This window comes from Paenibacillus barcinonensis (genome assembly GCF_003217495.1).
GTDB lineage: Bacteria > Bacillota > Bacilli > Paenibacillales > Paenibacillaceae > Paenibacillus > Paenibacillus barcinonensis.
In genome coordinates, this window is the sequence record NZ_QJSW01000017.1 from 1 (window position 1) to 111,891 (window position 111,891).

Sequence of the window (111,891 nt, forward strand, 5' to 3'; positions counted from 1 at the left end):
TTGCCGGTTTCCGGGTCGTATTTGGAGAAGATGTCCGCTGTGATCTCGATCAGATAGCTGTCAAGCTCACCTTTGTTCCAGTCCGTGAAGATTTCGTGCAGTTCCTCTACAGAAACGTTCAATACGGATTTGAGCAAGTGGTACGCCTCACCAATCAATTGCATGTCACCATACTCAATGCCGTTATGTACCATTTTCACGTAATGTCCGGCACCGTCTGGTCCAATATATGTACAACATGGGTCGTCACCGACTTTGGCTGAGATCGCAGTCAGGATCGGTTCCACCAATTTATAAGCACTTTCCTGTCCGCCTGGCATAATGGAAGGGCCTTTCAGTGCGCCCTCTTCACCGCCGGATACACCTGTACCGATGAAGCGAATGCCTTTGTCCTCCAGCTCTTTGCTGCGACGAACCGTGTCAGGGAAATATGCGTTTCCTCCATCAATGATGATGTCGCCCTCATCCAGATGTGGAAGCAACTGCTCAATCGTTGCGTCTGTTGCTTTACCCGCTTGTACCATGATCAGAATTTTGCGCGGGGACTCCAGGGAGGCTACGAACTCTTCAATGGAGAATGTGCCTGTCAGGTTTTTGCCTTCAGCTTCCTTCAACAGGTCATGTGTTTTCTCTGGCGAACGGTTAAATACCGATACCGAGAATCCTCTGCTTTCAATATTAAAGGCCAAATTTTTACCCATGACTGCCAGGCCGATTACGCCGATTTGTTGTTTTGTCATCTGGTCCTCCATCCTTTACTCCAATTAATTTTATTGAAAAAAAATCTCAACAATACACCCATTTTAACGGTTTTATGTATGAAAGTGAACCCCGCGCCCTCGCCGGGCAGTGAGAAAACGTCTTAATCTGCAAAGCTGTTCATCGTATTTTCATAAAATACGTTATTATAGTAAGAGCATCGAATCTTTAGCATAAATGGAGGAGGTTGCAAATGGCCTTTGAGCAGCTTGCAAATGAAGAGCAATTTACACTCGACATCCGAAGAACCTATCTTTTGGGAGCCTACATGAATGAATGGGGCATGCCCGAGAGCAGAATAGTCCTTTCCCAAGCCACTCGAAACATTCATGTGGAAATTTATTATTTCCCTGCAACGATGCAGTCCGGCATTTCCCGATTTGTCACTGTGAACTTATCTCAAGCCACGCGGCCTTCTGGGGAACAGGTCTCCGCAGAGCTCATGCTTGCACTGCCATCGGATTTAGGTGGTGTAACCGTAGAGGTTGTCAACACTTATGTAGCAGACTTGATCACTCATCATATTGAAAATGCTCCGAACTCCAACACTCCGCGTGTGATGAAGCCAAGTGCACTTGCACCAGCAGCATGGAATGCAACCGCCCTGTTAATCGACGAGCTGCGGGGAGAAAATGAATCTCTTGAACATATTCACACCGGTCAGGAGACGGTGTCTCTGTTGTGGATGATTCCGATCACTGCACATGAAGCCGACCTGATTCTAGGTCAAGGGATTGATGAGTTCGATGTCCATATAGAGAATAGTGACTACTCTATTATTGATCCCCTCCGTCCGTAGAAAGATACGAAGCTGACAGTGCTCCCCAAACACAAGATGCAGTTTTCATTAAAACATTCATTGAATCATTAAAGGGCTGCCCTTAGCCATGTGTATGACCTTTGGGAACAGCCCCTTATAACGTAAAGCGATACTCCCGCACCTTCTGTCTCATCCTTCCAGCATTAGCAGATGCCCGGACAAACGCCGCAGCGTTTCACGGCAGGCGTCAGCCTTCTCTGTATTATGGCTCTGTATGGCATCATGCAGACGCTCCAGCTCATCATCTATTTCCATGCGCAGCAGCATAAGCCGCTCTTCGCCTTCGTGCGAGAGGAACATCTCTTCCATCTCTTCCGCCGTCGGCGCAGGTTCCTTTTGAAAAATAACCCGTTGCTTGAAGCCTGACACTTCCACCAGACGAATCACTTCTCCAAATAAAATATTCTCCACCGTCATCTGTTGATCCTTGAACCGCTTCACCACCGCATGTCCGCGTGTATCGCCAATCAGCTTCTCCAGCCATTCGGCAAGCCTCGCATCCTTGATCACATAGTCCCCTGTCATTTTGTAATTCCCGCTGCGCGTTTGTTGAAAACGGAGCTTTACCAGCTTGCGTCCGGTGCGGACTGACAAAATAAAGAAGGATTCGTCCTCGCTCCAATATAGTGAATACCCCTCACGAATGAGGTCTTTGATTAGATTTTGGATATGCCGACGGTTGAACCGCAGCTCCAGATTGCAATATTCAACTTCATAACTCTTGTTCACGGCACTCCCTCCATCTGTACCGGACTTGCTCCGGCCCTCATGTTCAAGCGCTTTTGTTACATCGGCTTACCCTATTTTATACTTCATTTTATGTAAGGGTACTTGGTTATTTGACTATTTTTCACCGAATACGAATGCGGATTGCAGCTTTCCGCAGATGCACAGGGGCAAGCCTCCCGATCTCAAAGGAGTTCAAACAGATGAAACAGGTGCTACTTTCGTGCAAACTCTTTTTTGACGCCTTATCATATGACTTGACCTGACATCATCAGATGTTGTAATTTATGCTCCGCCCTGCAAGACAAGACCCGTTTGCACTAAATAACATTTTCCTGACTATAAAATCAAACCAAAAGAGCCCCACAACCTGCTGGCTGATGGAGCTCCCTGATGATAATATACCTGTCCGCCGGATAAACGATAAGATCAAACTATCCTGTCGGTGCTGTTCGAAACGGCTTGCGTGCTAATACAAAATGAACCACCGCCAGCCCAGCCATTACAAAAGCACTGGCAATAAACGGAGCCGGATGACTGATATGATCCCACAGCAGCCCGGATACAATTGGACCCACGACCATACCCGACCCCTGTAGTGTTAGAAAAAAGCCCCAGATCGCACCGCGCTCACCTTCAGGAATCAATGTGGCAACAAACGCATTCCACGCGGGCAGAATCATGGCATAACTCACCCCAACCAGCATAACGATACCAAAAACAACAGGAATAGACGTTATCGCCGAGAAAGCAAACAAGCTGGCCGCCGCCATCAAAAATCCGATATTCAGAAACGGTTTTGTACCGAACCTGTCCACCATTTTCCCTACAGGCAACAGGGCAATCACTGTAATGCCCCCTCCTGCAATAAGCAGCAGGCTGTACAGGTTTGGTGAGATGTCCAGATCCGTGCGTGTGTACAGTGTAATAACTGGACTCAACAAGCCAATCACGAACGACTGCATGAACAAAGCCGGATATACGAGTGGGTTTACATTCAGCGTGCTCCGCACCCGATGCAAGGTCCGTCTTACGCTCTGCTGTAGCCGAATAAACGGAGTGAGCAGGTTAGGCTTGGCAGGATACTTTGCTCTGACTCCCTTTGCTGCCTCTCCTCCACCTCCATGCTCTTCACTGCCTCCAGCGACTCCTCTTTCTCCATTAGGCCCTCCCTCAAGCACCACTCTGCCGGGGAGAACCATCGCTACCAGAATGACCAGAATAGCACAGCCCATCAGAACCAGAAAAATCGTACGATAATCATGATTGGTGCGTTCCAGCAACCAGTTCATGCCAATCGGGCCGAGTCCTGTTCCTCCCAGGGCCGCCATCTCCAATGCCCCCATCGCGGTGCCATTTTTGTTCTGCGGGCCTGACATCGCGGTTACTCCCGTCATTGCACAAGGCCACAAGGGTGATGTACCGATCCCCAGAATCAGGCAAGCCATAGACAGGCCGAAGGCACTTTTGAAAAAAAGAATCATAATAACCGCAATTAATGTACAGATCAGAGCCGTAACCATGGTCGCCCGAAAGCCAATTCGCTCTGCTGCCCAGCCTGAAGGTGCTCTGAACAGATTATCTCCGAGATATTGCAGGGCAAAAGCCACACCAATGACACCAGCGGACAAGCCCAGAATGTTATCCATATATACGGGCAGAACTGCTACAAGCAGTGCCCCCTTGATGATCTCTACCAGGAAAAGCGTCAGCCACATCGCAATAAAAAAAGGCGATCTTAGTATTTTGGCCGGTTTGATGTCGGTTTGCATTCTTTTTCCCCTTTCACGGTTCATTTGCCCGTCCTCTACCCTTAGTGTAACCGAAGGTATGATGACCAAATCTCACCAGTTCAAAAATTTGTCGTTCATACCGCTTGCATTCGGTTCTTAATTTGCTATACTCATCTTTGTTTACCATTTTACTTAGGAAGGGTTGTGACAGCACTGATGAATCACCACCGTACGCCGCTGTTTACCGCTTTGAAAAATCACGCGGCACTCAATCCCGTACAGTTTCACATTCCGGGACATAAAAAAGGATTGGGAGCGGACTCAGAATTCCGTGAATTTATTGGCGATAACGCCTTCTCCATAGATTTGATCAACATCGCACCACTCGATGACCTGCATCAGCCTACAGCGGTTATTCAGGAAGCACAGATACTTGCCGCAGATGCCTTTGGAGCCGATTATACCTACTTTAGTGTACAGGGTACAAGCAGTGCAATCATGACGATGATTCTGTCGGTCTGCAGTCCGGGAGACAAAATTATTGTGCCGCGCAATGTGCATAAATCGGTTTTGTCTGCCATCATTTTCTCAGGAGCGAAGCCGGTATTCGTCTCTCCTGCACAGGATGTCAATCTTGGAATTGATCACGGTGTAACGATTCAGTCGATCCGTCGTGCTCTTGAACGCCACCCGGATGCCAAGGCCCTACTGGTCATCAATCCAACCTATTATGGAGTCTGTACAGACCTCAAGGCCATCGTAGAGCTGGCTCACAGCTACCAGGTGCCTGTTCTGGTGGATGAGGCACACGGTGTGCTTATCCACTTCCATGAGGACCTGCCGCTGTCAGCTATGGCTGCCGGGGCGGATATGGCTGCCACAAGTGTGCATAAACTTGGTGGTTCCATGACCCAGAGCTCTGTACTGAATCTGAACACCAAGAACGGCTTTGTCAATCCACAGCGTGTACAGACCATCCTGAGCCTGCTTACATCGACATCCACCTCATATGTATTGCTTGCATCACTGGATACCTCCAGAAGGAATCTGGCCCTTCATGGACACGAGATTGCCCAGAAGGCTATTGACCTTGCCGAGTTTGCACGTCGTACGATTAATGATATTGATGGATTATATTGCTTCGGCAAAGAACTGTTAGGCACGGAAGCAACCTTCAATTATGATCCAACCAAAGTAACGATCCATGTGCGCCACCTTGGAATTACCGGTTACGAAACTGAGAACTGGCTACGTGAGCACTACAACATTGAGGTTGAACTTAGTGACATGTACAATATTCTGTGCCTCATTACACCAGGTGATACAGATGAAAGTGTAAATATCTTGCTGAATGCACTGCAAGATCTCTCTCGCACGTATTACCAGGTCAATCCGGCGCATGAGCTTGTCGTTAAAGTGCCAGACATTCCTCAACTGATGCTGACACCGCGTGATGCCTTCTACGGGGATACCGAGGTTATTCCCTTCAAGGAATCCGCTGGACGTATTATTTCGGAATTCATCTATGTGTACCCGCCAGGTATTCCGATTCTGCTGCCCGGTGAGGTTATTACACAAGAGAACATCGACTACATCATTGATCACGTTGAGGTTGGACTACCGGTCAAAGGACCGGAGGACCGCAGCGTAACCAATGTCAAGGTCATCGTTGAAGCTGACGCTATTTTCTAGATAGAAATGTTGGACCGGGTTTATGCCCCGGTCCTTTTCTATTTTTCAGACTGCTGATGCAGCGACAACAAAAGGCCCCTTGAAATTCAAGGAGCCTTTCGTGTTTATTCCAAAAGATCAATTATTCTTGGGAAGAAGCCACAAGCTCGTTGTAAGCCGCTTCTACACGGTTCCACTCTGCTTCATCTTCGATATTGTAGAGCACCATTTCCTCGTCTTCTTCTTCCATACGCAGGATGATGCCATCAGCTTCAGGATTGTTACGTTCCAGCAAAAGAGCATAAACGTTATCTTGTACGTCAAATGTCTCTACCAAAACCATTTCCACGTCTTGACCATTCTCGTCAGTCAGCGTGAGAAGGATCTCTTCATGTTCATGATCGTGATCATGGTCGTGACCGCAGTTATCTCCATGCTCGTGTTTGTGATCGCTCATTGTAATACCTCGCTTCATCAATAGAAAATGTGTAACCCTGCATATCGTAACATGTTCACAGAGCCAGGTCAATTTTAAGGATCACGTTTATCAAGCGTTTGTTTAACCTTTATTCATTAAGGGCTGTAATGACTTTTTCAGCTACCTGAACGTAGCTGCTATTTGCATTTTCTTTAATGTGGAAGCCGATCAGGTACTTGCCAGCACGACTAAAATCATACGTAAAATCATACGTGCGGAACCAGAAGTTATCCTTCTGTGTCGACAGCTCCTGCGCTTGAATATCCTTCACCTGGCCACTCGGGTCCGTTATGGTCACTTTCACAGCAGCGACATCTGTGGACAGACTGTCTACTTGTGAGAACACATTAAACTTCAATTTGCCCACGTTAACATTGCCAAACACAGTGTCTCCCTTAAAAAGAAAAATATGTACATTCGGCTTGATCACCATGACCCGCTTGCTGCTGTTATCCCACCGAGCCAGACCTCCTGCCTCCCGAACAGGTACATATGTCGTTCCATTAATCAGATAGCCTCCGTCAGACGCTTCCTTGCCGTTAATGAGCACACGAATCTTCTCGTTCACAGAATCAGCAAACAATAAAGACCCGCCCAGCAAGGAGAATACCATGACACATAGCAGTACTCTCTTCCATTTCATCCCGTCAATATTCCCTCCCCTGCTGCTAGCTATTTGTACATTTATACTGCGAACTCAACCACAAAGTTGCGCTGTTTTTCATCATTTTTCATTTTTTATCCAAAATATTTACCACCCATTGGGAAACGCAAAAAAAGGCTACCCTGTTGTCAGGATACCCCAGTACACGAATTATTATATATTCGCTATTAGATGAAGTGTCATGATGATACGTGACGGGTGAGAATACAGGGAACCCCTTTACCGACCGCTCCGCCCTCTCTCATGCGTGCAGCATATTCCGTTCCCCTTGAACAAGGCGTCTTGCAGTGTTCACATACATCGGATGTGACCAGCTTCATGGATACACGCATCTTGTCACTTTTTAAGGCGGCAGCCTTCTTCCCCTTTGCCTTTGCCATCCCGGATTCCCCATTTCCCATAATGCTAACTGAATAATGCATCTTATGGGGAAACGCCTAAATGTGTGCCTTCAATTCATATCATTAGAAAACATATTTGAATATCAGAAAAATCACCAGGAAAATACCTGCAATAATCAACCAGTTGCTGATCTCCCACCAAATTCCTTTTCCTCCACCCGATATTAACTGCTGAGATTTCTCTTCATGACGCTGCTGGTGAGTATACACTTCCGATGAATCCGGCGGCTTGTTCCAGTCTCTGAAATCCATATAACGGCCCCCTTTTTGATATGGCAGGTTCAATGGCTAGCTCAAACGAGTCTACACATTCTAGATTCCTTTACGTTTTATCGAATGTAAAAGTTTCAACATTTTAACATTTTAATTTTGTTATTTTACAGTTCAGGCTGTTTTGGCTTCCAAATGATAATTCACTTTGTATACAACACTAACAAAAAACCTCCGATTGCCCGGAGGTTTGGTTAAATTCATATTTAGTTTTATCTCAAAGGGGTAACCTTTAGTCGGAAGAATTAAGCACGCTCCACTGTAACGTTGACGTTGCCTTTGATGGCTTTGGAGTATGGGCAATAGTCATGAGCAAGCTTCACGAATTTCTCTGCTGTCTCTTCGTCCAGACCGAGAATTTTCACTTCAAGCTCAACATTCAGCTTCACACCACCGTCTGCCGGGTCTGCCACCAGTGCTACCGTTGCAGATACTGTACTGCGTTCAATGGTTACGTTATGTTTCTTCAATTGAAATTCCAATGCAGAGTTAAAACATGCACTGTAACCTGCTGCAAACAGCTGCTCCGGATTTGTAGCCGTAGTTACTTGTCCACCAAGCTCAGGAGGTGTAGCAACATCCATCATAAAAACGTTATCCGGGGATTGCACGATTCCTTGACGTCCACCTGTGTTAATAACTGTTGTTTCATATAGAGTTTTCATATTCAATCTCTCCTCTTTCGATTCCATATTTGTTATATTGGCTAAACATCATTTCATTTAACTTGTTTACAAATTGATTGTACACAATTTAATTTGGTTTGTAAACATTTTTTTTCAAAAAAAGAGACGCCTTTTGAAAGGCGACTCCATGTATCATTCCATGAACACGCTGACGTTATTTCATCGCTACAACAGAACCTACTTTGCTGTATCCGTTTGCTCCGTCTCTTTAGTATCCACGTTGCCCGAATTGCGTTTGAAGCCTTGCGGCCGGCCTCCAAAGTTCATCCCCTTTCCCTTGAGATCATCTCCCAGCTTCGTTAGATCTAGAGCAGTTGCATCGATAAGGGTATTCGGGCTCGCTTTTTGTTCCTCCGTTGTAGCAGGAATCGTTCCGTTGAGTTGTCCCTGAATACTCTCCGCACGCAGCGTGCCCAATTTGGTCAATTCCACAATAGCTGCTTTATGCTTATCGTATGTGACAAAAGACGTAGGATCATTTTTAACATAATCCGTAATCAGCTTGTCTAACGTCTGCACCGTTTGCTCAAATTTACCGTCTGCGAAATAACCATCTACAATTTCCTGCAAGTATTGATGGTACTTCGCTTTGTATTCAGGTACCTCCAGCAACTTGCTTAACATGGGACGCTCTTCCATCGTCACACCGGATAGTGGTGTATCTATAGCAAGATTGACCACATCCGAGGCGGAGCCTGCCTGAAATCCACCAAAAGCCATATTATAGTCCCATGGCAGCATACTGAGCTGTCCATTGTTCTCATACAAATAATAGTTATGCCCCATATTCGAAGTATAGCTATCCATATTCACAACCACGTTATGCGCTGCAAAATATTTCAGAACAGCATCGACATCCACAACTTTTTCAAGATCAGTGCCTGCATTCAAGTTTTTAAGCGCCTCAATGACACGTTGTTCATCTTCTTCCGTTGTTTTGGTCTTTGCATGATCAAAAATGCCTGAATAACTGGAGACTTTATCATCCGTATAAACTAAGGATACGCCTTTCGTGCCGCCATTCATGCCACCGCCTCTACCGAATCCGCGTCCCCCCGCTCCACGAGTGTTGGCATTCTGCGAGTTGGCATTGCCTGTTCCAGCACCTGTATCACTTGGCGGCTCCATGCCCTCAGGTAGCTGACGGTCTCCCATCCCTGCAAAATCCCCTGCTGCTGACGGGTTACCCATTGGAATGCCCATTCCACCCGCCCCCATATTATCGTCGTTATTGGGTTTATAGATTTCACCTTCGCCATTCTTCGCCCGAGCCAGATAGCCGCTGTCTATATCCTCAACAGCCAGATACAAGCCCCATGTCTTTCCGTTTACGCTCATATTGGCAAAAGCAAATAGCGGTGCATCAACGCCAATATAGCTCATAATGTCGTAGCTTATATATTCTTTCATATAACTGGCATCGGATATCATATTATTTACGACCATTTTGTCGAGTCCATTCCACGTCTGACCTTTGACGTATTCATCAAACTTGATTTTAAAGCTATACCGGTCGGTCGTATCATCCTGTGAGACTTGTCTTAAACTCGAATTGCCCTTCGCACGAATACCTACATTTTGAATCGTTGTTCCGTTAATGGTTACATTTGCCTTAATATAGTTCTCCTCTGTCGCTGTATCCAGCATTTCTTGCCAGGCAGCCTCATCCACATCAATGGAGAAGGACATCACCTCCGTTTTATTGAAGCTTTGCGCATAAGACGTCGTTTGGGCATTACTTGTGCTCGTTTGTTTTTCTGTATTCACAGCTGTTTGTGTTGTCGTCGTTGTTGTCTCCGCTTCGTTGCTGCAAGCTGATAATAGCATCGAGGCAATCACCGTTCCTGTCATGACGTTTCTCCATTTGTTGTTCATCATTCCTTTTCCCACCTTTTCTTTCTTTTAAGATTTCTGCTACAAAGAAGTTTAAAAGAGAAACCTTAAATGGAACTGAACAGACAAAAAGAGCCGCCTCTTAGAGCGACTCTTCATAAACATTTTTTTGTGCTTCTGCTTTTTAATAAAATGCACTATTCGACTTTTTTGCTAGTTTTCAGTTTACCGTTGCCATCCAGCTCATAGAATTTTAATAATGGAATTATAAGTGAAACTCACTCAAAGCTAAAACATTCACGAAGGAGGACACTAACCTTAGGCTTGAAGATATTATTAAGATACATAAAACACAATTCCAAAACGTAGATGATGAAGCTCTTAACCTTAAATATTACTTAAATCGGCCAAAGCAAAAACAGCCGTGTGAGGGCTGTCTAAGCTGTGTCATATTGTTTTTTTAAGTATAGGACGAGTGGGGATCGAACCCACGACCCTTACCCTGTCAAGATAATGCTCTCCCGCTGAGCTATCGCCCTTCATTAGATCCACTATGATATCGAATTAAGCAACAATATCATACCAAGTAAACGCGTTCATTGTCAATCATTAATTTGGTTTTAAATCATCCATATTGGAGAACAATAATGGAAAGATTACGATATTCCGCATGAGGAGAATGTATAATGATGATCAAACAAAGTGCTAACAAATCGCTTGATAAACGTCATAACAATAGACACCATAATAAATGCTGGAAGCTCACTGCTGCTAATATAGCTGTTGTGATCGTTCTCTCCTTTGCCTTGACTGGTTGCGGGCTGGAACGGGACGAGCATACGGTACAATTTCAGCAATTGCAACAACCGAACCAACAAAATGAATCGTTGCCCGTCTGGATGGACGTTTACTCCAAATCTGTGAATCAAGAGGTCTATTCACCTCAGGGTAAAAGTGAATTTTTGCCTTGAATAACAGAATAAATTCGATATGAGCCCTATACCAGAGCGCCGTTTTTTTGGTATCTTACGGGTCAAAAATAAATTCTCACTCTTCTTCGTCCCATTTGCGTGAGTATGCCTTCTTTGTCACATAGTATAACAAAGCGATCATTCCCGCTGACATCAGCAATGTAATGGTCATAATAGCCGCCATTCCCATGATTCATCCTCCCCCAAAGTCCCAATATGTACCAGACTTAACTATACAGGAAAAGCATTTTTTTGTATAATGCAGTCTGAACTTGTGCGCATGGAGCAGAAAGAAGGAATTGAATTTGGCAGCGGAGATTAGTTATGTAACGACAGAAGAAGAACTGAAGCAGGCACTTGGAATTCGCCGTCAGGTTTTTGTCATGGAGCAGCAAGTGCCCGAAGAACTTGAAATCGATCAATACGATGTGATCAGTCCTGATGTTCATCATGTATTGCTTCATACCGATGGTCAGGCTGTTGCCACAGGTCGTCTAATCTATTACAGCAAGGATACCGCCAAAATGCAGCGCATTGCTGTACTGAAATCTTACCGTTCATTCGGGTACGGGCGTGTGCTTCTGTTAGCGATGGAGGAGCTTGCCCGTGAGCTTGGATTAACCTATTCGCTGCTGGATGCCCAGTGTCAGGCACAAAAATTTTACGACAAACTCGGGTATGAAGTGATCTCGGAGGAGCCTTTTTATGATGCCGATATTCTGCACGTTCGTATGAGAAAAAGTCTGTAGTCTCGCAGCAAAACTCAACATCACGGCACTACATAGAGGTAGCACAGCTATTCTCGAAATGTTGCAAAACATGCATATTTCTCACCAGTTCGGACAGGATAACAGTGTAACCTATTCCCATTTGGTCATAGAAGGAGAGTGTGACATGATGGATCAGACAACACGCGAGACGTTCACAGCAGTGCAGAAAAACGGTGACGGTGACTTAACCGCCTTCCAAACCTCAACAGGACGTGTGCTGGACTATCAGCAGGCGCTGAACGAGGTGAAGGCCGGAGCTATTGCTGGTGTCAATGTGTTCAAAGGCAAGGATGGAGAGATGTACATTCGCGGCGATGCCGACGGTGATCCAACGAACAACCTGGACCAGCTTCCGGCTTTCTAACGAAACGATGTATTCCACATACAGCGCCAATCCTTACGGATTGGCGTTTTTGCTGTGTTATAGATGTCCGTTGTGTCTTTACAGCATCTTACGTCACCTATCTCTTCGCCTCAATCACTAATTAATATTCGGTAAAATATTTCACCGCACTGCCAGCTGGCTGGGCTTTACGCACAGGCCCTGGCTCCTGCTCCCATGCCTGCAAAATCTGGATGTTATCCAATGAAGACGTGTCTCCCCATGCGATATGACCTTTACGTTCAAGCTCCAGCAGTGACTCTCGAATCCGGGCGCGGCTACGCCCAGTCTTGTTCTCCAATTCATCCATTCGTGGAATTCGCCGCTGCTGTCCTGCATAGTTAACGATGATTCGTAAAATTTTCCGCTCAAAGTCGTTCAGCATACTTCAACTCTCCCTTCCGATTCTGTTCGGTTAGAGGACGCCATGCCAGAATATTTTGCTCCAAAAATGTCCGGGGTACACCCTCTCTGCCATCCGCTGCCCGAATTCTACCGCCACGCATACTGTTAATTCGAATCTGCCGCTGTGTAATCTGTCCCGCACGATCCATATACACAAGCTCTACCATCTGGCCAACATATTTTCCTAGCATGATCATCCCTCCAACAAGAACATTTGTTTGTATTCATTATTATATGCGAACATAAGTTCTTTATTCAATAACAAAAAAAGGAATTTAACAAAATAAAAAACCAGACTCGTACCGTTAGAAACGGGAGACTGGCTCTTCCTGCTGAAGCAGGTTTGAAAATAAGCTCACAATGGAGTCGAGACGCTGGACATTCATGTCTTCAAGAATTAGCGGCGATCTGATTCGGAAAATTGTACTCTTTTTAACTGCTGCGTATTCGGATTAAAATCCACAAGCACATATACGGCAAATTGCTTGCCGTCCTTCGCACGCACCCACAGCTTGAACTGCTCTCTGGACTCACTGGCACTAAGCGATGAACGACCGATATGTTTGTAATCCAGAATGTCTACATTGTACTTGGTTTGAGCTTCCTTCACCGCGATGATTCCCCACTTCGCATAATCGGGGATACTGTCCCCCGTTGCCGAAACGGTCGTTGTAATGCCTGCCAAGCCAAGCATAAGCGTTAATATCGTTATTACAAGCACTCTCATGCATTTCACTCCTTGGGGCCAGTCTGTTGGTGATATCGTGCCCCACAGCCTTGCATTTTACACCCCTATTCGTAAAATCCAGACAGCTGGCCAGAGCCAAAACGGAATGATCTGCAGCAGTTTATCCAGCGGCTCCATCTCTAAACCATAATGAAAGCTTATCCCCCAATCCCCGGAGAAAAAATCATGCTGTGCTGAGGATTCTTCAGCGGGCTCCAGTCCATACTTCTGCATAAGTATTTGCCTGGTCTGTTCATCCACTTGAACCTCATTCGTCACCTCACTTGCAGTCACTTGCAAACTGCTTATGTAAGATAAAATCACCATTAGACCTACGATACGTAGCCATTTGAATTTCATATGTACTTCTTCCTTTCTGCGCGAATCCGGTTGCCAAACAATCAGCTTCAGGTTTCTGAATAACTTGTACGATTGTACATAAAAATTGCGAATATGGAAATACCAAACGGTGAACCATTCAACACGTTCTTCAAGCAGGCGTAGCAAATAGTACATGCCCCTTTAGACCCATTTCATAGTTTATCTGTTTAAAAAATCCATATACCGCATAATGGACCTTGACTGATCAAGCTAAATCCAACGTCCGTCCGAGTCTATTTTCACCCCATATTTGAGGAGGTTAACCTGCATGTTCAAACGTCTGGATGAAATTCTGATTGAGATTCCCAACATCGAGAAGCCCGATCCCAATGCAGCTGCAGCTGTACAGGAATTGCTTGGTGGCAAATTCGGAGAGATGTCCACCCTGAACAACTACCTCTATCAGTCCTTTAATTTTCGCTCCAAGGAAAAAATGAAGCCCTTCTACGACCTCGTGATGAGCATCACAGCCGAAGAGTTAGGACATGTTGAACTCGTGTCACACGGCATTAACCATTGTCTCCGAGGATCAACCGAGTATAAAGAACCCGATCAGACGCCGCTCGGTTCCGTGAAGGATGCTCGGCTGTCGTATCATTTCCTGGCAGGAGCACAAGGTGCGATGCCTTATGATTCCATGGGCAATCCATGGACAGGTGCCAATGTCTTCAACAGTGGCAATCTGGTGGAGGATCTGCTGCATAATTTCTTCCTCGAATGTGGGGCCCGCACGCACAAGATGAAAGTTTACGAAATGACCGATCATCCCGCCGCTCGCGAAGTTGTCGGTTTCTTGCTCGTACGGGGCGGTGTGCACGTTGTCGCTTATGCCAAAGCGATTGAGATCGCCACTGGTGTCAATGTGACCAAGCTGATCCCGATCCCTTCACTGAATAACAAAGCCTTCAACGAGGCGCGTAAGTACGAAGAAAAAGGCGTCCACACCAAGCTGTATACCTACAGCGACAAAGACTTCAATGCCATCGGCCAGATCTGGAAAGGCACACACCCCGAAGACGGACAACCTCTGGAAGTTATTCAGGGCATTCCTCAAGGCTTTCCGATTCCCGAAGCTCCAGCGGTGGAGGAGGAATTCGCACCAGGCATCTCAAATGAGGATTTCAAAGAGATTGCACGTCGTCTGAAAATGGCGGGAAATATTGCGGATTAAAGAGCAGGTTAAAGCCCTCGAACCCAACTGCTTCAATGCAGAGAAGGTCTGAGGGCTTTGTTATAAACAATTTTATGATGCAAAATGAGTATGTTGTAATTCTAGTTAAACTCCAACACCGATTCTTCACGCTGAGTCATGACTTCAATCAGCACCGGCCATGGGCCATTCTTTATTTATTTCCAGTAGGTGTCGCACTTCATATTACAATCCGTCCTCGCTTAATTTTAGAACTACATCTCCATCCTGACTGCTTGCCGTCACCGTTTTACTGGAGTTGTCCCAGATCACCTTCATATCATATTTCTCAAATATTTCACGAAAAGGGACCATGGATACTCCTGAATACGCAATAATCGCATCAAAATCCAGTTCCTCGTCATTCACGGAGATACTCGCCCGCGGTGTCTCACCTGCAGCATAAATACTCGTTGAGCATATAGACATGATCAACAAAGTAAGCCCGAACATTAATACATTCTTTTTCATATTTAACTGTAAGCTATTCTTATGTACCAAGTGATATTACCACTTTCTCCCTTTATGTCAATGTGCATATATACATAAATGACTCGAAACCCAAGTACTTACTTGCAGTTTCGAGTCATTTATTAAGAATAAGTCATCCTATATTTACTTATCTCTCACGAAAACATTCTCAAGAGTTACGCACCAAATTGCGCATAGTGCAAACGGCTGTAAATGCCGCCAGAAGCGAGCAGTTCCTCGTGACGTCCCTGCTCCGTGATGCCTTGCTCGGCCACGACCACAATGCGGTCTGCGTTTTTGATCGTCGCCAGCCTATGGGCAATGACAAGTGTGGTACGGCCCTCGGACAGCTCTGCAAGCGATTGCTGAATCGCTGCTTCCGTCTCGGTATCGAGTGCAGAAGTGGCTTCATCCAGAATGAGAATTGGCGGATTTTTCAGGAACATGCGTGCAATCGACAAACGCTGCTTCTGTCCGCCCGACAGCTTCACGCCGCGCTCCCCAATGAGCGTATCCAGCCCATCCGGCATCGACAGAATCAAAGATTCCATCTGAGCCCGACGAGCGGCCATCCAAATTTCTTCCTCCGAAGCATCCAGCTTCCCGTAGGCAATATTCTCTCGAATCGTACCATCGAACAGGAACACGTCCTGCTGCACGATCCCGATCTGGCTACGCAAGGAGTCCAGCGTCATATTCTGAATCTCCTGACCATCAATCGTGATGCGCCCTTCCAGCACATCATAGAATCGCGGCAGCAGACTACATAACGTTGTTTTCCCCGCACCGGACGGACCAACGAGAGCCACCGTTTCCCCAGCACGGATACTCAGATCAATCCCTTGAAGCACAGGCTCCTGATCCGAATAACCGAAAGTCACCTGCTCATATTGAATATCTCCACGTAGATGGGATACCGCAACGGCGTTAGGACGGTCTTTGACGTCTGGCTCCATATCGAGCAGGTCCGTATAGCGTTTGAACCCTGCAATGCCTTTAGGATATGTCTCAATGACCGAATTGATCTTCTGAATTGGTGTCAGGAAAACGTTCGATAACATAATAAAGGCGATGAATTCACCATAGGTCATACTGCCGTTAATGACAAACCATGTGCCACACACAAGCACAAACAACGATACCAGCTTCATCAGCACGTAACTGATCGAAGAGTTCCATGCCATAATCTTGTAAGCAATCAGCTTGGTTTGGCGGAAACGACCATTGTTTACAGCAAATTGTGCTTTTTCATGCTCTTCATTTGCGAAAGCCTGAACGACACGAATACCTGTAATATTGTTCTCAACACGAGCGTTGAAATCCGCAATATCCCCGAACATTCGACTGAAGGCCTTGGACATCTTATTACCGAAATACAAGGATAGATAGATGATGAGTGGCACAATGACAAACGTCAGAATCGCCAGATTCCCGTTAATGCTCATCATAATGCTGAATGCACCCACGAGTGTCATGATCGCAATAAATACATCCTCTGGACCATGATGGGCAATCTCTCCGATATCCATCAGATCATTGGTCATTCGAGATACGAGGTGCCCCGTCTTTGTATTGTCAAAATAACGGAAGGATAGCTTCTGCACATGGTTAAACAGATTTTTACGCATATCCGTCTCAATATTGATTCCAAGCTTGTGTCCCCAATAAGTAACAATATAGTTCAGAAACGCATTGAGCAGGTAAATGCCGAGCAGCACTACACACGCCCATAGAATCCAATCCCAGCGACCAGCAGGCAGCAGATCATCCACAACCCGGTTCACCGCCAGTGGAAAAGCCAGCTCCAGCACAGCGACGAGAATCGCACAGGTGAAGTCCAGAATAAACAGTTTTTTATATGGCCTGTAATAGGCAAAGAAACGACGAAGCATGAACCAAGTTCCCCCTTAAGGTAATCCTCCATCAGGATTGATGATTACCCTTTTATTTCGTCCTGCTTAAGAGATACAGGAAGTATGGAGCTCCCAGAATAGCTACTAGAATTCCGGCCGGAATTTCCGAAGGCTGCAGAATGACACGTCCAAGCGTATCCGCAACGAGAACAAGCAAAGATCCGACAAGAGCGGAGGCAGGCAGCAAAAACTGATGTTTCGGCCCTACAAGCCGGCGTGCCAGGTGAGGCCCAATCAGACCAACAAAGCCGATTCCGCCGCTGACCGATACAGATGATGCCGCAAGACCAACCGCAATAGCAAGCAGGATCAGTCGTTCACGCTCTACGGAAGCACCGAGACCGCTTGCTGTCTGATCTCCAAGATTTAATACATTAAGCACACGCGCTTTGGTGAACACAAGCGGAACAAGCACAACAATAAAGGGCAGCAGGGCCATAACGAATTTCCAGTTGGAACCCCAGATGCTGCCCGCCAGCCAGGTGGCTACGAACTGATATTTCTCCGGGCTAAGTCGCAGTGTCAGTACAATCATGGCCGAGCTGATCCCTGCCGCAATACCGATCCCCGTCAGCAGCATACGTGTAGGCATAATGCCCTCCCCTTTTTTGTAGGAAAGCACGTAGATCAAAAATGCCGCAAAGCCCGAACCAATCAGAGCAAGAATAGGAAGCAGAAAGACCGGAGCAGCTGTTGTTGTCGGGAAAAAGGAAACAAACAGCATAACGGCCAGTCCCGCACCTGCGTTGATACCAAGAATCCCCGGATCAGCAAGCGCGTTGCGCGATACTCCTTGCAAAATACAACCGGACAAAGCCAGCCCTGCACCAATCAGCACCGAAATCACGATACGCGGCAAACGAAATTCGAACAGAATCAGCTCCTGCTTCGCTGTACCACTCCCAAACAGCGTTCGCAGCACCTCAAGTGGCGAAAGCTTGGTAAAACCGGTATTCATGCTGATAATAAAAGCCGTAATAATCAACAGGCCAAGCACAATAAGAACAATCATGCTTTTGGTTCTCTTTTTGCGTTCTGCACCAACTATCGTTGAGGAACCCATTACAGCGTCCTCCTTTCTTTCCGCGCCAGATACAGGAAGAAGGGTACCCCGATCAGGGCAACCAGTGCGCCAATCGGCGTCTCGTAAGGCGGGTTAATCATACGTGCTGCCAGATCCGAGAATACGAGCAACAGACTGCCCATGACGGCAGAACAAGGAATAATCCAGCGATAATCTACCCCGACGAGCTTACGCGTGAGGTGGGGAATGATCAGACCCACAAAACCAACCGCACCCACTACCGATACAGCGGTGCCGGCCAGAATAAGCACAACGATCAGACCCAGCAGCTTGATCAGGCCCGTGCGTTGTCCCAATCCAACAGCGATGTCTTCACCCAGACTAAGCAATGTGATCGAACGTGAGATGATCAAAGCAACGATCAGTGCTCCAAGCACCCATGGGAACATCACTTCAAGATGTGACCATTTGGTTCCCGCTACACCTCCGGCAGTCCAGAAGGCCAGATCTTGTCCAATGCGGAAGTAAAGTGCAATGCCTTCACTTAGCGCAGATAGCATGGCCGATACCGCTGCACCAGCCAGCACCAGACGAAGCGGCGTCAAGCCTGAGCGAGAGGCTGCACCGAAGCCATATACAAGCAGCACGCCAAGCCCTGCGCCGAGGAATGAATACATAATGATGTACATATATGGCATGCCAGGGAAAAAGGCAAAACAAATCGCCAGTGCAAATCCAGCGCCAGCGTTCAGCCCGAGCAATCCCGAATCTGCGAGTGGATTACGAGTCATGCCCTGCATAATGGCCCCTGCAACAGCAAAGCAAGCCCCCACCATTGCTCCACCAAGCACACGCGGTAGCCGAATTTCCCATATGATCTGATGAGGAGTCAGGTCTGGATTAAAATTAAACACGGCCTTCCACACCACACCAAGCTGTATGTCTGCAGCTCCGAATGAAATGGACAGGGCCATTCCCAGAGCAAGCAGCAAAATACCACCGGTGAGAATGAGCGTAGCTGCCCATGGGCGTGTGTGAATTTTGGCTGTCGTTGACTCCGTATTCGAATCGGAATGCACAGATGAATAGTTGGAACTCATGCCTGCCCACCTGTGTTATGAATGAAGCCTGTGAACGATATGTACATAACAATCACCTCTCTAATAATGCTACTTCTTATTGATATTGATTCTCATTCCCATATAACATTGTAAGTCAAACGTTCCACTCTGACAATGGACAAAACGGACAATTTTCTTGCAGATATGAATATTTCCACATTTTTATGCACACAAAAAGGCCATACCGAGCTTTCATGCTCTGTGCGGCCTTCCTCTTTATACGCTTTTCAAATCTGCTTCTGTCCTCCGTTAGCGAGTCTTCGCAGCCATCTGTGATACGAGTACATCTGGCAAATCCGTGATGATCCCCTGTACTCCCATGTCCATCATTCTTTGCATCTCGGCAGGATCATTGACGGTGAACGGGTAGGTGACGATCCCCTTCGCAAGCGCAGCCGATACATCCTCTTTCTCCGCAGCCAGCTTGTAGGGATGGAGGCCCGTCGCTTCCAGCTTGGCGGCATAATCATAAGGACGATACAGCTTTTCCATGTACAAAAGAGCTGTACGAATTTCCGGCGCAAGGCGCTTGCATTTCACAAGCGAGGCATGATTGAAGCTGGACAGCACAACCTGTTGCTCCAGCTTCCACTCCCGAGTGGCCTGAATGACCCTTTCCTCCATCCCCTTGTATGGCACGACGCCGTTTTTCAATTCCAGATTAAGCAGGATTCTCTTGCCCTGCACCAGATTAAACAGCATGTCCAGCGAAGGTATGGATTCACCTGCAAAATCGGAGTGAAACCATGATCCCGCATCGAGTGTTCGCAATGCATCATATGTGTAATCCTTAACCCAGCCTGAAGCCCCTGCTGTTCGCTGTAAAGTCTCATCATGGATCAGCATCAATCGACCATCTGCTGACAACTGTACATCTGTCTCAATGCCCGTTGCACCAAGTTCCAATGCACGCTCAAAAGCCTTCATCGTGTTCTCCGGGCACACAGCAGATGCACCTCGGTGGGCAATGATCTCGATTTTAGTCATACAATCCCTCCCTGCATTCAAAGTGAATTCTATGAATCCCACTATATCTTTAGTTTGTTATACCCGTATTAAGAGAACATTTAATTGTGTACTGTCTGATGTTCAAGCGTATGTTACAGCAGGATTTAACGGGCTGGGGATTCACTCATTTTTGCGAACTCAATCTGAAAACCAACATAATATAATATCAGTCGTAGACAACTGCACTCCGCTGTAAGGAGGTTGCCCTTTGAAACCACTAACCAGGAAGCATTCGGGATCTGCCAGAACTCTCTCCCCTCCGAAGCCTTCATCGCGCCATTCAGTAAAAAACAGATCGGGACCAAGGCCCAAACATAACCCGCTCGGGCACTCAGGATCACGACAAGTCAGTCCGCAAGCTTCCGTTCGAGGACTCGCTATACCTGACAGAACAAGTAATCAGTCCTCTGTCGTCGGTCCTAAACAAAATACGCTTGATCAGTTGGCCCTTGTTGCAGCCATTCTTGCACTGATTGCTTCAGCTATTGGACTATACATTGCCTGGAAAACACTGATTTTGCCTAGCAGTGGTACTACCGAAATTACGGTATAACCCGATTCTGTCTCGTCAAGGGCAGCCGGGTTTTTTTTCTAAAAAGCAAAAAAACCGTTCCCCGGAAACGCCGGCAGCCACCGGCGTCTCTTTGGAAAGGCCATATTCTCGGGCGCTGCTCCCAGGCAGCCCTCATCCGTCAAGGAATGGTCTGTATTACAGTACGAACGTGCGGGAGATAATGACCAGCAGGATAAACAATACCAGAATAGCGCCTGTAGATGTCCATGCTCCACCGCCGAAGCCTCCGCAGTACCCGTAACCTACACCTTTGAGTTCGCTCATGAGTGACACTCCCCTCTTCATCAAAGTACACTATAGACTATGTCCGCAAGCGCTTTTTGATTGGGCAGATGGAGAAGTTTTTATCTGGGAGCAGCGGATTAAACATTTATGTCTTGTGTAATTTATTTTTCGCTCAACTGAGACCATTTCTGAGTTAACTCTTTGGGAGTGTAGCCGGCCATCTGCACAAGCAGTTCAGCCGGATCGGACTCCAGACTCCACAGACTGAGATGCGAAGTGTTGGAGAAACCTTCATGCACGCTGTGCTCGACCATTTTCATCAGTGGTCCATAATATCCGTTAACGTTCAGAAGACCAACCGGCTTGCGATGGATTCCGATTTGTGCCCAGCAAAGCACCTCGAACAATTCTTCAAACGTGCCCATACCTCCCGGCAGGGCGATAAAACCGTCGGACAGCTGTGCCATCGTCGCTTTTCGTTCATGCATCGTTCCTACCTCAATCAGTTGAGTAAGCCCGCTATGGACGACCTCGCCTCTGAACAAACCTGTAGGCATAACACCAATCACTTCTCCACCTGCCGCAAGAGCAGCATCCGCCACGGCACCCATCAGTCCCATGCAAGAGCCGCCATAGACGAGTTCGTATCCGCTGTCAGCAATCTGTTTCCCCAGCCTTGCAGCCTGCTCGATATAATCAGGGTCATTTCCCGGGTTAGAACCTGCAAAAACACATATCCGTTTCACTCGGTTTCACTCCTTTTTATGATCAATCCAAGTTGAACCCAAGAGATGGTGCGATTGATACGTTCAACTTTTATATCTCCTTAGTATATATCACAAATGTCATTGCTATGTTACAAGACATTAACCGAACATTGATGTGAGGCAGCGGCATACAATCCATAACACTCCAACGACTGCACACGTCCAAGCCTGCTTTTCCTGTAAAAAAACAAAAAAATACCCGACCGTTTGCAGCCGGCCGGGTTCAAAACCATACACATTAATTTTAGAAGGGGTTGTTATTACCTACTATAAGCTTCAAACGTTAATGCCATATGATCGCAGTATGAAATAAATATTAAATTTCAATCCGAACTATCGTATGCCACGGCGTGAACGCACCACAAACATATGCTTGTCCTTGCGAAGCAAGCGTCCATCCTCCAGTTCAACCTGATCCTCATCATGCCTTACAATCGTTGTGCATAACGCTACAATTTTGGCACGCCGCCAGATCATGATCTGTGACTTGAAATAAATTGCATTCTCAAACTGGATTGCCTTTTTCATGACATACCCGATCTTATGCACTTCAGAGCGTGCCTTCTTCAGAGGCAAACTTTCTTCAGGAAGAGGTCTGATCATTGCAATATTGTCGAACGATACCTTGATCCGTTTCGGTCCGATTCGAACACATTCCGCTTCTTCATCCCACTCCATCAGCGTTCCCTTCAGAGGCTCGCGAATTCCTGTTGCCCGATATACTGCTACTTTTCGTCCAATCCAATGTCGCAATGTGCTCGCCTCCACTCTATCTAGTTTTCAGGTATTGTCCAATCGATCGGTTTAATACCTTGGGAGACGAGAAATTCATTGGCTTTGGAAAAAGGCCTGCTGCCCAGAAAACCGCGATGTGCCGCCAGCGGACTCGGATGTGTCGATTCCAGAACCAGATGCTTGTCTCTATTAATAAAAGCACCCTTCTTCTGCGCATGACTTCCCCAGAGCATGTACACCATAGGCTCCGTACGTTCATTCAGCTCCCGAATGACCGCATCCGTGAACGTCTGCCAACCGAGCGCCTGGTGTGAGTTAGGCTGTCCTTCCCGAACCGTCAGCACCGCATTGAGCAGCAGCACACCTTGCTCTGCCCAATGAATAAGTGAACCATGCCGAGGAACAGGCACCCCTAGATCATTCTGAAGTTCCTTGTATATATTTTTTAATGAAGGCGGAACGCGCACCCCCGGTCTGACCGAAAAGCTTAGTCCGTGCGCCTGACCCGCACCATGATAAGGATCCTGACCAATGATTACAGCTTTGACCTTGTGATACGGAGTCAGCTTCAAAGCCGAGAACAAATCCTCCTTAGGTGGATAAACGGTCTGTGTTTTATACTCGGCAGCAAGTGCATAACGGATGTTGTTAAAGTAGTCAGCCTGCGTCTCCTGCTGCAGCACCTCATCCCAATCATTCCCAAACATATTGTATAGACTCCCTTCCCCTGATGAATGTATACCCGTACAGCCCGTCTGAATGGGCTCTTCACTGCAAGAACCGACTGTTCTGCGGCTCGTAGACTATCCATCATTTTAACATAACCGCGGACGTCAGACCAATAGTGGGGCTTGAGGAATGTGAACACCCAAAAGGGCGAAACAGTCATGTAGACTGCCCCGCCCTTGATGCTTATTCGTTATACTTTTTCAAAAAATCTATATGGTAAGGGATACGTTCTGCTTTACTACACGGTCACAGACAACATATCCTCCTGCTGCTTCACCAATACACGACTGATTCGGCTCAAGCCCTCTTTCAGAATCGAACGGGGACAAGCCAGATTCAATCGGATACACCCTTCCCCATTCGCCACAAACATCCCGCCATCCTCCAGCAGCACACCTGCCTGCTCCGCAAAAAACAGGGGCAGACTGACATCCTTCGGCGCATAAGGCGTAATATCAATCCAGGCCAGATACGTAGCATCGGGAATGTGAAACACCGCAAGTGGCAAATGCTGCTTCACATATTCGTCAACATACGCAAAATTGTCGTCCAGATAGAGCTTCAGCTGACGCAGCCATGCATCACCATGCTCATACGCTGCCTGAGTAGCCGCAATGCTAAGCGGGTTTTTGAAACCGTAATGACGTGCTTGCCAAATATCCCTTAGACCCTTGTTTGCAATGATGACATTTGAGAACATCAGCCCGGCCATGTTGAACGTTTTGCTTGGAGACATGCAAGTCACAATACGATCGGTATCCGGGAACAGCTTCGCAAGCGGAGTATGTGTCTTGCCCGTACGCAGCAGATCACAATGAATCTCGTCCGAAATAATCCACACATCGTTGCTCAGACAGATCTCACCCACCCGCTTCAGCTCTTCCGTGCTCCAGATGCGTCCAGATGGATTATGCGGATTACAGAAAATACATACACGAACCTTCTCGTCCCTCGCCTTTGCTTCAAAATCCTCAAAATCAATCGTATAATGCCCTTGCTCATTAATCATGTCCGAGCACACCAGTTCGAGCTGATTATGATCCGCTGCCGACTTGAAGAATCCATAGGAAGGCGTCAAGATCAGCACCTTCTCGTCCGGCTGGCAGATATATTCCACCAGTTCATAGAGTGCAGGAATAATGCCATTCGACGTCTCCAGATGCTCCTTCGGGAAGGACCAATCGTAATAACGCCCCATCCAGCTCGCAACCGCTTCGTAATATGCCGGATCAAAAATCTGTGAATATCCCATAATACGGCGATCCAGCCGCTGCTTCACTGCATCCAGAATCTCGGGCGGGGTCGCAAAGTCCATATCGGCAATCCACATGCGGATCATCTCTTCGTCTTTGAACGGAAAGGTCATTTCACTTGTTGCGTTGAAAATGTATTGGCGGAAACCGTCCGTATTCATGGCATTGGTTCCCGTGCGGTCAATAATCTCGTCAAAATTATAGGACTTGGCTTTCTCCGTAATATTGTTGGTCTCGCTCATCTGGCTCATCTTCGTCATGGTGATTAGCTCCTCTGATTTTCTTTTTGGACTCTCGGTTCACTGCTTCTGCCCCTATTGTTCCATGCCGCCGAAATTGCATCAAATGCAAGAGAATCTACTCTAAAGAAACATATTACATTCAATGTTTCCTCAGAATAGTCTTTTCACTGTAAAAGTGATATATTTCTTATAGGTGTTTGCTTTTACGAAAGCTTTTCATCTTTTTCATCTATTCTCAGGAAACATCACCTATGAAGGAGCTGCCCTATGAACAACATCAATCAGGAGGTTGGCAAAAAAATAAAGAATTTCCGCAAATGGCGCGGACTCACTGTGCAGCAGTTGGCAGACCAGATTTTCAAGAGCAAAGGTACGCTTTCCAAATATGAGAGCGGAGATATTACGCTGGACCTTGTGACACTGCATCAGATTGCTGACGCGCTGAACATCCAGGTTGAGCAGCTGCTGTACAAGGAACCCAGGCATGCTTCACCACTGATGAATACGGTCCAGTCCAGCTTTTTCAAAAACTCTACGCGCTTCTATTCGTACTTCTACGACGGTCGGAATAACAGCCTCATTCGCTGCGTCATTGATATGATGGCTCAATCGGATGCCAATCGCTATCGCACGGTAATGTATATGAATGTGAAGGATTTCGAGAATTATCAGGAATGTGAAAATATGTACTGGGGTCATACGGAGCATTATGATACGCTGACCACACTAATTCTGAAAAATCAGGCTACGCCGCTGGAAAATCTGTATATTAATATTTTGGCATCGTTTCAGGAGTCAGAGAAAAAATGGGGCTTGATGGCTGGTGTCTCGTTCAGACCCTTCATGCCCATTGCGCTGAAAATGCTCTTCTCCCGCACCCCGATGCCAGAAACGCCGGAGCTCTACAATGAGCTGAAAATTTCCAAAGAGGATCTGCGGACACTCAAAATTTATAATATGCTTGCCGTAACCTGAGTCATTATCAAGCCAGCAACAAACGTTCTGTATTTCTTCATATGCTGTACGCGCAAATGTAATAACGTTGATATGCAAAAGACACTTGCTCAAGCTGTTCATGCCAGCTCCTGCAAGTGTCTTTTCGTTAAATTTGATCAGCTTCATTTAGCTTGGTTTATCAAGTTTGTTGTTATATCCATGAAGCTTCAACCATCCACAGCAGCATCGTTGCTTAATGCTTAATCAGATCAAGCGTTTCGTCAAACTGTTGCTTCTGCTCCTCAATCTTATGCTCGTTGCCAATGACACAGCGCTGCTGCTGTTCCAGAATCGCAGAGACAAGTCCGGCAAAGCCGTTAATGTCGCTCTCCTTCGTACGCAGCACCTCATCCCGCTCCCGCTGCAGATCAGCCTCCGTCACCTCGGACAGATAACATTCCAGCGAGAAGGCCCCTTCACTGTACGGCGTTCTTGGCGTATCCAGATCCTGAATCGCACCAATGATATAACGTGTCATCTCCCGTTCATCTGCACGGAAATCGTTCAGATATTGCGGGATGCCCTCGTATACCTGATACGTTTTATCCAGATTCGGATCACGGTAGGAGGCCAGGTAGCTGTCGCCATTCCGTCTGAACCCGGACATGCAGCCGTAAGCGCCGCCTTTGGCGCGGATATTGTTCCACAGATAATCCAGTGACAGGATACCCTGCAATACCCGTAATGAGCCAGTATAATCATAACCCTTGTTGATATAGTTCCCGGTCTGCACTACATACTGAACCTCTGACGGAGAACGGAATCCTTCGTTATGTGAGGCAGGTGTGAACGTAAAGGCTTCCCTCGCTACCTCTTGTGTGAACAGCATGGATTTCAGGCCGGAGACTTGCTGCTCCAAGCCTTCGTATCCCTGATCATCCGCAGTGTAACTAACCAGCAGGTTCTCTGGTCTGAAAATGTAACCCATCAGCTCTTGCAGGCTGGCGGACAGCTGTTCTTTTTTCGCATCGAAATTCGCCTGCAGATCCTCAAGCCATTGATAGTAGGCAATTCCGCTAACCGCTTCTCTGAAATCAGCAACGGCCGAATGCTTTGAGGACGATCTTGCAATACCCGCAGAGTGTCCACTGTTGATCAGACTGCGCTGCAAGTTGCCTTTGACCTGAGAGATGATCTCGAAAAGTCGCTTCGTATTGTCAAAACGGGACGTAAACACAATCTCCTTGATCATATCAAAAGCAAATCCAAGTTTGTCATACAGCACTTTGGCGTTAAATTCATACGTTGCCTTGAAGTTTTCATGCTGATGTGCATTTGCATACGTGCCGAGCCCGCTGTGGATGCCGCCGGAATGGATGTGAATTTCATTCGACAACTCATTAAAGGAGTAGTTCTGTGTATCCACGTATCCCAGTACATTTTTCAACAAACCTGCATAAGGCAACAGGCGACGCGGCACCTCCTTGATATCAAACAGCAACCGCAAATAACCGATCCCGTTCGTATACAGGTTATGATGCAAAATCGTTGTACCATCCACATTGTTCACGGTTTGATAGAGCCTGGATGCCTTCGTGTCAATATCCTCAATCGACAACGTTGGAATCACCTGCTGCTGTTCCTTGGTCGAAGGGGTATTCTGGTACTCCGCGAGTGCCTCGGTGCGTTGAATCATCTCATGCACCTCTTCCGTGCTAAGTCCGGCCTGAACCGACTTCAGACGTGCCTTCAGCGCCTCTTCCTTGCGTGCATTCAAGCCTTTGTCCGGCGTCAGCGCCACAAACGAGGTATGTGTGTTCTGCAACAGATATTTCTCGATCAGCTGTTCAAAATAACCTTGCTTCATTTTCGTGCGAAGCTCTGCAAACACATCATTCGCTTCCAGGTGTGTAAAAGGTGCCTCCTCATCATACAGCCAGCTTTGCATGGAGGAGAATCCGTAGATCAGCCCTTTCGGCATACGGCCGAAGTCCGCTTCCCGGTGATTGAACTCGTACGAATTAATACCGGCAAGCAGAGCTTTCGGATCAAAGCCTTCCTTGACCACACGCTCCAGCACTTCCTTGATCGTTCCGAGGAATTCGTCCTTGCTGGACAGATTGCTTTTCTTGAGTCCGACCGTAAACACAGGCTGATATAGACTGTCATCATAGGAGCCGTAGACATCTTTTGCAATGCCTTTATCCAGCAATGCCTGCTTCAGCACAGCTCCAGGTGCATTAAGCAGCGCGTATAACAAAATTTGAAACGAAATGTTCAGTTCTTTGTCCAATGTAGTACCGATCACCGCATTATAGGTCAAAAAGCTGTTGTCCACTTCGGACTCCGTGCTTCCCGCAGAGTATGACTTCACCGCATCCACCCGTGCCGGGAAGGCTGGTTGCAGCTTGATCTCCGAGTCAATCTCGATCCGATTGTAGTTGTTCAAGTAATTTTCATCCAGCCATTGCAGCTTCTCTTCCATATCCATATCACCGTACAGGTAGATATAGCTGTTGGACGGATGATAATATCGTTTGTGGAAATCGAGCAGTCCTTCATACGTCAGGTCCAGAATGGCCTCCGGGAACCCTCCAGACTCACAGGAGTACGTTGTATCCGGGAAAAGAGAGTTCAGCACTTCACGTCTCACCAACCGTTCTGGCGAAGAAAAGGCACCCTTCATTTCGTTATATACCACGCCGTTGTAGGTCAGTTCATCATCCGCAGAAGTCAGATTGTAATTCCAGCCCTCCTGCAGAAATATTTTTTCATTCTCATAAATGTTCGTATTTAACACCGCATCCAGGTACACATCCATTAAATTATGAAAGTCATGGTCATTCCGGCTGGCCACGGGATAGATCGTTTTGTCAGGATACGTCATCGCATTCAAAAAGGTATTCAGGGACCCCTTCAGCAGCTCCACAAAGGAATCCTTGGCCGGGAACTTCTTGGACCCGCAGAGCACGGAGTGCTCCAGAATATGGGCTACCCCCGTATCATCCTCGGGAGGTGTGCGAAAGCCAATGCTGAACACCTTGTTATCGTCGCTGTTGGATAGCAGCACAACGCGAGCACCGGATTTCTCATGTTCCAGCAGGTACGCATCCGATTGCAGTTCTTCGATTCTGCGCTCCTGTAGCACCTTGTAGGGTTTAAGCTGTTTCAACATAAATAGAGTCCTCCGTCCATTTGATTGTTATATTGGTTTGTGACTGGATGCTCGTTCACATGTGAAAATTACACAGACATTCCGATGATGTGTAATAGGGAATTGGAACTTCATCCGCAGCCAAGGTGAGAGGGAATATCTACCTACGGATAGTATACACCATTGTGATCTTACTTCATAAAAAGACAGCCGAATTCACTTTCTGATATGTATTATGCAAGGGTTGTGTTTATGAGCTATGCGAGTAAGATGGGATAGTTTAGAGTGGAAAGGGTCTGTCCATGTGAGATTGTTTTCACCAAGATTTAAGTCAAAAAAATCACCTTCAAGTGGGTGCGGAGCGCTCACGCCATTTTGAGTGATTTTGAATGTGTCGGCATCTATAATAATTTGATCTCCTGGTTTAAATGGGCCAGCGAATTCTATAAACTCCAAATGGTATCGGCTGTCTTTAGCAACTGCACCGAAACCAACATCCATAACCTCCGAACCCGTCAGTTCCATCGTTGCGGCAGCTACAGCCGAAACTGATATGACTGCAACGGCCCACCTATGGATATTGGGCGGTTAAAAACCCCTCTGCCAAACATGAACTAAACCCATTAAATGTATAAAAACCTAAATTTATAACTTAAATAATGACGGTAGTCGTAACCGCCCTCGAAAAACAATAACTGTCGAAGACAAAGCATTACTGAAAACAACAAAGAAGCTCAAATATTATTTAGATGATGAGTTAGCCAAGTTTAAACAAGAAGTTCTTAGCGGCAGTTACATCGCACCTTCCAAACTCACATTCAAAGAGTTTTACGAAAATGAATGGAAACCTAAAGACGCTGAACCGCGTTTGAAGCGGACGACTTTCCTATCACACTGTTCTAAAATTGAGAATCACATCCTGCCGATTATCGGACATTTGAAACTTGATGACATCTCCACTCCTGTGAATCCATTCTTTCATTTGAAGATATAAAAAAAAGAAAACCCCTTATATATCAAGGAGTTTCCTTCTCTTTTAAGATGCCGAGGACCGGGATCGAACCGGTACGGTAGTCACCTACCGCAGGATTTTAAGTCCTGTGCGTCTGCCAATTCCGCCACCCCGGCGTATGTATTATTTTCTTGGCGACAAGAAATATCTTACCATGAATTTATTAATAATGCAACCCTTTTTCCTAAAAAAATGAAACAGGCACTGCAAGCGTCAGCTCACAGTGCCTAGAAAGTCCGAGTTGCGGTCCCGGACTTCCGGTAAACCATCTATATTAAGGGAGGTGTGAGATAAGAATACCTCCTCAACATTAAAAAAACCTAAAATCAGCCTTAAATTAAACTAAAAAAGCAAAATTCTCTTTACACGCTCTGCCTGCTCCTCGCTACACTCTACAAAGATCAGAATATGACCTTGCAGCAGCCAATCCTCATAATAACATGCATCCTCTTCCGTGATGCCTGCTTCAGTGAGCGTTAAGATCAGGTCATCCGTCTCCGTGCCAATCTCATTGCCCGCCAATCGTCGGACCACTGTTCCGATGGCTGCCGTCTGATGCATACGTTTTCCCAATCCAGCCAATATACCCTTGAGCGCTCCTAGTGCGCCATCCGTTCCAGAACCCTTCAGTGGTTTCGGCAGCCCCGTTTGCTCACTGATCATCTCCAGATCCAGATGCTCCTTCGCTACAGCACCCATATGCTTCTCCTCAATGCCTTCTCTTCCAAGATTATTTAATAAAATTATAGCCTCCTGCTCTGTGTGAGCAAGCCCTACCAGCAATTTCGTCATCCCGTTCCCCTCCTCTTTCTTATCTACATATAACCCCGAAGACGATGTTCAGTAACGCTAAGCTTCTTTGCTAAGTCAATTCACCTAGAACGACTGAATGATATCTCCACTGGAAATCTATACCTAGTTCTGATAGACTAGATAAAGAAGACAAATTAACCATTGAAAACTTAACCTTGCAATAAATATCTTATTAATCAGGAGTAATGACATATGAAAAAAGAGGTAGAAATTGCCATTCGACGCAATCAACAGGTTATGGTTCGCAATACAAGCGGGCAGACGGTAACCGGCTTCCCGGAACGCACAGCGGACAGCTCCATTCTATCCTTACGCACTGTACAGGGCAATGTGTGGATTCCATTGGATGAAGTCGAACAGGTGACTCGCTTGTTGACCCTTCGCTCTCACCATTTGGGTACTATGCAGCTTGTATAACTATCGGATCGCACAGATATTGAATCACGCGTATAGAGAGCCTCAGCCCAATTCGGCAGATAGAGATAAGCTGTATGTGATAGCTCTCATGTTGTATCTGGCAGTAGGCCTATATTCAAAAAAACCAGACGATACACGTCTGGTTTTTCTTATGATGTTTAATATTGAATTTCGGCTATTGCTGATAACTACTCGCTTTTGGTGCTCGATTCTTCTTCTACAAGCTTGCCATGCTCCGAAAACACTTCAAATCGTGTATCATCCCGTTTCTTGATTCATGCTATTTCACAACAAATCTGACACGCGTACCGTCCGGATATGTACTTAACTGATTGCCTACCCAGGAGCCTGCACCGCGATTATCTTTGGGTGTAATATACTGGATATCTGCTCCCGTTCCCCCTTCGGCACACATCGCCATAGGCCACTCATCCCGATCCTTGCCCTTTTTCACCGGTACACCTCGGAGTGAGAGCTCTCTGTTCCCTTCCGCACCCTTCCGATCAATCGTGCAGACATCCGAATGCCCCGCCTCGATCGACTTTCGAATATGATTTGCCGTTTCAGGATAGCGATCCGCAGGAAAGGTAATCGTATGATCGACACCTTTGTCGGTAGCTTTGAACGGAGACGGGAATTGCTGCGGCCATTCTCCCCCTGCCCAGGCATATAATGCAATCAATACCATACCTGCTAACGTCACAATTTGCTTGATGTATCGACGGTTTCCCCTACTGCTTTTTCTGCTGCGTCTTTTACTCATGATGCCCCTCCCCCATATAACACACTAGCATTATAACAGAACGCCAGTTCGCAGGACAATAACATTCATATACAAAAAAACAGCCGGATTGCTCCGACTGCCTAATTGTCATGCACTTTTCCTATCCTGCATTAGTCATGCTCCGTCTGCTTAGGAAAGGAACCGTGACATGGAACTCCGTTCCCTTCCCTTCCACACTCTCTACTCTAATGTTGCCATTCATTAGCTCCAATAGCTCCTTGCAAATGGTCAACCCCAGACCACTTCCACCGAATCTTCTCGCATGGGATATATCGGATTGAGTAAAGGCATCAAACAGTTGATCCATCTGATTGGAGGGTATTCCGATGCCTGTGTCTCGAACCGAGAATGTGAGCATCGTTTCCTCCTGTGAATGCTGCTTGACATCCACCTGCAACTGCACTTCACCTTGTTCAGTGAATTTGACGGCATTACTCAGCAGATTATCCAGCACCTGCCGAAGTCTCAGTGGATCACCCCAAAGCACATCAGGGATACTCAGATCGGCATGACAAAATAAACGTATACGTTTATTCATCGCCGCAGGCTCATGGGTCTTCACAATCTGCTGAATTAGCTTGAGAGGCTGAAATTCAATATGCTCCATCCCCATTTTGCCTCTCCCCAGCTTTGCCATATCCAGACTGTTATTGACGATATTCAGAAGCGCCTCCCCGGATTGACGAGCCAGCTCCAGATATTCGTGCTGCTCCTCAGTAATGTCGCCCATTCTGGCAAGCTCGATCATGCCCATAATGCCATTCAGTGGCGTACGAAGCTCGTGGTTCAGCTTGCCGATGAATTCGAGCTGTCCTCTGCTCGTTTTCTCAGCCGTAGACGCAGCAAGCTTCAACTGCTGCTCGGCAAACTTACGTTCCGTAATATCATATTGAATACCAACAAAGTACAAACAGTCGCCGGCTTCATTAAAAATAGGATCAATATTCAGTTCATTCCAAAACTTTTGACCACTTTTGGTATGGTTTAATATCTCTACCTTAATGGATTGTTTTTGGACTAATGCTTCCCGAATGCGTTCAACCGTCTCAGGGTCTGTATCAGCTCCTTGTAAAAAACGGCAATTTCGTCCAATCGACTCTTCATACGTGTATCCGGTTAGCCAAGTAAAGTGCTCGTTGACATACATGAGCGGAAGCTCAGGTGAGGTAGCATCAACTACCGTAACGGAGGATTTTAATTTTGAGATAATAAATTCCCATTGCATGGGGTCTTGATTATATAGACTCATGTCTGCTCCTCCATCTCACATCCTTTAGATGGTATGTGTTGATATAATACAATCTATATTATTGTACCACAGTTATTCATTCATTGTAGTTCTTGGGTAATAGTTCTTAATGATATCCAATACAACTGTTGACAATCTCCTGCCTCTTATCAGATTATACAGTTATCCAATTATGTTGTGCCATCATCGCCCATATACTGTTATCTGCATTTCCTAACGCCAGACCTCAAGGCGGGACCGTTAATGGTTAACGAGGAAGGAAGATCGGTGATGAAAATTCTCTTTTTTATCTTTATGGTGTTATGTATGATCAATCTGTGCTTCCCCAAGTTTGCCTGGTACCTGCGATATGGCTGGCTCGTTCAAGGTGAGAGTGAACCCAGCAAATCTTATATGGTTATGGTCCGAATGTCCAGTCTGTTTATGTTGCTGATCGCATTTACACTTGCAATGGCATGAACCGATAATATAGCTGCAAGAAGAAGACCAGCTGTCTGTCGATAGCTGGTCTTTGCCCTGCACTGACGGGAAAATGATAACTTTATTTGTGGTGAGATTTCGATAAGCACCGTAATATAGAATTATCGTTTCAGAAAGGACATTACTTTATGAATATTGCATTTTATCCATTCTGGGCTGCGAGGACACTGTTCTCACTCATCCAGGTTATATCCATTACTACATTGACCTGCCTGGCCTATGAACAAACAGGATCAGTGATATATGCTGTACTTCTTCTATGTATTTATGCGGCTGGTCATACGGTTGCCAAGCTACTATTTCCATGGCTAACCAAACATTTTGCATCATCAGGACTCGTGCTTGGAATGCCAATCATCAAAGCAGTGCTTCTCATGGGTATAGCCTTGGCATCGTCTCATCTGACAGAGTATGCTGCTTTAATATATATATCCTTTATTTCTCTTTCATTTGTGATTCGCTGGGAAAGCTTGCTTCTGGAGGCTCTTCAGCCACAACTCATTGAAGAAAACGACCTGGACAAAGCAAACAATCTGGTCTCATTTGCAAATTATACTGTAACAGGAATCGGTCTGATCATGACGGCGATTACCCTCCTGTATGCTGGCATACCACTGGCACTTTGGACAGCAGCAATTCTGTCCTTCGCTGCACTGGCACTAATCAGCACTGTTCAGCACCTGCTTCGCAACCTCTCCCATTCTTCACTAAAACTCAGTCCCAGGCACGCACATTACAAATAAAAAAGACGAGCTCGGTTAAACGAGCTCGACTAAGACTGTCTCCACGATCTAATCCAAGCGATAATCCGTCAACGGCTTGCCCTGCTTATAGTACAAATTCGGCGATAATATATTGAAAAAAATGTGCACATCCGGCATGTCCGCCTTCTCAAGGATAGCCTGCATGCATGATGCGATCCGATCATGTATCTCCTGGTCACGCTGAAACATCAAAATCTCGATGGATGCCGGGGAAGGTGTCAGGGCTTGTACATCATGACGCTCTGCTTTCATTCTTTCCTGCGGAAGTTGAGTAATGAGAGCCATCTGCTCGGTAATCTGAGGTACAACCTCCTCCAGCTCATGACCTGTAAATCCTTTAAAACGAATAAACGGCATTGCAATCCCTTCAATCTCTATAGTAGTCTCTTATGTGATTTTAAGTACATTGTTTTCACTTGTCAAATGTCACTCATGTCATAAGTACTCTACGAACTGGAGCAAAGCCCCACCAAAGTATTGGTGGAGCTGATCGCCTGCATGCCTAACCGCCAGATTACAGCCAGAACGATTTAGTGATGATTACGAGCAAAATAAAGAGAACGAGAATAGCGCTAGTTGAAGTCCACGCTCCGTATCCACAAACATTGCCGCAACCGTATCCAACATGACTCATTTGATTGGCCTCCTTTGAATTTCAAGGTATGCCATAACATATGCGTATTTCCCAGCAGTGACCGGGCGAATGTCCAAGTCTAATCGCCCAATAATAGGATCAAACTTCATGAATTCAGAGATGACCCGACCTATTCTCATCATGAAGCTATGTAACTAACCATTTCTACGTTCAATCTGATCATAGATTGCTTGCCCATCATTACCAGATTCCCGCGCAATATCTTTTCCAAATAATACGAGCTCAGTCATGCTGGCGCCATTCCCCCCGATAATACTAAAAGCCCCCAAAAGCCACAACAACGGATAAAATACAATAGATAGCCCTTTTTTCATCCCATGCCCTCCTTCCTCTAAAAGTTACTTTCTGCTAGTTATACGCTCACGCGCAAATACCCGTTTCATTTTTATGGAATATATTGAACAATCTGGTTATAGAGTTCACTCTACTCCAGACTATGCAAAAGAGCTATAGCATCCTGATGGTTCGGGTCCAGCTCAACTGCACGACGGGCATAACTGAGTGCTTCCTGCTCCAGTTCCAGTTCATAACAGCACACCGCCAGTTCATATAAATGTGTTGTCTGATCTTCATCAGAAGTAACAGTGAGTGCCTCCTCAAGAAATGGTTTAGCGTCTTCATACATAAACATCTCCATAAATAGCTGGCCCGAAATCAAGGCAAGCTGCGCCCGATGCTCCATAATATAATATGAGGACCACATCTGTCGGATACCTGATTGAAGATCCAACATCTCCTCATCGCTCGCATCTCGCAACAGATATTTAAAACGAGGGAAAGCATGCATTAGAAATTCGGCATCATACCTGCCTAAACGCCAGAAGGGCAGCAACTGCTTCAGCTCCATCTGATGCACCTTGGGGTCAATCCACTCTTTGAGACTAAAAAAATCATCGGGACCGAATCGCTCAACAAAGCGATGATAGGCCATTCTTGTGTTCACATAACTTACGGTTTCCTCCAGCATCATAATCATACCTACATTCAGATCCTTATAATGATGGGTTGTAAAATAAGCCTTAGCCCCCTGCTGTTCGAGCACATATTGTATTGCATGATAATTAGCTGATAGCGAGAAGCTACCATGTAACGCAAATTCGGGTGGCTCCGCATATTTCCAGTACTCCAGCCGATGATCCCCCTTATCTGCCGTAATCAGCATGTAGCCTGACCGGGACAGCTTGCCCAAACGTTCAAGACAACCAAGACCTGCAGACGGAAGCAGGATATGCGAGTCCTCCAGTTCAGCCTGGTACAGGGCGATCAGTTCAGAGTAAGGATAGCTCTGCGTACTATATTCCGGCGCAGTACGATAGGTATATTCTAATGACATTTGTTCCAGCATCTGAACAGGCTCACGTGTATTGGCATCTTGGGGTAGCTCAACATGCAGATCACACTCAAGCACCTGCCCCTCACTAATGTAGATCAACTCCTGTGGAATACTATCAAAAAAATAATTGGCAATGAGCACTAACGGTTGCTGCAAATCCCCCTGCTTAACTGTCAGCCCCGACACAACCAGATTCAATTCCGTATCCTGCATCGCATCAAAACGCGCAAAATCCAGCATCCCCTGATCAATGTAAGTCTGCATGGAGGGATGCTCTCTCCATCCCATTACATTTCCCATTGCCAGGTCTGTCATGACATAACGAAAGGCCGGCAGCTCAATACCCGCAAGTCCCTTTAGTTCACACAGCTTGCTCAGTACCTGATGAGCTAGTCGGCCGGCACCGGCACCAAGCTCAACAATCGTGACGATCTCCTGCCGTACACCTCCCGTAGCCAAATCCTGCAAAAATGCAAAAATCATCTCTGCATACGCTGTAGCAATCAACGGATTACTCGTAATATATTGCGGAACCTGGCGACCCTCCCAGGCTTGCAAACCCACTTGTTCGTAATACGCTCTCTGCCACTCCCAGATGGGTGCTTCACTGAATCGGAAATGCTGACTTTGTCTTTCTATCTTCACTTGTATTAAACCTGCTTTCTATTCATCTATTGAAAATATGACCTATGTTATTCAATGCAAAAATATAATTATATCATACCACTTATAATCTATTCCCCTTTAATCTATCCTTCATTCTTCCCATGTAGCCAAATTACACGTATCTCATGTAGTAACTGCACATAAAAAAGCCTGCTCCCTAAGGAAGCAGGCGCCTATCCTACCAGACTCTCTATCTCTATTCATGACTAATTAGATTAGTCAGAATACAAAGCCCCATCAAAGTTCTCAGGGCCGACACGAATGGTACCCAGCAAGTTAGAGCTGATGAACGCCGTATACGTCAGTTGAGGTGTGATTGGCGGGTTAAAGTCACTAGCTGAGAACGTAATTACTTGAGGCGCCAGTACACTTAAACTGAATGTGGACGTAGCCGAATAGATGATCGGATCAGTTGACAGCGTTCCTCTCACAACGGTAATCGTAACACCTACAAGAGCTAAGGGCAGCTGCAGTGTCACGGTTCCCGTGAACTGAACACGCGGATTGGCTCCGATAGTACCAGTAGTAACCAGGCCAATCTGGCCAAACAATTGCGGGGTATCCACCACAAGAATCGGGATCGCAATGGAGTTTGCCAAGCTCGCATTCTGCGAGGTTCTTGCATCAATAAATTGACTCATGAAATCTACCTCCTATGTGTTGGGATAGGATAGTATATGCGAGAATCACAGTCTGGCATGGACATACATACCCTTAAAGAAAAAAAGTTAAATAACTATATGAGCCGACTAAAGATTTACATAGACTTCACTTATCGCATTTACCTGTAACTATGAAATCTTCACTATGAAAACAGAAAAAAACCCTTGCATCGCAAGGGTTTTGAAATATGGGCCCTACAGGACTCGAACCTGTGACCAATCGGTTATGAGCCGACCGCTCTAACCAACTGAGCTAAGGGCCCTAGACAAATAATATATAACAGTGCAGATGATGGCTGTAAATCATCCAGTAAAGCTATATTGCGGGGGCAGGATTTGAACCTGCGGCCTTCGGGTTATGAGCCCGACGAGCTACCGGGCTGCTCCACCCCGCGTCGTTAGAAATAATAAACAGCGACTTAATTAATATACACCATTGATACATTATAAGTCAAGGGGGAATCTCAGGGAATAAATCGTACACCATAACGACCTTTGCGTGAACGGTATACTTCGACTTCTTCAGGCTCGTTATGACCATATATCCAGCCATCCTGCTCCAGTCTTTTTGCCAGGCAGCCCGCCTGAAATTTAGTTGTATACAGCTTGCTGAAATAAACCCATCTCATGCTACTCGTCCTTTCCAAGGGCATCATATAATGCTGTTAATTGTAGAATGCCCCTTTTCTGTAAAAATAGCCACCAGAGAAGGATAAATCTCCGGCGGCCATTTCAAGGTCAAGAAGTCATGCTGCACTTTATGTTTTCCCAAATACCAAGAAGAGAAACACCTGACTTATTCGAATGTCGCTTTAGGGTCCTTCTTCAACTTTTCAAGCATCTCGTTTCCTTTAGCTGCCCATTCTGCAAGAGCTTCTTTTGGTGTTTTTTTGTTTTCCAGCACCTGGTTAAAGTATTCCATCCCTTTATCGCCTACCTGCCATAAATTAGGCATCTTTTGATACAGCTTGTCGAGGTTTGTATTCGTTGGCGGGATCGGCTTCAAGGTGTAGAATGCCTGAATATTGTAGTCCAGACCATCTTTTGGCTTGATAAAGCTTTTCCGGGACACCATCTCATAGCTGCTGCGCGCCTTGATCTTCGCCCAGTCCTCACTGTTCATATACTTGATCAATTCCCATGCATCATCCGGATTCTGAGCCGAGCTGTTAATTGCCATCAAATTACTCAAGTAGATGTTGCCGCCAATTTCAGGCGCCTCGGGATGAACTGGTGGTGTAACGATATCCCAATCTATCTTGGTGAAATCCTTCATTTTGTCTGCATTTTTGTTCGCATCCACCAACTGATTAATGTAACTGTAATCTCCGATCGCCATCGCCGTCTTGCCACTCATGAACAAATCGCCCTGAAACGGATTGTAGCGTCCTTCTGTCGGCTGATCCTGCGGCTCGTCACCTTTCGGGATGATTTTATCAATCGCCAGCTTGCTAACAGTGCTCCATACCTTCTCCCACTGCGGAGAATCGACCGTCATCTTTTCTGCCTTATCGTCAAACACCTTCAACTGCAACGAGTTGTAATACTGCTGCATGGAGTAATATGGAGAACCGCCTTGATAAGTGGAAAATGCCAAGCCGAAGACATGGTCTTTTCCTTCCCCTTTCGTAAGACGTTTGGCCAGATTAAAGATATCATCCCACGTCATATTGTCCGTTGGCGGTTCAACGCCTGCTTTTTCAAATAACCCTTTGTTGTAAAACAACGCCGAGGAAGAGAACGTAGGTGTCAATGCATAGATGTTTTGATCTCCCAGATCCTTGATCCCCTCAAGAACACTTGGCACGATATCGCTGGTGTCAAATTTATCTTCCTGCATCAATGGATCAAGCTGTTTAACCATATTTTCCTGAATCAAGGCCTTCACCGTAGAGGTGTCAGCAATGACAACATCTACCGGATTATCTCCAGTCATTATCTTTTTCAAGCTTTCCAGCGTATCTGGAGCTTCTGGACGCTCCTCCGAATTCCCATATCCGTACATGCTGCCCTGGTCGACAGCCGGTACGATCTCGACAGTGACATTGTTATGAGTAAGCTCAAAAGCATCCGTGAATTGCTGACGGAAATAGCTGTCATCCTGTCCTCCCCACAGTGTAGCCACACGCAACACGCGCTGCTCATTATTCTTACTCTCACTGGCTGTACATCCCGCAATCAAAGGTAAAGCCAATGTTGCTGTCGCCATGATGGCCAACACACGTTTCCCCCATAACCTGTTCTTCATCTCCCATGTCCCCCTCATTAATTTATCTTGGCGGTGTAATGACAATCCGTTCACCATCAAACTCCAATGTCGCCCGGCTATCAATCGATAAGGCTTCCAGATACTCTTTAGGGACCTGAAGCCGCCCTGCGCGATCAATAATAACAAAGGCTTCATGAACGTCAGGTGCACCTGCTTCAGACAAGCCCTGTTCATCATCAAGATTCGGATTCCTCTTCACAAATTCGGTACTTGTCAGACCATCCCGAATAGCAACAATGCGGTCCACTTTGCCCGCAAGTGTCAAATCATGGGTAACGATAACAATCGTTACCCCGAGTTCCTTGTTCATTTTGCGAAAAATATTCATGATCGTATCACATGTCTCGGAGTCTACCGAGCCTGTCGGTTCATCTGCCAGCAGAATTTTAGGCCGATTGGACAAGGATATTGCAATAGCCACACGCTGCTGCTCCCCTCCGGACAACTGATGCAGCTTGTTATGCATCCGATCCTTGAGACCGACCCATTCCAGCAGCTGCATCGCATACGCACGATCACGTTTACCGCCCAGAATCATCGGGGTTTCTACATTTTCGAGTGCTGTAAGATACGGTAGCAGATTTCGACCATTGTTCTGCCAGATGAATCCGACGGTGTGACGTTTATACTCGACTAATTGAGCATCCGTCATTTTGAGCAAATCCCAGTCACCCACAACTGCTGTGCCGGCGGTAGGACGATCTAATCCGCCCAAAATGTTAAGCAGTGTTGATTTTCCGCTGCCGCTGTTACCGATAATCGCCATCATTTCGCCTTGATTGACAGTCAAGTTAAGGCCTTGAAGGGCAACGACTTCCACATCGCTGGATTTAAAAATTTTGACAAGTCCTTCGCATTGGATCACGTTTACCTCTCCTCTCCCATTTTGACCGCCTGATGGACTCTCAGCCTGCGAATCTGCCAGAGCAGCATAGACGCTCCAATAATCAGCATGACTACCGTTACGCCGTAGAGCTGCAGCATATCTTGCTGTTCAAAGACGATACGGAATGGTGGAACCTGTGCAGACACGTTATCTGTCGTTTGCAGGAATGGCAGGAATAGCCTGCTTGAAACCTGACCAATGCCAATCCCCAGCAGGATCGAAAGCCCTGCCGTGAACACCTGCTCCAGCAGCAGCATGCCGCTAAGCTGTGCCCTCGACAGCCCCATGGCCCGTAACACACCGAACTGTACCACACGTCCCGAAAGGTTAAAGAACCAATAGAGCACATAACCGATTAACGAGATAATTACGGATACCAGGAAGCCCAGACTCAAGATACCGAACACTCCACCCCTTGAAGGATGTTTTCCCTGAGTGACCAGTTCTGTTCGTACATCACGGACAGATGATAATTCAATCCCCTCTGCCGCAAGTTTCTCCATTAATGGAGCCACCTTGGCGTCCGGTTTCATTTTCAACCATACCTCATAAGGGATTAAAGGCACCTGATCATATATATAATCCAGATTGGCCACGAAGAACGGCATCTGATCCGGGTATTGTGAAGGCCAGTATGGAATGATGCCAAAGACAACAAATTCAATCGCTTGACCTTGAATACCCATGGACACCATATCTCCGGTTTTAAGTTTGAATTTGTCTGCAAATTTCGAAGAGATGAGCACAGCCCCTTCATACTTTCCAAGTAAATCCAGATACTTGTACGGATGGGCAGGGAACAGATCGTTACGGAACCAGGCTACCTTGGCAAAATCAACATTATCAATACCAACTAACATACCCTGACCGCCAGATTTACCCGAAACAATGATGTTGCCCTTCGTTTGCAACACACGTGCAGCATGCTCTACACCGTCCAATTTGCGAAACACTTCAAACGGAGGCTCGGAGTAAATGATTTTGGTTGGCTGTGATGAACCCCCACCAGCACCACCACCCGGCGCTCCGCCACCACCGCTGCCTCCTCCTGTACCACCATTTGCTCCACCACCACCGGCGCCTCCTCCTTGCTGACCGCCACCTGATCCTCCGCCCTGACCGGAACGTCCAGGCTTGATCTCCGGCGTTCCTTCCCATACCGTTTGCATAATAACATCCGAGCCATAACGGTATAACGTACGCTCCGTCGAATTCAAGTCAATGGTGCGGGCTGCAGCCGAGTTATAGACCCCGAGCCCAAGTGTCAGCACCAGGAGAATCATCAACGGGTAGTACGATGACGAAGAACGGGACAACTGTGTCAACGTGAGATACAGAGGTACTGGCAGTAGCTTACGTCCGATTAATTGAATCAGCTTCAATATCCACGGAAACAACCGTAGGAAAAACAGCCCCAGCGCAAAGATGGCAAGTGCAGGTACGAAAAACAGAAACGGCTGTACCTGTAATTGATCTGTTGTCATTCCTGTCTGGAACGTCAGCATTTGACGTTCATAGAACATGTAATAGCCGTATCCCGCCAAACCCAGCAGTCCGACATCGAGGAACCAGCGTTGCCACAATGGAGCGCGGTCCGTACGGGCCTGACGCCGTTTTGCCGATACAATGGTCGCCCGCGCATACGTGATTGCTGGAATCAGGGATGCAATGATGGCAACAAGTACAGCTGCTACCCCGAGCAACACTGCCTCCTTGGATACACCGATCGGAATGGATTTCCGATCAACAAAAGACAAGAAGCCGCTTGCCGAGCCAATACTTTTTGCCATGAACCACCCAATAAACGGTCCAATCACCAGTGCAATAGCACCCAGGAAAATTCCTTCCAGCAGATAAAGCGAGAAGATTTGACGAGCCGAGGCTCCGCGACTACGCAGCACCGCAATGTCACTTTCCTGCTTTTGCAGCGACTGTCTTGCATTCATCGCGATAAAATAAAAGACCATCGCAATCATCGGCGCAGCCAAGGTGAACAGCATCGTCTGCAGTTGCAGACTCTGACTACGGAACTGCTTGAGCAGATCCCCAAACGTGATATCCACTTTGGTATCCTTCAAACGCTGATACAGATCAATATCCAGCCTTTCCAGCATAGAGCTGAGACCAGACAACTGACTGGTTTGAATTTCTTTCAGATCAAAGGCATAATACCAACGTGAGTTCTGAAGCGGGATACCCTTTTCCTTGAGTAACACCTCATTGAAAACCGTATCATTCACATACAGCCCGTTCATCATGCCGTCGAACCCTTGCACCCAGTAAGGACTGTTCACATCATCCGGTTTGAATGAGCCTGTAATCTTGATGCGGAGTGTAATATCGAGACCACTGTATATCGGATATTCCAGAATATCACCCACATGCAGATCATTCCGGTACATGCCTTCCTCCAGCATCACGGCTTCAATGATGTCGTCTTTAACCTGATTTCCGGCCTTTACACCGGCAGAGTAATTCACCTGCGCATCCAGCCCGCTCATCGTAGCCAGTGTCATGCTTCGCACCCGGCTTGCATCCACTTTGGTCGGATCCTCAGGACTGACTTCTGTGCTGCGAATAGATTTGGTATTCACATATGTGCGAAACGGGAAGCCGATGTCGCGTGGAACATCCTCTCGAATGTAACGATCAACTTCATCAAGGCCTCTTAAATCGGTCTTTGCACCCCCAGGTGCCTGGTAACTCATCAGTAGTGATCCTGCTGGCAAGCCCTCACTGTTATCCTGCAATGTCTGTGCGACAACCCGTTTCAGTGCACCATCGGCATACATTGGAATGCTGACGGTGAACGCTACCGCCACAATCAAGCCGATTAGTGTACTGAAGGTCATCCAGCGTGTGTTCCACATTTTGCGGAACAGCAACCGAAGCAATGGCAGCCCCATTAGCGTCCCACAACCTTCTGACCTACTGTCAGACCTTTCAGAATCTCGACATCGGTCGATGTCTGCTGCCCAACCTCAACGTCCACCTCGCGCTTGCTGCCGTCACTCTCACTGACCTGTACATAGGTTCTGGAGCCGATGGAGCGCAGAGCAGATACAGGGATGACAATTGCGTTCTCGGTACGCTGTGTTACGATGGAAACCGTTAAAGGCGTGCCGCGTTCCACACCTTTCGGCATTTTTGCCAAAGTAACGATGACATACTGATCGAGTGAATCCTTCGGTGGAGGTGACCCTCCCTGGCCTGATCCGTTGCCATTATTATTGTTGTTTGAAGCATCAGCTGTAGGCATCACTTTGATTTTGCCAGCTACCTTGCCAGCACCATTAATATCAACCTCTGCCTTCATGCCTGCCGTGAATTTCTCCAGATCCTCCTTCGCAAACGTTGCTGCTACAAGCAGATTGGACGTATCCGCAATAGTTGCGATAGGATCATAAGCTTTGACCGCCGCCCCCTTCTCCACCTGAACCGCAATAATCGTGCCGCCAAACGGAGCAGTTAACGTGGATTGACCAAGCTTATCCTCCAGATCGACAAGCTCCTGACGAAGCTCTTCAAAAGCAATAGTTGCTTCCTCAAACTCCACCGGGTCCATCTCATCTTTTTTGCGCAACGTTTCCTTCATCTGTACTTCGGATTTGCGAATTTGAAGCCGCTTACCGCGAATCTCCTTCTCCACACTAGAGACGTCAAGTACAGCGAGCACCTGCCCTTTCTTCACCTTGTCCCCCGGTTTGACATTCAGCTCTTTGACATGCATGCCATCCAGTGTAAAATATACCTTTTCTTCGCGCTGACTCATCATCTTGCCGCTGCCGCTGACCTTTTTCTCCAGCGTCTCCGTTCGAACCTCATATTCCGGTTTCTTGGAGATGGTTGGCGCTGTGATTGGTGGAAGCACCTCTTCCTCCGATTCTGACGGCAGTAATGAACAGCCTGACATCGTTGCAACCAATACTGCACCAAGTACAATAAGAGCTGCGCGTTTCCCCCTCTTCGGAGCGGCGCCTTTACTTGAGAAATCTGCCGTCCGCCATTTCATAAACATGGTCCGCAACCTCCAAAATTGTAGGATCGTGTGTAGTCATACATATTGTTACTTGCTCTACTTCAATGATATTGCGGAACACCGTCATGACCTGAGCTCCCATCTTGGAATCCAGCTCAGCCGTTGGTTCATCTGCCAGCAGCAACCTTGGCCGGTGTGCAATCGCTTTCGCAATAGCAACGCGCTGCTGTTCTCCCCCGGACATTTCAAAAGGACGGTGCTTCACCCGTTTGGTCAAGCCGACCAAATCGAGGCAGTGACCTACTCTTTCCTTCCATTCCGAGCGAGGCACATCCGCCATGCGAAGCGACAGTTCTACATTTTCCCAGGCAGATAACAAGGGCATAAGAGCATATGCCTGAAAAATAAAACCGATTTCCTTGCGCCGCAAAGCCGTTCGCCGCTGGTCTCCCCAATCCTGTAAAGGCTGTCCGGCAAATAAAATCTCACCGCTGGAAGGCTGGTCAAGCCCGCCAAGCATATTAAGCAGCGTTGTTTTACCAGAACCTGATCGTCCTTTGAGCATGACAAGCTGCTGCGGCTTCACTTCCATATCAATGCCTTTGAGCACATGAATGATACGACTGCCTGTCTGGAAGCTGCGATGAACGTTGCGAACCTCCAGCACAGGACCATCATACGGAGGAAGCAGATCCTTCTTCGGTCTTTTTGTCGCCTTTTGAGGGGATGCCTCGACAGCCACCGCCGTCTCTTCCAGCGCAACTTGATCATCCGATGAGGTCGTTGCGACATCAGAAGGCGTGTGCTGAATTATGTATGAAGATTCTTCCGCTGCTGCTCCCTCCTCCGGCTTAGGCTGCTCCAAATGATGTTCATCACCCGATTGGCTCTTGGCAGGTCTTTTTCTTGAGAATAACTTTTTCATGCCAGCAATCACGCTCATCCTCTCTTGTCATCCCGCGCATTTCCTTCATGCGACCTAAAACTAGAAATCTGTTCCATACTACACTGAATTATAAACGACTGCTCTCAGCTAAAAGTTACAAGCTTTTTACAACGTCAGCGTGAAAAAGTTAATATTTTGATGAACATAACAAAAAAGCATCCCAACATGCGGGATGCCACTTGAATATTCGATCGTTTTGCCATTGTTACGGCAATCATTACAATTTTGATACCGATTGCCTGTACACCACAAATCAATTTTTAAGTGATATTATTTTCCAAATGAAGAAGGATCTTCACGCCATGATTGCAGCAAGGCAAAATCACTTTCCTGAATGGTTCCTTCTGCCAGAGCAACGTCCATCAGCGCTGTATAATTAGACAGGGTTTGCAGGGGAATACCCGCTTCCTCGAACGCTTTTACCCCTTTATCCAGCTGATAACTGAAAATAGCAAGCACAGCAAGCGGTGTAGCCCCTGCTGCACGAACAGCTTCTGCCGCTTTAATCGAGCTGCCTCCTGTAGAGATCAGGTCCTCGATCACAACGACTTTCTGTCCTTCAGTAATTAAGCCCTCAATCAGGTTCTCCTTGCCATGACCTTTTGCTTTATCGCGAATATAGGCCATAGGCAGATTCAGCTTCTGAGCTACCCATGCCGCGTGCGGAATACCTGCCGTTGCTGTCCCTGCGATCACTTCTGCATCCGGGTATTGGTCGCGAATGATGGCCGCAAATGCTTCGGCAATATCGTTCCGAATCTCCGGGTAAGACATCGTCAAGCGATTATCACAATAGATCGGTGATTTGATGCCGGACGTCCAAGTAAAAGGCTGCTGCGGACGCAGTGCCACTGCTTTAATTTTTAATAGCTGGGAAGCGATATGGTTTGGAATTTGACTAAGTTCAATCATACGTTCAACATCTCCTTCAAAATAGTTTCAGCCGCTTCACGCGGGTTCGGTGCACCAGTAATGGGTCTGCCAACCACAATATAATGACTGCCTCTGCTGATGGCTTCACCTGGTGTCAGGACACGTGTCTGGTCGCCAAGACCACTGCCTGCCGGACGAATGCCTGGAGTAACTGTATGAAAATCACTGCCGTACGCTGCACGAATCGCTGGAACCTCCAGCGGTGAGGCTACTACACCGTCCAGCCCTGCTGCCTTAGCAAGCCCTGCATAACGAACCACGGCTTCCTCCACACTTCCGGGAATGCCGATCTCGTTATTCATGGTCTCTACACTTGTGCTGGTCAGCTGTGTTACCGCGATAATCTCGGGCTTCTTCAGGGAAGGATCAGCGGCAAGCGCCGCTTCAGCTCCTTCACGTGCCGCACGCATCATGCTGACTCCGCCGGCTGCGTGCACATTAAACATGTCCACCCCAAGACGGGTGATACTCTCGGCTCCGCCGCGCACCGTGTTGGGAATATCATGCATTTTCACATCGAGAAACACGGAGTATCCTTTACTTTTCAGCTGCCGAATGAAGTCTGGACCCGCTGCATAGAACAGCTGCATACCAACCTTGAGATAACAAGGTATGCCCTCAAGAGCCTGTACCAGCCTCTGTGCTTCCTCCGCTCCCGGATAATCCAGTGCAACCATCAGACGTGCAGCCATCTCATTGAAATTCGGGTGTTTCATAACCCAGCGCCCCTTCCGCGTGCTCAATTTTTCCGTTTTTGCCCGATATAAAGGACATCCCGCCAACCCTAGAGCTGACTGATGTCCTTCATCAAGTGACTATTGGTTATACAAAGGCTGGCATAGCCTCCGAGGAGAAGTTGATCGTTTGCAGCATGATCAGCAGCGCACGAATCGTATCCAGGGAAGTCATACATACCACACCATTCTCTACAGCTTCACGACGAATACGGAATCCGTCACGCTGCGGTGTTTTACCCTTGGTCAGCGTGTTGAACACAAAGTTCGCTTCGCCGCTGCGGATCATATCGAGAATGTTAGGTGAGCCCTCGCTCAATTTGTTCACAACCGTTACTGGAATGTTGGCTGCTTGAAGCGCCGCTGCCGTTCCGCCAGTTGCCATGATTTTGTAGCCGAGTCTGTAGAAACCTTCCAGCAAAGGTACAGCTTCGTCCTTGTCTTTGTCTGCTACAGTCACAACGATGGCACCCGTAGCCGGAATTTTCATTCCCGCCCCGATCAGACCTTTGAATAACGCCTTGGCGTAGTTCGGGTCACGTCCCATAACCTCACCAGTCGATTTCATCTCAGGTCCGAGGGTTGGCTCAACACGGCGCAGCTTCGCGAAGGAGAACACAGGAACTTTGACCGATACATGATCTGTTTCAGGCCACAGTCCATCGACATAACCAAGTTCCTTCAGTTTTACACCGAGGATCGCTTGTGTTGCCAGGTTCGCCATCGGAATATTGGTTACTTTGCTCAGGAAAGGCACAGTCCGGGAAGAACGCGGGTTCACCTCGATCACGTACACCTGACCCTCATGGATAACAAACTGGATGTTCACCAGTCCGACCGTTTTGAGTTCCTTCGCAATTTTGATGGTGATCTCTACAATTTTCTCTTTCAGATCAGCCGACAAATGCTGCGGCGGATATACTGCGATGGAGTCGCCTGAGTGTACACCTGCGCGTTCGATATGCTCCATAATGCCTGGCACCAGTACAGTCTCACCGTCACAAATTGCGTCTACCTCAACCTCTTTACCCAGCATGTAACGGTCGATCAGAACCGGATGCTCCGGATTGATTTTTACCGCCTGCTCCATGTAGGTCAAGAGCTCTGCATCGGAGTATACAATCTCCATTGCACGGCCGCCCAAGACGTACGAAGGACGAACAAGCACAGGGTATCCGAGTGATTGAGCTGTTTCCACCGCATCGTCTACGGAAATTACCGTTTTGCCTTTTGGCTGTGCAATCTCCAGACGGGAGAGCAGACGCTCAAACTTTTTGCGGTCTTCTGCTTCATCAATGCTTTCCAGGTCTGTTCCGAGAATCGTCACGCCTGCGTTGCGCAGTGGTGCCGCCAGGTTGATCGCCGTTTGACCACCAAACTGCACGATAACCCCTACCGGCTGCTCTTGCTCGATAACGTTCATGACATCCTCGAAGAACAGTGGTTCGAAGTACAGACGGTCAGAAGTGTTAAAGTCTGTCGATACCGTCTCCGGGTTGTTGTTGATAATAACTGCCTCATATCCGGCTTTCTGCAAAGCCCATACCGCATGTACTGTGGAGTAGTCAAACTCGATCCCTTGACCGATGCGGATTGGACCCGAGCCAAGCACAACAACCTTTTTCTTGTCGGAAGGCAGAACTTCGTTTTCTGTCTCATATGTCGAGTAGTAATAAGGCGTTGTTGCTTCGAACTCGGCCGCACATGTATCTACCATTTTGTATACTGGACGAAGATTCTCCTCTTCGCGGCGTGCTCTGACTTCTGCCTCTGTTGTCAGCGTACCACCAGGCTGCCCTTCGGCGCGCAATTCTGCGATGGCACGATCTGTGAAGCCAAGGCGTTTTGCCTGATACAATGTTTCGGAAGTCAGCTCCGATTCTGCGCGAACGCGATCCTCGAATTGAATCAAACCTTCGATTTTGTCCAGGAACCACCAGTCAATCTTCGTCAGATCCTGTAGCTGCTGCAATGTATAACCTCTGCGGAAGGCCTCTGCAATCAGGAACATGCGCTCATCGTCTGCTTTCACAAGTCTTTCATTTAACGTTTCTTCATCCAGCATTTCTGCACCTTTGAGGTAGAGACGGTGTACACCGATCTCCAGGGAGCGAACCGCTTTGTGAATGGACTCTTCAAACGTACGTCCGATCGCCATAACTTCGCCTGTCGCTTTCATCTGAGTACCCAGCTTGCGGTTCGCCGATGTAAACTTGTCGAACGGCCAGCGCGGAATTTTACTTACGATGTAATCCAGCGTTGGCTCAAAGCAAGCATACGTTTGACCTGTGACCGGGTTAACGATCTCATCCAGGGTGTATCCCATCGCAATTTTGGCAGCCATCTTGGCAATCGGATATCCTGTTGCTTTGGAAGCCAAAGCGGAGGAACGGCTTACCCGCGGATTAACCTCGATTACATAATACTGGAAGCTGTGCGGATCAAGTGCAAACTGCACGTTACATCCACCCTCGATGTTCAGGGCACGAATGATTTTCAGGGATGCAGAGCGCAGCATTTGATATTCACGGTCCGATAATGTTTGGCTTGGTGCCACCACGATGCTGTCCCCTGTATGAACGCCTACCGGGTCAAAGTTCTCCATGTTGCAGACCACGATACAGTTGTCGTTTTTGTCCCGCATAACCTCATACTCGACTTCTTTCATACCCGCGATGCTCTTCTCGACGAGACATTGACCGATTGGACTGTAACGAATTCCGGCTGCTACGGTTTCACGAAGCTCTTCTTCGTTCGCACAAATACCGCCGCCTGTTCCTCCAAGGGTGTAGGCTGGACGAACGATGATTGGATAACCGATCTCGCCTGCAAACTGCAGGGACTCCTCCAGAGTTGTTACGATAACACTTTCGGGTACCGGCTGTTCCAGTTCACGCATCAGATCACGGAACAAATCACGGTCTTCCGCTTTTTCGATGGAAGTGAGCTGGGTTCCGAGCAATTTCACATTTTCACGTTCAAGTACGCCTGCACGCGCGAGCTCTACCGCCATGTTCAGACCCGTTTGACCACCTAGTGTTGGCAGCAAGCCGTCTGGACGCTCCTGACGAATAATCTGAGTTACAAAATCAAGTGTAATCGGCTCGATGTAAACTTTATCTGCCATATTTGTATCTGTCATGATTGTCGCAGGGTTGCTGTTGATGAGTACAACTTCCACGCCTTCTTCTTTCAGTGCCTGACAAGCTTGTGTACCAGCATAATCGAACTCGGCCGCTTGACCGATGACGATTGGACCGGAACCAATCACCAGGATTTTTTTGAGATCTTTGTTAATCGGCATGTTATTGCGCTCCTTTCACTGCGGCTGCCAATACGGCTTGACGCGGCTTTTGCGGGTTAGTGATCTTGTGCTGACGAATCATCTCGATGAAACGGTCAAACAGGTAGCTGTTATCATACGGCCCTGGTGCTGCTTCCGGGTGATACTGTACGGAGAAGGCAGGGTAGGTTTTATGTTTCAGACCTTCAATGGTCTTGTCATTATTGTTGATGTGTGTCACTTCAAGATCTGTGCTCTTCACAGACTCTTCGTTTACAGTGTAGCCGTGATTCTGGGATGTGATGAAGCAGCGTCCACTCTCCAGCTCTTTAACCGGGTGGTTACCACCGCGATGTCCGAACTTGAGTTTCTCTGTGTCCGCACCTGCTGCCAAAGCGAACAACTGGTGACCAAGGCAGATGCCGAAGATCGGGTATTCGCCCAGCAATTCACTGATCATGTTCACGGCATGTGGTACATCTTTCGGGTCTCCAGGACCATTGGAGAGCTGGATGCCATCCGGGTTCAGACGGCGGATCTCGTCAGCCGTTACGTTATGCGGTACAACAACGACGTCGCAGTTCCGTTTGCTAAGTTCACGCAGGATGCCTGTTTTAGCGCCGTAGTCCACCAGAACAATACGCTCTGCTGTACCTGGGCTGTTGTACACATGCTCCGTGGAAGTCATCGGGACCTGGTTGCGCAGCTCGGCAATCGTGGTGTCGCCCATCATCTCCAGCAGTTCTTCGACAGGTTTTGATCCTGTTGTGAGAATTCCCTTCATTGTACCGTGATGACGAATCCGGCGAGTCAACATGCGTGTATCAATCTCGCTGATGCCTACGATCCCGTATTCTTTCAGCAGATTATCCACACTGTATTCTGCACGCCAGTTGCTTGGTGTTGGCTCATGTCGTCTTACGACAAAGCCGTGCACATATGGACGAATAGACTCAAAGTCATCCCGGGTAATACCGTAGTTACCAATCAGCGGATACGTCATTGTCACGATCTGTCCGCAATATGAAGGGTCTGAAAGCACCTCTTGATAGCCTGTAATTCCCGTATTAAAAACGACCTCACCTGTCGTTTCACCTTCCGCACCAAATGCTTTACCGGTGAACAGTGTGCCGTCTTCCAACAATAATCTTGCCTGTCCCTGCATCCCATCTCACTCCTCTGTGTTTATCAAAGTTGAATACTTGGAGTTGAACATAAGCGATGTTACGTAGGTTGAAGCTTCGTGGTCAGAAAACCCTGCGATCGCTGTTATCCCCGGATTACTTGATTCCATTTTTCAAATGGGGTAATCCGGTGATAAAGGCGAACGCTTCGCTTCTTCGGGTTCTTTCTGCCCACTCCGCAGTTACGTTCGAGTCTATGTTCAAAAACAGGATTCAACTTTTCCTTTGTTGCGTATATTATGACTCAAGGCTTGACTTGCCTTGAGTTTGTTCATAAAAGTTATTACCGGTCAAGCATTAATTCGTTAAAAAATATATGTTATAAGTGCCATTGTATCCTTTTAACGATGTATTACATCAGCATAGTGCTGTTTTATTGCTGTAACGTGTTATTCCATACACTTTTGCCATTCACCCATGTTTGTACCGGCCAGCCTTTCAGCTTCCAGCCTGTGAATGGTGTGTTTCTGCCCTTGGTTGCAAAGGTTGCCGGGTCAACTGCCTTCTCTTCACCAAGATCAATCATGGTCAGATCGGCAGGTGCTCCTGCTTCCAGCTTGCCTGTATCCAGTCTGAATACACGAGCAGGATCAGCCGTCATGCGTTTCACCAGGAAATCCAGTGTCCACAATCCCGTTTCAACAAATTTGGTGTAGAGGAGCGGAAAGGCCGTTTCGAATCCGACGATTCCGAATGGAGCCAGCTCCATTCCTTTTGCCTTCTCTTCTTCACTGTGCGGTGCATGGTCGGTCACAATCATATCAAGCGTTCCGTCCAGCAAACCTTCGATACAAGCCTGCACATCACGTGGCGAGCGCAGTGGCGGGTTCATTTTCCAATTCGCATCCATACCAGGGATATCTTCATCCGACAGCACCAGATGATGCGGGCAAACCTCAGCGGTCACTTTAATGCCGATGGATTTTGCCAGACGGATCAGACGAACCGATTGTTCTGTGCTTACATGGCATACATGATAGTGTACGCCGGTTGCTTCAGCCAGCAAAATGTCGCGGCCTACGTGAATGGCCTCGGATTCATTAGGGATCCCCTTGATACCGTGACGCTTGGAGAATTCACCTTCAGTCACATACCCACCAACAACCAGTGAATCATCCTCACAGTGTGCGATTACAGGCATATCCATGCTGGCTGCAAGACTCATTGCGTCCTTCATCATTTGTGCATTCTGTACGCCTACACCGTCATCCGTAAAGCCGATTGCTCCTGCTGCCTTCAAAGCTGCAAAGTCGGTCAGTTCGCGGCCAAGTTCGTTCTTAGTTATTGCCGCATAAGGCAACACTTTAACCAGATCCGCTTCCTTCGCTTTGTTCAGCACCAGTTCTACAACCTCCGGTGTATCCGTTACAGGTCTTGTGTTTGGCATGCAGGCAATGGTTGTAAAACCGCCCTGTGCTGCGGAGCGCGCACCCGTTTCAATCGTTTCTTTATGTTCGAATCCAGGTTCCCGCAGATGCACATGCATATCAATCAATCCAGGAATGACCAGTTTCCCTGATGCATCTGTCACATTTTGCGCTGACTTCTCGGCATTCCGCACGATTTCATCTTCCGGGTCAGCGATCGTTTTAATTTTACCTTCTTCTATAAGAATGGTTTTCCGTTCAAGTTCCCCTTCTTGATTCAAGACATTTGCGTTCTTAATCACCTGTACCATAATTGACCTCCGCTTCGGTTCTGTCCCGCAGATTGCAGTCTGCGGGATGAATGGTTTATCGTCTACTCTGTTTATTGTTCTGCAAGAACATTGTCTCGCCAGCCTATGATTTTATCTCAAACCCTGTTACAGCTTCATCGCACGTTCCATAACCGCCATGCGAATCGGAACTCCGTTAGCCATCTGCGGGAAGATTCGTGAAGCTTCACTCTCCACAACCGCATCATCTACCTCGACGTTACGGTTTACAGGAGCAGGGTGCATAATAATCGTGCTTGGCTTCAGGCGTGATGCCCGTTCTTCCGTCAATCCGTAGTGTTCACGATAATCCTCGGCTGAAGTGATCAGTCCATGTTGATGACGTTCAAGTTGAACCCGGAGCATCATGACTACATCAGCGTCCAGTGCTTCCTCAAGACCTACATAAGGTGCGTGTTGCGCCAGTTCAGGAGCTTGCATCGTTGGTGGCGCACAGAAGCGCACATCTGCCCCGAATTTTTGCAATGCCCACAGATTGGAGCGCGCGACCCGGCTGTGCAAAATATCTCCGATGATCGAGACTCGCAAGCCCTTCAGTTCACCGAAGGTCTTCCGCATCGTATAGAGATCAAGCAATGCCTGCGTAGGATGCTCATTGTTGCCATCCCCGGCATTGACTAACGGCACACTCACCTTCTGTGCCAGCTGCTGCAGGACACCAGCCGGTTTCAAGCGAATGACTCCTGCATCAATCCCCATAGATTCCAGTGTGCGAACGGTATCGTAGATCGACTCTCCCTTTTCTACACTGGATGCAGCTGCCGTGAAGTTCAGCACTTGAGCTCCCAAACGTTTCTCTGCCATTTCGAAGGAGAAACGGGTGCGGGTGCTGTTCTCGAAAAACATGTTGGCTACGAAGCGGGATTCCAGAATCGGAACCAGTTTCTCCTTTTGCGCTTCCCAGTGGGCTGCACGGTTCAGAATGGATTCGATCTCGTCGCGGCTAATGTCCTTCAATCCAAGCAAGCTTCGGTCCTTCAACGCTGTCTGTGTAATCATCATGCCTGCTCCCCCCGGTTCTGTATGATTTTGACTTCGTCCTGCCCATCCGTTTCCATAAGTGCAACCTCGATCTCTTCTGATTTGGACGTCGGCACATTTTTGCCGATAAAATCAGGCCGAATCGGAAGCTCCCGGTGTCCGCGGTCTGCGAGTACAGCCAGCTGTATGTTCTGGGGTCTACCGCAGTCCATCAGCGCATCCATCGCAGCCCGAATCGTACGTCCGGTGTACAGTACGTCATCGAACAAGATCACTTTTTTGTTGTGAATGGAAAGGGAATCAGGTGTCATAATCAACAGTTCCTTGCGATTCGCCTGATTGTTATCCAGACGATCATCGCGATAAGGGGTTACATCCAATTCGCCCCATGGAACTTTGGCGCCTTCAATCTCTTCAATTTTGGCGGCGATTCGTTCAGCCAGATACACTCCGCGTGTGCGGATGCCAACCAGCACGCAATCGTCGATACCTTTGTTCTTCTCCAGTATTTCGTGGGCGATCCTTGTCAGTGCTCGGCGGATCGCCGTTTCATCCATAATGACATGTGTTTCTGTGCTCATGCGTTCAGCCTCCTCAGGATGTTCCTTCGAAACCATGGCCCCGTGACGAGGAGAACAAAAAAGACTCCTTGCCGTGTTTATTGGCAAGGAGTCTCCAAACTTCAGACGTCGCTGAAGAACGTTTACTCTCGGGATGCATCTCTTATCTGCCGCAGCAAATAAAACGATGTATCATTCACGTTACCTTGCCAGTCTCACGGGACTGATTTAAAGGTGCTATTCATGTCGTGCATATGAGGAACCTCACAGAGTTCTATCTCAATATGCCCGTTTGTCTTCATGAATTATGACAGAAAGACAACTCTCTGTCAACACCTCACCATCTCAGGTGCATATCCTCTACTGTATCCTTGTTAGGATCAGCATTGGGGCCGAAAAACATCCATGTCACATCACATGTCATTCGTCATTTATAATTATACAACATAACTGCATATTTATCCATAGACAATTACAGCAGAACGGTTATCCAATTTCCCCCTTAGAATACCTGTACTAATTTAGGGGGGGCTTGAAATCTACACGCTCTAGATGAAATATTATGAATCAGCCCATTGTTAATTGGGGAAAGTTTATTACAACACCATTTAACAAATGCTCACTTTTTCCGATATACATATAGCTTGGGAGCAGACAAAGGTAACACATACCAGCCTCCAATGTTTAACTCCCGCACGGTTATAAGAAGGAGGACTTCCATGCGTCACATATGGCAAATATACAAAACAGACTGGGTGCACATTTTAAAAGTCCCTACGGGTATATTTCTGATTGCTGCAATTATTCTTCTCCCCGGTGTATATGATTGGGTGAATGTGAAATCCGTCTGGGACCCGTACAGCAATACACAAGGTATCAAAATAGCCGTCACCAGTGAAGATCAAGGATCATCTGTCACAGGAACTTCGGTCAATATAGGTGAAGCGTTAATTCGAAGCTTAAAACAGAACAAAAAGCTGGGATGGACTTTCGTTGATAAGGAGCAGGCAAGCCGTGGAGTCCAAACAGGAGAATATTACGCTAGCTTGCTTATTCCCGCTGATTTTTCGTCCAAAATAACAGGCATTGTGGAGGGAAAGCTGGACCGGCCAGAAGTAATCTACACCGTTAATGAAAAGGTAAATGCCATCGCTCCCAAAATAACCGGTTCTGGTGTGTCCGCAATTACCAAACAAATTAACGAGAATTTCACCGAAGCTGTCAGTGAAGCAGTGCTCACCAAGCTGAGGGAAGCCGGGATCGAGATTAATGCACAGCTGCCGACGCTACGCAAAATGGAACACGGCATCTTTATGCTGGAGAAAAATCTGCCTGCCATTCGGGCGGCTGGTCAAAAGGTACTTGAAGTGGATCAGGCCATGCCCGAGATTGTGACCAAAGCACAAAAAATTGTAGAGCTGGAGAAGCGATTGCCGGAAATTAATGAAGCTGCCGGATATGTGCTGAAAATTCAGCAGTACTGGCCGCAGATTAAAGCAGCCGCTGGCGAAGTTGTCGCTCTGGAGACCCGCATTCCTGAAATCCAACAGGCCGTTGCCCGAATTCAGGAGGTCGATGCCAACTTTGGACAAGTGGCTGGCGTAATAGTTACTGCTTTGGATAAAACCGACAAAGCGATGGCTATTGTATCTGCTGCCGAGCAGGATCTCGATAAGATATCCGGTATTGCCGCTAATGGAGCGCAACTGGCGGAGGAACTCAATCGCTTTGTCAGTGCCACTCAGGAGGCATTTCAGACAATCACACCCACAATCCGGCAAAACCTGCTGCTGATCCAACAAATTACAAATGCGGCTGGAGATGTATTTGCACAATTAAATGAAACTGATCTAAGCAAGCTTCCAAACGCCGATGAAATAGACCGTATTACAGTCCGCTTAGGCAATGCAGTGAAAATTGCCGACAGCATGGCTGCCCTACTCGGGAAAATAGATGGCTTATTGCCGTCTCATCCACTATCTGCGAAGGTGCAACAATTGCAAACGATATCCGATCAGCTTCAGCAGCAGATACGTCTAGCCGGGATCATCAGTAATGCACTGCAAAACAACACTACGCCTCCGGCAGACATCGTTGCCAGATTAAACGAGATGACAAGGAATGCAAGCAGCGGCATAGATCGGTTCATCAGCACCTATGACAGCCAAATCTCCCCTGCGCTCTCAGCAGGTACAGATCAATTACAATCCATCCTCTCGACTTCGGCAGATACACTAGAGGGAGCACAGGAACGACTTCCCGACATAGCCGACATTCTTGCAGCGGCGAAGCAAGGCATTACGTTTGGACAATCAGAGCTTGAGAAAATCCAGAGTGATCTGCCCCAGATTCAGGCCAAAATACATGAAATCTCGCAAACTCTGGATGCGAAAAGCAAAGCCTTTATTCAGGCGCTCCACACCGTCTCCTCTCTTGTTCAGCGGGACCTGCCAAAGCTTGAGGACAAGCTGAATGCAGCGGCCAGCTTTGTTCGCAATGATTTGCCGCAGGCAGAGAAGCAGATTCACAAGGCGTCCAGCTTTGTACAGCATCAGCTGCCTGAGGTGCAGAAGGGTGTTCATCGTTTAGCAGGCCTTGTACGTGATGACTTGCCCGCACTGGAAAATGCCATTCGCAAGGCGGCAGTCAAGCTGAGAGAAGTCGAAGGCAACAATCAGTTTGCCGAGCTTGCCAAGCTGCTGCGGGGGGATATCGAAAAGGAAAGCGCATTTCTCGCGAGTCCTGTACAGATTAAAGAACAGCAGCTCTATCCAATCCCGAATTACGGCTCAGCCATGTCACCCTTCTATGCTGTATTGTCTTTGTGGGTAGGCTCGACTCTCCTCATATCGTTGCTGCGTGCGGAAGCGGAGAATCCAGAGGGGCGATATCGCGGATATGAGCTGTACCTCGGGCGTCTTGCCACGTTTCTAACGATTGGACTATTACAGGCGATCTGTGTCACGGCAGGAGATATTCTGATTCTCGGAACCTACGTTGCAGATCAATGGTGGTTCATTGTGTTCGCAATGCTGGTGAGTACCGTGTTTGTAACCATCACATACACACTGTTGTCCGTATTCGGAAATATCGGCAAAGGCATTGCCATTATCTTTATGGTATTTCAATTCTCCAGTTCGGGCGGGACCTTTCCGATCAGCATGACATCACCCTTTTTCCAGGCGCTGAATCCGTTCATGCCGTTCACCTATGCGATCAGCCTGCTGCGAGAAGCGGTTGGCGGCATTTTATGGTCTACTGCGATTAAGGACATCCTGTGGTTATGCCTGTTCATTGCATTAAGTCTGATTCTGGCTCTACTGTTAAAACGTCCGTTAAGCAGTCTGACCAAGCGTTCTGCCGAAAATGCGAAAAAAACGAAAATTATTGCTTGATCAAAAAAAGAGGGCATCTTGAACATCATGTTCAGAGGCCCTCCTTGAATTCGCATTGACGTTTACATTTACTTTGTTTTACTTCTGCTTGATCGAACGCTGCTCTTCCAGCTGCGTATAGGCTTGCTTGATCGTTGACAACGTTTCTACATGACGGTAGATGTTGTTGCCCACCGTTACGAGCAGGGCTGCAATGAGCAGACCTGTCAGCACTTTTTTGCCGAGACCGGAACGCAGATCGCTGATGAACATCCCCCCTAGCAGATAAAAAGCAAATAAATAATGTCCTGCATACAGATACATATCATATTGATACACAGCCAGCCCGAAGCCTACAACAAGATGAAGCAGGAAAGCGAATATAATGTACGGCATCAAGGTCCATACACTGCTCTCCCGTATACGTCGGATAAAACCAGCAAATGCAAGCAGCAACAGGAACCCCCCCGTCATCTGAACGTACAGCGGATTAGCTCTGGAGAGGTCCGTCACAAATGCAACCATACCCGGATCAAGCAAATGTACTTTGGGGGACAGCATCGGATTGATCGTTAACAGAGTTAATGCTTTAACATGTACAGCCCACTGAAACGGTGTGGCATAGCTGGTGCCTCCATTTTGAATTCCGAGCAGCCAGTTGCTCACCCAGCTTCGTCCACCAAATGCCACATACTGAATAGCTGTTAACACCACAATCATCAGCACAGCCAGTGCCATGATACCAACGTATTTTTTCCAGCCGGCCTTGGTTCGCCATGCCTTCATATTAAAAAATACAGCTCCAGCAAACGGCACAATATTGGTGGAGGTTAATCCGAAATTAATCGTTGCCAGCAGTGCATTCGGAACATAATGTACCTCTTGCTGAACACGTGTATATTGCAAATAAACAACAGACAACAAAATAACAAACTGCACATAAGGATATGAGTCGGGTATAAGTGCCGTATACATCAGATATGAGCTGAATCCGAATAAGAGCGCAAACAGCAGCGGAGTGTAGGAAGCTCTCTCTTCATTACGACTGAGAAAAATATAGACCAGAATAACCGATCCTGCATTCACAAGAGACTGGAGGATCAGAAAAAACCAGTTGCCACCCAGCAGCTTGGATACAGCAGCCAGCGTAACAGCCAAATAAGAAATTAAAGGATGAATCACAGAGGAACTGTTGTCCCCATAATACATTGAAGGATCGAAATTAAACAAATTAAGAGGAAACAAGGTGGTATTAAACGGCGTATATTTAGCTAGCATGTCTGCATGCTCACTCATATATATAACATATGAACCATTCATCACACCGTAAAAGAGGGCAAAACCCGCAAACAGATAAAAAGCGGTCAACGTCACCCTGCGGTCATACCATATGTAATCTAAAAATTTCATAAAGTCACATCCAATATTTGATATAAAATCTATGTCCTAGAGTACGAGCAGACATAATCCGCCCAAAATACAGGCTACTCCCATCCAGCGCATCGGCCCGACCTCTTCTTTGAAAGCCCATTTGGCAATAATGAGCGTCCATATGTAGGTTAACGCATTGGCAGGCAGTACCACAGTTAAAGGAAGGAATTGCAGCAATACAATATTGAGCAAAGCACCTGTGCCATAAAATCCAAGACCCATCAACACATGCAGCCGTTTGCGGCTTGTCGCGTAAACTTTCAATCCAGCTCCACCCATCGCCCCGCATAACGTCATCACAACCAAAACAGCAACCATCCAGCTATCGGTCCACACTGGTTAACGTCACCCCGATTCCCAGGAGCACAACTGCCGCAAGCTTCTGTACTGTAATCTCTTCCCCAAGCAGGAAATGCCCATAGACCAAGGCAAATACATAACTGGCACACATGATCGGATAAGCCACCGACAGCTTTTCCCGCGCAAACGCCTTGATCATGAGTATGGCACCTAATCCATAACACAGGAATCCGATGCCCATGTATATCCATTCCGTTAATCCCCACTTCCAGAACAGCTGCCCGGTTGCAGTCAGGAACGCAGAAGCCAGCATCAACAGCTTGCCGGTATGGCGTGAACTCATTTCCCCCACGTTAATGCCTCCATCTCCGGAACACGTTTGTTAATAAAATAACGCTGACTCACCAGCTGCATGACAGGAAGGTCGGATAATGAATCGGAGTAAGAGCAGGATTGCTCATAATCAATTTCCAGGTTTTTCTTTGCCAGATAAGACTGAATCCGCCGCACCTTCTCTTCACCTTTACAATTTTCCCCGTCAATGACGCAAGTATATCCATTCTCATGTCGTACAAGCTCTGTGCCGATCACATGATCAACCCACGGGAATTGCTGAAAAAATTTCATGTATGCATGCGGAGAAGCCGTCACTAACAACACATGATATCCAGCCTCCTTCCGATGCTGCATCTCTACGCTAGCCTCGGTGAATATGGATGTACGCAGATGAGTATCAAAGAAGTGCTGTAAATCCTGTTCTGACATGCGCTTTATTTCTTGAAAATAAGAGCGTTTAACTCGTTCAACCGTCATAAAACCTGCCTTGAATAACAGTGTATGGAACGCAATGACAGGCAGCCGCCATGCCTGCCACGGATAACGGCGCACTCCATAGTATACAAACTGGAACATGGAATCGCTGCGTATAATCGTCTTATCAATATCAAAAATCGCAATCTTCGTACGTTTCACCCTGATCCCCCTCTATATTGTCTCTTGCTGTCTATTCGAAGATGGCAAAGATCGTAATTACACTGACGACATATAAAATAACGGTAATCAAAATAGGCTTGTCCTCAAACAAAACACGGTCCGGGGAGCCTCCTTGATTTTTCATATGGATCAGATACAAATACCGAAACATGCCATAAATGACCAGAGGAATGGTCCACATCAGATGAATGGTGCGATCTGACGTAAAGGTAAATAAGGAGTAGCTGATAATGGTTGCCGTCGTTACGATGGTATTAAACTGATCTAACAGCGTAATCGAGTAGTTATCCAGCACCTTGCGATGTGATCCTGTGTTGCCTTCCAGCAAAGTAAGTTCATTTCTCCGTTTACCAATCGCCAGAAACAAAGATAACAACATCGTGCAGATCAGGAACCATGGCGTGAAGGGCACATGAATCAACACACCGCCAGCAATCGCACGCAGCACGAATCCGGCCGCAATTGTCATCATATCCAGTATGACCAAATGTTTAAGTACAAAAGAATATGAGACGTTCAGCAGGAAGTATACGATGCATAGCACACCGAAAAGTGGATTCATCACAAAAGCTGCTATCAGAGAAAGCACCAGCAGTACAATACCGAAAATAATCGCATGGACAGGGTGCACCTGGCCTGACGCGATCGGTCGAAACTGCTTGGTCGGGTGTTGCTTGTCCCGCTCCCGGTCCACAACATCATTTAAAATATACACACAGCCCGCTACCAGGCTAAACAGCAGAAAGCCAGCGATCGTGGCAGCAATAGTCTCCGTTCGAATCTCTTCAAACGAAAATAATAATGCCGCAAATAATAGCAAATTTTTGGTCCACTGCTTGGGTCTTAACAGCTTGAACAAGCCGGATATCGTACCCGCACCGCTCCCCGATGATAAAGTATTTGTCCGTGATGAAAACAATTGCAGTAACTCCCTTCAGAAACAATTCTAACTTTCCAGTATATACAATTAACGTAAAGACTTAATCATAAGTTGCTTGGTTATTTTTGTAAAGAGCACAAATGATATATTTTCACAGAAAAAAGAGACCGTTTCCGGTCTCTTCACACTGAGCTTCTTCGATTTTAACGTATGCTTCAATTAAAATTCAAACTCAACATCACTCAGACGACGTTTAATTTCGGCAATAACCCGTTTCTCTTCCTCTTCACCGTTTGCGATAAACGTTACGGAGAAACGAACAAAGTTACCTGCATCATCCCAAGGTACGGAGGAGATCAGCTTCTCACGGATCAGGAATTGAGAGAAATCCTCACCGGATTCGAAGCGGCGTCCACCAACAACACCTTTTGGTGCTTCTACGTAAAGGAAGAAGGAACCTTTCGGTTTCTCAGCCTGGAAGCCAAGTTCATTTAATGCTGCTACCAGCATGTCATGACGACGGGAATATTTCTCAGCAATTTTCTCTGTAATTTCCGGATGACTCAAGCCATACGCTGCCGCTTTCTGGATCGCGATGAATTGACCGGAATCATTGTTGTCCTTCACATCACTGAATGCTTTGACAACGAGCGGATTACCAGCAACAAAGCCAATTCTCCAACCCGTCATGTTGTAGGATTTGGACAAGGAGTGAAGCTCCACACCAACATCCTTCGCGCCAGGCACGGACAGGAAGCTGAACGGTTTTTTGCCATCATACGTCAACGCTGCATATGGTGCATCATGTACAACAACGACATTGTATTTTTTCGCCCATGCAACAACCTCAGTGAAAAACTCCACCGTTGCACTTGCACCAGTCGGGTTGTTCGGGTAGTTCAGATAGAGCAATTTTGCACGTTTTGCAATATCCTCGGGGATCGCCTGCAAATCAGGCAGGAAGTTGTTCTCTTTGGTCAATTGAACGTTAAATACTTCTCCGCCCAGATATTTGGTATGTGTACCCATGACCGGATAACCAGGAACAGTCATAATCGTTACGTCTCCCGGGTTAATGAAGCACGAAGGCATCATTGCCAAAGCCGGCTTGGAGCCGATGGAGTGGACGATTTCAGTGTCCGCATCAATCCCGTCAACGTTAAATACGTTTTTCAGGTATGCTGCTGCCGCTGCCTTGAACTCAGGAATACCGTTATCGGCATATCCGCGGTTCTCCGGCTTGGCCGCTTCTGCAGCAAGTGCAGCAACAATGCCTGCATCTGCCATTTCATCCGGTTCACCCACCCCAAGGTCGATCAACTCGACATCAGGAAAGTCTTTTTTTGCAGAAGCCTTAGCACGTTTGATTTTCTCGAATTTATAGATGTTGGTGTCTTTACCATAGTTGGAGCCGCCGATACGGTCAGCAAAATTAGTTTGGATGTACGTTTCTTGATATTGTTCAATACTCATAATGCGATTCATCTCCTCATTGTGACACAAATTTCTCATGTTTTAATATGAAGCATTTGAGCATACAACACCATGGACAAAATATCCGAACATTTGTACTTTCTACAAAGGTCAGCGGCTTCTCAGCGAAGCCAGTACATCCTCCATATCCTGCGGGATCGGTGCAGTGAATTCCATATACTCTCCTGTAGAAGGATGTACAAAACCAAGCGTTGCAGCATGCAAAGCCTGTCCACTCATTTTGATCCCCTTATTGCGTCCGTATGTCGGATCACCCACCAGCGGATGACCGATAAATTTCATGTGCACCCGAATCTGATGGGTACGCCCTGTTTCAAGCTTTAACTCGAGCACAGTGTAATCGTTAATGCGCTCGGTCACGGTAAAATGAGTCACCGCATGTTTGCTGTTGCGCTCTGTGACGGTGTACATTTTACGATCATTCGTATCACGGCCTATCGGTGCATCGATCGTACCTTGATCATGACTCAGATGACCGTGCACCAGCGCAATATAACGCCGGTTTACGCTATGCTCCTTCAACTGGGCAGCCAGTGATGCGTGAGCACGATCATTTTTGGCCGCCATAATTAAACCGGATGTGTCCTTGTCAATCCGATGTACAATTCCCGGACGCAACTCCCCATTAATCCCGGACAGATCCTTGCAGTGATACATCAACGCGTTCACAAGTGTGCCTGACGTATGACCTGGTGCCGGATGTACCACAAGTCCGCGCTGTTTGTTAATCACAATCAGATCACTGTCTTCATAAACCACTTCCAGCGGGATATCCTCTGCGATAATTTCCACCGCCGCCGGCTCAGGAATCTGCAGAACGATCTGATCCCCTTCGGAGAGCTTGGCGTTGGACTTCACTGAAGCCCCGTTTACAGTGACTGCCCCATCTCCGATCCATAGCTGGACCTGTGAACGGGATACGTTTTCTAGAGCATCGGTAATGTATTTGTCCACGCGTTCTTTCTTATGTTCAGCGGCAACGGTCCATTCCATACGTTCCTCACCGTTAAATTCTTCTTCGATATGAAGCTGTTCCTCATTCACTTTACTCATGCTGCTCATTCCCTTCAATCTTTGCAGCCGCTTTCTCACGGCGTCCTTCCAATAAAGTCTCCACAATAATCAATCCTACCCCGATGCAGATCGCGGAGTCAGCAATGTTGAAGATGGGAAACGTGTAACTTCCGAAATTAAGCTGTACAAAATCCACAACTTCCCCTGTCAAAGCACGGTCAAGGAAGTTGCCGATCGCTCCACCAAGCACCAGGCTTAGAGCTATTGGCAGCAATTTGTGCGGCGTATCTTTTACTTTTTGCAAATACCAGATCAAAGCGACCACCACAATGATTGTAACCACAATAAAGAACCAGCGCTGGTCCTGCAAAATGCCAAACGCCGCACCTGAATTACGATGGGAAGTGATGACAAAAAAATTGCCAATGACCGGAATTTCTTCTCTGAGCTCCATCCGGGTAGCAATCAGGTACTTTGTTCCCTGATCAACTAAAAATACGATAAAAGCAAGGATATAATACACCACGTTTGTTGTCACTCCGTTCTTGTCTTTTCCAGCGATACCAAGCTTTCGCCAGACTTATTTATTGTAGCACAGCTATTTAGAGATCGTCCATGACGGGGCCAACGTTGGCATCCTCGGCTACCTTGGTAAAAGCGATAACATTTGCCTTCTGTAATCCCGCCTGAAAAGGCACATCCTAGAATGGAGACATCAACCGGATTCCGGATGAACCAGAAAGGGGAAAGCCATGTCACATTTCACAGCCAAGCAACTGCAATCACTGCGTTCCGAGCTTATGAGCAACAAACGTGAAATCGAGCACAGACTGTCCGAGAATGAACACTATGGCCTCGGGGACTCTCTCAAGCTGCAGACCGGAGAATTGTCACCTATTGATAATCATCCTGGCGATTTAGCCACAGAGGTATATGAACGGGAGAAGGATATTTCCCTGCTTGAGCATGATGAGTTTCAACTTGAGCGCATTGATTCTGCTCTGCATGCGATTGAAGAAGGCCACTACGGAACCTGTGCAGTCTGCCAGCAGCCGATTCCTTATGAGCGTATGGAAGCTGTTCCGTACACCAAATACTGCAAAAAGCATCAACCCGAAACCGTCGTTTCCGAGAACCGCCCTGTGGAAGAACAATTTCTTGCTCCGGCGTTTGGACGTACCAGTCTGGACGAAAGAGAGGACCAGAACGGCTTCGACGGTGAAGATGCCTGGCAGATTGTAGAGAGCTGGGGAACCTCCAATACTCCTGCAATGGCCGAAAGTGGTGATATCGACAGTTATGATGTAATGGCTATTGAAGCTACCGAGGAGCTGGACGGTTTTGTGGAAGCATACGAAAGCTTTGTTGCAACAGATATTTATGGTCATGATGTGTCCATTGTTCGTAATCGGCAGTATCGGAAGTACCTTGAGAATGGTGAAGGGTCAGGCTTGCTCGAACCGGGCTCCGAGGAGGATTAATACGTATTCATATCCAGCTGACGCTGCACGATTCGCACAATATCAGCGATGTAATCTCCAACAATCGGCAGATTTAGTGCACCCAGAACCTGTAACACATAGATAATCGTTGCTGCAAAAAAAGTAAATCCAATCGCGATGCCTACACCTCTCGCTGTGCCAGACAACAGATTTAACCCGATGAGCTTCCATGGTCTGTTCAGCAGCTCGGTATATTGTGCAATGCGTGAACGCTCCAGTTCATTCGCGAGCCGGCTCGTCAAGGTATGTAGTTCTGCAATTTTATCGTGAGATGTATCCTCAGAATCCGTATTAGAGACGGCTTGTGTGGATTCGGCTGGCTGGTCCTGTTTGCTCATATTTCGCTCCAATCGTTCTATAATGTTGATGTTGATGTAAGCTTACGAAAAATCAGCTGATGAAAGTGCCATTTAAATCATTTGATACAAGTGCACAATTTAGTCATTTCCTTTTCATGCAAAAAACAAACGAGCCCAGCTTCAGGAATTGCTTCCCTGGCTGTGGCTCATTTATATCGTTCCACTATTTATTTAGGTTATCCTATATTATAGACAACTACTCTACAGGCTACGCCTCAATGTAGATTCCGATCGCTTTGCCCCCGGCATCCACGCGTTCCATCTGATCAGTAGTACCAAAAGTTACCTCTGTTACAAGCACGTTCTCGCGCAGAACTTCGTCAAATGCCTGAATTGCTGCTTGAAGATCGGCATCTACATCCAGCGTCAGACGCACTCTTTTCTCAATCGGCAGATCCAGTCGTTTCCGAGTATCCTGTACCGCCCGAACAACTTCACGCACCCAGCCTTCCTGCTCCAGTGCTGGAGTGATCTCCGTGTTCAGCGCTACAGTCAGACCATAACCTGATGCTGATGCAAACCCGGACTTCGCCTGCTTCTCAACCAGCAATTCCTCGTCCGTCACCTGAAGCTCCTCTCCTTCTGGAGAAACCACTTTGAATACGCCCTCCGCTACGATTTTACGTGTCTCATCCGCTGTCATGCCTTTAAACAGGTTCTGCAGGAAACCTACGTTTTTGCCGTATTTTTTACCTGCTACCTTGAGGTTCAGCTTGAGTGTAAAATCTACGAATTCCGCATCATTATGCTCGGTACGGATTGCTTTGACATTGATCTCTTCCTTGATGATCTCTTCATAACTTGCCAGATCAAAGCCTTTATCTAGAGAAACGATCAACTCGGACAGCGGCTGACGTGTTTTGATGCCCGTTTCGTTACGAACGTTACGAGCAAGTTCTACCACGCGACGAGCTGTTTCCATATCCTGCTCCAGCGCCGCATCAATCAACGCTTCGTTAGCTGTCGGGTAATCGTCCATATGCACACTCTCACCCGTCGTCAGGTTCAAATAGATATCTTCAGCCAGCATAGGTGTAAATGGCGCTACCAGCTTCGATGTAGTCACCAGCACTTCAGTCAGGGTGCGATATGCATCCAGCTTATCCTCTGTCAGACCACTTCCCCAGAAACGGTCACGGGAACGGCGGATATACCAGTTGCTCAGTTCATCTACAAAAGCTTCGATAGCCTTGGACGAATTCAGGTAGTCATTCACGGACAGTGCTTTTTCCACAACAAGGATCAGACTGTTAAGTCTCGACAGAATCCAGCGGTCCAGCTTGTGAGCTGACAATTGGAACGGATGCTCCTGCGGATCGAATCCATCAATCGTTGCATACAACGTCAGGAATGCATGTGTGTTCACCAATGTATCGACCATTTTGGATTTGGCTTCCCCTACGATACCTTTAGAGAAACGTTTGCTGTTCCATGGTGCACTATCAGACAGCAATGCCCAGCGGAATGCATCCGTACCGTATTCCTCGATAACCTCCCAAGGATCAATGACGTTGCCTTTGGATTTGGACATCTTCTGGCCGTTCTCATCCAGTACGTGTCCTGTTGCCATAACGGCTTTGTAAGGCGCTTTGCCTGTCAAAAGTGTGGATACAGCGAGAAGGCTGTAGAACCAGCCGCGCGTCTGGTCGATTCCTTCACAGATCATATCCGCCGGATATTGCTGCTCAAAGATTTCTTTATTTTCAAAAGGATAATGCTGCTGTGCAAACGGCATCGAGCCGCTGTCAAACCAGACATCAATCACTTCCGGCGTACGCTTCATTTCATATTTACCACAAGAGCTGAGCACCTTCACTTCATCCACATACGGTTTGTGCAGCTCCAGGTTTTCAGGCACATCGCCTACGGCACGTGCACGAAGCTCGGCGATGCTGTGCGGTGCAAACTGTTCCCCCGTCTCTTCACATACCCAGATGTTGAGCGGCGTACCCCAGTAACGGTCACGGCTGATGTTCCAGTCCACGAGGTCTTCCAGAAACTTGCCGAAGCGTCCTTCACGAACATGTCCTGGGTACCATTCCACTTCGCTGTTGTTGGCAATAAGCTGATCCCTAATAGCGGTAGTCTGGATAAACCAGCTATCCATAGCGTAGTACAGCAGCGGTGTATCACAACGCCAGCAGAATGGGTAGCTGTGCTCGTATTTCTCTTTACTGAACAGGCGACCATTTTCGGACAAATATCTGACGATGTCGATGTCGCAATCCTTCACAAACCGGCCTGCAAAATCCGTGACTTGTGCTACAAATTTGCCTTCCAGATCAACCATGTTGACAAAGCTGATGCCATTCTCGCGGCATACACGATAGTCATCTTCACCGTGTGCAGGAGCCATGTGAACGATACCCGTACCGCTTGCATCCGTTACAAATGATGCACCAAGTACGATATTTGTTTTCTCTGCCTGAATATAATTAAATGGCGGGCTATAGGTTTTACCGACCAGTTCAGCACCTTTCAGCGTACCGATGATCTCATATTCACCTTTGCTATCCTTCATAACCTTCTCTACAAGATTGGTTGCCATGATGTATACTTCATCGTTTTGACGTACACGGGAATAATCCATGTCCGGGTTGACCGCAAGTGCAACGTGAGAAGGCAGTGTCCAAGGTGTTGTCGTCCAGGCCAGTACGAACTCACCACTATCATGCAGCTTGAATTTCGCTGTAGCACTCAGGTCTTTGACATCCTTATAACCTTGTGCAACTTCATGTGAGCTGAGTGTTGTCTGACAGGAAGGACAGTATGGGCTAACCCGATGACCGCGGTACAGCAATCCTTTTTCGTGAATTGTGGCAAGGATGTTCCATACACTTTCGATGTAGTTGTTATCAAGTGTGATGTACGGGTTATCCATGTCCGTCCAGTAACCAATGCCTTCGGTCAAGTCACGCCATTGCTGCTCGTATTCAAATACGCTCGCTTTACATTCGTTGATGAACTTCTCCACACCATAATCTTCGATCTCCCATTTGTGAGAGATACCCAGTTTTTTCTGTACTCCAAGCTCTACCGGCAAACCATGGGTGTCCCATCCGGCTTTGCGGACTACACGATAACCCTTCATCGTATTATAACGACCAACAAAGTCTTTGATTACACGGCCAAGCACGTGACCGATATGAGGTTTTCCGTTTGCTGTTGGCGGGCCTTCATAAAAAACAAAGTTTGGCTTGCCCTCCCGATTTTCAATGGAACGCTTAAAGGTGTTCTCCGTCTTCCATTTATTTAACATGCGTAATTCTCTTGCACGTGCTTTCTCTTTGACGTCAACTCGCTGCATGCTGCTCAACTTCCTTTCTCTTATTGAATCAATATTGGATTGCTCGCGATGAGCACTTCAACCTCACCAGGTATTCCTTGTTCCTAGTGCTACCCGTCGTTTTGGAACACAAAAAAACCTCATCCCTGGAAAGGGACGAGGTTATGCTCGCGTTACCACCCTAATTCTGTTCATCACAAACCACATTCAGATTACTCTGAGTATGCTCTGTCATCAACAGCGCTTAAGCCCTGCTAAATTGCTACAGGGTACCGTTATAACGTACGGCTTACGGTTCAGCTTACACACGGTCAGGCTTACACCGCTTCAGCGTCACTTCTCCGGGAAGATATTCGGCTATAACTCATCCGTTGGTTTGCACCAGACACCAACTCTCTGAGGGATGAGATCATAACGTACTGAGCCCGTCATGGAATCACTATTCAATATGAATATAGTTATAGCTTCTTTGCCCGCAAAAGTCAACCGGGCGGCAGACTAATAAATTTCTTTCATCTCCCGCTCACGATCCTGTACTTCCTGCTCCCGGCTCTCCAGCACTTCCCAGCCATCCTGTGTCAACAGTTCAAGCTGAGCTTCTACAAGCGTGCGGAAACGTGCGCGATAGATCGAAGCCTGCTTCTTCAGTTCCTCCACTTCCAAAGCAATCTTGCGAGACTTTCCAAGCGCTTCGTTCACGATTCGGTCAGCATTTTTCTCTGCTTCCTTCACGATGAGCTGCGCTTCTTTCTTTGCATTGTTTTTCACATCATCGGCAGCTTCCTGTGCAATGATGATCGTTTTGCTGAGCGTTTCCTCAATGGTAGCAAAATGATCCAGCTTCTCCTGAACGGACAGCAACTGATTGCTCAGCTCCTTGTTCTCCCGAATGACGCCCTCATAGTCTTTGATGACTTGATCCAGAAATTCATTGACCTCATCCTCGTCATACCCGCGCAAGCGTCGGGAGAATTCCTTGTTATGTATGTCCAGCGGCGTTAATGGCATGCTGTCCACCTCCTGTAAAAATTCCTTCCCGATCGAGAGAAGGTTTGCAGCACATGGGTTCCACCCAAGGGGCCGTAACAAGACGCCTGTATCTGGCATCCAGTACGGAATGAAGGACCTGCATCGTTTTATGAGAGGTCCATTGACAACATGTACTTTAATGTATATCGGAAACACCAAATATTTTTTTACCCTTTACGTTTAACATTTCGACAAGAATTTAGATTATCCTGCAACATCTTCAAGCAAATTTCCCGATTTTCACCCTGCAACGTCCCTTTTTGGTCATTCCATCCTGCTCCAGCACCTTAAAACGACCAAAGCCCTGAATGGATACCACATCTCCAGCCTTGAGCGTCTTCGAGGGATCTTCCACCACTTTCCAGTTTACCTTGCAGCGACCTGCCTTGATGGGAACCATCACCTTGCTGCGACTTAAACGATACACATCTGCACAGATGCCATCAAGCCTCAAGGAAGCAACGGTAATATCTATGGTGTCCAATTTTGTCTCAGACCATTTCATCTGATTCAGCGGCAATAACTCAGTGAACACATGTAACCGATGGACCTGATTCAATTGAAGCGATAAAAAAGCGCCGGTTTCCGCTGCCACAACTGTGTGACAGCCTTCCTCCAGCACTTGAATGTCTCCAATCTTGCCACGTTTCATCCCGAGCCCGAGCAAAGAACCCATGTAGTCCCCATGCTCAAGCTCCGAAATTTTTGCATCATCTGATGTAATGCTGAGCACCTGCATCCCCATATCTTCCTCATCGAGATAACGATAGTCGGGTGCAATCAATGCTCTTTTGCGTTCAGCAGCCTCATATCCGCCATCCAGGCGAACCTGAACGTCCTGACTGCGATTAACCAGGGATTGCAAAATAAATACCTGTCTAGGATCAAGGAAATCGGTGAGCTTCATATCATGATACTTGCTCGCACGCTCAATCCAATCAGAGGCTTTATCTACAAAGTCCCGTTCATCATGGCTAAAATGTTCGTAAATATCACTGCTCATCTATGTCACCCTTAGCCTAATATGCAAAATATTGAAGTATTGAAAGTAACCCAACGAGCGCAAGTCGAAGAACAAGCAGCGCCACAATCGGGGAAATATCCAGCACGCCGAACAAAGGCGGAATAAACCGGCGGAAAGGACTTAAATAAGGCTCCACGAATTTGCCTAACAATTCACCGATGAAGCTTTCCCGTGCGTTAGGAAGCCATGACATCAATATGTAGACGATGACCATGTAAAAATAAATCTGATATACCGTGGACAATATAACTTCAAGTTGATACAAAAGCGGCTCACCTCATTCTGTTATAATCTTGCTCGCTGTCAGCCAGTATTTCCGTAATGGTTCCCTGAATTTCAACCGTATCTGGCGTACAGAGAAAAATGTTGCCGCCAATTTTAGATATACCGCCACCCAATGCGTATACCGTACCGCTCAGAAAATCAATGACACGCAGAGCCTGATCCTGACGGATTCGCTGCAAATTGACCACAACGGTACGATGCGAGCGAAGATGGTCGGCGATCTCCTGTGCTTCGTCATATGAACGAGGTTCATACAGGACAACTTTAACATTTTTCTGGGAATGAATGCTAACCACATTATTCCCCCTTTGGTTTCTACGTTTATCCAGTGCAGAGGTTTCATTTTCATGCTGTTCTTGCTCTTGTTCATCCTGTGCAGCAAGCCGCTCACGCTCCACAATCTCTTCCTCGTCCTGAAGTCCAAGGAAATTCATAAATTTATTCATTACGCCCATCGTGTTCCCTCCTCTTTTCCTACGAGTATTGATCCAAGCCGCACCCACGTTGCCCCTTCTTCAATGGCTACTTCGAAATCGTTTGACATGCCCATCGACAGCTCCGTCAGCGGCTGCGCAGTCAATGCTTGTCCATTCAAATCGTCTCTCAGCTCACGCAACCCTCGAAATACAGGGCGTGTCATCTCCGGATCTTCCTCATGAGGTGCCATCGTCATCAGACCGATGACATTGAGGTTGTTGAACGATTGGATGTCCTTCAAGAATGAACTTGCCTGTTCAGGCTGCAAGCCATACTTGCTCTCTTCACCCGAAATATTCACCTGCATAAACGTGTTTACCTTCATGCCTAGCGCGCCGGCTTTTTTGTCCAGTTCCTTGGCCAGTGACAAACGATCCAGTGAATGTATGTATGCAAATTTGCCAATGACGTCCTTCACCTTATTTGTCTGCAAATGACCGATAAAATGCCAGGTGCCCTTCTGCCCCAAAGCTTCCCACTTCGCCTGTGCATCCTGCCAGCGATTCTCTCCAATATGCTCAAGACCTTGTTCAAGCACAGCCCCTGTCGTTTGCAATGAGACATATTTCGTGACCGCAATCACATTCACATGTTCGGACTGACGGTTGCTACGCTTGCACGCATCTTCAATCTTCTGATTAACTTGTTGTATACGCTCCTCCAATGACACAGAGGGTCACCTCTCTTCCAGCCCAATCCAGCTTGCCATTCTCCCTGTCGTTCCGTTCTCCTTACGATAAGAGAAAAAAAGCTCAGGATGGCAACTTGTACACCATGTTGTACATTCGATATGATCCGGCAATATTCCTGCTTTCATCATAATGTGTCGATTACATTCTTTCAAGTTTAACATCGTTTTACCGTCTGCGGCAGGGGTATATATGCTTTCGGCCACAGAACGCTCGTATTCATCATTACCCAGAGGCTCATCGAGCCAAACCCGAACATGCTGCATCACAGCCTCATCTACCTCATAACAACATTTCCCGATAGATGGGCCAATAGCCGCCCGGATGTCGTCTCTCCGGCTTCCATACTCGCGTTCCATCGTTTCCACCATAGAGACAGCGATACCCGCTACCGTGCCTTTCCATCCGGCATGTGCAAGGCCTACAGCCTGTTTCACAGGGTCATAGAAATATAGAGGCACACAGTCAGCGTAAAAGGAAGTCAGCAGTACACCAGGCACGTTGGTTACCAGTCCATCTGTATCCTGCAAGGACGATTGACGATCCATCAGCCCTCTGCCCCGGTCTGCATCTGTAATGACAGCCACATGCTTCCCATGCACCTGTTCACCGCAGGTCCAGGCTTCCAAAGGAAAAGCAAGTTTATTCGTAACAAGGCGGCGATTGCTTAGTACCGCTTCAGCATCATCCCCGACATGATACGCACAATTGAGCGAAGCGTAAGGCTTCTGACCAACGCCTCCATGTCTGGTTGTAAAGCCGGCCGTCAACCGTTTAAACGATTGCTGCCAAGGTTTAATGTATAACAGCAGCGGATCTTGATCATCACGATACGTTTGCTCAGCGGTTTCCTTCATTACATCTTTGTCCAATACAAATGGTTCCATTCTCTCACCTCACAACTTCCAGTGTACCAAATAAAGCAGAGTTCTGTCTCTCTTATCGTTTATATCGTTCTACGCTGACTGCGATTCAAGCGTTCCAGCCGATCTGCTCGGTCGGTGCGGCTCTGCTGCTGCTCATCGTAAAGCCGAGCTTCCCGCTCACGCTCGTCATAGGTCTGTTCTTTGACCTCATCCATTTTCACAAGAATGACGTCCGAACCAATTTTCACAATGTTTCTCCAAGGAATGATGAGATCCGTTCCCCCGCCAAACAGCCCCATAAAACGACTGTAACCCGGTACTACAATGGCCTCAATTCTGCCCTGCTGCAGGTCGAGCTCCAGATCGCTAATCTGTCCAAGTCGTTTGCCATCCGTGATATTAATAACATCCTTCGTTTGAAAATCGGAGATTTTCATACCTCGCGAAGCCGGTTCATTTGTATTCACTCTCATTCCTTCCGCCCCCTGTTAAGACTCGTCTCCCGCTCTGCATCCTTCTGTATTAAATATATGTCCTTTAGGCGAAAAATGTCCCTTTTTTTGCTTGCATGCTCCAAAAGCATGAACGAGAGAGCAGCTTTAACTGAAGATAGTATTCTTCCTATGCACAAAAAAAGAGCGATCAATGGAGTTGTGATCCGATCAATCGCCCTTTTACATTTTTTTCACATGATTAGACTACGACTTCACATGTTTCTGCATCTGTTGTATCGCTGATTTTTCAAGACGTGAAACCTGCGCCTGCGATATTCCGATTTCATCTGCCACTTCCATTTGGGTTTTCCCTTCAAAAAAGCGCATCGACAAAATCATCTTTTCCCGCTGGCCAAGTCGGTGCATCGCTTCGCGTAAAGCAATTTCTTCGATCCAGGACACATCTTTGTTCTTGTCATCACTGATCTGATCCATGACATAGATCGGGTCCCCACCGTCGTGGTAGATCGGTTCAAACAGGGATACCGGGTCCTGAATCGCATCGAGTGCAAAAACAACATCTTCCTTCGGCACATTGAGCGCCTCGGAAATTTCAAATATCGTCGGTTCGCGTGAATTTTTATTGGTCAGGCTGTCTCGAACCTGAAGTGCCTTATAGGCAATGTCCCGTAAAGACCGGGATACTCGAATCGGGTTATTGTCACGCAGATATCTGCGAATTTCACCGATAATCATCGGTACCGCATAGGTTGAAAATTTGACATTCTGGGATAAATCAAAATTATCAATGGCTTTCATCAGGCCGATGCAGCCGACCTGGAACAGATCATCGACAAACTCCCCCCGATTGTTAAAACGCTGAATGACACTGAGTACCAGACGCAGGTTACCATTCACCAATTTCTCTCTCGCTGAGCGATCATGGTGCTGTTGAAGGGAATGAAACAATTCCCTCATTTCAATATTGGTGAGAACAGGCAATTTTGCGGTGTCCACCCCACAAATCTCGACTTTGTTTCGGGTCATCGTGATTTACCTCCCAAGGAGAAACATTAATGTACATTATCTCCGAGGCAGGCTTTTTTATTCGTAGTTGGCACCCTTGCCAGTAATACCCATTCTTCTTTTTTAACCGGATTAGACCATTTTGTTAAACTCTTTGCGAAGCCTTTTTATGATTCTTTTTTCCAAACGAGAGATATAGGATTGGGAGATTCCCAGCAGATCAGCTACATCCTTTTGTGTCTTTTCTTCCCCATCCGTCAGGCCAAAACGAAGCTCCATAATCATTCGCTCGCGATCCGTAAGCTTCTCCAGTGCCTTGTGCAGCAGCTTGCGATCTACCTGCTCTTCGATATTTCGATAGATTGTATCGTTCTCGGTACCGAGCACATCGGATAATAAAAGTTCATTTCCATCCCAATCAATATTCAGTGGTTCGTCAAAAGAAACCTCGGTACGAATTTTGCTGTTACGCCGCAAGTACATCAATATTTCATTTTCGATACAACGCGAAGCATAAGTAGCGAGCTTGATTTTCTTTTCCGGATCAAATGTATTTACGGCTTTGATTAAGCCAATCGCACCGATAGACACCAGGTCCTCGATGTTGATGCCTGTATTTTCGAACTTGCGTGCGATGTACACCACCAGACGCAGATTACGCTCAATCAGCATGGCACGAATAGCCGCATCTCCAGACGATAGCTTCTGTAGCAGATACTCCTCTTCTTCCCTTGTCAGTGGAGGCGGGAGTGCTTCACTCCCCCCGATGTAATAAATCTCCTCACTCTTCAGCCCAAACAGGAATAACAAGCGGTAATAATTCAGTTGAGCAGCCAGTTTCCATTTCACAAGCATGTCGGTTCCTCCTATACCACATTCAGCGGCTTTTCTGTAGCTTCCGCGGATTGAGCCGTAGACTGCGCAGAAGCAGCTTCTTGCACAAGTTCAGGATGAATCACGGCCTGATATTTTCCATCGGACGACAAAACGCCTCCATCCAGTCCAATCAACACCTTGGTTGTCTCATAAGGCGTTTCCTCCATCGTCACTCTTACCCGGTCCGGCTTGATGGCCAACATAAAGGCTGTGCCTTTGTTAATCCCACGATAGGGAACCAGCCGCAGTCGGTCCTGCCACTTAAAATGCTCCTGCTCCTGATCCAGCTCCATAATGAGCTGATCCGGAGAATCCTGCTTCAGTCTGTGCTTCCAGGACTCAGGCAGCCACTCCTGCCACAACGAAGCCTCCATGACCATCACCGGCATCCGTGATAAAGGGTCCGTAAGCTGATTGCCCGTATCCAGAAGGCCTGTACAAGACACAACCATCTCATCAATGCAGACCTCCACCTTACCCAAATATGTGGACAACCGATCTGTTTTTCGTTTGGCACTCTGCACAATTTTGAATAATAAAAGGACCACGAAGAATACAATGAATGTGAACCAGAACGCAATCTTCAGATCAAATGACATGCCACCCGAGGCTGTAAACCAGATGCCATTAAACAGCTCTCCCGAGCTTTGCAGCATGTAATGCACACCCAGAATACCTCCGGCCGCGACAAAATTGATGACGTAGAATGTGCCCAGTGTTCGTGTAAAAGCCTGCAGCCCTTTATATCCAAACGCAATACTTAACATAACGAGAGAAAAACCAAACTTGATAAGAAATGTGAACATAAAATCAAACTGCGGTACAAACATCATCACCACGTACAACGCGCCAACGATGGCCGATAACAGCCATCTCCACCAGACCAGCTTCGTTTGGCGCATCCAGGCGGTCAGCCCAATGAGCGCTCCATCAATGATAAGATTGGTCAAAAAGATCAAATCGACATACACAACCACGCTCTTCACCTGCCTGCATCGAACATACCGAAACAAATGATTGCAACGATCTTAGATGTTTTATTCATCTCGATATTTCATGAGCATATTCACAAGTATACGGAGCCTCCTGTTCAAAGTCTGTCTAAATGTGGGAGCTTGTTTCCAACTTTTTTTGTCGGAATGCGCAGACCCGAGTTGTTCAGAATTTGTTCATCCCTGTATGTTAGGCTATATTAGAAAACAGCAAAAAACCCGGCTGCTTTAGAAGCAGTACCGGGTTTCCAGATAAAGATCAATGCATTATTCGTTATTGTTGTTGCGGGAACGATTACGTAAAAATGTCGGAATGTCCAACTGATCATTGCTCGGCTGATTTCCAAATGGACGAAGATTTGGCGAACGGGTCTCCGATGTTTCTGTTGCCGCAGCAGGCTTACGCACCGGTGGAGCCGCTGGTTTATCCTCAAATCCAGTAGCGATTACCGTAACCTTAATCTCTTCTTTCAGGTTTTCGTCAATAATCGCACCAAAGATCATGTTCACTTCCGGATCGGAAGCCGCAGTGACAATCTCTGCTGCTTCATTGACTTCGTACAGGGAAAGATTGATGCCGCCCGTAATGTTCATGATGACACCACGTGCACCCTCAATTGAAGTTTCAAGCAATGGGCTCATGATAGCCTTGCGTGCAGCTTCAGCAGCACGGTTTTCCCCAGTTGCTTCACCGATCCCCATGAGGGCCGATCCACGTTCTGTCATGATCGTTTTGACGTCTGCGAAGTCAAGGTTGATCAAGCCAGGAACTTTGATCAGGTCGGAGATACCCTGAACGGCTTGACGGAGAACGTTGTCCACTTGAAGGAAAGCTTCAAGCATTGGTGTTTTCTTGTCAACAATTTCAAGCAAACGATCATTCGGAATAACAATCAGCGTATCTACTTTTTCCTTAAGCGCTTCAATGCCTTGCTCAGCATGTCTGGAACGCTTCGGTCCTTCAAACGTAAATGGTCGGGTTACTACACCTACTGTAAGAGCTCCACATTCTTTCGCAATCTCAGCGATGACTGGAGCCGCACCTGTTCCTGTTCCCCCGCCCATTCCGGCAGTGACAAACACCATGTCGGCACCCTTCAAGGTATTCATCATCAGATCACGGGATTCTTCAGCCGCTTTTTTACCCACTTCAGGGTTGGCACCGGCACCGAGACCACGTGTCAACTTATCACCAATCTGCAATTTATGTTCGGATTTCGCCAAGTGTAATGCCTGCGCATCCGTATTTGCCGTAATGAATTCTACACCCTGTACACCATTTTCAATCATTCGGTTGACAGCGTTGCTTCCGCCACCGCCTACCCCGATTACTTTAATCTGAGCCAAGCTCTCCATCTCAAAATCAAATTCCAACATATTATTCCATCTCCCCCTCAATGTGCATGAATGGCCCGTCCAATTTTGACTTGAACCGAATCAATTTCATATATCGACGAACGAAAGCGTTTATTTTAGTACCAGCGCATTCAGACGGCTTCAAGAATGTATGAAATGGATCCAACCTGTTATATAAATTCACTGAACATATTCTTCAGTCTTTCGAACAGACCGGGTTTTTGTTCCGATTCCTGTGCCGTATTCGGCTTAGGACGGTTCGTCGGTTTTTTGTTATTAGTGTTATTGTTGTTACCACCACTGCTGCTCGAGGGCCTGATACGCAAACCACGAATAACATTGTGCAAAATACCAACACCACTGGTAAATCCAGGATCACGCACACCAATGTAATCCGGAACGGCAACCCGCACCGATGCAGCAAGCTCATGCTGTGCTACTTGCAGTACACCCGGCATGGATACCGTGCCGCCCGTAAGTATATAACCTCCAGGCAGTTCATTGTAACCAAGGCGCTTCACTTCTTGACCAATCATCTGAAAGATCTCCTGAACCCTTGGTTCAATAATAGCTGCCAGATCCTCTTGTGAAAACTCCTTGTCTACATTGCTACCGATGCGAGTAACCTTAAACATCACATCTGCAGCAGCATCATCAAGCCAGGCGCAGCCGTATTTCAACTTTACTTTCTCTGCCTGATCCGTCAGAGTGCGTAAACCATAAGCAATATCATTGGTTACAAATTCACCGCCAATTGGCAAAGTTGACGTTGCAACCAAGCTGTTTTCTTCAAAGATTGCGATGGTTGTTGCCCCAGCCCCAATATCGACGAGTACAGAGCCCATCGTTTTCTCATCCTTGGACAGAGCCAGTTGGCCCGCCCCCAGTGACATAAGAACGAGATCACTCACTTTTAATCCCGCTTTTTCCACACAGCGCAAAAGATTATGTATCGCAGTTTTTGCACCGGTAATGATGGTCGCTTCAACCTCCAGACGAACACCGATCATCCCCCGTGGGTCTTGTATGCCCTCCAAGCCGTCAACCACATACTGCTTGGCGACAACATCGATAATTTCCCGTTCCGGCGGAACCGCAATGACCTCGGCTGCTTTCAACACCCGTTCCATGTCTTCTTCTCCGATCTCACGATCCTCGTTCGATACTGCCACCACACCGTGACTGCTCATCAGTCCGATATGATTCCCTGAGATTCCAACATATACTTCGGATATTTGAATACCAACCATACGCTCAGCATGATCCACTGCATTGCGGATCGACTGCACCGTCTGATCGATATCTACGATTACACCTTTGCGAATTCCTTCCGAGTCGGCAGATCCAACTCCAATAATATTAAAGGTTCCATTATTAATTTCCCCAATAATAGCGCGAATTTTGGATGTACCGATGTCCAAACTAACAATGATGTCATTGTTGCTCAAGTCTGTGGCACCTCCTGACTTCAATAGTAAATTACGTTCGGGTTCAAACACTCATTAAAACATATTCAACACACTTTAAACTTTCCCTCTTTTTTCTACAATTTTTTTGGATGCCAAGTTCTGGTTGCGTAACATAAAACCTTGAAGAAAAAAGAAGGAGGCATTTCAGGTGCCGTAAGCTCAAGTGTACCATTTTTTCTTAAACTCAGAAAGAACAAGTTTCACACCTGAATCGGGCCCAAAGCCTTATCCCGCCTACGCTTTTGCGTATTCAATAATGCGAGATAAGGGACTGATCAGGGCTTTGTTCCTGGTTCTGTAGTATCCTCTGTATTATCCGGAATAAACGGCACATACGTATCTGCCTCAAGCATCGTAATTTTGCCTGGCCGTTCCGTTTCAATCACTTGATTCAAATACTCCACTTTGTCCGTTAACAACGATATTGTTGTAATCACTTCAAACTGTGACTTGGTGTACATTCGAATTTGATCTGGAAATGAAGGCGTTGGATTCGGAATAATCTCAGAAATGTCCGTAGTCAGCTCGTTCGGAATTTGAGCAAGTGCCTGACTTAGCTTTGCTTTGAGCGGATCATTCGGCTTCCATTGCGTCAGAATCGGCTTCTCTACTGCAACACCAATCGTTGGCGGAACATTCAGGCTTGTCCCACTGGACAGGATGGCTCTCAATGCACCGCTGGAATCAAGTTCATAAGCGACTGTGGGATATTCCTGAACCTTGATGTGAATCGTTCCCGGAAATTGCTTGTCTACTGTAACGGTTGAAACAGCCTTAATCGTTTTAAGGCGTTCGATGATCTCAGAAGCAGTTGTACCAAAAAACTGGTCTCCTTCTTTCAAACCGCTCTTATCGAGTAACTCCGAAGTCGCCGTGTATACATTACCCGTAATTTCAATGGCTGATATGCGGCTCATCGAAGAACGAAAGAATAATACTGCCAGTAAAACAATAAATAATAATAACAGGATAATTACAACTTTTCGGCTTGTGTTTCTTTTTGGGCGATTCTCCTTGAGAACCGGAATTTTACTTTTAGGCATCATAACGCTCCACAAAGCCTCAGGTCCCCCTCCCTTTCAAGAAGGGGACGCCAAGGACGTTAATTGGCAAAATCCAACTGTTTCGAAACAGTTGACTGTCTCTCCACCGAGGCTCCAAGACTCTGAAATAACTTTTCGATCCGATCATATCCTCTGTCAATATGGTGTACTTGCTCCACAACCGTCTTTCCTTGGGCCGCCAGACCTGCAATAACCAAAGCAGCACCTGCACGGAGATCTGTTGCTTCCACGGTAGCGCCGTACAGTCTAGGAACTCCACGGATAAATGCTGCATTCAGATCCACCGAAATATCAGCTCCCATGACGTTCAGCTCATCCACATGTTTAAATCTGCCTTCAAATACCGTTTCTTTCATCACGCTGAATCCGTCTGCCAAACTGAGTAGCACCATAATCTGTGATTGCAGATCAGTTGGGAATGAAGGATACGGAGAAGTCACAATACGATCCACCGATTTCGGGCGGGTCATGCAACTAACAGTCATTATATCATTGCAGACCGTGATTTGAACACCAGTGCGCTTCAACACATGTATAAGTGAAGTAAGATGTGACGGATTGCATTGTGTGAGCGTAACATTACCTCGGGTTGCAGCCGCAGCGATCATAACCGTGCCGGCGACAATTCGATCAGGAATAATCTCATAGGTGCATGGCTGCAGCTTCTCAACACCACTGATCGTAATCGTGTCGGTACCCGCCCCCATAATTCGTGCACCCATCGCATTCAGAAAGTACTGTAAATCCTGAATCTCTGGCTCTCTCGCCGCGTTGAATATCGTCGTTGTCCCCTCAGCCAGCACAGCAGCCATCATAATATTCTCGGTTGCTCCCACACTTGGAAAATCCAGATGAATATCCGCACCCGCCAGTTGATTTCCATGACAGATGATTTGCTGATCCTGCTCTTCAATCCGTGCTCCGAGCGCTTCCAGCCCACGAAGGTGAAGATCAATTTTCCGTTCTCCAATCGCACAGCCACCAGGCTGATATACAGAAACCCTCCCGAACCTTGCCAGCAATGGCCCCATTAGAAAGATGGAAGAGCGCATCTGTTTCATGAGATCTTCTGGCACATCATGTGACCGGATCTGCGACGTATTAATGGTCACAGTCCCCTGTTCATGCCGACATGTGCATCCAAGCCGTTCCAGGATATACAGCATTACTTCGATGTCCAGCAAGTGTGGAACGTTGTGCAGCGTAATTTCACCGTCTGCGAGCAAACTTGCGGCCATAATCGGTAAAGCAGCATTTTTTGCTCCATGGATGCGTATGGTTCCTGATAGGGGTCTCCCGCCTTCAATCACCAATTTGTCCAATGTATCACCTCCGGGGTTTACGCTCACCCACTGCGAAGACATACGGTACCAAGTAAATACCTTCATACCGATATGAGATGATATCGTGCTCTGAATAGGCTGCATAAGGGTGAAGACGTCCTCTGCTGTCGCTTGGCCTGGATCATCTCCAGTACAATTCCAGCGAATTGAAATATCCGTGACACATCCGATCCATGAGCACCTGCAATCCATCCTACAGCTCCACCGAACAATACCGGGAATACCAACATCTTGAGGCAGGTATCCAGAATCTTAACCTCAAAATGTGTTTTCTACGGCTTGAATGCTGTGCTGCGGTATCATGGAACGATTGTCACGATTTATACGGTATCTTATGTCAGTCCCGCCTCGTGTGTGACAATCGCCCACTAACGCACATTACCGCCTTGAAGCAAGACGTTTAACCTCTTTCACTAACACTTCAGCAGCATCCGGTTTACCTAATTTTCGTGAAGCCTCTGCCATCCGTTTGCGTCCCGATTCATCGTTCATAATACCTGCGATTGCTTCATACAGCCCTTTGCCGGTTAGCTCTCTCTCTAGCATAGTGAGTGATGCCCCACCTTTTTCAAGGGTACGCGCGTTAGCTTCCTGATGGTTGTTGGTCACGTTGGGTGAAGGAATCAGGATCGACGGAATGCCCAGTGACGTAATTTCCGCGAGAAACGAAGCTCCCGCCCGATTCACAATCAGAGAAGTACAGGCCAGCACTTCTGGCATGTTATGCACATAAGGAAGCACATGCAGATGATTAGGCATCGTTCCGAGAGAGCTTCGAATCGCTTCACGAGTTTCATCGAAATAAGTCTCTCCTGTAACGTAGACCACATGCACATCGTTTAACTGTTCCAGCATAGGAGCCATCTCGATCATCGCCTGATTAATCGCTTTTGCTCCCCGACTACCGCCAACAACAAGCACAACCCTGCTGTCCATAGGCACGCCAAGTGTAGCGAAGCCTCGATCCCGACTGGCCTGAGCTACCGTAGTTGCTCGCGGGTTGCCGGTATACATAACTTTTTTGGCTCCTGAGAATGATTTCTCAGAGCCTTCGAAGCTGACTGCAACGGTGTCTACATAACGCATTAAGAACTTATTGGTCAGACCCGGAATTGCATTTTGTTCATGAATTACACATGGAATCCCAAGCTTTGCTGCCGCATACACTACAGGTCCGCAAACGTACCCGCCTGTACCAATCACAACATCGGGCTTGAATTCCTTCAGCATTTTTTTGGACTTTCGTACCCCTTGAACGAAACGCATAATTGTTTTCACATTTTCAAGAGATAATTTACGGCGAAAGCCAGTAATATCAATAGACTTAAACGGAATGTCCTCCTGCGGAACGAGCTTGCTTTCCAGCCCTCGCGTCCCGCCAATGTATAGAAATGTCGAGTCCGGATTCTCCGCCTCGCATTGTCTTGCTATGGCAACAGCCGGATAGATATGTCCACCCGTACCGCCGCCGCTAAGAACGACTCGCATCGTATAAGTCACCTCGCATAACGGGATAAATTCAATAATATACCTAGTGCCGTAAGCATAAGCGTTAAGGATGATCCACCGTAGCTAATCAGCGGAAGTGTAATGCCGGTAACAGGCATCAGGCCAATGACAACACCAATATTAATAATGACCTGCACAGCAACCATGCCAATAATGCCAACCCCCAGCAGACTGCCAAAGGCATCCGGAACGGTCATCGCTACACGCATGCCTCTCCACACCAGTACCAGGAATAATAATAAAACGATTATTCCACCGATGAAACCAAGCTCTTCTGCCAAAATGCTAAAAATAAAGTCCGTCTGTGGCTCAGGCACATAACTGTACTTTTGCCGGCTCATGCCCAGACCGAGACCTGCCAGTCCACCCGGACCGATGGCGTAGAGTGACTGAATGATCTGATACCCAGCACCAAGCGGATCAGACCAAGGGTCCAGAAATGCTGTAATTCGCTGCAAACGGTAAGGCGCAGCCGCGATTAAGGCCGCAAAGCCCGCTATACCCCCTAATGCAAGCAAAGCGAGATGCTTCATACGTGCACCGGCTGTAAAAATGATAAGCATGGAAGCCCCCATCATTACAGTGCCTGTACCCAAATCCGGCTGCAGCATGATGATACCAAAGGCAACCCCCATCAGCCCAAGCGGGGGTAACAGCCCCGTCGTAAAGCTCTGAATCTTACCCGGATCTTTACTCAGCCAGTGGGCAAGAAACAGAATCATACCCAATTTCATAAACTCGGAGGGCTGAATCCCGAAAGATCCGATGCCAAGCCAGCTTCTCGCGCCCCCACGAACGACACCAATCCCCGGAATTAACACGGCAATAAGCATAATAAAGCAAACAATTAGAATGGGCTTGGCGTATTTCCTCCATACCCTGTAATCCACATTCGTTGTTACAAACATCGCTGCCAGTCCCAGTACAGCGAACAAAATCTGTCTTTTCACAAAGTAAAATGAATCCCCATAGTTGCGAAAAGCAAGCACCGAACCTGCACTGTACACCATGATGATGCCGATGGCAAGCAGAGCCAAAATACAAATCAGGAGCCATATATCCGGCGCCGGTCGCGTCTGTTTCATCAGGAGGCCACCCCTTGCATGGAAGTAGGGGCTTTTCCACCCCCCTACTTACAAGTTATGCGCCGCCTGTTTAAAAATGCGTCCCCGTTCTTCGTAGGAAGCAAACATGTCCCAGCTCGCACATGCAGGTGATAGCAAAACAACATCACCCGGCTCAGCAAGCCTTGCTGCTTCATGAACGGCAGCCGTTAATGTACGGGCAGCGTCCTCCTCATTATCGACGATCTTAATTTGCTTTAGTCCGGCAAGCTCTGCGACTTTAGCAATTTTGGTCCGATTCTCACCCAGCAGCACAACCGCTTTGACGCGATCTTCCAACACTGGCAGCAGCTCCATCATATCCGAGCCACGATCGAGGCCGCCAGCAATTAGCACGACCGGCTTCTTGAAGGAGTTCAGTGCCATAACCGTCGCTTTGGAATTCGTTGCTTTGGAATTGTTATAATACGCTGAGCCGTTATGCTCCAGCACATACTCAAGTCGATGCTCAACACCTTTGAATGCTGCAAGCGGTGCAGCCAGCCGTGCAGGATCAGCACCAGCAGCAACAGCCATCGCTACAGCAGCGAGTGCGTTACCTACATTAAAGCGTCCAGGCAGGCTAATATTCTGTATGTCTATGATAACGTGCTGCTTGCCCTGATCATCTGCGTAAACCACCTGACGTTTCACATCATCCTCTTGATCGTCAACATATGGCGGGTCAGCATATACTCCCATTTCAAGTCGTTCTGTCAGCGAGAAAGGGATCAGCTTGCTTTTGATATAAGGGATCAATTCCCGGCAGACCGCATCATCCCAATTCAAAACAGCAACATCATCTGCTTGCTGGTTAGCAAACAGCTTCGCTTTGGAAGCGACATAATCCTGCATATCTCCGTGGTAATCCAGATGAGTCTCGGCCACGTTAAGCAACGCAGCAATGCGCGGACGAAACTCAACCGTACCTTTCAGCTGGAAGCTGCTCAGCTCCACCACCATCCAGTGATCGGGAGTCGCTTGCTCAGCCGCTTCACAGAGAGGCGTGCCAATATTACCGGCAACAATAGGTTTCAGACCTGCTTGCTCCAGCATGTTGCCTACCCAGGTTGTTGTTGTTGTTTTGCCGTTAGAGCCTGTAATTCCGATCATAGGTGCTTTACAGAGGTGGTACGCCACCTCTACCTCAGTCACTACTTCAATGCCTGACTCAAGCGCATGCTGCACGGGAGCGGCATGATAAGGGATGCCCGGATTTTTCACCACCAGCTTCACCTGATCATGAATGAGGTCATCTGGATGACCTCCGCATACAACAGAAATTCCCAAAGCCTCCAGTTCGGAAGCTTCGGGACACTGTTCTCTTTCTTTCTTGTCATTTACCGTAACGATTGCTCCTGCACGATGCAGCACTTTGGCAACTTGTACGCCACTCTTCGCAAGTCCAAGCACAACCACTTGTTGTCCGCGATAGGTTTCTGGATGGTTCATAGTTTACAACCCCTTGTTGATATAAAGTCCAAGAGCGGCCAAAATCGCACCTACCGCCCAAAAGGTAATGACAACCCGCCATTCTGACCAACCGCTCAGCTCAAAGTGATGATGGATCGGACTCATTTTGAACACACGTTTGCCACGGGTCTTGAAAGATACCACCTGAATCACGACAGAGAGCACCTCGATGACAAAAATACCTCCAATGACGAGGAAGAGGAGCTCAGTCTTCGTAACAATAGCAATTGCGCCGATCGCGCCCCCAATACCAAGTGAGCCCGTATCACCCATAAACACCTTGGCCGGATGGGCATTGTAGACCAGGAAACCAAGAACCGCGCCAATCATCGCAGCTGCACACACAGCGGCTGGCATAGATGTTGCCTGCATCGCTACAATAGCAAAGGCACCAAATGCAATCGCACTCACTCCAGACAACAAACCATCAAGTCCATCTGTGAAGTTAACCGCATTGGTAATGGCAAGCATCATAAATACAACAAACGGATAGTAAAACCATCCTGTCCAGTCGAATGAAACCGAGGTTCCCGGAATGGAAATCGCGGTGCTGTGGCCATTTTGAATAAGCAAATAACACATCAGGGCACTGAAGAGCAGCTGTCCCAGCATTTTTTGTCTGGCCGTAAGTCCAAGCGAACGCTTGAATACAATTTTGATATAGTCATCCAAAAAGCCGATTAGTCCAAATCCTAACGTTGCGACAAGCAGCACATAAAAATCGGTGTTCTTGACCGCCGAAAATTTAAGAAATGCTAATGTGAAGGCAAGTAAAATGACAACTCCGCCCATCGTTGGTGTTCCACTTTTTTTCAAATGGCTCTGAGGCCCGTCTTCTCTGACTTGCTGCCCAAATTTCATTCGGCGCAGTAGCGGAATCAGAAGCGGTGCGGCAATCACCGCCAAAATAAATGAAACACCGATTGTTAACAGTAATACCTGAAAATCCATGGGTTCACCCCTCTAGTCTACTCGATTGTGTAATGGTGCTGTCTGTAGTTCATGAACCACATCTTCCAGCTTCATGCCTCGGGAGGCCTTGAACAAGACAACGTCTCTGGCATGAAGATGCTGCAGCAGATAGCGGAACATCGCTTCTTTATTGTCAAAAGCATGCACAGCCTCTGCCGGCATATGCTTCCTCGCGCCCTCGGCAATATGCAGGGACAACGGTCCGTATACCAGCACTCTATCCAATTTGGCAGGGGTAATATACACACCTATCTCATGATGAAGCTGCTCTTCCTGTGGGCCTAATTCAAGCATATCTCCGAGCACAGCAACCTTCATCCGATAACCCTTTAAGCCTTCCAACACATCAATGGCTGCCTTCATCGAGGTCGGGCTTGCATTATATGCATCATTCAAAAGAGTCAGCCCGCTAACCGCCTGTGTCACCTCAATGCGCATACCTGTCAGCTTTAGCTGTGATAAGCCTGCCGCCATATGGTCCGTGGTAACGCCAAAATGACGTGCCACAGCCATCGCAGCCAGACAGTTGACCACATTGTGCGTACCCAGCAGCGGAAGTGTATATGCCAGTTCCCCGGACTGCTTCGCAGTAAACACGATTCCATGCTGCACGTTCATCAGCCCTGTTGCATAATCGTCATTCCCGGCTTGCAGTCCGAAGGTAAATCGCTGCATGTTTTCTGGTTGTCTGGTCCCGGGCTCACCCAGCACCTGGGCAATTAAAGGCTCGTCTCCGTTATAGATGAGCAATCCGTTCGTTTTCAACCCCGCCGCAATTTCAGCCTTGGCTCTTGCGATTTCGAGTCTTGATCCGAGCTGCAGCAGATGTGATTCACCAATGTTCGTAATAATCGCAACATCAGGCTGCGCAATAAGAGACAGCTCTTCAATTTCGCCCCGGCCGCTCATGCCCATCTCCAGAATGACAATCTCTGTATCCTCGGGCATACTCAATACCGTCAAGGGCAAGCCGATATGATTGTTAAAGTTGCCCTGCGTTTTATGCACTTTAAATGTCGTGGAGAGAAGTGCATCTACAATATCCTTTGTTGTTGTTTTGCCGTTGCTACCCGTGATACCTACGACGGACGCCTGACTCTCAGCCAAATAGGCTGATGCAAGTGACTGCAAGGCTACGAGTGTATCCTCGACGATAATAACAGCGCCCTGCGGCGGAAGTCCGTGATCCTTTTGCCATAAGGCACCTGCAGCTCCCTGCTCCAGACAGGCCTGCACATATTCATGTCCATCAAAACGTTCACCAACCAAAGGGATAAACAGACTGGCTGTCACCGGTTTACGGGAATCGGTAAACACCCCTTCGGCTATAACTCCGCTATAGATGGCAGCATCATTTAACGTGCCGCCACACATTTCGGCGATTTGCGCCAATGTTCGTTTTATCAATTGGATTTGCCCCTTATCGCTTCTTTAGCTATGATCCGGTCATCGAAATCAGTCTTGGTCGTGCCGATAATCTGATACGTTTCATGACCCTTGCCCGCAATCAATACTACATCGGCTGGGCTTGCCATTTCAATAGCTTCATGGATTGCCAAACGGCGATCCACAATCAACGTGTACCGTTCAGCCGGTACAGCATCCTCGATCAGACCCTGCTCAATGTCCTTCAGAATCAGATCCGGATTTTCGGTCCGCGGATTATCAGAAGTTACCAGTACAAAATCACTGTACTTTGCAGCAATTTTCCCCATTAACGGCCGCTTGGTTCGATCACGGTCACCTCCGCAGCCAAACACACAGATCACTCGTCCTTCAGCAAACTCTTTGACGGTACGCAGTACATTTTCCAGTCCATCCGGTGTATGAGCGTAATCCACGATAACTGCATAAGGCTGCCCTTCGTCGACTGCCTCCACTCTGCCATCCACGCCTGGAACAGTTTCCAGACTGCGCTTGATCTCTTCCAGCGGAACTCCTTCCACCAGTGCCGCCGAGATCGCAGCCATGGCATTGTACACATTAAACTTGCCTACCATACGCAGCTGAATGTCAGCACTGCCTGCAAATGTATCTACATGGAATGAAGTTCCCTGAGCTGTAATCGAGATTTCGGAAGCACGTACATCTGCTTTTTCCCCCATGCCATATGTAATCACTTCAGCAGCTGTTACTGAAATAAAATATGCGGCTGCCGGATCATCTGCGTTGATTACCGCATACTTGCGAAGGGAGGCTTCATCAGCGTAAGTGTTACCCATCCGTGCAAAGAACAGCCCTTTGGCTCCACGATACTCCTCCATCGAGTGATGGTAGTCCAGATGATCCTGCGTCAAGTTTGTGAATACCGCTGTACGGAAATCGGTGCCTTTGACACGTCCCTGCTCCAGCGCATGAGATGACACCTCCATCACGCAGCAGTCCGTCCCAGCCTGTACCATATCATGCAGACTGCGCTGCAGATCAAGCGCTTCTGGCGTTGTTCCTGACATCGGATATGTACGCCCATCATAACGCATCTGAATCGTGCCGATTAGTCCTGTTTTCTGACCGTAATCGCTCATAATTTTTTCGATTAAATACGTTGTTGTTGTTTTGCCGTTGGTGCCTGTCACACCGATCATTTTCATTTTGCGGCTTGGCGAGTCGAAAAAGAAGTCCGAGAGAACAGCCATTGCAAAACGACTGTCGTTGACGATCAGCTGCGGCACAGCCAAATCCAGTTCACGCTCCACCACAAGAGCTGACGCTCCGGCTTGCACTGCTTTTGCAGCATAATCATGACCATCCACCGTATGTCCCGGAAGACAGATAAACAGATCCCCCGGCTGAACCTGCCGGGAATCTGTCTGAAGGTTGTGACATTCTATATTGGAGTCGCCTACGAGACGAGCGGTCGTCAATTGGGATTGAAATTGGTTTAAAAGCACATGAATAACCTCACTTTTCAAATAGACTTCTGTAATTATCGGATACGTTGCATTATTAATATCGGCAATATCACCAAATAATGAAACGCACTTTAAAGAATTTTGTTGCGGTGTAGACCAGAAACCCGCTCCTGCCCACTCATTCATCCTTGCTGTGGTCATGCCCATCCTTCAGCACGTCACCCATATATATGCGTATCGTTGAGCCTTGATCTACCCTCGCCCCAGGTTTAGGCGCTTGATTAATTACATATTTGCCACTGCCGGACTTCGCCAGCATAAAATTCATGTTCAGATCCTCGTACAAATCTGCAACCGTTGCGCCGGTAAGATCAGGAACCGTCACAATTTTGGTTTCACCATATTTATACTCTTTGGAAAGCTGATCCTTGCGTACAGGTACATTCATGTAGTGCAATGAATCCTCCAGAATATTTTGCACAATCGGAGCGGCAACCACACCCCCGAATTGAATTCCCTTGGGATTATCCACTGCTGTGTATACAACGATCTGTGGATCATCGGCTGGAGCGAATCCGATAAAAGATACAATATGCTCGGTTGATGAATAACGTCCATTAATAACCTTTTGAGCTGTACCCGTTTTACCGCCTACACGGTACCCGTCAATAAATGCTGGACGTCCTGTACCTTTGGCTACAACACTTTCAAGCGCTTCTCGCACTTGCTTGGATGTATTCTCCGAGATTACCTGACGAACCAGCTCGGGCTTCACTTCCTCCAGTACCTCTCCGGTTTCGGGATGCACCCAGGCCTTCGTCACATAAGGTTTGTAGAGCTTGCCTCCATTGATGGCTGCGGACACCGCAGCTACCTGCTGAATAGGCGTGACAGATACACCTTGGCCGAAAGCTGTTGTTGCAAGCTCGACAGGACCTACATTTGATAATTTAAAAAGGATGCCGCTTGCTTCACCGCTAAGATCAATTCCGGTTTTGGTACCAAAACCGAAATTTCGGATGTAGGAAAACAAGGACTCTTTACCAAGCTTTTGTCCCAAAGCGACAAAGCCTGGGTTACAAGAGTTTTCAACCACCTGAAGGAAGGTCTGACTTCCATGCCCCCCCTTCTTCCAGCAACGCAAGCGCGCACCGCCGACCTCGACAAAACCTGGATCAAAAAATTGATCCTGCTGCAGATTCACCTTCTTTTCTTCCAGCGCAGCAGCAAGTGTAATAATTTTGAAGGTTGAACCTGGCTCGTAGGTCATCCAGATGGGCAAGTTTCGGTTGTAAATCTCCGACGGGTATTGCTGATAATTTGCCGGCTCGTAGCCCGGCCTGCTCGACATGCCCAGAATCTCGCCTGTCTTGGGATTCATCGCAATCGCCAGAGCGGAATTGGCCTGAAACTTAACCATAGCCTGATCGAGCTCACGTTCCATAATTGACTGAATGGATTTATCAATGGTCAGCTTGAGGTCAAGCCCGTCCTTCGGTTCCACATACTTCTCGGATGAGCCCGGCATAAGCCTTCCGGCCGCATCGGACAAGTAGGATACACTACCATTCAGACCATTCAGCTTGTCGTCATACCTTTTCTCCACACCCGTCAGTCCCTGATTGTCGATACCTGTAAATCCAAGAATGTGGGCTGCCAGATCATCATAAGGATAGAAGCGTTTATTATCCTCGGCAACAACGATACCCGGAAGCTTCAAATCACGGATGCGTTGAGCTTTCTCCATCGTAATTTTGCGGCCGCCGGGTTGTAGTCGTACGATTAGCTCTCTTTTCTTGATGGTGGCCAGCACCTTCTCTTCTGTCATACCCAATAACGGTGCAAGTGCACGAGCCGTTGTCTCAGCTTCCTTGACCTGAGCAGGGATCGCCATAATTGTTGGAGTAGTTACGTTATAGGCCAGAGCGGTTCCATTACGATCAAGAATCTCGCCTCTTTTGGCTGTGTAGGGTATGTTACGGCGCCAGGATTCCTCTGCCTTCGCGGATAATTCAGGGCCTTGACCCAATTGTACATAAGCAAGCCTGATCACCAGGGCTGAGAATAACATTACCAAAATCAATAAGCTCCACAGCAACCTGCGCCGCAGATTCACACTTGATCCCTTCACGAAAAGATCCCCCCACTCGTCCCAAAATCATGAACTGTCTCATTCATGAATATTCAGGACAACCGGGGGTTAGAACAAGCTGTCTATGAAGCTTATGGAAGTGAAGCCCCTTTATTGGCTGGTGAATCCGAGGTTGCGTCTTGAGTCGTCTGCTTCTGGGAGTTACTTTGACTCTCGGTAGCCCCGGAATCGCCTTTCTCCTGCGTTCCACCCTTATCATTCGTTTTCGCAGTTTCATCCTTCTTCTCTGCGTCAGGGTCGGACGAATCTGGCGCTTCATCCGGGATGCCGGTTACTGCAGCTTTCGCAGTCTGTAATGTCAACTGCACTGTACGCTGTTCGCCTGACACCTGCTCTTTCTGCTTTACAACGTATCCCTCACCCTTGGTCGTAACACCCACCTTCATGAGCGAAAGTATTTCCAATGCATCACGCAAGGATTCACCCGTCAGATCAGGCACCTTCATCTTGCTGCTTTCCTCGGTGAGCAGATATACACGCTGGCCTGGATTCATGGAAGCACCGGCCTGCGGATACTGCCGAATCACATTTTCACCCTGACCCAATGTTACATAAGCGATACCCAAGTTCAGAAGCTGACTTCTGGCCTGCTTCGCTGTTTTACCACTCAAGTCTGGAGCCTTGGCCTGCACGACAGCCGCTTCTTTTGACTTTTTATCAGTCGATTTGGCTGTATCCTTCGGAACACCCATATATTGCAGCGTTTTGCTTACAACCTTTTTGAATACGGGAGCGGCCGCAGTACCGCCGCCAATGTTTGTACCATCCGGCTGGTCAATAACAATCAGCATGGCAATCTTCGGATTGTTGACTGGTGCAAAACCGATAAATGAAACGACATCTTTGCTTTTGCTGTACTGACCGTTAATAACCTTTCTCGCTGTTCCCGTTTTGCCTGCAACGCGATATCCCTCAATATAGGCGTTACGGCCTGTACCGATGGTCTGGTCTGCTACGACCTGTTCCAGATACCCACTGACGAGCTTGGCGGACTCTTTGGTGATCACCTGACGAACAACTTTCGGTTTGATGACTTCGGTTGAACCGTCATTCGGATTAATAATTTCTTTCACCAGATGAGGCTGAAGCAGCTTCCCGCCGTTGGCAACGGCCGAGATGGCAGCTAATTGCTGAATCGGCGTTACTTGAACGAGACCATGACCATAAGCCGCGGTAGCAATCTCCGATTTATAGATCAGCGGCCTGATGGGAGAAGCTGCTTCACTCGGCAGATCAATGCCTGTCTTTTTACCAAAACCGAACTGATCAATGTAGTGGCGCAGACGTTCTCCCCCCAGCATGTTGTAGCCAAGGTTAACAAAGGCAATATTACTTGAGCGCTTCACACCTTCAAGATATGAGATCCGTCCATAGGAATGGCCGTTATCACTTATAGTAAAGCCACCAATTCGCGTTGGCTTGGATTCAAACGTTGCATTCGGATCAAACAGCTTCTCTTCCACAGCCCCTGCGAGTGTCACAATTTTGAATGTGGAACCTGGCTCATAGATCGACTGTGTGGCGTGGTTGATAAAGTTTTTCTGATCCGGCGTGGACGCATACGTATTCGGGTTAAAGGTTGGCCAGTTGGCCATGCCCAGAATTTCCATGGTGTTCGGATCGGCAGCGATGACGGTCATACTGAGCGGATTATACTTGGCAACCGTCTCTTTCATGGCCTCCTCGATATAAAGCTGGATCGTATCATCAATCGTTAATTTAAGGTTTTTCCCGTTCTGTGGCGGCAAATAGCTATCCTGTGACCCCGGAAGCTTGATCCCCTTGGCATCCTTCTGATAGTTCAGATATCCGTCTTTACCTGTCAGAGCATCATTGTATGATACCTCAAGTCCATTGACAGCTTTTCCATCACGACTCATATAACCCAGCACATGAGAAGCCAGCGTCTGCTCCGGATAAAAACGCTTGGATTCCTGTGTCATGACAATTGCATTGCCAGCCTTATACTCATCTTGCAGCTGTTGACGCAATTCTTTGACCTTTGCTGCAAGCTCAGGGCTAATTTTGTACCCTTCACTCCGCACCTCACGTTGCTGAAAAAACTTCCCATCACTATTCTTCGCTGTCACAAGAGCCCGCATTTCACTCTCATTTTTTTTGAGCAACGCGGACAGCTTTTGGGTCACTTCATCTTCAATGCCCAATTGATTAATCAACAGCGGGTTCACTGAGACCGTGTAGGCCGGTGAATCCGTGGCGAGCACATTGCCATTACGATCGGTAATTGTTCCCCGAGCCGCCTTGATCGTCTGTTCCCTCTCAATCAGCCCTGCAGCCCGTTCCTGCCAATCGCCACCATTCACTACCTGAATGAAAAATATACGCGTTATGAGTACAAGAAAAAAGAGGGTAATACATCCCCCTATTAACAATGTACGCATTTTTATTCGTTTTACCATCGAAGAATCACCTCTTTATTTACTGCTAGCTGTATTTGAGGATGATTCAGCACCTGTTGATGTGTTTGTCGTTGTTGTGCGAGGTACAAAAATGACATCCTTATCGGAGGCTTCAACGTAACCCAGACTTTTTGCATTCTCAATCACCTGATTGTTCAGCCTTTCCTTCTCCACTTCCAGATCAGCAATTGCCTTCTGGTCTTCTTTCACATCTGCGATCGTGGACTGAGCCTGCTTATTCAGATCATAAATATGTGCGTAGCGAGACATCAGCATTCCACCCACAATAATCACTGCCACAAGCGTGAGCAGGTATAAAAACTTCTCACGGGCTGGCAGACCCGTTCGACGTGTCACAACTTTGGTAGTTTCCTTGTACCTCTGTTGCGTTACACGCTCTTGTGCTTTTGGTTTGACCGCTAGATTGCCACGTGTATATGCCATTCGAAGGCTCCTCCTCCATTTTTGTTCTACAATTTCTCAGCTACACGCAGCTTGGCTGATCGCGCACGAGAGTTTTCAGTAAGTTCCGCTTCTGTTGGCGTCAGCGGTTTTCGGTTCACGAGACGCAGGGTCCCTTTGCCACCGCATACACATAACGGAAAGTCAGGTGGACATGTACATTTTTCCAAATAGCTGCTGAAGATCTGCTTACATATCCGGTCCTCAAGGGAATGGAAGGTAATCACAGATACACGCCCCCCTGGCGCGAGACAACGAACAGCCTGATGCAACCCTTCTTCAAAAGCCCCCAGTTCATCATTAACAGCAATACGCAGTGCCTGAAAACTTCGTTTGGCAGGATGTCCACCGGTACGACGAGCGGCCGCCGGAATACCTTCCTTGATCAATTCCACAAGCTCACCTGTTGTTTCGATCTCGGACTTACTGCGTTTCTCCACAATGACACGAGCGATCCGCTTGGAAAACTTCTCTTCCCCGTAACGATAAAGAATTCGGGCAATCTCTTCTTCTGGCCACTCATTCACAATCTCCTTGGCTGTCAGAAAAGCATCCTGATCCATACGCATGTCCAGCGGTGCATCGTGATTATAGCTGAATCCGCGCTCCCCCTCGTCAAACTGTGGAGAAGATACCCCCAGGTCATACAAAATCCCATCAACCTGCGGTATGCCATCCTTCATCGGAACATCAAGCTCCTTGAGAACCTGCTCCAAATCTCTAAAATTGGTTTTCACCAATGTTACCTGGTTTTCATAAGCAGCGAGCTTCTCACGTGCATTGTCCAAAGCCCAATCATCCTGATCGAGTGCGATCAAACGTCCCCCCGGACCTAGCTTGGATGCAATAACGGAGCTGTGTCCCGCGCCTCCTAAAGTGCAGTCCACGTATATACCGTCCTGCTTGATGTTTAGTCCCTCGGTTGCCTCTTCTTTGAGTACGGTTATGTGGTGAAACAACCTGCACCCCTCCTTACGTTATAAGTCAAAATTAAAATCGACCAGCTTTTCGGCAATGTCGTTGAATGCTTCCTCGGATTGATTGAAATAACTCTCCCATATGCCTTTGCTCCAAATCTCCACCCGGTTGGACACACCAAGAACAACACAATCCTTGTCCAGTTTGGCAAACTCTCTCAAGTTGCCCGGCAGATTTACCCTGCCCTGTTTGTCCAGTTCACATTCGGTTGCGCCTGAGAAAAAAAACCGGGTAAACGCACGTGCATCAGACTTCATCAGCGGCAGTGCTTTGAGCTTCTGTTCCATGACCCCCCACTCCTCCATGGGGTACACGAAAAGACACTGGTCCAAACCCCGTGTGACAACAAAAGAAGGTCCGAGAGATTCGCGGAATTTGGCCGGAATAATGACCCGACCTTTATCATCAATGCTATGTTGAAACTCTCCCATAAACATTGGCCCACTCACTCCTCACCCATTTCCCCCACTTTGCCCCACTTTCCACCACCTAAGCATAATAGATTCGGTTAAAAAAATCAAAACCCTTCTTGACATTCCTGTTTTTTATTTTCAGTTCATCAAAAAAAACGTCTCTGATCCTGTCATTCAGGATCAAAGACGTTTCCCAGTTACGGGCAATCGTATGTATACCCGCATATGAGCCATATCTTCAATACACCATTTTATATCTTTTGAATCAGTTTATCAGCTTGTAATTAATGGATATCGTTTAAAATTTCCAGCTATCCAAATATTTTTCCTGTTCAGCTGACAAGGCATCAATCGCGATATTCAAACTTTCCAGCTTGTAACTTGCGACCTGCTGATCAATCTCATAAGGAACATTTACCACGTTTTTACCTAGCGTCTCATAGTTTTCACTCACATACCGCAGACCAAGCGCTTGCAATGCAAAGGTGGTGTCCATAATTTCAGCCGGATGCCCGTCAGCCGCTCCCAGATTAACCAAACGTCCTTCTGCAAGAAGATACATTTTGCGACCATCCTTGAAGCGATACTCCTCAATATTACGGCGAACGGTGCGTATGGATTCGGAACGTTTAGCGAGCTCTGGTTTGTTAACCTCAACATCAAAATGACCCGCATTACTCAAAATTGCTCCGTCTTTCATCACATCGTAGTGCTCTCCTGTGATGACGTCCTTATTCCCGGTCACTGCGATAAAGAAATCTCCGAGCTTCGCTGCCTCCAGCATGGTCATCACATGGAAACCGTCCATATGAGCTTCTACCGCTTTAATCGGATCAATTTCAGTGACAATGACATTGGCGCCCAGTCCTTTGGCACGCATCGCTACTCCTTTGCCACACCAGCCATAGCCAGCAACGACAACGTTTTTACCAGCAACCACCAGGTTAGTTGTACGAATAATCCCGTCAAAAGCCGATTGACCCGTACCATAGCGGTTATCAAACAGATATTTGCAATATGCGTCATTCACAGCAACCATCGGGAATCTCAGCTGTCCCTCTTTCGCCAAAGCTTTCAGCCGAATAATTCCTGTTGTCGTTTCTTCTGCCCCGCCGCGAATCGTAGCAGCAAGATCAGGACGCTCAGAAGCAATAATTGTTGCAAAATCTCCGCCATCATCAATGATCAGATCAGGCTTCACTTCAAGGGCACGAAGCTGCAATGCCTTGAACTCGGACGGCTCCGGATTATACTTAGCATATACCGTCACGCCGTCCTCAACCAAAGCCGCACAAACATCATCTTGAGTGGACAATGGATTACTATGCGTGATCGTCACGTCAGCACCACCAGCCTGAATGACTTTTGCCAAATAAGCCGTTTTTGCTTCCAGATGGAGACAAATCGCAACCTTCAAACCTTTAAATGGAAGATCTTGTTCAAATTGACGACGGATTCGGTTTAACACCGGCATATGCGCCTCAACCCAATCAATCTTTAAATGTCCCTCTGAAGCAAGTCCCATATCTTTAACAATACTGTTCTGCAGTGAAGATGTAGTCAACTCTATCTCCTCCTCATATGTGTTTATTCTATTGAAAAATCCATACTATCAACATACTTACAATTCAATAACCTGGTGCTGCCCCCGGAATTCTGCAGAGGCCTTAATCAATTTCTCGATCCAGTCGGTTCCATAACGATTCAGGTAAAAGAGTGCATTATGTACTCGTTCCTGCGGTTTCCCCATCGGGAACAGAGCATTCTGGATACCGTTCCAATGCCTTAAATCCACTGCATGTTTATCTTCAATAGCTTTGCGAGTATGCCGTTCCAGATATTGAATCTGCTCATGAATTTTCCCCATGTTCGCTTCACCAATCCGGCTAAGTCCAGGATGCAGCTCTGCAACCTGCTCCAGTAGCGGGCGGTACAGTGTCATAAACTGCTCACGAATGAGCGTAAACTGTTCATCCACCTGGAACGTTTCCTGCTGTGCAAGCCACTTCTCTTTCTTTTCCTGCAAAAGATACTGTACATCCTGGAAAGAAAGTCCATATTGCTTCATATGTTTACGGTGCACATCCTCCAGAATCGTGAAAGAAAGACGCGGCAGCAATATGGGCATCTGCAATCCAAATGTGCGGAACGCTTCGCGTGTCAGACCCCAGTAAGCAATCTCACCTTGCCCCAAAATAACAGCTGTCACAGGCAGTAACGAATCCTGCATCAATGGACGAGTCAGCACATTGTTACTGAAACGTTCAGGATGCTGCTTCAGTTCCTCCAGCAAACGCTCCTCTGTAAACGATACGAGGCCTTTGCGATCCTGATACAGCTTATCCTTGAGTGTCAACAGCAAACGAACCCCTTCGTGAATATAAAAGAGGTTGGCACCATCCTCTGCCACCTCGGCTGGCATGGCATAGCCCGCTTGTTCAACTAATGAAGCACCTTGCAGGTAAGCGGTACGCAATGACGTATTTTGCTGAATCATTCGTGAAAATACAGGCTGCTCCAGCTTACGCAATTCAGGGTCAGCCGCATCCATAAGAATCAGACCACTGCTTGCAAACAAAACCGATATAATGCGTGCAAAGGCATCGCTCAGATTAGAACTGGCACGATGGATTTCCGTAATCTGCTTTAATAGTCCAGGCTTATGAATGGTATCAGGCAACAAATGCTCCACCTGCTCAAGTGTATGCTCCCACTGTTCCCATTTCACCTGCACATGACTGACAGAATCTCTTCCCGTAAAGTGACCCTGCAGTTTTACTTTGCGCATATCCCCCTGAGGGTCAGGCAAATACGTATGGTTAACCTCATCCCAGTCATGGTCCTCACCTGCAATCCAGAACACAGGTACAACCGGATGCTTTAGTTGCTTCTCTGCTTCACGAGCGGCTGCAACCACACTGGCTGCTTTGTATATGACAAACAAAGGTCCGGTCAGTAGCCCACTCTGCTGACCACCAGTAACGACCCATGCGTTCTCTTCCACAAGACGGGTAATGGAAGCGTGAACGTGATCATGATTGTTCACTCGTTTATTATATATACGTAAATATGACGCCAGTTCATGACGATCAACACGTGTATGCTCCGATTGTTTAAGCCATTCAGCGCGTGCGTGGAGGCCATTTTCCCAGCAAATATCATATTCATACAGGCTTCGCGCAGCATCTGCCGTACAGATATAATCCTCTGCAAGCTGTGAACCGCTGCGGAGCGCCTCGGTAATCCCTTTCATGAGGTCTGCCTCCTATTCTGCTTCAAAGAGCCTTCCTTGATTGTACCGAATTCAGTAGCTCTTCGTCAAAGCAAAGTCATAAATTACATAAAAAAAACCGCCGAACAAGTCGGCGGTTATGATGTATATAATAGCATATTCGTTTTTCAACTATTATACGTAAGGCTCTGCTACCCAATGTCCTTTGGAAACCTCAATTAATTGAGCATTCTCCAGATTGTATGGATCATTTACAGAACCGCCCGCAGCATTTTGAATCGGGCCAGATTGTTCTTCCGGCAGCAAAATACGGCGTTTATTCGCTTCCACTTCCGGGTCCGGTACCGGAATGGCAGAAAGCAGTGTTTTAGTATATGGGTGGATCGGATTGGAGTACAATTCTTCACTCTCTGCCAATTCTACCACTTTACCCATGTACATTACCGCTACGCGGTCACTGATATGTTTAACCATGGACAAGTCATGAGCAATGAAGAGATAAGTCAGGCCAAGACGCTGTTGCAGTTCCTCAAGCAATTTAACAACCTGTGCCTGAATGGATACGTCCAGCGCTGAAAGCGGCTCATCACAGATAATAAATTTAGGGTCAACGGCAAGCGCACGTGCAATCCCGATCCGTTGTCTCTGTCCACCAGAGAATTCATGCGGGTAACGCAGTGCATGACTCGGATTCAAGCCTACCAGATCAAGCAACTCTTCCACGCGTCTCTTACGTTCTTTAGTGCTTGTTGCCAAGCCATGAATATCGAGAGACTCCCCGATTATATCCATAACGTTGAAACGTGGATTAAGCGATGCATACGGATCCTGGAAAATCATCTGCATATCCTTACGCATTTCCTTCATTTTGCGTGGGGACAGCTTGTAAATGTCCGTTCCATTGAAGTTCACACTTCCGCCCGTTGGCTCGTAAAGACGCAAAATCGTACGTCCAGTTGTTGATTTACCACAACCTGACTCACCTACAACGCCGAGTGTTTCTCCTTCAAAAATATCGAAGCTCACATCATTAACGGCTTTAAGGATGTTACCTTTACCAAGGTTAAAGTATTGCTTCAGGTTTTTCACCTGAACCAAAGGTTTGTTGCTGCCTTTAACAATACCTGCCGGAGTCGGTTTTTCCTTTTTCGGCTCGTCCAGACGTGGAAGTGCGTTCAGCAATTTGATCGTATATGGATGCTGCGGGTTGCTGAAGATTTCAGCCGTTGTTCCCGTTTCAACAACTTCGCCTTCCTTCATAACAACAACACGGTCGCACATCCCCGCTACTACCCCAAGGTCATGTGTAATCAGCATAATAGAGGTGCCCAGCTTTTTCTGCATGTCCTTCATTAAATCCAGAATTTGAGCCTGAATTGTAACGTCGAGCGCTGTAGTCGGCTCATCCGCAATCAGCAAAGACGGACGACAAGCAAGTGCGATCGCAATCATGGCACGCTGACGCATACCACCAGAGAATTGGTGCGGGTAATGATTCATACGGATTGCAGCATTTTTGATACCTACGAGCTCCAGCATTTCAAGTGCAGCTTTGTTCGCAGCTTGTTTGGACATATTCTGGTGCTTACGCAATACTTCCGTAATCTGTTTACCCACTTTGATTGTAGGATTCAAGGAAGTCATCGGATCTTGGAAAATCATACCGATATCTTTACCACGAATCGATTCCATCTCTTTATCTGTTTTATTCAACAGATCCTGCCCGTGAAACGTAATATCTCCGCTCTTAACCTTCGAAGGCGGGGAGGGAATCAATTTCATGATGGTTTGGGCTGTAACACTCTTACCACTACCCGATTCACCTACGATTCCCAGCGTTTCTCCTTTGCCAATTTCAAAACTTACATTTTTAACGGCATCAAACTCACCCGAACGTGTCGAGAACGATACACTCAAGTCTTTGACTGTTAAAATCGGCTCCATAATCCCACCTCCTGTTTCTATTTACGTAATTTCGGATCAAGTGCGTCACGCAATCCATCACCGAGCAAATTAAATGCAAGCATCGTAACAACCATCAGACCCGCAGGGAACCACATCCGCCATGGATACAGTGTCCAACCTGTGAGTGCATCGTTGATCATTGATCCCAAGGAAGATCTTGGTGCAGATACACCCAAGCCAAGGAAGCTCAAGAAGGCTTCAGCAAAGATCGCATTCGGAATAGACAATGTCAAAGTAACGATAATCGGTCCGACCGCATTTGGCAACAAGTGACGGAACAATTGACGTCCAGTGCTTGCACCCATCGAACGTGCGGCAAGGATAAAGTCTCTATTTTTCAGCTGCATAATCTCACCACGTACAATCCAGGACATGCTGATCCAGCCTGTAATGGTAAGTGCAATAATAATTGTTGTAAGACTTGGCTCCAGAACAACCAACAGCAGGATAACTACCAGCATGTATGGCAAAGAGTACAAAATTTCGGAAAACTTGTTCATGATACCATCAACACGTCCACCATAATAACCCATGATCGCACCATAGATTACTCCGATCACAAGGTCAATCAACGCCGCAGCAAGACCAACGGTCAAGGAAACTCGCGCGCCGACCCATGTTCTTACCCATACATCACGACCCAGATCGTCTGTACCAAACCAGTGATCCGCACTTGGTGCACTGTTCGCATTAAGCAAATCATTAGAATAATAATTGTACTTTGTAAACAAAGAAGTTGGTCCAATCAAAGCAAAGAGTACAACAAGAACCAATACACCCAGACTAATCATTGCAGCTTTGTTGGTAGCCAATCTGTACATCGCGTCTCTAAAAAGGGATATGCTTTCTTGCGGCTTCACCGCTGCCTGACTGTTCAGGTCAGTGTTCGCCGTTCCATTATTGTTATTATTCGTGCCAGACAACGTTATGCCCCCTTCCGGCTTTCCAGCTTAATTCTAGGATCAATTAATACGTAAGCGATATCTGTAAGGAAACGTGCCAACATCAAGAGAATACCATAGAAGATAGTGATCCCCATAATCATTGTGTAGTCACGGTTTGTGATACTTTCCACAAACACTTTACCAATTCCGCCAATGTTAAAGATCTGCTCGATAACAACAGAACCTGTGATGATGTTGGCTGTCATTGGTCCTACGTACGTAACAACAGGCAAAATACCGTTCCGTACAACGTGCTTAAACATGATGGCAGGCCATTTCAAACCTTTAGCTTTCGCCGTTTTGATATAGTCTGCATGTAAAACTTCCAGCATGCTTGAACGCGTTAGACGTGCGATAAAGGCAATCGGTGATGCAGATAGAGCTGCGACAGGAAGCACATAGTCCAATGGTCCATCGAATCCCATAACGTTAAACCAGCCCAGTTTAAATGCAAATACATACTGTAACAGGGATGCCAGCAAGAAGCTTGGTACAGCGATCCCGATAACAGCAAGAACCATGGTTACATCATCAATTAGTTTGCGGTGATACACAGCTGCAAGCAGACCCAGCAATACCCCGACAATAATTGAAATAACAATCGCAAACACACCCAGCTTCAATGAAGCAGTGAATGTTTCCGCAATCATACCGGACACATCACGGTTCAGATACTTCATTGAAACTCCAAAGTCACCTTTGACGATTCCACCCATATATTTCAGGTATTGTTCATACATCGGCTTGTCCAGTCCATACTTTGTTTCCAAGAGTGCACGGATTTCAGGAGATACTTTTTTCTCCGATGTAAAAGGGTCACCAGGAATGAGCTTCATCAGAAAGAAGGTCATCGATGCGAGTATGAAAAGCGATAGCAGCATAAATAGCAGTTTTTTCAAAACGTACTTAACCAACCCTTGCACACCTCCATAAACAATATTTTGTATACAAATCGATTGTAGAATCAGACCGCAATAAAGTCCAATCCATTTATCGGAAATTTCAAGAATTATAAGGAAAATCAGTGCACATACAAAAAAATCGGGATATATATGGAATTCCACATATATATCCCGAAGTAATCATATTAGACTTCAGAACAACTTACTTCTCTTCCAGATATGCGCGAGTGAAGTCAATTGCTCCACTGAAATCAAGTTGTACACCTTTAAGGTAAGGCTTAGTCAAAGATACGTTAGTGTAGTAGTAAATTGGCATTAAGCCCATTTCATCTTGAATCAGAATTTTCTCAGCGTCAGCGAATGAAGTCATACGTGCAGCCGCATCAGCTGTTTTTACAGTGTCTTTCACATCTTTGTCATACTGCTCGTTGCTGAATTTTGGATCGTTGTTTGTGTTACCAGTAGTCCACATTTCCAAGAAGTTGTACGGATCGTTGTAGTCAGCAGACCAGCCCGCACGAGCGATTTGGAAGTTTTGATTTTGGCGGTTCTCAAGGAATACGCCCCACTCTTGGTTTTCTGTTTTCACATCAACACCAAGGTTTTGTTTCCACATATCAGCAATTGCAAGAGCAATTTTCGCGTGACCATCACTTGTGTTGTAGATCAAAGTGATTGCTGGCAACGTAGTGTAGCCTTCTTCTTTCATACCTTCAGCAAGCAATTTTTTAGCTTCAGTTACATCTTCTTTGAAATAATCATCTTTGTGCTCGTCACGGAATTCGCCGTTTTCACCGCGGATACCTGGAGGTACGAAACCAAATGCTGGAATTTGTCCACCTTGCGTTACTTTATCAACAATCAATTGACGGTTGATAGACATTGCAAATGCCTTACGGATTTTAAGATTGTTAAATGGTGCTTCATGTACGTTGAACAGATAGTAGTACGTGCTCGCAATACCAGTAGCTTTGAACTCGTTTGGAAGTTCAGCCTTTACTGCTGGAATTTGGTCAGAAGGAATCTCACCGTTAGGTGCACCTGTGTAGTCCAATTGTCCTGATTTGTATGCTTGCAGTTCGGAAGCACTGCTGTTTGTCAGGGACATATCAATTTGAGTCAATTTAATATCAGCTGCTGCATGGTAGCCTTCGTTTTTCTTCACAACAATTTTTTGACCTTTAGCGTATTGATCCATTACAAATGGTCCGTTAACGATCATGTTTTTGTAATCAGTGAAGAATTTGTCATTTGTATCAGCTGACTTGTGTACTGGGTAGTAAGTATAGAATGCTGTCAGACCCAGGAAGTAAGGTGTTGGGTTTTCCAACGTTACTTCAAGTGTGTGCTCGTCCGTAGCCTTCACACCCACTTGGGAGAAATCAGTAATTTTAGTACCTTTGAAATTCGCATCCTTGCTCATGTTAAAGCCTTCTGCACCTTTAATGTAGTACAATTGGTATGCATAAGGAGAAGCAGTTTCAGGTTTCAACGCACGTTCCCAAGAACGAACGAAATCTTCAGCTGTTACAGGATCACCGTTGCTCCATTTAGCATCCGGGTTCAGGTTGAACACATATTTCAAACCATCTTCAGAGATTTTCCAGTCTTTAGCAACACCAGGAGCTTCTTTACCATCAGCACCAATGCGAACAAGACCTTCATACAAGAACTTCAAAACAGTGTTGGTTTGGCTGTCTTTTGCTTGAGCCGGGTCCAACGTAGGAGGTTCAGCTGACAAGTTAATTCTCAGAACCTGATCTTTGGCAAGTCCCTTTTCTTCACTTGCAGAATTGTTATCTGTTGTGGTACCTTTGCCTTCATTTTTCGATCCGCACGCTGCAAGTACGGTACCGAACGCCAAGATCAGCGTCAAAAGGACTAATAGACTTTTCCTTTTCATCTAACTTTTCCCCCTAAATTGATGTGGTTTATGTTTATAGATTATACAACCACCGGTCAAAAAAATCTACATTACTTTTTCAGAAAGTAATGTTTTTTTCAGTTTTCGACAAAATCGACACAATATTTGGGCTTTTCGCGTTATGTAACCTCACATTTGATTCATAATGTATCTAAATAATCCAAATAAAGTAAACAAAATGTACCCAAAACTCATGATAACAAATGACATGCGCCATACGGCCCGAAACATTCTTCCCCCGTCGACCTTCCCTTTTAGTCGATTTTGCGCACCTCCGATAAATCCAAGCGCAATTAGTATGAGTATTAACGTTAAATAAAATCCAAAATTCGAATCAAATGTTAAGTTGAATAACGCTGATACAGAGAAAATAAGAAAAAATGTCGTGACATCCATCGCTGTTCGCAGCGCGATTGACTTGTCCTTCTTCCAAACAATCATGCCCCAGTACACTAGAAGAAAAGGAAAAAAGGGCAATATGCTCAATACGATGAAAATTTCCATTAACTCACTCCTTCTGATGGCATGCCTTGGATCAGATGAAGCAGCGTTTCATGTGCAGATACATTCAGATTAAACTGCTTCGCCATGTTTACAATTGATCCATTAATTGATTCAACCTCTGTTGTGCGTTTATGCAATACATCTGCAAGCATGGAGGAGGTATTGGAAGCCGTGCTACGACACACGCCCTTCACCTGTTCCCACAAGTCCTCATCCATTTGCACTCCCATAGCCTCATATACACCCAATGCCTCATCATACAGCTGCCTCATCATATTTAATCTGTCTATGCGTTGAAGCAGTTCACCATTGGGGATTCTCCATATCGCCGTAAGCGGATTAATTACCGCGTTAATTAACAGTTTTCTGTATATCAGCTTATCGATTTCATTCGACACTGTACAGTCAAATCCTGCCTGCTTCATAAGCCTCGCCAAAGTAAATATGGTCTGCTCCTCATCTGTAGGCCCCTCTCTCTTCACTGAAGTAACACTCAAACCAAGGCGTGTCTCCCCCTCCCCTGCCCGTTGCACCCGAAACGCTTCACGCTTTACGCCCTCCGTTGTAATTGCACTGCATAACAAACAACCCGGTAAAGCTGCTTGAAGCTTGTCCAGATGTCCAATACCATTCTGATAACAAGCTATTTTTAAATAATGCTGTTCACTCAGATCTTTCAGCGATCTAATCTGATCTATGAAATCATGCACATGTGTTTGCTTTACCGTAAGCAGCATCCAATCTCCTGGCGTCTCACGCCAAACCTCAGCCAGTTCCGATACAGGCCTGGCCTGAACAGCCTCCGGTTCGATATAGACTTCTCCACTTCTCTCCGTGATCATAATGCCCTTATGTTGAAGCTGCTCCGCCTGCTCCAGGGTTCTGGTCCAGAATCGTACTCCAATACCCGCCTTCTGTAGCTTGCCTCCAAATAGAAGACCTAACGAGCCTGCTCCAACAACATCTATATTCATATCATGCCCTCGCTTTCATACCTTTTTAATTCCTTCAGACATCCTGTTCAAATCTTTCTTCTTCTATAATAGAACAAAATGCTCACACTAAAAACCCGTCATACCTGCCGTAATGTCACGGAGGTGTGGCGGGCTCATATTACAATGTTGTATCCAGAACGAATCACACTACTCAATTCGTTCCAGATTTCCGTTAGCATCCATCTTAAACCTTGTTTTGAGTTCCTCTTCTTCTTCTGATAAAAAAGCAAGCCTGCGTGCACGATCCATAATCTGAATCAATGCTTTGTAATCATCGTTGACTACGCGATAATCCGTCTGCACCTCATTAACTTCCTTCGAAAGGCGGTCATTTTCACAACGGAGCTCAAGCAGCTCATCTTCCTTCTCACGCAGCTCCTTCTCGAGCATTTTAAGTTGCCGGTTACTCTCCTGAACAGTACCCTTCCACTGCCGTAAAAAGCGAATTACCGCATCAATGGAGAGAGACTCATCCGTCATACCATCTGTCTTGTACATCCCCTCCTCCGTGTCCATCGTGGACAGGGCAGCGACCTGCGGACCAAGCATAGCTGGCTGTTTTCTGAGATAACTCCGTTTTTGTCTTTGCGCTTTGGCATTGCTGATGGCTGATTCATACTTTTTACGTACACAGCTGTTCCAGCGAAATCCGCATGCGGCTGAGGTTCTCCCTATTTTCTCACCCACCTCTTCAAACGCGGCCAGCTGCGTGCTGCCTTCCCGAATATGACGCAATGTAACCTCTGCCAAAATCAAATCATCCTCTGTACTCCAAGCATCCTGTCTCACTGCAGTCATGCTATAATACCCTCCTAACACCATCCTGAAATAACCGTCCGCATAACCGGTAAACCGTTATGTGAATTAGGTATAAAAGTTGCTTTACTCATTCTTATGCCTCTCATAGAGTTCATAGAATTGATTTTCATACTAAAATGTATTTCCACATTCAAGGTCCCTCATACGTAATTGATCCAAATCCCCTTGCTTTTGAGTTCATATCCCAAAAAAAGAATTCGCTTTCATATCCAAATTTGTTTACACGATTTTCCTTTGTCGGTATAATGTTGTGTAGACAATCTATGAACGTACATAAGAGAGGAGGATTTACCGTGGCACGCATGTTTCGGGTACTCGGGTTCTTCACGCTTGCGATTGGCCTGATGGCTTTTGCAGGAGATTTGGTCGAAATGGCCTTGCTATTCTTCCTGCAGACTGCGTTTTTTGTCCTTTTGGGATACTTGAAGTTTACAGAACGCACATACATATTGCTCTTCTGGGGTTATATGATCGTGACGTTCACAGGGTTCAGCTATTGGACTGTATTTGAAATGGGACTGCCGCTCTAATCCGCCAGCAGCATCAAAGCAATCCGGTTATGTCGGATTGCTTTTTTGTTGTCCTCAGATTACATCTAAAGCTATAGTGTTATGTAACCAATAAGGATATTTTGCGTATTCATTTCATATATTGTCTGGAAGAATAAATCAAGTCCGTAGGGAAAGGAGCATGCCTGGTGAAGCTTCGACATAAGTTAACAGCCATCCTATTAACGATTGGATTGTTCCTGCAGCCTACATCAGCTTATATTTATGGAGAATCTACACCTGAAGATACACAAGCCATTTTACAAAAGACGTTATCCATTGTGGAGATAGATCATGAAATTGAGCGCATCGCCAAAAAACAGGAGGAGTTAGCCGTCCAGCATAAGACGTTATCTGCACAGCTAAAGCAGCAGGAGCAGGAGATACATATCCAGCAAGAACGGGCAGGAGCCGTAGTTAGGTCTTATTATACGGGAGAGCGGGACAGTCTGCTTATGACGGTGCTTGGAGCAAAATCATTTAAGGATTTGTTTGTGCTGTATGACTACTATCAGATTATTATTGGCAGAGATCAAGCCACACTGGACAAGTATCAAACCCGATATAACAGTCTTCAGCAAACGTCTAATCAAATTCGGCAAACCTCTGCAGAACTGGTGGAGATGAAAACAAACCTTCAAAATCAGCGCACACGTGTGGCCTCACTGCAAAAAGAGGTTGATAAACAAATAACCGCCAGCGGGGACGCGGCAGCTATTCAGAAATTAATGAACGAATTGACTTTGTACTGGGAAAACATCGGAATATACGAGGTAAAACGTTATTTCAAAGCACTGGCATCAGCAATGCAGAATCTGCCTGATTTTATTCAGAAGCAAAATGGAGCCATCTCCACCACAGGAACGACATATACCATACGCATTGGACAAGACGAATTAAATACATTTCTGCGCTCGCAAAATGAAATCTTCAACGACTTTGCTTTTACCTTTGACCAGGACAAAATTACAGCTTCAGGTCAACGTGATCAATTACAGCTTAGCATTGAAGGGCATTACACGGTTGAGAATAAACCGCAAAATGCCATTCGCTTTCATGTAGATAAGCTGGTGTTTAATCAGCTCGAGCTGCCAGACACAACACGTAGCATGCTGGAGAGAGAATTTGATCTTGGTTTCTATCCGCAGAAAATTCTTTCCTTTGTCAAAGCAACCGATGTTTCTACGGATGAAGGTGTTCTGGAAGTAAAATTAGCGATTTCGTTCTAGGGGGTAGCCGCCTTTCTGATGCTGTTCACATATTGGGCTGCACTTATGTCCCCCTGGAGTAACTGCCGGACTTGTTTCTGAAAGCGAATAAGCATCGCTTGGCGTTCAGCCGCCCTAACCGGATTGTCGTCTTTCGTGAACCAAAATGGCTTTAGCAAAATTTTATAACGCGCCTGAACCTGTGTAGCTTGCTGATTCTGCTCATGTTGTCTTGCAGAAAAGCGCTTTGCCTGGACATGCCACTTGTTCTGCACCGTCGCAGACCTCATTCCCTCAATCCATCGGCTCGCCGCATCCGTCTCTACAGAACCAGCCGTAATGACCAGACTTCTGGATCTTACCGCCTGTAGTGGTTCCAGCGAAACGGACGGACGTAATATTTCTACATCGGGTGAAGCTTCATCTGTATAAAGTATCCGTGACAGTGTGGTAACAAACAACGGCGTATGCGCTTTATCATTTGAAGCAAAATTAACAGGAAGAGCAGACATCATTGTAATATAAGGTTGCAATTCATTCAGCAAGCTGATTCCACGTTGAAGCTCACCCGTCGGAGACGCAGACTGTAACCGCAACACTTGATCCGGACTCATTCCGGGCGTTAAGTAGCCCATCCACACACTCGCCCCTACAATATCATCCTTGCCAAGCGAAATTAAAGCCGTGCCCTCTGCCTGAGCCTCCTGGACCAATTTAGACCACTGCTCTTTATTGTTAGGGAACGCTTGCAGTCCAGCCTTATGCAAAAATGATGCTCTAGCCCCCATCACATAGGGATCAAAATCAAAGGGTATGCCCCATTCGTAGCCGTTCCACTCTGTCATGGCGCGTAGTTCAGCTACCGTTTCTCCCATGGATTTGGATAGCTGCGTCCCGTTTAACGGTAGCAAATATCCCTTTTTGGCATAAAGCTGCACCTGGTCATTTTCGAGCAGAATAATATCTCCGTTCTCCCCCAATGAAAACTCCTGATCTAGCACATCATCATAATCTCCGGGTTCCACATTCCGAAGGTTAACTTCAACATAACGAGAAGCCGCCACTTCCTTAGCCAGCTTCTCAAAAGCAGTAAACTCCTCTTTAGACATCGCTACTGTTACATTCAGAGGAGCACTTGTATCGTCATTTCGGGATAAAGTACCCGGATATGTATCGTTCTCTTGATTTCGTTCCTGATTATGCTGCGAACCTCTAAAATCAAAGCTAGGGGAAAGGATCGTTAGCGAAAGCAGCAGCACTGCAAATAAAACCACTTGATGTCTACGCTTCATTCACTCTCCTCCTTAGATCATTTCGTTATTCTGATATTTTCCCGCAACAATCATTGTAACAAATATATAGTGCTGTTGTCCTATCCTGCCAAAAAACACTTTTCAACTCTTTTGCATATTACGAGCATATCCAGTTCTGTATAACAACTTGCTTTTGTTTTTTTAGCACAAAAAAAGCCGACTATTGGTCATCCCCCTGTCAAGTAGACAGATGAAAAAAAGCTATGCTGCCAGCGCGCATCGATATTCAATCGGTGCGCGCTGTTTGAGTTTGGCTTGAAAGCGTCGGTAGTTGTAATTGTACACGTAATCCTCCACGGCTTGTCGAATCTCGGC

The 111,891-nt window shown here is 46.9% G+C and carries 108 protein-coding genes, 4 tRNA genes, 1 pseudogene and 1 other annotated feature; of the genes and pseudogenes, 16 read left to right on the forward strand and 97 right to left on the reverse strand.

What is annotated here, in order from left to right; all coding sequences use genetic code 11:
• Positions 1 to 740 (reverse strand): NADP-dependent phosphogluconate dehydrogenase (gene gndA, locus DFQ00_RS20940; RefSeq protein ID WP_110898439.1); only part of this gene is annotated, 740 nt, incomplete at its 3' end.
• Positions 741 to 952: 212 nt separating this feature from the next.
• Between gndA and DFQ00_RS20945 the strand changes: the two genes are divergently transcribed.
• Positions 953 to 1,558, forward strand: coding sequence for a suppressor of fused domain protein (locus tag DFQ00_RS20945; protein WP_110898440.1), 606 nt, complete (start codon positions 953 to 955; stop codon positions 1,556 to 1,558).
• Positions 1,559 to 1,708: 150 nt separating this feature from the next.
• On the opposite strand, the gene DFQ00_RS20950 is transcribed toward DFQ00_RS20945, so the two are convergent.
• Together DFQ00_RS20950 and DFQ00_RS20955 are read right to left on the reverse strand one after the other, a co-directional pair.
• A complete protein-coding gene (locus DFQ00_RS20950) occupies positions 1,709 to 2,308 on the reverse strand; it encodes a hypothetical protein (protein WP_110898441.1) in 600 nt (199 codons plus the stop codon).
• A gap of 431 nt (positions 2,309 to 2,739) precedes the next feature.
• Positions 2,740 to 4,077 (reverse strand): MFS transporter, encoded by a 1,338-nt coding sequence (locus tag DFQ00_RS20955; protein WP_110898442.1) that lies wholly within the window; start codon positions 4,075 to 4,077, stop codon positions 2,740 to 2,742.
• A gap of 177 nt (positions 4,078 to 4,254) precedes the next feature.
• Between DFQ00_RS20955 and DFQ00_RS20960 the strand changes: the two genes are divergently transcribed.
• Positions 4,255 to 5,730 carry an aminotransferase class I/II-fold pyridoxal phosphate-dependent enzyme gene (locus DFQ00_RS20960; protein WP_110898527.1) on the forward strand — a complete coding sequence of 492 codons (1,476 nt, stop codon included), beginning with the start codon at positions 4,255 to 4,257 and terminating at the stop codon, positions 5,728 to 5,730.
• Between the two features lie 121 nt (positions 5,731 to 5,851).
• Here DFQ00_RS20960 and DFQ00_RS20965 read toward each other — a convergent pair whose 3' ends face one another.
• The 7 genes from DFQ00_RS20965 to DFQ00_RS20995 form a co-directional block, all read right to left on the reverse strand.
• Positions 5,852 to 6,166 (reverse strand): DUF1292 domain-containing protein, encoded by a 315-nt coding sequence (locus DFQ00_RS20965; RefSeq protein WP_110898443.1) that lies wholly within the window; start codon positions 6,164 to 6,166, stop codon positions 5,852 to 5,854.
• A gap of 109 nt (positions 6,167 to 6,275) precedes the next feature.
• Positions 6,276 to 6,830, reverse strand: a complete 555-nt coding sequence (locus tag DFQ00_RS20970) for a copper amine oxidase (protein ID WP_110898444.1) — start codon at positions 6,828 to 6,830, stop codon at positions 6,276 to 6,278.
• A gap of 200 nt (positions 6,831 to 7,030) precedes the next feature.
• Positions 7,031 to 7,231: a hypothetical protein gene (locus tag DFQ00_RS20975; RefSeq protein ID WP_110898445.1), complete on the reverse strand. Its 201-nt coding sequence runs from the start codon at positions 7,229 to 7,231 to the stop codon at positions 7,031 to 7,033.
• 84 nt (positions 7,232 to 7,315) lie between these two features.
• Positions 7,316 to 7,504 (reverse strand): hypothetical protein, encoded by a 189-nt coding sequence (locus DFQ00_RS20980; RefSeq protein WP_110898446.1) that lies wholly within the window; start codon positions 7,502 to 7,504, stop codon positions 7,316 to 7,318.
• Between the two features lie 263 nt (positions 7,505 to 7,767).
• Positions 7,768 to 8,187 (reverse strand): organic hydroperoxide resistance protein, encoded by a 420-nt coding sequence (locus tag DFQ00_RS20985; RefSeq protein ID WP_110898447.1) that lies wholly within the window; start codon positions 8,185 to 8,187, stop codon positions 7,768 to 7,770.
• A 198-nt stretch (positions 8,188 to 8,385) separates the two neighbouring features.
• Positions 8,386 to 10,086 (reverse strand): CotH kinase family protein, encoded by a 1,701-nt coding sequence (locus DFQ00_RS20990; RefSeq protein WP_110898448.1) that lies wholly within the window; start codon positions 10,084 to 10,086, stop codon positions 8,386 to 8,388.
• Positions 10,087 to 10,508: 422 nt separating this feature from the next.
• Positions 10,509 to 10,580, reverse strand: a tRNA-Val gene (locus DFQ00_RS20995).
• Between the two features lie 147 nt (positions 10,581 to 10,727).
• Between DFQ00_RS20995 and DFQ00_RS21000 the strand changes: the two genes are divergently transcribed.
• The 3 genes from DFQ00_RS21000 (at position 10,728) to DFQ00_RS21010 (ending at position 12,146) form a co-directional block, all read left to right on the forward strand.
• Positions 10,728 to 11,012, forward strand: a complete 285-nt coding sequence (locus DFQ00_RS21000; RefSeq protein ID WP_110898449.1) for a hypothetical protein — start codon at positions 10,728 to 10,730, stop codon at positions 11,010 to 11,012.
• A 305-nt stretch (positions 11,013 to 11,317) separates the two neighbouring features.
• Positions 11,318 to 11,761, forward strand: coding sequence for a GNAT family N-acetyltransferase (locus DFQ00_RS21005; RefSeq protein ID WP_110898450.1), 444 nt, complete (start codon positions 11,318 to 11,320; stop codon positions 11,759 to 11,761).
• Positions 11,762 to 11,909: 148 nt separating this feature from the next.
• Complete coding sequence (locus DFQ00_RS21010) at positions 11,910 to 12,146, forward strand: DUF3892 domain-containing protein (RefSeq protein WP_110898528.1); 237 nt, start codon at positions 11,910 to 11,912, stop codon at positions 12,144 to 12,146.
• 121 nt (positions 12,147 to 12,267) lie between these two features.
• On the opposite strand, the gene DFQ00_RS21015 is transcribed toward DFQ00_RS21010, so the two are convergent.
• The 4 genes from DFQ00_RS21015 to DFQ00_RS21030 all read right to left on the reverse strand — a co-directional run bounded on the left by DFQ00_RS21015 (position 12,268) and on the right by DFQ00_RS21030 (position 13,656).
• Positions 12,268 to 12,549: a helix-turn-helix domain-containing protein gene (locus tag DFQ00_RS21015; RefSeq protein WP_174812135.1), complete on the reverse strand. Its 282-nt coding sequence runs from the start codon at positions 12,547 to 12,549 to the stop codon at positions 12,268 to 12,270.
• Positions 12,533 to 12,760 (reverse strand): hypothetical protein, encoded by a 228-nt coding sequence (locus DFQ00_RS21020; RefSeq protein WP_110898451.1) that lies wholly within the window; start codon positions 12,758 to 12,760, stop codon positions 12,533 to 12,535. Before DFQ00_RS21020 ends, DFQ00_RS21015 begins: the two co-directional genes overlap by 17 nt.
• A gap of 206 nt (positions 12,761 to 12,966) precedes the next feature.
• A complete protein-coding gene (locus tag DFQ00_RS21025; protein ID WP_110898452.1) occupies positions 12,967 to 13,296 on the reverse strand; it encodes a DUF3889 domain-containing protein in 330 nt (109 codons plus the stop codon).
• Between the two features lie 57 nt (positions 13,297 to 13,353).
• The gene (locus tag DFQ00_RS21030) at positions 13,354 to 13,656 is read right to left on the reverse strand and encodes a hypothetical protein (protein ID WP_146236205.1); all 303 of its coding nucleotides are present in this window, start codon (positions 13,654 to 13,656) and stop codon (positions 13,354 to 13,356) included.
• 289 nt (positions 13,657 to 13,945) lie between these two features.
• Here DFQ00_RS21030 and DFQ00_RS21035 point away from each other — a divergent pair, with 289 nt between their 5' ends.
• Positions 13,946 to 14,848: a manganese catalase family protein gene (locus tag DFQ00_RS21035; protein WP_110898454.1), complete on the forward strand. Its 903-nt coding sequence runs from the start codon at positions 13,946 to 13,948 to the stop codon at positions 14,846 to 14,848.
• A 204-nt stretch (positions 14,849 to 15,052) separates the two neighbouring features.
• Here DFQ00_RS21035 and DFQ00_RS29280 read toward each other — a convergent pair whose 3' ends face one another.
• The 5 genes from DFQ00_RS29280 to DFQ00_RS21060 form a co-directional block, all read right to left on the reverse strand.
• The gene (locus DFQ00_RS29280) at positions 15,053 to 15,295 is read right to left on the reverse strand and encodes a stalk domain-containing protein (protein ID WP_174812136.1); all 243 of its coding nucleotides are present in this window, start codon (positions 15,293 to 15,295) and stop codon (positions 15,053 to 15,055) included.
• 218 nt (positions 15,296 to 15,513) lie between these two features.
• A complete protein-coding gene (locus DFQ00_RS21045) occupies positions 15,514 to 17,229 on the reverse strand; it encodes an ABC transporter ATP-binding protein (RefSeq protein ID WP_110898456.1) in 1,716 nt (571 codons plus the stop codon).
• Between the two features lie 52 nt (positions 17,230 to 17,281).
• Positions 17,282 to 18,313 carry a FecCD family ABC transporter permease gene (locus tag DFQ00_RS21050; protein WP_110898457.1) on the reverse strand — a complete coding sequence of 344 codons (1,032 nt, stop codon included), beginning with the start codon at positions 18,311 to 18,313 and terminating at the stop codon, positions 17,282 to 17,284.
• On the reverse strand, positions 18,313 to 19,374 hold the full coding sequence (locus tag DFQ00_RS21055) for a FecCD family ABC transporter permease (protein WP_244213947.1): 1,062 nt from the start codon (positions 19,372 to 19,374) through the stop codon (positions 18,313 to 18,315). Before DFQ00_RS21055 ends, DFQ00_RS21050 begins: the two co-directional genes overlap by 1 nt.
• Before the next feature lie 270 nt (positions 19,375 to 19,644).
• Complete coding sequence (locus DFQ00_RS21060; protein WP_110898458.1) at positions 19,645 to 20,382, reverse strand: glycerophosphodiester phosphodiesterase; 738 nt, start codon at positions 20,380 to 20,382, stop codon at positions 19,645 to 19,647.
• 229 nt (positions 20,383 to 20,611) lie between these two features.
• On the opposite strand from DFQ00_RS21060, the gene DFQ00_RS28885 reads away from it, so the two are divergent.
• A complete protein-coding gene (locus DFQ00_RS28885; RefSeq protein WP_146236207.1) occupies positions 20,612 to 20,956 on the forward strand; it encodes a hypothetical protein in 345 nt (114 codons plus the stop codon).
• A 156-nt stretch (positions 20,957 to 21,112) separates the two neighbouring features.
• Here DFQ00_RS28885 and DFQ00_RS29620 read toward each other — a convergent pair whose 3' ends face one another.
• From DFQ00_RS29620 to DFQ00_RS21080, 5 genes are all read right to left on the reverse strand, one after another.
• Entirely contained in the window at positions 21,113 to 21,241 is a 129-nt protein-coding gene (locus tag DFQ00_RS29620; RefSeq protein ID WP_208643811.1) for a YjcZ family sporulation protein, read from the reverse strand.
• Positions 21,242 to 21,363: 122 nt separating this feature from the next.
• Positions 21,364 to 21,948, reverse strand: a complete 585-nt coding sequence (locus DFQ00_RS21065) for an LOG family protein (RefSeq protein WP_110898459.1) — start codon at positions 21,946 to 21,948, stop codon at positions 21,364 to 21,366.
• A gap of 354 nt (positions 21,949 to 22,302) precedes the next feature.
• Complete coding sequence (locus DFQ00_RS21070) at positions 22,303 to 22,722, reverse strand: hypothetical protein (RefSeq protein WP_110898460.1); 420 nt, start codon at positions 22,720 to 22,722, stop codon at positions 22,303 to 22,305.
• Positions 22,723 to 22,742: 20 nt separating this feature from the next.
• Positions 22,743 to 23,411, reverse strand: coding sequence for a uracil-DNA glycosylase (gene ung / locus DFQ00_RS21075; RefSeq protein WP_110898461.1), 669 nt, complete (start codon positions 23,409 to 23,411; stop codon positions 22,743 to 22,745).
• A 260-nt stretch (positions 23,412 to 23,671) separates the two neighbouring features.
• Positions 23,672 to 24,946 carry a MalY/PatB family protein gene (locus DFQ00_RS21080; protein WP_279630426.1) on the reverse strand — a complete coding sequence of 425 codons (1,275 nt, stop codon included), beginning with the start codon at positions 24,944 to 24,946 and terminating at the stop codon, positions 23,672 to 23,674.
• A 249-nt stretch (positions 24,947 to 25,195) separates the two neighbouring features.
• Between DFQ00_RS21080 and DFQ00_RS21085 the strand changes: the two genes are divergently transcribed.
• Positions 25,196 to 25,903, forward strand: a complete 708-nt coding sequence (locus DFQ00_RS21085) for a helix-turn-helix domain-containing protein (protein ID WP_110898462.1) — start codon at positions 25,196 to 25,198, stop codon at positions 25,901 to 25,903.
• A gap of 214 nt (positions 25,904 to 26,117) precedes the next feature.
• Here DFQ00_RS21085 and DFQ00_RS21090 read toward each other — a convergent pair whose 3' ends face one another.
• Positions 26,118 to 29,039, reverse strand: a complete 2,922-nt coding sequence (locus DFQ00_RS21090) for an insulinase family protein (protein WP_110898463.1) — start codon at positions 29,037 to 29,039, stop codon at positions 26,118 to 26,120.
• 195 nt (positions 29,040 to 29,234) lie between these two features.
• Positions 29,235 to 29,543 carry a phage distal tail protein gene (locus DFQ00_RS21095; RefSeq protein ID WP_146236208.1) on the reverse strand — a complete coding sequence of 103 codons (309 nt, stop codon included), beginning with the start codon at positions 29,541 to 29,543 and terminating at the stop codon, positions 29,235 to 29,237.
• Positions 29,544 to 29,886: 343 nt separating this feature from the next.
• Between DFQ00_RS21095 and DFQ00_RS30355 the strand changes: the two genes are divergently transcribed.
• Complete coding sequence (locus DFQ00_RS30355; RefSeq protein ID WP_244213948.1) at positions 29,887 to 30,012, forward strand: N-terminal phage integrase SAM-like domain-containing protein; 126 nt, start codon at positions 29,887 to 29,889, stop codon at positions 30,010 to 30,012.
• 48 nt (positions 30,013 to 30,060) lie between these two features.
• Here the strand turns inward: DFQ00_RS30355 and DFQ00_RS21105 are convergent.
• Positions 30,061 to 30,146: transfer RNA gene (locus tag DFQ00_RS21105), tRNA-Leu, on the reverse strand.
• Positions 30,147 to 30,372: 226 nt separating this feature from the next.
• Entirely contained in the window at positions 30,373 to 30,822 is a 450-nt protein-coding gene (locus tag DFQ00_RS21110) for a general stress protein (RefSeq protein WP_110898466.1), read from the reverse strand.
• Positions 30,823 to 31,035: 213 nt separating this feature from the next.
• On the opposite strand from DFQ00_RS21110, the gene DFQ00_RS21115 reads away from it, so the two are divergent.
• A complete protein-coding gene (locus tag DFQ00_RS21115) occupies positions 31,036 to 31,260 on the forward strand; it encodes a hypothetical protein (protein ID WP_110898467.1) in 225 nt (74 codons plus the stop codon).
• 280 nt (positions 31,261 to 31,540) lie between these two features.
• Here DFQ00_RS21115 and DFQ00_RS30195 read toward each other — a convergent pair whose 3' ends face one another.
• Positions 31,541 to 32,023 carry a NucA/NucB deoxyribonuclease domain-containing protein gene (locus DFQ00_RS30195; protein ID WP_110898468.1) on the reverse strand — a complete coding sequence of 161 codons (483 nt, stop codon included), beginning with the start codon at positions 32,021 to 32,023 and terminating at the stop codon, positions 31,541 to 31,543.
• Positions 32,024 to 32,144: 121 nt separating this feature from the next.
• Positions 32,145 to 33,293 carry a sensor histidine kinase gene (locus DFQ00_RS21125; protein ID WP_110898469.1) on the reverse strand — a complete coding sequence of 383 codons (1,149 nt, stop codon included), beginning with the start codon at positions 33,291 to 33,293 and terminating at the stop codon, positions 32,145 to 32,147.
• 243 nt (positions 33,294 to 33,536) lie between these two features.
• Here DFQ00_RS21125 and DFQ00_RS21130 point away from each other — a divergent pair, with 243 nt between their 5' ends.
• Both DFQ00_RS21130 and DFQ00_RS21135 read left to right on the forward strand, forming a co-directional pair.
• The gene (locus tag DFQ00_RS21130) at positions 33,537 to 33,752 is read left to right on the forward strand and encodes a DUF6199 family natural product biosynthesis protein (protein ID WP_244213949.1); all 216 of its coding nucleotides are present in this window, start codon (positions 33,537 to 33,539) and stop codon (positions 33,750 to 33,752) included.
• Positions 33,753 to 33,901: 149 nt separating this feature from the next.
• A complete protein-coding gene (locus DFQ00_RS21135; protein WP_110898470.1) occupies positions 33,902 to 34,516 on the forward strand; it encodes an MFS transporter in 615 nt (204 codons plus the stop codon).
• Positions 34,517 to 34,564: 48 nt separating this feature from the next.
• Here the strand turns inward: DFQ00_RS21135 and DFQ00_RS21140 are convergent, their stop codons facing one another.
• The 20 genes from DFQ00_RS21140 to pyrR form a co-directional block, all read right to left on the reverse strand.
• On the reverse strand, positions 34,565 to 34,894 hold the full coding sequence (locus tag DFQ00_RS21140; protein ID WP_110898471.1) for a DUF1904 family protein: 330 nt from the start codon (positions 34,892 to 34,894) through the stop codon (positions 34,565 to 34,567).
• Positions 34,895 to 35,051: 157 nt separating this feature from the next.
• A complete protein-coding gene (locus DFQ00_RS21145) occupies positions 35,052 to 35,171 on the reverse strand; it encodes a sporulation protein YjcZ (RefSeq protein WP_110898472.1) in 120 nt (39 codons plus the stop codon).
• A 155-nt stretch (positions 35,172 to 35,326) separates the two neighbouring features.
• Positions 35,327 to 35,506: a hypothetical protein gene (locus DFQ00_RS21150; RefSeq protein ID WP_110898473.1), complete on the reverse strand. Its 180-nt coding sequence runs from the start codon at positions 35,504 to 35,506 to the stop codon at positions 35,327 to 35,329.
• Between the two features lie 110 nt (positions 35,507 to 35,616).
• Positions 35,617 to 37,164, reverse strand: coding sequence for a tetratricopeptide repeat protein (locus tag DFQ00_RS21155; protein WP_110898532.1), 1,548 nt, complete (start codon positions 37,162 to 37,164; stop codon positions 35,617 to 35,619).
• A gap of 242 nt (positions 37,165 to 37,406) precedes the next feature.
• Positions 37,407 to 37,832, reverse strand: a complete 426-nt coding sequence (locus DFQ00_RS21160; RefSeq protein ID WP_110898474.1) for a hypothetical protein — start codon at positions 37,830 to 37,832, stop codon at positions 37,407 to 37,409.
• Between the two features lie 210 nt (positions 37,833 to 38,042).
• A tRNA-Ile gene (locus DFQ00_RS21165) sits at positions 38,043 to 38,116 on the reverse strand.
• Between the two features lie 58 nt (positions 38,117 to 38,174).
• Positions 38,175 to 38,248, reverse strand: a tRNA-Met gene (locus DFQ00_RS21170).
• 69 nt (positions 38,249 to 38,317) lie between these two features.
• Positions 38,318 to 38,482 carry a hypothetical protein gene (locus DFQ00_RS29285; RefSeq protein ID WP_167433793.1) on the reverse strand — a complete coding sequence of 55 codons (165 nt, stop codon included), beginning with the start codon at positions 38,480 to 38,482 and terminating at the stop codon, positions 38,318 to 38,320.
• Positions 38,483 to 38,649: 167 nt separating this feature from the next.
• The gene (locus tag DFQ00_RS21175) at positions 38,650 to 40,101 is read right to left on the reverse strand and encodes an ABC transporter substrate-binding protein (RefSeq protein ID WP_110898475.1); all 1,452 of its coding nucleotides are present in this window, start codon (positions 40,099 to 40,101) and stop codon (positions 38,650 to 38,652) included.
• Positions 40,102 to 40,123: 22 nt separating this feature from the next.
• Positions 40,124 to 40,987, reverse strand: a complete 864-nt coding sequence (locus DFQ00_RS21180) for an ABC transporter ATP-binding protein (protein WP_110898476.1) — start codon at positions 40,985 to 40,987, stop codon at positions 40,124 to 40,126.
• 2 nt (positions 40,988 to 40,989) lie between these two features.
• On the reverse strand, positions 40,990 to 43,914 hold the full coding sequence (locus DFQ00_RS21185) for an ABC transporter permease (protein WP_110898477.1): 2,925 nt from the start codon (positions 43,912 to 43,914) through the stop codon (positions 40,990 to 40,992).
• The gene (locus tag DFQ00_RS21190; protein WP_110898478.1) at positions 43,914 to 45,026 is read right to left on the reverse strand and encodes an efflux RND transporter periplasmic adaptor subunit; all 1,113 of its coding nucleotides are present in this window, start codon (positions 45,024 to 45,026) and stop codon (positions 43,914 to 43,916) included. Before DFQ00_RS21190 ends, DFQ00_RS21185 begins: the two co-directional genes overlap by 1 nt.
• Positions 44,989 to 45,930: an ABC transporter ATP-binding protein gene (locus DFQ00_RS21195; protein WP_341866280.1), complete on the reverse strand. Its 942-nt coding sequence runs from the start codon at positions 45,928 to 45,930 to the stop codon at positions 44,989 to 44,991. The genes DFQ00_RS21190 and DFQ00_RS21195 overlap by 38 nt, the downstream gene beginning before the upstream one ends.
• A gap of 273 nt (positions 45,931 to 46,203) precedes the next feature.
• The gene (pyrE, locus tag DFQ00_RS21200; protein WP_110898479.1) at positions 46,204 to 46,845 is read right to left on the reverse strand and encodes an orotate phosphoribosyltransferase; all 642 of its coding nucleotides are present in this window, start codon (positions 46,843 to 46,845) and stop codon (positions 46,204 to 46,206) included.
• Entirely contained in the window at positions 46,842 to 47,582 is a 741-nt protein-coding gene (gene pyrF, locus DFQ00_RS21205) for an orotidine-5'-phosphate decarboxylase (RefSeq protein WP_110898480.1), read from the reverse strand. Before pyrF ends, pyrE begins: the two co-directional genes overlap by 4 nt.
• A 106-nt stretch (positions 47,583 to 47,688) precedes the next feature.
• Positions 47,689 to 50,904 (reverse strand): carbamoyl-phosphate synthase large subunit, encoded by a 3,216-nt coding sequence (gene carB / locus DFQ00_RS21210; protein ID WP_110898481.1) that lies wholly within the window; start codon positions 50,902 to 50,904, stop codon positions 47,689 to 47,691.
• Between the two features lies 1 nt (position 50,905).
• Positions 50,906 to 52,048 (reverse strand): glutamine-hydrolyzing carbamoyl-phosphate synthase small subunit, encoded by a 1,143-nt coding sequence (carA, locus tag DFQ00_RS21215; protein ID WP_110898482.1) that lies wholly within the window; start codon positions 52,046 to 52,048, stop codon positions 50,906 to 50,908.
• A 392-nt stretch (positions 52,049 to 52,440) separates the two neighbouring features.
• Positions 52,441 to 53,745 (reverse strand): dihydroorotase, encoded by a 1,305-nt coding sequence (locus tag DFQ00_RS21220; RefSeq protein WP_110898483.1) that lies wholly within the window; start codon positions 53,743 to 53,745, stop codon positions 52,441 to 52,443.
• A gap of 126 nt (positions 53,746 to 53,871) precedes the next feature.
• Positions 53,872 to 54,783 (reverse strand): aspartate carbamoyltransferase catalytic subunit, encoded by a 912-nt coding sequence (locus tag DFQ00_RS21225; protein ID WP_425271049.1) that lies wholly within the window; start codon positions 54,781 to 54,783, stop codon positions 53,872 to 53,874.
• On the reverse strand, positions 54,783 to 55,346 hold the full coding sequence (pyrR, locus tag DFQ00_RS21230) for a bifunctional pyr operon transcriptional regulator/uracil phosphoribosyltransferase PyrR (RefSeq protein ID WP_110898485.1): 564 nt from the start codon (positions 55,344 to 55,346) through the stop codon (positions 54,783 to 54,785). Before pyrR ends, DFQ00_RS21225 begins: the two co-directional genes overlap by 1 nt.
• 698 nt (positions 55,347 to 56,044) lie before the next feature.
• Here pyrR and DFQ00_RS21235 point away from each other — a divergent pair.
• A complete protein-coding gene (locus tag DFQ00_RS21235) occupies positions 56,045 to 58,720 on the forward strand; it encodes a YhgE/Pip domain-containing protein (RefSeq protein ID WP_110898486.1) in 2,676 nt (891 codons plus the stop codon).
• A 78-nt stretch (positions 58,721 to 58,798) separates the two neighbouring features.
• Here the strand turns inward: DFQ00_RS21235 and DFQ00_RS21240 are convergent, their stop codons facing one another.
• The 8 genes from DFQ00_RS21240 to lspA form a co-directional block, all read right to left on the reverse strand.
• Positions 58,799 to 60,109 carry a DUF6080 domain-containing protein gene (locus DFQ00_RS21240; protein ID WP_110898487.1) on the reverse strand — a complete coding sequence of 437 codons (1,311 nt, stop codon included), beginning with the start codon at positions 60,107 to 60,109 and terminating at the stop codon, positions 58,799 to 58,801.
• Positions 60,110 to 60,145: 36 nt separating this feature from the next.
• The gene (locus tag DFQ00_RS21245; RefSeq protein ID WP_244213950.1) at positions 60,146 to 60,466 is read right to left on the reverse strand and encodes a DMT family transporter; all 321 of its coding nucleotides are present in this window, start codon (positions 60,464 to 60,466) and stop codon (positions 60,146 to 60,148) included.
• A complete protein-coding gene (locus tag DFQ00_RS21250) occupies positions 60,453 to 60,773 on the reverse strand; it encodes an EamA family transporter (protein WP_110898534.1) in 321 nt (106 codons plus the stop codon). The genes DFQ00_RS21245 and DFQ00_RS21250 overlap by 14 nt, the downstream gene beginning before the upstream one ends.
• Positions 60,770 to 61,402: an HAD family hydrolase gene (locus DFQ00_RS21255; RefSeq protein ID WP_110898488.1), complete on the reverse strand. Its 633-nt coding sequence runs from the start codon at positions 61,400 to 61,402 to the stop codon at positions 60,770 to 60,772. The genes DFQ00_RS21250 and DFQ00_RS21255 overlap by 4 nt, the downstream gene beginning before the upstream one ends.
• A 31-nt stretch (positions 61,403 to 61,433) precedes the next feature.
• On the reverse strand, positions 61,434 to 62,342 hold the full coding sequence (locus tag DFQ00_RS21260; RefSeq protein ID WP_110898489.1) for a decaprenyl-phosphate phosphoribosyltransferase: 909 nt from the start codon (positions 62,340 to 62,342) through the stop codon (positions 61,434 to 61,436).
• 180 nt (positions 62,343 to 62,522) lie between these two features.
• Positions 62,523 to 63,776: an LL-diaminopimelate aminotransferase gene (locus DFQ00_RS21265; protein ID WP_110898490.1), complete on the reverse strand. Its 1,254-nt coding sequence runs from the start codon at positions 63,774 to 63,776 to the stop codon at positions 62,523 to 62,525.
• A gap of 111 nt (positions 63,777 to 63,887) precedes the next feature.
• The gene (locus DFQ00_RS21270; RefSeq protein WP_110898491.1) at positions 63,888 to 64,850 is read right to left on the reverse strand and encodes an RluA family pseudouridine synthase; all 963 of its coding nucleotides are present in this window, start codon (positions 64,848 to 64,850) and stop codon (positions 63,888 to 63,890) included.
• Positions 64,843 to 65,337 (reverse strand): signal peptidase II, encoded by a 495-nt coding sequence (gene lspA / locus DFQ00_RS21275; RefSeq protein ID WP_110898492.1) that lies wholly within the window; start codon positions 65,335 to 65,337, stop codon positions 64,843 to 64,845. Before lspA ends, DFQ00_RS21270 begins: the two co-directional genes overlap by 8 nt.
• Positions 65,338 to 65,563: 226 nt before the next feature.
• Between lspA and DFQ00_RS21280 the strand changes: the two genes are divergently transcribed.
• Positions 65,564 to 66,292 carry a TraR/DksA C4-type zinc finger protein gene (locus tag DFQ00_RS21280; protein ID WP_110898493.1) on the forward strand — a complete coding sequence of 243 codons (729 nt, stop codon included), beginning with the start codon at positions 65,564 to 65,566 and terminating at the stop codon, positions 66,290 to 66,292.
• Here the strand turns inward: DFQ00_RS21280 and DFQ00_RS21285 are convergent.
• The 37 genes and pseudogenes from DFQ00_RS21285 to DFQ00_RS21465 all read right to left on the reverse strand — a co-directional run bounded on the left by DFQ00_RS21285 (position 66,289) and on the right by DFQ00_RS21465 (position 108,486).
• Entirely contained in the window at positions 66,289 to 66,651 is a 363-nt protein-coding gene (locus tag DFQ00_RS21285) for a DUF5665 domain-containing protein (protein ID WP_110898494.1), read from the reverse strand. The genes DFQ00_RS21280 and DFQ00_RS21285 overlap by 4 nt on opposite strands.
• Before the next feature lie 229 nt (positions 66,652 to 66,880).
• Complete coding sequence (ileS, locus tag DFQ00_RS21290; protein ID WP_110898495.1) at positions 66,881 to 69,979, reverse strand: isoleucine--tRNA ligase; 3,099 nt, start codon at positions 69,977 to 69,979, stop codon at positions 66,881 to 66,883.
• Between the two features lie 128 nt (positions 69,980 to 70,107).
• Positions 70,108 to 70,399, reverse strand: a binding site (T-box leader).
• Between the two features lie 57 nt (positions 70,400 to 70,456).
• Positions 70,457 to 70,966, reverse strand: coding sequence for a DivIVA domain-containing protein (locus tag DFQ00_RS21295; protein ID WP_110898496.1), 510 nt, complete (start codon positions 70,964 to 70,966; stop codon positions 70,457 to 70,459).
• 241 nt (positions 70,967 to 71,207) lie between these two features.
• Positions 71,208 to 71,990 (reverse strand): YlmH family RNA-binding protein, encoded by a 783-nt coding sequence (locus DFQ00_RS21300; RefSeq protein ID WP_110898497.1) that lies wholly within the window; start codon positions 71,988 to 71,990, stop codon positions 71,208 to 71,210.
• Positions 71,991 to 72,006: 16 nt separating this feature from the next.
• A complete protein-coding gene (locus tag DFQ00_RS21305; RefSeq protein ID WP_174812138.1) occupies positions 72,007 to 72,276 on the reverse strand; it encodes a YggT family protein in 270 nt (89 codons plus the stop codon).
• 7 nt (positions 72,277 to 72,283) lie between these two features.
• Entirely contained in the window at positions 72,284 to 72,751 is a 468-nt protein-coding gene (locus DFQ00_RS21310) for a cell division protein SepF (RefSeq protein WP_110898498.1), read from the reverse strand.
• Positions 72,742 to 73,443 carry a YggS family pyridoxal phosphate-dependent enzyme gene (locus tag DFQ00_RS21315; RefSeq protein ID WP_110898499.1) on the reverse strand — a complete coding sequence of 234 codons (702 nt, stop codon included), beginning with the start codon at positions 73,441 to 73,443 and terminating at the stop codon, positions 72,742 to 72,744. Before DFQ00_RS21315 ends, DFQ00_RS21310 begins: the two co-directional genes overlap by 10 nt.
• 6 nt (positions 73,444 to 73,449) lie before the next feature.
• Complete coding sequence (pgeF, locus tag DFQ00_RS21320) at positions 73,450 to 74,349, reverse strand: peptidoglycan editing factor PgeF (RefSeq protein ID WP_110898500.1); 900 nt, start codon at positions 74,347 to 74,349, stop codon at positions 73,450 to 73,452.
• A 59-nt stretch (positions 74,350 to 74,408) separates the two neighbouring features.
• Positions 74,409 to 74,801, reverse strand: coding sequence for a YlmC/YmxH family sporulation protein (locus tag DFQ00_RS21325; RefSeq protein WP_244213951.1), 393 nt, complete (start codon positions 74,799 to 74,801; stop codon positions 74,409 to 74,411).
• Positions 74,802 to 75,026: 225 nt separating this feature from the next.
• The gene (gene sigG / locus DFQ00_RS21330; protein WP_110898501.1) at positions 75,027 to 75,809 is read right to left on the reverse strand and encodes an RNA polymerase sporulation sigma factor SigG; all 783 of its coding nucleotides are present in this window, start codon (positions 75,807 to 75,809) and stop codon (positions 75,027 to 75,029) included.
• A gap of 111 nt (positions 75,810 to 75,920) precedes the next feature.
• Positions 75,921 to 76,643, reverse strand: coding sequence for an RNA polymerase sporulation sigma factor SigE (gene sigE, locus DFQ00_RS21335; RefSeq protein WP_110898502.1), 723 nt, complete (start codon positions 76,641 to 76,643; stop codon positions 75,921 to 75,923).
• An 11-nt stretch (positions 76,644 to 76,654) separates the two neighbouring features.
• Complete coding sequence (gene spoIIGA, locus DFQ00_RS21340; protein WP_110898503.1) at positions 76,655 to 77,641, reverse strand: sigma-E processing peptidase SpoIIGA; 987 nt, start codon at positions 77,639 to 77,641, stop codon at positions 76,655 to 76,657.
• A 282-nt stretch (positions 77,642 to 77,923) separates the two neighbouring features.
• A complete protein-coding gene (ftsZ, locus tag DFQ00_RS21345; protein WP_110898504.1) occupies positions 77,924 to 79,033 on the reverse strand; it encodes a cell division protein FtsZ in 1,110 nt (369 codons plus the stop codon).
• 149 nt (positions 79,034 to 79,182) lie between these two features.
• Complete coding sequence (gene ftsA / locus DFQ00_RS21350; RefSeq protein WP_110898505.1) at positions 79,183 to 80,460, reverse strand: cell division protein FtsA; 1,278 nt, start codon at positions 80,458 to 80,460, stop codon at positions 79,183 to 79,185.
• A gap of 296 nt (positions 80,461 to 80,756) precedes the next feature.
• Positions 80,757 to 81,524, reverse strand: a complete 768-nt coding sequence (locus DFQ00_RS21355) for a cell division protein FtsQ/DivIB (protein ID WP_110898538.1) — start codon at positions 81,522 to 81,524, stop codon at positions 80,757 to 80,759.
• A gap of 59 nt (positions 81,525 to 81,583) precedes the next feature.
• Complete coding sequence (murA, locus tag DFQ00_RS21360) at positions 81,584 to 82,867, reverse strand: UDP-N-acetylglucosamine 1-carboxyvinyltransferase (protein ID WP_110898539.1); 1,284 nt, start codon at positions 82,865 to 82,867, stop codon at positions 81,584 to 81,586.
• Positions 82,868 to 83,013: 146 nt separating this feature from the next.
• Positions 83,014 to 83,113 (reverse strand): annotated as a pseudogene (locus DFQ00_RS30360) (UDP-N-acetylmuramate dehydrogenase); the annotation flags it as partial.
• 153 nt (positions 83,114 to 83,266) lie between these two features.
• Positions 83,267 to 84,376: an undecaprenyldiphospho-muramoylpentapeptide beta-N-acetylglucosaminyltransferase gene (gene murG / locus DFQ00_RS21370; RefSeq protein ID WP_110898506.1), complete on the reverse strand. Its 1,110-nt coding sequence runs from the start codon at positions 84,374 to 84,376 to the stop codon at positions 83,267 to 83,269.
• A gap of 8 nt (positions 84,377 to 84,384) precedes the next feature.
• Entirely contained in the window at positions 84,385 to 85,482 is a 1,098-nt protein-coding gene (gene spoVE, locus DFQ00_RS21375; protein ID WP_110898507.1) for a stage V sporulation protein E, read from the reverse strand.
• A gap of 48 nt (positions 85,483 to 85,530) precedes the next feature.
• Positions 85,531 to 86,952, reverse strand: coding sequence for a UDP-N-acetylmuramoyl-L-alanine--D-glutamate ligase (gene murD, locus DFQ00_RS21380; RefSeq protein WP_110898508.1), 1,422 nt, complete (start codon positions 86,950 to 86,952; stop codon positions 85,531 to 85,533).
• A 3-nt stretch (positions 86,953 to 86,955) separates the two neighbouring features.
• A complete protein-coding gene (gene mraY / locus DFQ00_RS21385; protein ID WP_110898509.1) occupies positions 86,956 to 87,924 on the reverse strand; it encodes a phospho-N-acetylmuramoyl-pentapeptide-transferase in 969 nt (322 codons plus the stop codon).
• Between the two features lie 12 nt (positions 87,925 to 87,936).
• Positions 87,937 to 89,349 (reverse strand): UDP-N-acetylmuramoyl-tripeptide--D-alanyl-D-alanine ligase, encoded by a 1,413-nt coding sequence (locus DFQ00_RS21390; protein ID WP_110898540.1) that lies wholly within the window; start codon positions 89,347 to 89,349, stop codon positions 87,937 to 87,939.
• Positions 89,349 to 90,998, reverse strand: a complete 1,650-nt coding sequence (locus DFQ00_RS21395) for a UDP-N-acetylmuramoyl-L-alanyl-D-glutamate--2,6-diaminopimelate ligase (RefSeq protein WP_425271048.1) — start codon at positions 90,996 to 90,998, stop codon at positions 89,349 to 89,351. Before DFQ00_RS21395 ends, DFQ00_RS21390 begins: the two co-directional genes overlap by 1 nt.
• Positions 90,976 to 92,928 (reverse strand): stage V sporulation protein D, encoded by a 1,953-nt coding sequence (locus DFQ00_RS21400; protein ID WP_110898510.1) that lies wholly within the window; start codon positions 92,926 to 92,928, stop codon positions 90,976 to 90,978. The genes DFQ00_RS21395 and DFQ00_RS21400 overlap by 23 nt, the downstream gene beginning before the upstream one ends.
• Positions 92,929 to 93,020: 92 nt before the next feature.
• Positions 93,021 to 95,369 (reverse strand): penicillin-binding transpeptidase domain-containing protein, encoded by a 2,349-nt coding sequence (locus tag DFQ00_RS21405; RefSeq protein ID WP_110898511.1) that lies wholly within the window; start codon positions 95,367 to 95,369, stop codon positions 93,021 to 93,023.
• Positions 95,370 to 95,384: 15 nt separating this feature from the next.
• A complete protein-coding gene (locus DFQ00_RS21410) occupies positions 95,385 to 95,813 on the reverse strand; it encodes a hypothetical protein (RefSeq protein WP_110898512.1) in 429 nt (142 codons plus the stop codon).
• Positions 95,814 to 95,839: 26 nt separating this feature from the next.
• On the reverse strand, positions 95,840 to 96,790 hold the full coding sequence (rsmH, locus tag DFQ00_RS21415; protein WP_110898513.1) for a 16S rRNA (cytosine(1402)-N(4))-methyltransferase RsmH: 951 nt from the start codon (positions 96,788 to 96,790) through the stop codon (positions 95,840 to 95,842).
• Positions 96,791 to 96,808: 18 nt separating this feature from the next.
• On the reverse strand, positions 96,809 to 97,246 hold the full coding sequence (gene mraZ, locus DFQ00_RS21420) for a division/cell wall cluster transcriptional repressor MraZ (RefSeq protein WP_110898514.1): 438 nt from the start codon (positions 97,244 to 97,246) through the stop codon (positions 96,809 to 96,811).
• A 274-nt stretch (positions 97,247 to 97,520) separates the two neighbouring features.
• The gene (locus DFQ00_RS21425) at positions 97,521 to 98,786 is read right to left on the reverse strand and encodes an adenosylhomocysteinase (RefSeq protein WP_110898515.1); all 1,266 of its coding nucleotides are present in this window, start codon (positions 98,784 to 98,786) and stop codon (positions 97,521 to 97,523) included.
• A gap of 57 nt (positions 98,787 to 98,843) precedes the next feature.
• A complete protein-coding gene (gene bshC, locus DFQ00_RS21430; RefSeq protein WP_110898516.1) occupies positions 98,844 to 100,475 on the reverse strand; it encodes a bacillithiol biosynthesis cysteine-adding enzyme BshC in 1,632 nt (543 codons plus the stop codon).
• Between the two features lie 153 nt (positions 100,476 to 100,628).
• Complete coding sequence (locus DFQ00_RS21435) at positions 100,629 to 102,398, reverse strand: ABC transporter ATP-binding protein (protein WP_110898517.1); 1,770 nt, start codon at positions 102,396 to 102,398, stop codon at positions 100,629 to 100,631.
• A 17-nt stretch (positions 102,399 to 102,415) separates the two neighbouring features.
• Entirely contained in the window at positions 102,416 to 103,297 is an 882-nt protein-coding gene (locus DFQ00_RS21440) for an ABC transporter permease (RefSeq protein WP_425271050.1), read from the reverse strand.
• Positions 103,298 to 103,344: 47 nt separating this feature from the next.
• Complete coding sequence (locus DFQ00_RS21445) at positions 103,345 to 104,277, reverse strand: ABC transporter permease (RefSeq protein ID WP_110898519.1); 933 nt, start codon at positions 104,275 to 104,277, stop codon at positions 103,345 to 103,347.
• Between the two features lie 190 nt (positions 104,278 to 104,467).
• Positions 104,468 to 106,168, reverse strand: coding sequence for a peptide ABC transporter substrate-binding protein (locus tag DFQ00_RS21450; protein WP_110898520.1), 1,701 nt, complete (start codon positions 106,166 to 106,168; stop codon positions 104,468 to 104,470).
• Positions 106,169 to 106,318: 150 nt separating this feature from the next.
• Positions 106,319 to 106,693: a DUF3397 domain-containing protein gene (locus tag DFQ00_RS21455; RefSeq protein WP_110898521.1), complete on the reverse strand. Its 375-nt coding sequence runs from the start codon at positions 106,691 to 106,693 to the stop codon at positions 106,319 to 106,321.
• The gene (locus tag DFQ00_RS21460; RefSeq protein ID WP_110898522.1) at positions 106,693 to 107,667 is read right to left on the reverse strand and encodes a ketopantoate reductase family protein; all 975 of its coding nucleotides are present in this window, start codon (positions 107,665 to 107,667) and stop codon (positions 106,693 to 106,695) included. Before DFQ00_RS21460 ends, DFQ00_RS21455 begins: the two co-directional genes overlap by 1 nt.
• Positions 107,668 to 107,835: 168 nt before the next feature.
• Positions 107,836 to 108,486 (reverse strand): RsfA family transcriptional regulator, encoded by a 651-nt coding sequence (locus DFQ00_RS21465; RefSeq protein WP_110898523.1) that lies wholly within the window; start codon positions 108,484 to 108,486, stop codon positions 107,836 to 107,838.
• A gap of 314 nt (positions 108,487 to 108,800) precedes the next feature.
• Between DFQ00_RS21465 and DFQ00_RS21470 the strand changes: the two genes are divergently transcribed.
• Both DFQ00_RS21470 and DFQ00_RS21475 read left to right on the forward strand, forming a co-directional pair.
• Positions 108,801 to 109,037, forward strand: coding sequence for a DUF2626 domain-containing protein (locus tag DFQ00_RS21470; RefSeq protein ID WP_110898524.1), 237 nt, complete (start codon positions 108,801 to 108,803; stop codon positions 109,035 to 109,037).
• A 167-nt stretch (positions 109,038 to 109,204) separates the two neighbouring features.
• On the forward strand, positions 109,205 to 110,284 hold the full coding sequence (locus tag DFQ00_RS21475) for a hypothetical protein (RefSeq protein ID WP_110898525.1): 1,080 nt from the start codon (positions 109,205 to 109,207) through the stop codon (positions 110,282 to 110,284).
• On the opposite strand, the gene DFQ00_RS21480 is transcribed toward DFQ00_RS21475, so the two are convergent.
• Positions 110,281 to 111,555: an ABC transporter substrate-binding protein gene (locus tag DFQ00_RS21480; RefSeq protein WP_110898526.1), complete on the reverse strand. Its 1,275-nt coding sequence runs from the start codon at positions 111,553 to 111,555 to the stop codon at positions 110,281 to 110,283. The genes DFQ00_RS21475 and DFQ00_RS21480 overlap by 4 nt on opposite strands.
• A 222-nt stretch (positions 111,556 to 111,777) precedes the next feature.
• On the reverse strand, positions 111,778 to 111,885 hold the full coding sequence (locus DFQ00_RS30365; protein ID WP_425271016.1) for an IS3 family transposase: 108 nt from the start codon (positions 111,883 to 111,885) through the stop codon (positions 111,778 to 111,780).
• Positions 111,886 to 111,891: the final 6 nt, after the last annotated feature.

Bases quoted from the DNA above. Each gene is read 5' to 3' on its own strand.
- DFQ00_RS20945 (WP_110898440.1), top strand. From the start codon at position 953: ATGGCCTTTGAGCAGCTTGCAAATGAAGAGCAATTTACACTCGACATC.
- DFQ00_RS20955 (WP_110898442.1), bottom strand. From the start codon at position 4,077: ATGCAAACCGACATCAAACCGGCCAAAATACTAAGATCGCCTTTTTTT.
- DFQ00_RS20960 (WP_110898527.1), top strand. From the start codon at position 4,255: ATGAATCACCACCGTACGCCGCTGTTTACCGCTTTGAAAAATCACGCG.
- DFQ00_RS20965 (WP_110898443.1), bottom strand. From the start codon at position 6,166: ATGAGCGATCACAAACACGAGCATGGAGATAACTGCGGTCACGACCAT.
- DFQ00_RS20970 (WP_110898444.1), bottom strand. From the start codon at position 6,830: ATGAAATGGAAGAGAGTACTGCTATGTGTCATGGTATTCTCCTTGCTG.
- DFQ00_RS20975 (WP_110898445.1), bottom strand. From the start codon at position 7,231: ATGGCAAAGGCAAAGGGGAAGAAGGCTGCCGCCTTAAAAAGTGACAAG.
- DFQ00_RS20980 (WP_110898446.1), bottom strand. From the start codon at position 7,504: ATGGATTTCAGAGACTGGAACAAGCCGCCGGATTCATCGGAAGTGTAT.
- DFQ00_RS20985 (WP_110898447.1), bottom strand. From the start codon at position 8,187: ATGAAAACTCTATATGAAACAACAGTTATTAACACAGGTGGACGTCAA.
- DFQ00_RS20990 (WP_110898448.1), bottom strand. From the start codon at position 10,086: ATGATGAACAACAAATGGAGAAACGTCATGACAGGAACGGTGATTGCC.
- DFQ00_RS21000 (WP_110898449.1), top strand. From the start codon at position 10,728: ATGATGATCAAACAAAGTGCTAACAAATCGCTTGATAAACGTCATAAC.
- DFQ00_RS21010 (WP_110898528.1), top strand. From the start codon at position 11,910: ATGGATCAGACAACACGCGAGACGTTCACAGCAGTGCAGAAAAACGGT.
- DFQ00_RS21015 (WP_174812135.1), bottom strand. From the start codon at position 12,549: ATGCTGAACGACTTTGAGCGGAAAATTTTACGAATCATCGTTAACTAT.
- DFQ00_RS21020 (WP_110898451.1), bottom strand. From the start codon at position 12,760: ATGCTAGGAAAATATGTTGGCCAGATGGTAGAGCTTGTGTATATGGAT.
- DFQ00_RS21025 (WP_110898452.1), bottom strand. From the start codon at position 13,296: ATGAGAGTGCTTGTAATAACGATATTAACGCTTATGCTTGGCTTGGCA.
- DFQ00_RS21030 (WP_146236205.1), bottom strand. From the start codon at position 13,656: ATGAAATTCAAATGGCTACGTATCGTAGGTCTAATGGTGATTTTATCT.
- DFQ00_RS21035 (WP_110898454.1), top strand. From the start codon at position 13,946: ATGTTCAAACGTCTGGATGAAATTCTGATTGAGATTCCCAACATCGAG.
- DFQ00_RS29280 (WP_174812136.1), bottom strand. From the start codon at position 15,295: ATGTCTATATGCTCAACGAGTATTTATGCTGCAGGTGAGACACCGCGG.
- DFQ00_RS21045 (WP_110898456.1), bottom strand. From the start codon at position 17,229: ATGCTTCGTCGTTTCTTTGCCTATTACAGGCCATATAAAAAACTGTTT.
- DFQ00_RS21050 (WP_110898457.1), bottom strand. From the start codon at position 18,313: ATGGGTTCCTCAACGATAGTTGGTGCAGAACGCAAAAAGAGAACCAAA.
- DFQ00_RS21055 (WP_244213947.1), bottom strand. From the start codon at position 19,374: ATGAGTTCCAACTATTCATCTGTGCATTCCGATTCGAATACGGAGTCA.
- DFQ00_RS21060 (WP_110898458.1), bottom strand. From the start codon at position 20,382: ATGACTAAAATCGAGATCATTGCCCACCGAGGTGCATCTGCTGTGTGC.
- DFQ00_RS29620 (WP_208643811.1), bottom strand. From the start codon at position 21,241: ATGAGCGAACTCAAAGGTGTAGGTTACGGGTACTGCGGAGGCTTCGGC.
- ung (WP_110898461.1), bottom strand. From the start codon at position 23,411: ATGTTTGGGAATGATTGGGATGAGGTGCTGCAGCAGGAGACGCAGGCT.
- DFQ00_RS21080 (WP_279630426.1), bottom strand. From the start codon at position 24,946: ATGACGAAGATGAGCCAGATGAGCGAGACCAACAATATTACGGAGAAA.
- DFQ00_RS21085 (WP_110898462.1), top strand. From the start codon at position 25,196: ATGAACAACATCAATCAGGAGGTTGGCAAAAAAATAAAGAATTTCCGC.
- DFQ00_RS21090 (WP_110898463.1), bottom strand. From the start codon at position 29,039: ATGTTGAAACAGCTTAAACCCTACAAGGTGCTACAGGAGCGCAGAATC.
- DFQ00_RS21095 (WP_146236208.1), bottom strand. From the start codon at position 29,543: ATGGAACTGACGGGTTCGGAGGTTATGGATGTTGGTTTCGGTGCAGTT.
- DFQ00_RS21110 (WP_110898466.1), bottom strand. From the start codon at position 30,822: ATGACGAAATTGCTGGTAGGGCTTGCTCACACAGAGCAGGAGGCTATA.
- DFQ00_RS21115 (WP_110898467.1), top strand. From the start codon at position 31,036: ATGAAAAAAGAGGTAGAAATTGCCATTCGACGCAATCAACAGGTTATG.
- DFQ00_RS30195 (WP_110898468.1), bottom strand. From the start codon at position 32,023: ATGAGTAAAAGACGCAGCAGAAAAAGCAGTAGGGGAAACCGTCGATAC.
- DFQ00_RS21125 (WP_110898469.1), bottom strand. From the start codon at position 33,293: ATGAGTCTATATAATCAAGACCCCATGCAATGGGAATTTATTATCTCA.
- DFQ00_RS21130 (WP_244213949.1), top strand. From the start codon at position 33,537: ATGGTTAACGAGGAAGGAAGATCGGTGATGAAAATTCTCTTTTTTATC.
- DFQ00_RS21135 (WP_110898470.1), top strand. From the start codon at position 33,902: ATGAATATTGCATTTTATCCATTCTGGGCTGCGAGGACACTGTTCTCA.
- DFQ00_RS21140 (WP_110898471.1), bottom strand. From the start codon at position 34,894: ATGCCGTTTATTCGTTTTAAAGGATTTACAGGTCATGAGCTGGAGGAG.
- DFQ00_RS21145 (WP_110898472.1), bottom strand. From the start codon at position 35,171: ATGAGTCATGTTGGATACGGTTGCGGCAATGTTTGTGGATACGGAGCG.
- DFQ00_RS21150 (WP_110898473.1), bottom strand. From the start codon at position 35,506: ATGAAAAAAGGGCTATCTATTGTATTTTATCCGTTGTTGTGGCTTTTG.
- DFQ00_RS21160 (WP_110898474.1), bottom strand. From the start codon at position 37,832: ATGAGTCAATTTATTGATGCAAGAACCTCGCAGAATGCGAGCTTGGCA.
- DFQ00_RS29285 (WP_167433793.1), bottom strand. From the start codon at position 38,482: ATGAGATGGGTTTATTTCAGCAAGCTGTATACAACTAAATTTCAGGCG.
- DFQ00_RS21175 (WP_110898475.1), bottom strand. From the start codon at position 40,101: ATGAAGAACAGGTTATGGGGGAAACGTGTGTTGGCCATCATGGCGACA.
- DFQ00_RS21185 (WP_110898477.1), bottom strand. From the start codon at position 43,914: ATGGGGCTGCCATTGCTTCGGTTGCTGTTCCGCAAAATGTGGAACACA.
- DFQ00_RS21190 (WP_110898478.1), bottom strand. From the start codon at position 45,026: ATGTTTATGAAATGGCGGACGGCAGATTTCTCAAGTAAAGGCGCCGCT.
- DFQ00_RS21195 (WP_341866280.1), bottom strand. From the start codon at position 45,930: ATGAGCGTGATTGCTGGCATGAAAAAGTTATTCTCAAGAAAAAGACCT.
- pyrE (WP_110898479.1), bottom strand. From the start codon at position 46,845: ATGATTGAACTTAGTCAAATTCCAAACCATATCGCTTCCCAGCTATTA.
- pyrF (WP_110898480.1), bottom strand. From the start codon at position 47,582: ATGAAACACCCGAATTTCAATGAGATGGCTGCACGTCTGATGGTTGCA.
- carB (WP_110898481.1), bottom strand. From the start codon at position 50,904: ATGCCGATTAACAAAGATCTCAAAAAAATCCTGGTGATTGGTTCCGGT.
- carA (WP_110898482.1), bottom strand. From the start codon at position 52,048: ATGCAGGGACAGGCAAGATTATTGTTGGAAGACGGCACACTGTTCACC.
- DFQ00_RS21220 (WP_110898483.1), bottom strand. From the start codon at position 53,745: ATGGTACAGGTGATTAAGAACGCAAATGTCTTGAATCAAGAAGGGGAA.
- DFQ00_RS21225 (WP_425271049.1), bottom strand. From the start codon at position 54,783: ATGATTACACAGACAGCGTTGAAGGACCGAAGCTTGCTTGGATTGAAG.
- pyrR (WP_110898485.1), bottom strand. From the start codon at position 55,346: ATGAGCACAGAAACACATGTCATTATGGATGAAACGGCGATCCGCCGA.
- DFQ00_RS21235 (WP_110898486.1), top strand. From the start codon at position 56,045: ATGCGTCACATATGGCAAATATACAAAACAGACTGGGTGCACATTTTA.
- DFQ00_RS21240 (WP_110898487.1), bottom strand. From the start codon at position 60,109: ATGAAATTTTTAGATTACATATGGTATGACCGCAGGGTGACGTTGACC.
- DFQ00_RS21250 (WP_110898534.1), bottom strand. From the start codon at position 60,773: ATGAGTTCACGCCATACCGGCAAGCTGTTGATGCTGGCTTCTGCGTTC.
- DFQ00_RS21265 (WP_110898490.1), bottom strand. From the start codon at position 63,776: ATGAGTATTGAACAATATCAAGAAACGTACATCCAAACTAATTTTGCT.
- DFQ00_RS21270 (WP_110898491.1), bottom strand. From the start codon at position 64,850: ATGAGTAAAGTGAATGAGGAACAGCTTCATATCGAAGAAGAATTTAAC.
- DFQ00_RS21280 (WP_110898493.1), top strand. From the start codon at position 65,564: ATGTCACATTTCACAGCCAAGCAACTGCAATCACTGCGTTCCGAGCTT.
- DFQ00_RS21285 (WP_110898494.1), bottom strand. From the start codon at position 66,651: ATGAGCAAACAGGACCAGCCAGCCGAATCCACACAAGCCGTCTCTAAT.
- ileS (WP_110898495.1), bottom strand. From the start codon at position 69,979: ATGCAGCGAGTTGACGTCAAAGAGAAAGCACGTGCAAGAGAATTACGC.
- DFQ00_RS21295 (WP_110898496.1), bottom strand. From the start codon at position 70,966: ATGCCATTAACGCCGCTGGACATACATAACAAGGAATTCTCCCGACGC.
- DFQ00_RS21300 (WP_110898497.1), bottom strand. From the start codon at position 71,990: ATGAGCAGTGATATTTACGAACATTTTAGCCATGATGAACGGGACTTT.
- DFQ00_RS21310 (WP_110898498.1), bottom strand. From the start codon at position 72,751: ATGGGCGTAATGAATAAATTTATGAATTTCCTTGGACTTCAGGACGAG.
- pgeF (WP_110898500.1), bottom strand. From the start codon at position 74,349: ATGGAACCATTTGTATTGGACAAAGATGTAATGAAGGAAACCGCTGAG.
- DFQ00_RS21325 (WP_244213951.1), bottom strand. From the start codon at position 74,801: ATGAGAGTGAATACAAATGAACCGGCTTCGCGAGGTATGAAAATCTCC.
- sigG (WP_110898501.1), bottom strand. From the start codon at position 75,809: ATGACCCGAAACAAAGTCGAGATTTGTGGGGTGGACACCGCAAAATTG.
- sigE (WP_110898502.1), bottom strand. From the start codon at position 76,643: ATGCTTGTGAAATGGAAACTGGCTGCTCAACTGAATTATTACCGCTTG.
- ftsZ (WP_110898504.1), bottom strand. From the start codon at position 79,033: ATGTTGGAATTTGATTTTGAGATGGAGAGCTTGGCTCAGATTAAAGTA.
- DFQ00_RS21355 (WP_110898538.1), bottom strand. From the start codon at position 81,524: ATGCCTAAAAGTAAAATTCCGGTTCTCAAGGAGAATCGCCCAAAAAGA.
- murG (WP_110898506.1), bottom strand. From the start codon at position 84,376: ATGCGAGTCGTTCTTAGCGGCGGCGGTACGGGTGGACATATCTATCCG.
- spoVE (WP_110898507.1), bottom strand. From the start codon at position 85,482: ATGAAACAGACGCGACCGGCGCCGGATATATGGCTCCTGATTTGTATT.
- murD (WP_110898508.1), bottom strand. From the start codon at position 86,952: ATGAACCATCCAGAAACCTATCGCGGACAACAAGTGGTTGTGCTTGGA.
- mraY (WP_110898509.1), bottom strand. From the start codon at position 87,924: ATGGATTTTCAGGTATTACTGTTAACAATCGGTGTTTCATTTATTTTG.
- DFQ00_RS21395 (WP_425271048.1), bottom strand. From the start codon at position 90,998: ATGACCACAGCAAGGATGAATGAGTGGGCAGGAGCGGGTTTCTGGTCT.
- DFQ00_RS21405 (WP_110898511.1), bottom strand. From the start codon at position 95,369: ATGGTAAAACGAATAAAAATGCGTACATTGTTAATAGGGGGATGTATT.
- DFQ00_RS21410 (WP_110898512.1), bottom strand. From the start codon at position 95,813: ATGGCATATACACGTGGCAATCTAGCGGTCAAACCAAAAGCACAAGAG.
- mraZ (WP_110898514.1), bottom strand. From the start codon at position 97,246: ATGTTTATGGGAGAGTTTCAACATAGCATTGATGATAAAGGTCGGGTC.
- bshC (WP_110898516.1), bottom strand. From the start codon at position 100,475: ATGAAAGGGATTACCGAGGCGCTCCGCAGCGGTTCACAGCTTGCAGAG.
- DFQ00_RS21435 (WP_110898517.1), bottom strand. From the start codon at position 102,398: ATGGAGCCGATTTTAACAGTCAAAGACTTGAGTGTATCGTTCTCGACA.
- DFQ00_RS21450 (WP_110898520.1), bottom strand. From the start codon at position 106,168: ATGAAAAGGAAAAGTCTATTAGTCCTTTTGACGCTGATCTTGGCGTTC.
- DFQ00_RS21455 (WP_110898521.1), bottom strand. From the start codon at position 106,693: ATGGAAATTTTCATCGTATTGAGCATATTGCCCTTTTTTCCTTTTCTT.
- DFQ00_RS21460 (WP_110898522.1), bottom strand. From the start codon at position 107,667: ATGAATATAGATGTTGTTGGAGCAGGCTCGTTAGGTCTTCTATTTGGA.
- DFQ00_RS21465 (WP_110898523.1), bottom strand. From the start codon at position 108,486: ATGACTGCAGTGAGACAGGATGCTTGGAGTACAGAGGATGATTTGATT.
- DFQ00_RS21480 (WP_110898526.1), bottom strand. From the start codon at position 111,555: ATGAAGCGTAGACATCAAGTGGTTTTATTTGCAGTGCTGCTGCTTTCG.